At 44.1% G+C, this 115,343-nt stretch carries 104 protein-coding genes, 1 pseudogene and 1 other annotated feature (2 of these 106 running past the window's edge); of the genes and pseudogenes, 16 read left to right on the plus strand and 89 right to left on the minus strand.

What is annotated here, in order from left to right:
- From IEW05_RS14900 to IEW05_RS14910, 3 genes are all read right to left on the minus strand, one after another.
- Positions 1-2,167, minus strand: the 5' portion of a protein-coding gene (locus tag IEW05_RS14900) for a DNA internalization-related competence protein ComEC/Rec2 (protein WP_188540079.1). The gene continues 452 nt to the left of window position 1, outside the view; the window shows 2,167 of its 2,619 coding nt (coding positions 1-2,167); its start codon is at positions 2,165-2,167; its stop codon lies off the left edge, out of view.
- Between the two features lie 114 nt (positions 2,168-2,281).
- Positions 2,282-2,800: a deoxycytidylate deaminase gene (locus IEW05_RS14905; RefSeq protein ID WP_188540081.1), complete on the minus strand. Its 519-nt coding sequence runs from the start codon at positions 2,798-2,800 to the stop codon at positions 2,282-2,284.
- A gap of 19 nt (positions 2,801-2,819) precedes the next feature.
- Positions 2,820-3,338, minus strand: a complete 519-nt coding sequence (locus IEW05_RS14910; RefSeq protein ID WP_229753385.1) for a ComEA family DNA-binding protein — start codon at positions 3,336-3,338, stop codon at positions 2,820-2,822.
- Positions 3,339-3,454: 116 nt separating this feature from the next.
- Here IEW05_RS14910 and comER point away from each other — a divergent pair, with 116 nt between their 5' ends.
- Positions 3,455-4,300 (plus strand): late competence protein ComER, encoded by an 846-nt coding sequence (comER, locus tag IEW05_RS14915; RefSeq protein ID WP_188540085.1) that lies wholly within the window; start codon positions 3,455-3,457, stop codon positions 4,298-4,300.
- A 16-nt stretch (positions 4,301-4,316) separates the two neighbouring features.
- Here comER and leuS read toward each other — a convergent pair whose 3' ends face one another.
- The 17 genes from leuS to spoVAC form a co-directional block, all read right to left on the minus strand.
- Positions 4,317-6,758 (minus strand): leucine--tRNA ligase, encoded by a 2,442-nt coding sequence (leuS, locus tag IEW05_RS14920; RefSeq protein ID WP_188540087.1) that lies wholly within the window; start codon positions 6,756-6,758, stop codon positions 4,317-4,319.
- Between the two features lie 56 nt (positions 6,759-6,814).
- Positions 6,815-7,080 (minus strand) — a binding site (T-box leader).
- Positions 7,081-7,147: 67 nt separating this feature from the next.
- A complete protein-coding gene (gene rnjA, locus IEW05_RS14925) occupies positions 7,148-8,851 on the minus strand; it encodes a ribonuclease J1 (protein WP_188540089.1) in 1,704 nt (567 codons plus the stop codon).
- Between the two features lie 402 nt (positions 8,852-9,253).
- Positions 9,254-10,027, minus strand: coding sequence for a class I SAM-dependent DNA methyltransferase (locus tag IEW05_RS14930; RefSeq protein WP_188540091.1), 774 nt, complete (start codon positions 10,025-10,027; stop codon positions 9,254-9,256).
- Between the two features lie 324 nt (positions 10,028-10,351).
- Positions 10,352-11,257 carry a CvfB family protein gene (locus tag IEW05_RS14935; RefSeq protein WP_188540093.1) on the minus strand — a complete coding sequence of 302 codons (906 nt, stop codon included), beginning with the start codon at positions 11,255-11,257 and terminating at the stop codon, positions 10,352-10,354.
- A complete protein-coding gene (rsfS, locus tag IEW05_RS14940) occupies positions 11,254-11,601 on the minus strand; it encodes a ribosome silencing factor (protein ID WP_188540099.1) in 348 nt (115 codons plus the stop codon). Before rsfS ends, IEW05_RS14935 begins: the two co-directional genes overlap by 4 nt.
- 488 nt (positions 11,602-12,089) lie before the next feature.
- Positions 12,090-12,674, minus strand: coding sequence for a bis(5'-nucleosyl)-tetraphosphatase (symmetrical) YqeK (gene yqeK / locus IEW05_RS14945; protein ID WP_188540108.1), 585 nt, complete (start codon positions 12,672-12,674; stop codon positions 12,090-12,092).
- A complete protein-coding gene (locus tag IEW05_RS14950; protein WP_188540110.1) occupies positions 12,655-13,251 on the minus strand; it encodes a nicotinate-nucleotide adenylyltransferase in 597 nt (198 codons plus the stop codon). Before IEW05_RS14950 ends, yqeK begins: the two co-directional genes overlap by 20 nt.
- A 20-nt stretch (positions 13,252-13,271) precedes the next feature.
- Entirely contained in the window at positions 13,272-13,562 is a 291-nt protein-coding gene (gene yhbY / locus IEW05_RS14955; protein WP_188540112.1) for a ribosome assembly RNA-binding protein YhbY, read from the minus strand.
- Between the two features lie 47 nt (positions 13,563-13,609).
- A complete protein-coding gene (aroE, locus tag IEW05_RS14960) occupies positions 13,610-14,473 on the minus strand; it encodes a shikimate dehydrogenase (RefSeq protein WP_188540114.1) in 864 nt (287 codons plus the stop codon).
- A 50-nt stretch (positions 14,474-14,523) separates the two neighbouring features.
- Positions 14,524-15,651, minus strand: coding sequence for a ribosome biogenesis GTPase YqeH (yqeH, locus tag IEW05_RS14965; RefSeq protein ID WP_188540116.1), 1,128 nt, complete (start codon positions 15,649-15,651; stop codon positions 14,524-14,526).
- Complete coding sequence (locus tag IEW05_RS14970; RefSeq protein WP_188540118.1) at positions 15,648-16,175, minus strand: YqeG family HAD IIIA-type phosphatase; 528 nt, start codon at positions 16,173-16,175, stop codon at positions 15,648-15,650. The genes yqeH and IEW05_RS14970 overlap by 4 nt, the downstream gene beginning before the upstream one ends.
- Positions 16,176-16,310: 135 nt before the next feature.
- On the minus strand, positions 16,311-18,536 hold the full coding sequence (locus tag IEW05_RS14975; protein WP_229753386.1) for a DUF4129 domain-containing transglutaminase family protein: 2,226 nt from the start codon (positions 18,534-18,536) through the stop codon (positions 16,311-16,313).
- A 22-nt stretch (positions 18,537-18,558) separates the two neighbouring features.
- A complete protein-coding gene (locus tag IEW05_RS14980) occupies positions 18,559-19,818 on the minus strand; it encodes a DUF58 domain-containing protein (RefSeq protein WP_188540120.1) in 1,260 nt (419 codons plus the stop codon).
- Position 19,819: 1 nt separating this feature from the next.
- A complete protein-coding gene (locus tag IEW05_RS14985) occupies positions 19,820-20,776 on the minus strand; it encodes an AAA family ATPase (protein ID WP_188540894.1) in 957 nt (318 codons plus the stop codon).
- A 155-nt stretch (positions 20,777-20,931) separates the two neighbouring features.
- The gene (gene spoVAE, locus IEW05_RS14990; RefSeq protein WP_188540122.1) at positions 20,932-21,282 is read right to left on the minus strand and encodes a stage V sporulation protein AE; all 351 of its coding nucleotides are present in this window, start codon (positions 21,280-21,282) and stop codon (positions 20,932-20,934) included.
- Positions 21,279-22,301 (minus strand): stage V sporulation protein AD, encoded by a 1,023-nt coding sequence (gene spoVAD / locus IEW05_RS14995; RefSeq protein ID WP_188540124.1) that lies wholly within the window; start codon positions 22,299-22,301, stop codon positions 21,279-21,281. The genes spoVAE and spoVAD overlap by 4 nt, the downstream gene beginning before the upstream one ends.
- Positions 22,302-22,303: 2 nt before the next feature.
- Entirely contained in the window at positions 22,304-22,804 is a 501-nt protein-coding gene (gene spoVAC / locus IEW05_RS15000; RefSeq protein ID WP_188540125.1) for a stage V sporulation protein AC, read from the minus strand.
- 423 nt (positions 22,805-23,227) lie between these two features.
- Here spoVAC and IEW05_RS15005 point away from each other — a divergent pair, with 423 nt between their 5' ends.
- Positions 23,228-24,301 carry a M42 family metallopeptidase gene (locus IEW05_RS15005; RefSeq protein WP_188540127.1) on the plus strand — a complete coding sequence of 358 codons (1,074 nt, stop codon included), beginning with the start codon at positions 23,228-23,230 and terminating at the stop codon, positions 24,299-24,301.
- A gap of 65 nt (positions 24,302-24,366) precedes the next feature.
- Here IEW05_RS15005 and IEW05_RS15010 read toward each other — a convergent pair whose 3' ends face one another.
- The 8 genes from IEW05_RS15010 to IEW05_RS15045 all read right to left on the minus strand — a co-directional run bounded on the left by IEW05_RS15010 (position 24,367) and on the right by IEW05_RS15045 (position 37,653).
- A complete protein-coding gene (locus IEW05_RS15010; RefSeq protein ID WP_188540129.1) occupies positions 24,367-25,323 on the minus strand; it encodes an acetylxylan esterase in 957 nt (318 codons plus the stop codon).
- A 23-nt stretch (positions 25,324-25,346) separates the two neighbouring features.
- Positions 25,347-28,487: an alpha-mannosidase gene (locus IEW05_RS15015; RefSeq protein WP_188540131.1), complete on the minus strand. Its 3,141-nt coding sequence runs from the start codon at positions 28,485-28,487 to the stop codon at positions 25,347-25,349.
- Between the two features lie 131 nt (positions 28,488-28,618).
- Positions 28,619-29,467 (minus strand): carbohydrate ABC transporter permease, encoded by an 849-nt coding sequence (locus tag IEW05_RS15020; RefSeq protein WP_188540133.1) that lies wholly within the window; start codon positions 29,465-29,467, stop codon positions 28,619-28,621.
- A 19-nt stretch (positions 29,468-29,486) separates the two neighbouring features.
- Complete coding sequence (locus IEW05_RS15025; protein WP_188540895.1) at positions 29,487-30,356, minus strand: carbohydrate ABC transporter permease; 870 nt, start codon at positions 30,354-30,356, stop codon at positions 29,487-29,489.
- Between the two features lie 118 nt (positions 30,357-30,474).
- Positions 30,475-31,812, minus strand: coding sequence for an ABC transporter substrate-binding protein (locus tag IEW05_RS15030; RefSeq protein WP_188540136.1), 1,338 nt, complete (start codon positions 31,810-31,812; stop codon positions 30,475-30,477).
- Positions 31,813-31,916: 104 nt separating this feature from the next.
- Positions 31,917-33,353, minus strand: coding sequence for a response regulator (locus IEW05_RS15035; protein ID WP_188540138.1), 1,437 nt, complete (start codon positions 33,351-33,353; stop codon positions 31,917-31,919).
- Positions 33,325-35,121, minus strand: a complete 1,797-nt coding sequence (locus IEW05_RS15040; RefSeq protein WP_188540140.1) for a cache domain-containing sensor histidine kinase — start codon at positions 35,119-35,121, stop codon at positions 33,325-33,327. Before IEW05_RS15040 ends, IEW05_RS15035 begins: the two co-directional genes overlap by 29 nt.
- Before the next feature lie 282 nt (positions 35,122-35,403).
- Positions 35,404-37,653 (minus strand): FAD-dependent oxidoreductase, encoded by a 2,250-nt coding sequence (locus IEW05_RS15045; protein ID WP_188540142.1) that lies wholly within the window; start codon positions 37,651-37,653, stop codon positions 35,404-35,406.
- Positions 37,654-37,779: 126 nt separating this feature from the next.
- Here IEW05_RS15045 and IEW05_RS15050 point away from each other — a divergent pair, with 126 nt between their 5' ends.
- On the plus strand, positions 37,780-38,571 hold the full coding sequence (locus IEW05_RS15050; protein ID WP_188540144.1) for an AraC family transcriptional regulator: 792 nt from the start codon (positions 37,780-37,782) through the stop codon (positions 38,569-38,571).
- Positions 38,572-38,711: 140 nt separating this feature from the next.
- Here the strand turns inward: IEW05_RS15050 and IEW05_RS15055 are convergent, their stop codons facing one another.
- Together IEW05_RS15055 and IEW05_RS15060 are read right to left on the minus strand one after the other, a co-directional pair.
- Complete coding sequence (locus tag IEW05_RS15055) at positions 38,712-39,683, minus strand: phosphotransferase family protein (protein WP_188540146.1); 972 nt, start codon at positions 39,681-39,683, stop codon at positions 38,712-38,714.
- A 102-nt stretch (positions 39,684-39,785) separates the two neighbouring features.
- The gene (locus tag IEW05_RS15060) at positions 39,786-41,819 is read right to left on the minus strand and encodes a beta-galactosidase (RefSeq protein ID WP_188540148.1); all 2,034 of its coding nucleotides are present in this window, start codon (positions 41,817-41,819) and stop codon (positions 39,786-39,788) included.
- Positions 41,820-41,942: 123 nt separating this feature from the next.
- Here IEW05_RS15060 and IEW05_RS15065 point away from each other — a divergent pair, with 123 nt between their 5' ends.
- Positions 41,943-42,770 carry an AraC family transcriptional regulator gene (locus IEW05_RS15065; protein ID WP_188540150.1) on the plus strand — a complete coding sequence of 276 codons (828 nt, stop codon included), beginning with the start codon at positions 41,943-41,945 and terminating at the stop codon, positions 42,768-42,770.
- Positions 42,771-42,788: 18 nt separating this feature from the next.
- Here the strand turns inward: IEW05_RS15065 and IEW05_RS15070 are convergent, their stop codons facing one another.
- The 6 genes from IEW05_RS15070 to yicI all read right to left on the minus strand — a co-directional run bounded on the left by IEW05_RS15070 (position 42,789) and on the right by yicI (position 53,513).
- Complete coding sequence (locus tag IEW05_RS15070; RefSeq protein ID WP_229753388.1) at positions 42,789-45,164, minus strand: glycoside hydrolase family 95 protein; 2,376 nt, start codon at positions 45,162-45,164, stop codon at positions 42,789-42,791.
- A 107-nt stretch (positions 45,165-45,271) separates the two neighbouring features.
- Positions 45,272-47,032, minus strand: coding sequence for an ABC transporter substrate-binding protein (locus IEW05_RS15075; protein WP_188540153.1), 1,761 nt, complete (start codon positions 47,030-47,032; stop codon positions 45,272-45,274).
- Positions 47,033-47,268: 236 nt separating this feature from the next.
- Positions 47,269-48,168, minus strand: a complete 900-nt coding sequence (locus IEW05_RS15080; protein ID WP_188540155.1) for a carbohydrate ABC transporter permease — start codon at positions 48,166-48,168, stop codon at positions 47,269-47,271.
- A gap of 14 nt (positions 48,169-48,182) precedes the next feature.
- Positions 48,183-49,163: an ABC transporter permease gene (locus tag IEW05_RS15085; protein ID WP_188540157.1), complete on the minus strand. Its 981-nt coding sequence runs from the start codon at positions 49,161-49,163 to the stop codon at positions 48,183-48,185.
- 93 nt (positions 49,164-49,256) lie between these two features.
- Complete coding sequence (locus IEW05_RS15090; RefSeq protein ID WP_188540159.1) at positions 49,257-51,035, minus strand: sensor histidine kinase; 1,779 nt, start codon at positions 51,033-51,035, stop codon at positions 49,257-49,259.
- Positions 51,036-51,194: 159 nt separating this feature from the next.
- Positions 51,195-53,513 (minus strand): alpha-xylosidase, encoded by a 2,319-nt coding sequence (yicI, locus tag IEW05_RS15095; RefSeq protein ID WP_188540161.1) that lies wholly within the window; start codon positions 53,511-53,513, stop codon positions 51,195-51,197.
- Between the two features lie 138 nt (positions 53,514-53,651).
- Between yicI and IEW05_RS15100 the strand changes: the two genes are divergently transcribed.
- On the plus strand, positions 53,652-54,554 hold the full coding sequence (locus IEW05_RS15100) for an AraC family transcriptional regulator (RefSeq protein ID WP_188540173.1): 903 nt from the start codon (positions 53,652-53,654) through the stop codon (positions 54,552-54,554).
- On the opposite strand, the gene IEW05_RS15105 is transcribed toward IEW05_RS15100, so the two are convergent.
- The 12 genes from IEW05_RS15105 to arfA all read right to left on the minus strand — a co-directional run bounded on the left by IEW05_RS15105 (position 54,551) and on the right by arfA (position 72,212).
- A complete protein-coding gene (locus tag IEW05_RS15105; protein ID WP_188540175.1) occupies positions 54,551-57,391 on the minus strand; it encodes a glycoside hydrolase family 3 protein in 2,841 nt (946 codons plus the stop codon). The two genes, IEW05_RS15100 and IEW05_RS15105, sit on opposite strands and share 4 nt — an antisense overlap.
- Positions 57,392-57,922: 531 nt before the next feature.
- The gene (locus IEW05_RS15110; RefSeq protein ID WP_188540177.1) at positions 57,923-59,482 is read right to left on the minus strand and encodes a response regulator transcription factor; all 1,560 of its coding nucleotides are present in this window, start codon (positions 59,480-59,482) and stop codon (positions 57,923-57,925) included.
- Positions 59,483-59,699: 217 nt separating this feature from the next.
- A complete protein-coding gene (locus IEW05_RS15115) occupies positions 59,700-61,493 on the minus strand; it encodes an ABC transporter ATP-binding protein (RefSeq protein ID WP_188540179.1) in 1,794 nt (597 codons plus the stop codon).
- Positions 61,490-63,292, minus strand: a complete 1,803-nt coding sequence (locus tag IEW05_RS15120; protein WP_188540181.1) for an ABC transporter ATP-binding protein — start codon at positions 63,290-63,292, stop codon at positions 61,490-61,492. The genes IEW05_RS15115 and IEW05_RS15120 overlap by 4 nt, the downstream gene beginning before the upstream one ends.
- Position 63,293: 1 nt before the next feature.
- On the minus strand, positions 63,294-64,385 hold the full coding sequence (locus tag IEW05_RS15125; protein WP_194434130.1) for an ArsR/SmtB family transcription factor: 1,092 nt from the start codon (positions 64,383-64,385) through the stop codon (positions 63,294-63,296).
- Between the two features lie 193 nt (positions 64,386-64,578).
- A complete protein-coding gene (locus IEW05_RS15130; protein ID WP_188540185.1) occupies positions 64,579-65,547 on the minus strand; it encodes a glycoside hydrolase family 43 protein in 969 nt (322 codons plus the stop codon).
- 46 nt (positions 65,548-65,593) lie between these two features.
- Positions 65,594-65,854: a DUF6171 family protein gene (locus IEW05_RS15135; protein ID WP_188540187.1), complete on the minus strand. Its 261-nt coding sequence runs from the start codon at positions 65,852-65,854 to the stop codon at positions 65,594-65,596.
- An 18-nt stretch (positions 65,855-65,872) separates the two neighbouring features.
- Positions 65,873-67,354 carry an alpha-N-arabinofuranosidase gene (locus IEW05_RS15140; RefSeq protein ID WP_188540189.1) on the minus strand — a complete coding sequence of 494 codons (1,482 nt, stop codon included), beginning with the start codon at positions 67,352-67,354 and terminating at the stop codon, positions 65,873-65,875.
- Positions 67,355-67,397: 43 nt separating this feature from the next.
- Entirely contained in the window at positions 67,398-68,231 is an 834-nt protein-coding gene (locus IEW05_RS15145) for a carbohydrate ABC transporter permease (protein ID WP_188540191.1), read from the minus strand.
- A 2-nt stretch (positions 68,232-68,233) separates the two neighbouring features.
- Positions 68,234-69,127, minus strand: coding sequence for a carbohydrate ABC transporter permease (locus IEW05_RS15150; protein WP_188540193.1), 894 nt, complete (start codon positions 69,125-69,127; stop codon positions 68,234-68,236).
- A 76-nt stretch (positions 69,128-69,203) separates the two neighbouring features.
- Positions 69,204-70,541: an ABC transporter substrate-binding protein gene (locus tag IEW05_RS15155; RefSeq protein WP_188540195.1), complete on the minus strand. Its 1,338-nt coding sequence runs from the start codon at positions 70,539-70,541 to the stop codon at positions 69,204-69,206.
- 174 nt (positions 70,542-70,715) lie between these two features.
- Entirely contained in the window at positions 70,716-72,212 is a 1,497-nt protein-coding gene (gene arfA, locus IEW05_RS15160; protein WP_188540897.1) for an arabinosylfuranosidase ArfA, read from the minus strand.
- Positions 72,213-72,613: 401 nt separating this feature from the next.
- Between arfA and IEW05_RS15165 the strand changes: the two genes are divergently transcribed.
- Positions 72,614-73,528: an ArsR/SmtB family transcription factor gene (locus IEW05_RS15165; RefSeq protein ID WP_188540197.1), complete on the plus strand. Its 915-nt coding sequence runs from the start codon at positions 72,614-72,616 to the stop codon at positions 73,526-73,528.
- A 359-nt stretch (positions 73,529-73,887) separates the two neighbouring features.
- Here IEW05_RS15165 and rhaD read toward each other — a convergent pair whose 3' ends face one another.
- Positions 73,888-74,736, minus strand: coding sequence for a rhamnulose-1-phosphate aldolase (gene rhaD / locus IEW05_RS15170; RefSeq protein WP_268238738.1), 849 nt, complete (start codon positions 74,734-74,736; stop codon positions 73,888-73,890).
- A 39-nt stretch (positions 74,737-74,775) separates the two neighbouring features.
- Complete coding sequence (locus IEW05_RS15175) at positions 74,776-75,927, minus strand: iron-containing alcohol dehydrogenase (protein WP_188540199.1); 1,152 nt, start codon at positions 75,925-75,927, stop codon at positions 74,776-74,778.
- Between the two features lie 233 nt (positions 75,928-76,160).
- On the opposite strand from IEW05_RS15175, the gene IEW05_RS15180 reads away from it, so the two are divergent.
- Both IEW05_RS15180 and IEW05_RS15185 read left to right on the plus strand, forming a co-directional pair.
- Positions 76,161-76,916 carry a DeoR/GlpR family DNA-binding transcription regulator gene (locus tag IEW05_RS15180; RefSeq protein ID WP_188540201.1) on the plus strand — a complete coding sequence of 252 codons (756 nt, stop codon included), beginning with the start codon at positions 76,161-76,163 and terminating at the stop codon, positions 76,914-76,916.
- 291 nt (positions 76,917-77,207) lie between these two features.
- Complete coding sequence (locus IEW05_RS15185; RefSeq protein WP_188540203.1) at positions 77,208-77,828, plus strand: hypothetical protein; 621 nt, start codon at positions 77,208-77,210, stop codon at positions 77,826-77,828.
- A 66-nt stretch (positions 77,829-77,894) separates the two neighbouring features.
- On the opposite strand, the gene IEW05_RS15190 is transcribed toward IEW05_RS15185, so the two are convergent.
- The 7 genes from IEW05_RS15190 to IEW05_RS15220 all read right to left on the minus strand — a co-directional run bounded on the left by IEW05_RS15190 (position 77,895) and on the right by IEW05_RS15220 (position 85,313).
- A complete protein-coding gene (locus IEW05_RS15190; RefSeq protein ID WP_188540205.1) occupies positions 77,895-78,539 on the minus strand; it encodes a ThuA domain-containing protein in 645 nt (214 codons plus the stop codon).
- 175 nt (positions 78,540-78,714) lie between these two features.
- Positions 78,715-79,332, minus strand: coding sequence for an acetate uptake transporter (locus tag IEW05_RS15195; RefSeq protein ID WP_188540207.1), 618 nt, complete (start codon positions 79,330-79,332; stop codon positions 78,715-78,717).
- Between the two features lie 196 nt (positions 79,333-79,528).
- The gene (locus IEW05_RS15200; protein WP_188540209.1) at positions 79,529-80,257 is read right to left on the minus strand and encodes an SDR family NAD(P)-dependent oxidoreductase; all 729 of its coding nucleotides are present in this window, start codon (positions 80,255-80,257) and stop codon (positions 79,529-79,531) included.
- A 149-nt stretch (positions 80,258-80,406) separates the two neighbouring features.
- Positions 80,407-80,838, minus strand: coding sequence for an L-fucose mutarotase (gene fucU / locus IEW05_RS15205; RefSeq protein ID WP_188540211.1), 432 nt, complete (start codon positions 80,836-80,838; stop codon positions 80,407-80,409).
- Between the two features lie 237 nt (positions 80,839-81,075).
- Positions 81,076-82,608: a rhamnulokinase gene (locus IEW05_RS15210; protein WP_188540213.1), complete on the minus strand. Its 1,533-nt coding sequence runs from the start codon at positions 82,606-82,608 to the stop codon at positions 81,076-81,078.
- Positions 82,609-82,624: 16 nt separating this feature from the next.
- Entirely contained in the window at positions 82,625-83,284 is a 660-nt protein-coding gene (locus tag IEW05_RS15215) for a class II aldolase/adducin family protein (RefSeq protein ID WP_188540215.1), read from the minus strand.
- 238 nt (positions 83,285-83,522) lie between these two features.
- Positions 83,523-85,313 (minus strand): L-fucose isomerase, encoded by a 1,791-nt coding sequence (locus tag IEW05_RS15220; RefSeq protein ID WP_188540217.1) that lies wholly within the window; start codon positions 85,311-85,313, stop codon positions 83,523-83,525.
- Between the two features lie 222 nt (positions 85,314-85,535).
- Between IEW05_RS15220 and IEW05_RS15225 the strand changes: the two genes are divergently transcribed.
- A complete protein-coding gene (locus IEW05_RS15225; RefSeq protein ID WP_188540219.1) occupies positions 85,536-85,988 on the plus strand; it encodes a hypothetical protein in 453 nt (150 codons plus the stop codon).
- 120 nt (positions 85,989-86,108) lie between these two features.
- On the opposite strand, the gene IEW05_RS15230 is transcribed toward IEW05_RS15225, so the two are convergent.
- Positions 86,109-86,696, minus strand: a complete 588-nt coding sequence (locus tag IEW05_RS15230; protein WP_188540221.1) for a YjgB family protein — start codon at positions 86,694-86,696, stop codon at positions 86,109-86,111.
- A gap of 204 nt (positions 86,697-86,900) precedes the next feature.
- Here IEW05_RS15230 and IEW05_RS15235 point away from each other — a divergent pair, with 204 nt between their 5' ends.
- Positions 86,901-87,794 (plus strand): AraC family transcriptional regulator, encoded by an 894-nt coding sequence (locus tag IEW05_RS15235; RefSeq protein ID WP_188540223.1) that lies wholly within the window; start codon positions 86,901-86,903, stop codon positions 87,792-87,794.
- 34 nt (positions 87,795-87,828) lie between these two features.
- Positions 87,829-88,224: an ASCH domain-containing protein gene (locus tag IEW05_RS15240; RefSeq protein WP_373285837.1), complete on the plus strand. Its 396-nt coding sequence runs from the start codon at positions 87,829-87,831 to the stop codon at positions 88,222-88,224.
- Positions 88,225-88,284: 60 nt separating this feature from the next.
- On the opposite strand, the gene IEW05_RS15245 is transcribed toward IEW05_RS15240, so the two are convergent.
- The 21 genes from IEW05_RS15245 to IEW05_RS15345 form a co-directional block, all read right to left on the minus strand.
- A complete protein-coding gene (locus IEW05_RS15245; RefSeq protein WP_188540227.1) occupies positions 88,285-88,527 on the minus strand; it encodes a hypothetical protein in 243 nt (80 codons plus the stop codon).
- Positions 88,517-88,723 (minus strand): hypothetical protein, encoded by a 207-nt coding sequence (locus IEW05_RS15250; RefSeq protein ID WP_188540229.1) that lies wholly within the window; start codon positions 88,721-88,723, stop codon positions 88,517-88,519. The genes IEW05_RS15245 and IEW05_RS15250 overlap by 11 nt, the downstream gene beginning before the upstream one ends.
- Positions 88,724-88,865: 142 nt before the next feature.
- On the minus strand, positions 88,866-89,453 hold the full coding sequence (locus IEW05_RS15255) for a serine O-acetyltransferase (RefSeq protein ID WP_188540231.1): 588 nt from the start codon (positions 89,451-89,453) through the stop codon (positions 88,866-88,868).
- Between the two features lie 152 nt (positions 89,454-89,605).
- A complete protein-coding gene (locus IEW05_RS15260; protein ID WP_188540233.1) occupies positions 89,606-89,827 on the minus strand; it encodes a phage holin in 222 nt (73 codons plus the stop codon).
- On the minus strand, positions 89,827-90,765 hold the full coding sequence (locus IEW05_RS15265; RefSeq protein ID WP_188540235.1) for a glycoside hydrolase family 25 protein: 939 nt from the start codon (positions 90,763-90,765) through the stop codon (positions 89,827-89,829). The genes IEW05_RS15260 and IEW05_RS15265 overlap by 1 nt, the downstream gene beginning before the upstream one ends.
- Before the next feature lies 1 nt (position 90,766).
- On the minus strand, positions 90,767-91,012 hold the full coding sequence (locus IEW05_RS15270; protein ID WP_188540237.1) for a hemolysin XhlA family protein: 246 nt from the start codon (positions 91,010-91,012) through the stop codon (positions 90,767-90,769).
- Positions 91,013-91,119: 107 nt separating this feature from the next.
- Positions 91,120-91,353, minus strand: coding sequence for a hypothetical protein (locus tag IEW05_RS15275; RefSeq protein ID WP_188540239.1), 234 nt, complete (start codon positions 91,351-91,353; stop codon positions 91,120-91,122).
- A 13-nt stretch (positions 91,354-91,366) separates the two neighbouring features.
- Positions 91,367-92,425: a tail fiber protein gene (locus tag IEW05_RS25795; RefSeq protein WP_229753390.1), complete on the minus strand. Its 1,059-nt coding sequence runs from the start codon at positions 92,423-92,425 to the stop codon at positions 91,367-91,369.
- Complete coding sequence (locus IEW05_RS15285) at positions 92,415-92,993, minus strand: YmfQ family protein (protein WP_188540240.1); 579 nt, start codon at positions 92,991-92,993, stop codon at positions 92,415-92,417. Before IEW05_RS15285 ends, IEW05_RS25795 begins: the two co-directional genes overlap by 11 nt.
- A complete protein-coding gene (locus tag IEW05_RS15290; protein ID WP_188540243.1) occupies positions 92,986-94,104 on the minus strand; it encodes a baseplate J/gp47 family protein in 1,119 nt (372 codons plus the stop codon). Before IEW05_RS15290 ends, IEW05_RS15285 begins: the two co-directional genes overlap by 8 nt.
- Positions 94,104-94,556: a DUF2634 domain-containing protein gene (locus tag IEW05_RS15295; RefSeq protein ID WP_188540245.1), complete on the minus strand. Its 453-nt coding sequence runs from the start codon at positions 94,554-94,556 to the stop codon at positions 94,104-94,106. Before IEW05_RS15295 ends, IEW05_RS15290 begins: the two co-directional genes overlap by 1 nt.
- Positions 94,549-94,968 carry a hypothetical protein gene (locus IEW05_RS15300; protein ID WP_188540247.1) on the minus strand — a complete coding sequence of 140 codons (420 nt, stop codon included), beginning with the start codon at positions 94,966-94,968 and terminating at the stop codon, positions 94,549-94,551. Before IEW05_RS15300 ends, IEW05_RS15295 begins: the two co-directional genes overlap by 8 nt.
- Complete coding sequence (locus IEW05_RS15305) at positions 94,961-95,950, minus strand: XkdQ/YqbQ family protein (RefSeq protein ID WP_188540248.1); 990 nt, start codon at positions 95,948-95,950, stop codon at positions 94,961-94,963. The genes IEW05_RS15300 and IEW05_RS15305 overlap by 8 nt, the downstream gene beginning before the upstream one ends.
- Positions 95,947-96,603: a LysM peptidoglycan-binding domain-containing protein gene (locus IEW05_RS15310; RefSeq protein WP_188540257.1), complete on the minus strand. Its 657-nt coding sequence runs from the start codon at positions 96,601-96,603 to the stop codon at positions 95,947-95,949. The genes IEW05_RS15305 and IEW05_RS15310 overlap by 4 nt, the downstream gene beginning before the upstream one ends.
- 10 nt (positions 96,604-96,613) lie before the next feature.
- Positions 96,614-98,218, minus strand: coding sequence for a hypothetical protein (locus tag IEW05_RS15315; RefSeq protein WP_188540260.1), 1,605 nt, complete (start codon positions 98,216-98,218; stop codon positions 96,614-96,616).
- A gap of 194 nt (positions 98,219-98,412) precedes the next feature.
- Positions 98,413-98,874 carry a phage tail assembly chaperone gene (locus IEW05_RS15320; protein WP_188540262.1) on the minus strand — a complete coding sequence of 154 codons (462 nt, stop codon included), beginning with the start codon at positions 98,872-98,874 and terminating at the stop codon, positions 98,413-98,415.
- Between the two features lie 21 nt (positions 98,875-98,895).
- Positions 98,896-99,312: a phage tail tube protein gene (locus tag IEW05_RS15325; RefSeq protein WP_188540264.1), complete on the minus strand. Its 417-nt coding sequence runs from the start codon at positions 99,310-99,312 to the stop codon at positions 98,896-98,898.
- 19 nt (positions 99,313-99,331) lie between these two features.
- On the minus strand, positions 99,332-100,795 hold the full coding sequence (locus IEW05_RS15330) for a phage tail sheath family protein (protein WP_188540266.1): 1,464 nt from the start codon (positions 100,793-100,795) through the stop codon (positions 99,332-99,334).
- 1 nt (position 100,796) lies between these two features.
- Positions 100,797-101,012 (minus strand): YqzN/YkzM domain-containing protein, encoded by a 216-nt coding sequence (locus IEW05_RS15335; RefSeq protein WP_188540914.1) that lies wholly within the window; start codon positions 101,010-101,012, stop codon positions 100,797-100,799.
- A 5-nt stretch (positions 101,013-101,017) separates the two neighbouring features.
- On the minus strand, positions 101,018-101,503 hold the full coding sequence (locus tag IEW05_RS15340; RefSeq protein ID WP_188540268.1) for a hypothetical protein: 486 nt from the start codon (positions 101,501-101,503) through the stop codon (positions 101,018-101,020).
- A 75-nt stretch (positions 101,504-101,578) separates the two neighbouring features.
- The gene (locus IEW05_RS15345; RefSeq protein WP_229753391.1) at positions 101,579-101,764 is read right to left on the minus strand and encodes a hypothetical protein; all 186 of its coding nucleotides are present in this window, start codon (positions 101,762-101,764) and stop codon (positions 101,579-101,581) included.
- Between the two features lie 301 nt (positions 101,765-102,065).
- On the opposite strand from IEW05_RS15345, the gene IEW05_RS15350 reads away from it, so the two are divergent.
- Positions 102,066-102,746, plus strand: a complete 681-nt coding sequence (locus tag IEW05_RS15350; RefSeq protein ID WP_188540273.1) for a stalk domain-containing protein — start codon at positions 102,066-102,068, stop codon at positions 102,744-102,746.
- A 53-nt stretch (positions 102,747-102,799) separates the two neighbouring features.
- Here IEW05_RS15350 and IEW05_RS15355 read toward each other — a convergent pair whose 3' ends face one another.
- A complete protein-coding gene (locus tag IEW05_RS15355; RefSeq protein WP_229753392.1) occupies positions 102,800-103,291 on the minus strand; it encodes an ArpU family phage packaging/lysis transcriptional regulator in 492 nt (163 codons plus the stop codon).
- A gap of 427 nt (positions 103,292-103,718) precedes the next feature.
- Between IEW05_RS15355 and IEW05_RS15360 the strand changes: the two genes are divergently transcribed.
- The 3 genes from IEW05_RS15360 to IEW05_RS15370 all read left to right on the plus strand — a co-directional run bounded on the left by IEW05_RS15360 (position 103,719) and on the right by IEW05_RS15370 (position 105,164).
- Complete coding sequence (locus tag IEW05_RS15360; RefSeq protein WP_188540277.1) at positions 103,719-104,084, plus strand: helix-turn-helix domain-containing protein; 366 nt, start codon at positions 103,719-103,721, stop codon at positions 104,082-104,084.
- A 123-nt stretch (positions 104,085-104,207) separates the two neighbouring features.
- Positions 104,208-104,819 carry an ImmA/IrrE family metallo-endopeptidase gene (locus tag IEW05_RS15365; RefSeq protein WP_188540286.1) on the plus strand — a complete coding sequence of 204 codons (612 nt, stop codon included), beginning with the start codon at positions 104,208-104,210 and terminating at the stop codon, positions 104,817-104,819.
- Between the two features lie 6 nt (positions 104,820-104,825).
- Positions 104,826-105,164, plus strand: coding sequence for a hypothetical protein (locus tag IEW05_RS15370; RefSeq protein ID WP_188540288.1), 339 nt, complete (start codon positions 104,826-104,828; stop codon positions 105,162-105,164).
- A 44-nt stretch (positions 105,165-105,208) separates the two neighbouring features.
- Here IEW05_RS15370 and IEW05_RS15375 read toward each other — a convergent pair whose 3' ends face one another.
- The 9 genes and pseudogenes from IEW05_RS15375 to IEW05_RS15415 all read right to left on the minus strand — a co-directional run bounded on the left by IEW05_RS15375 (position 105,209) and on the right by IEW05_RS15415 (position 114,586).
- A complete protein-coding gene (locus IEW05_RS15375) occupies positions 105,209-107,188 on the minus strand; it encodes an alpha-amylase family protein (protein ID WP_188540296.1) in 1,980 nt (659 codons plus the stop codon).
- 84 nt (positions 107,189-107,272) lie between these two features.
- Entirely contained in the window at positions 107,273-108,157 is an 885-nt protein-coding gene (locus IEW05_RS15380) for a sugar phosphate isomerase/epimerase family protein (RefSeq protein WP_188540298.1), read from the minus strand.
- 48 nt (positions 108,158-108,205) lie between these two features.
- Positions 108,206-109,288, minus strand: a complete 1,083-nt coding sequence (locus IEW05_RS15385) for a Gfo/Idh/MocA family protein (RefSeq protein ID WP_188540300.1) — start codon at positions 109,286-109,288, stop codon at positions 108,206-108,208.
- Positions 109,289-109,306: 18 nt separating this feature from the next.
- A complete protein-coding gene (locus IEW05_RS15390) occupies positions 109,307-110,224 on the minus strand; it encodes a helix-turn-helix domain-containing protein (RefSeq protein ID WP_229753393.1) in 918 nt (305 codons plus the stop codon).
- A 28-nt stretch (positions 110,225-110,252) separates the two neighbouring features.
- On the minus strand, positions 110,253-111,257 hold the full coding sequence (locus tag IEW05_RS15395; protein WP_188540302.1) for a Gfo/Idh/MocA family protein: 1,005 nt from the start codon (positions 111,255-111,257) through the stop codon (positions 110,253-110,255).
- A 214-nt stretch (positions 111,258-111,471) separates the two neighbouring features.
- Positions 111,472-112,152 (minus strand): discoidin domain-containing protein, encoded by a 681-nt coding sequence (locus IEW05_RS25800; RefSeq protein WP_373285838.1) that lies wholly within the window; start codon positions 112,150-112,152, stop codon positions 111,472-111,474.
- Positions 112,129-112,712 (minus strand): annotated as a pseudogene (locus tag IEW05_RS26010) (glycoside hydrolase family 16 protein); the annotation flags it as partial. The pseudogene IEW05_RS26010 and the gene IEW05_RS25800, both read right to left, overlap by 24 nt.
- 142 nt (positions 112,713-112,854) lie before the next feature.
- Positions 112,855-113,736: an AraC family transcriptional regulator gene (locus IEW05_RS15410; RefSeq protein ID WP_188540309.1), complete on the minus strand. Its 882-nt coding sequence runs from the start codon at positions 113,734-113,736 to the stop codon at positions 112,855-112,857.
- A 25-nt stretch (positions 113,737-113,761) separates the two neighbouring features.
- Positions 113,762-114,586, minus strand: coding sequence for a helix-turn-helix transcriptional regulator (locus tag IEW05_RS15415; RefSeq protein ID WP_188540311.1), 825 nt, complete (start codon positions 114,584-114,586; stop codon positions 113,762-113,764).
- Positions 114,587-114,702: 116 nt separating this feature from the next.
- On the opposite strand from IEW05_RS15415, the gene lacZ reads away from it, so the two are divergent.
- Positions 114,703-115,343: the start of a beta-galactosidase, LacZ type gene (gene lacZ, locus IEW05_RS15420; protein WP_188540313.1), read on the plus strand. The gene runs 2,479 nt beyond the window's last position; the window shows 641 of its 3,120 coding nt (coding positions 1-641); it begins with the start codon at positions 114,703-114,705; the stop codon falls past the right edge of the window.

Genomic DNA, 115,343 nt, shown 5'->3' on the forward strand with positions numbered 1-115,343 from the left:
TCCGTTCATCTGGCTTAAGCAACATTCCCCGTGATACGGAATATATGGGAATATCCTTTGCGATCGCCGTAGACATCAGCTTCGTCACCGTCTTCGAATCCGTTAAACTCCCATTCATGATTACAGAATTGACAGGGAAATGCTCTAGAACAGCTTGCAAGCCACCTACATGATCCTGATCCCCATGCGTCATGATTACAACATCAAGAGTATGAATCCCGCGTTTTTTAAGGAGCGGAACGACTGTCTTGGCTCCTACTTCATAGGGATCCTTCCTATCTCTCCAGCTATCTCCTGGTTTTCTAAAAGAGACTGTACCCCCTCCGTCCACCAATATGTTCTTACCATCCGGAGTAGTCATGAGAGTACAATCACCTTGACCGACATCGATAAATTGTACATGTCCCGTACCCTTACTATTAACTGGTTGATAACCAATCAATAACAGCAGTATTGTACAGCCCGCTAGCATCACTTGCAGCCCTACTCTTCCCCATACTAGACGGGAATTTACATCAAGAGTACTACGGCGATTATCGTGGTCTTGCAGGGGTTGAAGCGGAACCGTATCGTCCAAAGCTGAAATAGTGGAAGCCAGGTCCAATTGATTCCTCCGAGACATGGAATACAGCAAAAAGTAGACAACTCCATAAAACGATAGGATCCAGATTAAAGAAGGTGATTTCCAATATGTCATAAATCCAGGCAGACCATTCAACCACTCCGTGACCATAAATGTACCTGAATTAAGAAACCGAACTGGGTAGGTGATCCATTGACCTAACGGGAGCCACACCATTCCCAGTAACAAAGCGGCTGTACCGAGAGGTAACGTAACGACACTGATCACAGGAACTAAGAATAAATTTGCAGCTATTGATAAAAGCGAGAATTGGTTGAAATAATATATGGTCAGAGGAAAAGATACGATCTGTGCAGCAACAGTAATGGCAACAGCACCTCTAATCTTCTGTGGAAGCCATTTGAAGTAAGGAGTCAGTAAAGGAACAAATAAAATCAATCCCGCCGTGACTGCAAAAGAGAGCTGAAAACTGACATTGAGTAAGAAATACGGCTCCCAGAATAACATGACGAGCGCAGCGGCCGATAGAACATTCAGCCCATCCTTCAGTAATCCACGCCTTAGCAAATAAACGCCAAGCATCGACATGATTCCCGAACGAATGACCGATGGAGAGAAGCCCGTAATAAGTACATAAGCAGGTAAAAACCAGAAGACAATCAGCAAGGCCCTCTCTCGAGTCACACGACATAGACGAAGTACAGCAAAAATAAGACTTATGTTAATTGCTACATGACTACCGGAAATCGCTAATATATGTGTCAATCCAAGCCCAGTAAATTGGTCATATTTATCTTGGTCCAAATCATCAGAAAGTCCAATTATGAGCCCCTTCATAAACCCTGCTTGCCAGTCTGGAAATAACCGCCCGATAATCTCACCGATACCATAACGCCTATCGTCAATCCATCCAAAGAAGGTGGCGGTAGTAAAGGTACCTGTTGTTAGCTCTAACGCTGAAGCTCCCTTTGCCTTGAACAACCAGTGAATTCGCTTATTATGTAAGTACTCACGATAATTAAATCCCCCATAATTTGTTGCAGTTGCAGGAGACGCTATACTTCCAGCTAACTTAATATGATCTCCCCTGCCCCATTTTGCAGCAATTCCAAGTTCCTCAGGAGAGGCAAGTCGAAGCTGAACCATCACGCGTTCTCCAGCAACTCCCTTCTCTCTGCCAGTAGCCTTCTGTCCACTTTCCACGGGGATATTAACCCTGATCGTTGTCAAAGCCAGCGTAAAATCGGCTCGATCTCCATCGATGTCCACCGCAGATACAATCGTCCCTTCAGCGAAAACCGCTAGCTCTTCGACTTTAGCAGTTGCACCCCCCGCATACAGCGCCTCTGGAATGTGACTCACATTTCTTCCATCGTTATAAACCCAATATGCAGCGCCCAGAGAGAACGCTAGCCAAAGAAGGAGCATCTGCTTCCATGAACAATGTCCAATAAGCTTCAGGAATGGGCATAACAACGACACTCCAGCACAAAGTAGCCATAACGACGATCCATTATATAGATAAGCCATACCGCTTCCAACAATCCAGCAACAGGCAGTAACAGCTAGTGGTCTTCGGCTCATATTTCATTTCCCTCCTTTTACGCACATAAAAAAGAACCTCCTCTGCCCTAACCGGCAGATGGAGGTTCTTCCTCAATCTTTCCTAATGTGACCACTCTTTGTGATCATGTACGATTAATCCTCAACCTTCCCCGCTGCCTCTTGGGGCGGCTGATAGGCATCCAAACGACGAAAGGTAATCCCTTTCTGAGCCATCATTGCGGACACCTTCCCCGTATCCTTAGGATACGGGCGATGAAATACGATTTCCGTAATTCCACTATTCGCAAGCATGTTCGCACATGTCCAGCAAGGTTCATCCGTGACATAAACACTAGAGCCCTCACGGTCAATTCGATCCGTGAACAGCAGTAGATTCTGCTCAGCATGTATTGTACGTACGCAGCGCTGTTTTTTGATCATCTTTTCCTCGCCGTTCACGTTAGTCAATTCATACTCTTCCGCAATCATACACCCTGCCTCCGAGCAATCGGGAACGCCTGACGGCGCCCCATTATACGCTGTTCCAAGCAACTTCTTACCTTGAACCAACACGGCGCCTACATGCCGACGGTTACACCGTGAACGTGTCGACACCATGTAAGCAATATCCATGAAATACGTATCCCAATCTTTACGTGTGTCATGATCCATCCTTCATGTCTCCTGTTCTTTAAAGCCCAATATGAGGCTTCATTTTTTGCAGCATCTTGTCGCCAATTCCTTTCACCTTAGTAAGGTCATCTACAGAAGTGAAAGCTCCATGCGCATTACGATAATCTACAATGGCTTGTGCTTTCTTTGCTCCGATACCAGGGATATTCTGCAGCTCCATCAGTCCAGCTGTGTTTATGTTAATCAAACCACTTTGACTTTGCTGCTGTTGCGGTTCTGGCGAAGGAGAAGCAACCTTCTCAGGTTCAACTAATCCTATTTCTCCCGATGATGGGCTTGTAGTCCCCGTAACCTCCGGTTTATTGGCATCAGCGACAGACATCGTGGTATTGCTCACTTCAGTACCACTCTGTATCTGTGCGGAATCAACATTTGTTTGCATAGCCGCTACCACTTCTTTATTCACAGGAACCCAACCTTCAATACCAGGATCACTGTTCCCACCAATAGCCGCGAACATGAGGCCAGCCCCTATGATTGCCGAAACTGCCGAAATTAACATATACTCCTTTTTCACTTCATACGCCTCCATCTTAAAAGAATCTGTCTTTCAAGGTCATGAAGATCCAGTCAAGATGCATACATATATAAATGACGAAGAACTGTGCACTCAGCACGGAAAGGGGATTTAGGATGAAGGTAGCTTTCATCGGGACAGGATCTATGGGTAGTTTACTAATTGGAGCCTTCCTGCGTTCCGGTGCTTTACACCCGCACAATATTTATGCCACCAATCGTTCCTCACATAAAGCAGAACTGTTAGCCAAACGACATCCCGGACTTCATATCACCCACAGCAATGTGGAAGCTGCGCGGGGAAGCCATATTATATTTCTCTGTGTGAAACCGCTCGATTTCCCTGATGTAATCTCAGAAATCAAGCATGTTCTGAACGAGGAGCAAATTGTCATTTCCATCACAAGTCCTGTCCTTATCCAAAAGCTTGAGAACCTCATTCCATCCAAAGTAGCCAAGATCATTCCTAGTATTACGAATTCAGTACATAGCGGAGCCTCACTCTGCATTTACGGAGAGAGGATCCAGCCTGAGAATCGAATCCTGCTGGAACAACTCATGTCGTCTGTAGGAACCCCGCTTGTCCTGAAAGAGACGGAGACACGAATCGCCTCCGATATCGCGAGCTGTGGTCCGGCCTTCATCACATACTTCCTACAGCAATGGATAGATTCAGCCACAGAGCTTACGGGTATTTCAAGAAGAGAAGCCACCATTCTGGGGGCAGAGATGCTTGTAGGTACCGGCAAATTGCTGACAGAAGGTGGCTTTACAATGGAAGAGCTACAACGACGAGTCGCAGTCCCAGGCGGCGTTACCGCCCAAGGATTAGCGATTCTAGAATCACGTCTGCAAGGTGTGTTCCCTAGCCTGATTGAAGTCACACATCGTAAATACGATGAGGACCTCAGCAAGCTAGAAACATTGTTTAATAACTCCGCACAGAATACAACTACAGACTAATCATCACAAGGGGCAATTAACCAACGACAATGTTAACAAGTTTGCCTGGTACAGCAATAACTTTACGAACCGTCTTGCCTTCTACAGCTTGCTTCACGTTAGGCAAATTCATGCTATGTTCTTGCATGGCTGCTTGATCAAGATCTTTGGAAATCTTGGTCCGATCAACGATTTTACCATTGACCTGTACGACGATTTCCACTTCGGAGTCAACCGTCCATGCCTCTTCAAAAGTTGGCCATGGTTCATAGGTTACACTCTCTTGGTGACCCAAGCGCTCCCACAGTTCTTCGGCGATATGTGGTGCAAGTGGTGATAACATTTGCACAAAGTTCTCCGCAGCTTCTTGAGGAATGCTGTCAGCTTTGTATGCGTCGTTAACAAAGATCATCAATTGGCTGATCGCTGTATTGAAACGTAGCGCCTCAAGATCTTCGGTTACTTTCTTGATCGTTTTGTGCCAAGTACGTTTAAACTCATCGCTACCTTGGTCGCCGCCAATCTTAGCATTCAAGCTGCCATCTTCCGCGATAAACAGACGCCATACCCGGGATAAGAAACGATGGGCGCCTTCTACACCGTTAGTACTCCACGGTTTAGTAGCTTCCAATGGACCCATGAACATTTCATATATCCGAAGCGTATCGGCACCGTGCTCGTTCACGATCACATCCGGGTTAATCACGTTTCCACGGGATTTACTCATTTTTTCATTGTTCGTCCCGAGAATCATGCCTTGGTTAACAAGCTTATGGAACGGCTCTTTCGTAGAAACAACACCGATATCGTACAGCACCTTGTGCCAGAATCGAGCATATAGCAAGTGAAGCACGGCATGCTCGGCACCGCCAATATAGAGATCTACAGGCAACCATTCCTGTTGCTTCTCTTTAGAGCACAATTCCTTATCATTTCGAGGATCGATATACCGCAGATAATACCAGCAGCTTCCCGCCCATTGCGGCATCGTGTTCGTCTCGCGGCGCGCTGGTAAGCCGGTCTCCGGATCGATTGTGTTCACCCACTCGGTTACGTTAGCAAGCGGAGATTCACCCGTTCCGGATGGTTTAATTTGATCAACATCTGGCAATAACACTGGTAGCTGATCTTCAGAAACTGGCTTCATCGTACCGTCTTCAAGATGTAGAATTGGGATAGGCTCGCCCCAATACCGTTGACGGCTGAACAGCCAGTCGCGAAGACGATAAGTTACTTTACCGCAACCCTTGCCGTTCTCCTCTAACCATGCAATCATCGCTTTAATCGCTTCTTCATTACGAAGCCCATTTAGGAAATCAGAATTAACGTGTGGTCCATCACCAGCATAAGCTTCTTTGGTTAGGTCTCCACCCGATACTACCTCAATGATATCCAACTGGAATTGCTTCGCGAATTCATAATCGCGCTCGTCATGCCCAGGAACCGCCATAATCGCACCTGTACCATAACCAGCCAATACGTAATCCGCAATCCAGATCGGTAATTTGGCACCATTTACTGGATTAATCGCATAGGCACCCGTAAACACACCTGTCTTATCCTTGGCAAGATCTGTACGTTCTAGATCACTCTTACGAGCTGCCTGTTCTTGATAAGCTTTAATGGCATCGCGCTGCGCTTCCGTCATAATCTTGGCAACCAGTTCATGCTCCGGTGCAAGTACCGCATAGCTAGCACCAAACAAGGTGTCAGGACGTGTTGTAAAGACGGTCAAAGTCTCATCATGTCCATCAATCTTGAACACGACTTCAGCACCTTCGGATTTACCAATCCAGTTACGCTGCATATCCTTAATACTTTCTGTCCAATCCAATTCTTCCAGATCTTCCAGTAGTCTTTCCGCATATTCCGTAATCTTTAGTACCCACTGGCGCATCGGCTTACGTACAACCGGATGTCCACCACGTTCACTCTTACCGTCGATAACTTCTTCATTCGCTAGTACCGTACCTAGAGCAGGACACCAGTTCACAGGAACTTCAGCTACATAAGCGAGCCCTCTATTATAGAGCTGGATAAAAATCCATTGAGTCCATTTATAATACTCCGGATCTGTAGTGCTGATCTCCCGATCCCAATCATATGAGAATCCAAGCGATTTGATCTGACGACGGAAATTGTCAATGTTCTTAAACGTGATATGCCTTGGGTGTTCCCCAGTATCCAGAGCATGTTGCTCTGCTGGCAATCCAAAAGCGTCCCAACCCATCGGATGAAGCACATTATAGCCACGCATCCGTTTGTAACGAGATACGATATCCGTAGCCGTGTATCCTTCTGGATGACCTACGTGCAGCCCTGCCCCTGATGGATATGGAAACATATCTAATGCGTAGAACTTTTGTTTTCCCGACTCCTCGCGAGTCTTAAATGTTTCATGTTTGTCCCAGTATGCCTGCCATTTCGGTTCAATGGACTGTGCATCATAAAAATCGTGAGATACTGTCTTATCAGCCATGATATTGAAATCCTCCTTCAAATGTAAAAAAACCTCTCAATCCATAGCGAATCATCGCTAGGGACGAGAGGTATATTCCCGTGGTACCACCCTAGTTAGTGTCGGACATGCTTTGTCCTTCACTCACTTTGCACCCTTAACGCGGGTGAGAACGATGATGTTACTCGCGAATTGGCAATATAAGAAGAGTTTCTCTTATTCCCAAACGCGCCTGCATCATAAGCTCCAAGGTGAGTTCATTTATGCGGTCCAACGGCTTTCACCAAACGCCGTCTCTCTGGATGGACATCAACAAATTACTGCTCCCTGTCATCGCAATCTTTATCCAATTATTCACCCATCATTATATCTAAAATAGTTAAAAAGTCAATACACAGCTCTTACAGGCTCTAGACTTCCAGTATAGAAGGCATAATATGAGGTGTTCTGCCAACTTCTTTCGTGAAATGTCTCCGAAGTACTTTATATGTGGTACGAGTCCAGGCGGCACGATCATACTCTTGCCGTTCCCCTAATTTATTAAGGTTTCTCCGTAATGTCATCTCGGCTCGTCTCAACAATGGCCTAGCATCCTGCATATAAACGAACCCTCTCGTTACAATATCAGGACCGGATAATATTTGTTGTGTAGCTTTATCCACGGTCATGACCACAATAACGATACCCTCTTGGGCCAGCTCTCCCCGTTCCTCTAACAATTCATCTTCAAAAGTACGCATTTCGCCGTTGCTTATAAATACTTCGCCTGATGGTATAGGTCTTCCGCGCTTAGCTCGGTTTCGGTATACCGAAAGCGTGTCGCCAATATCCATAATAAATACGCGATCTTCCGAGATCCCCGTTTGGAGAGCCAAATTTTTGTGACTAAGCAACATACGATACTCCCCGTGAATGGGAATGAAATATTTTGGACGTATAAAACTTAGCATAAGCTTCAAATCTTCACGGCAGCCGTGACCGGATGCATGTATGCCAACACCGGATCCATAAATCACGTTAGCACCAGCCCGCATCAATAAATCGATACTCCGATTGATATTTTGCGTATTACCTGGGATTGGAGATGAAGAGAAAATAACCGAATCACCAGGATATATTTGTACACTTCGATGAGAACCAGATGCAATCCGGCTGAGCGCCGCATTAGGTTCACCTTGACTCCCCGTACACACGATCAGCACATTATGATCTTCGTAACGGTCAATTTGCTTGATATCGATCAACATTCCATCTGGAATACGGATATAACCAAGCTCCTGTGCAATCGTAAAAACTTTTTCCATACTTCGACCAATGATAGCAATTTTTCGGTTGCACAAAATAGCAGCTTCAACAACCTGTTGTAACCGATGAACGTTAGAAGCAAAAGTGGCAAATAAAATTCTGCCCTCACATTGCTGGAACGAGTCCAATATCGCGTCTCCAACCCTACGTTCTGAAGGGGTAAATCCTTCCTTCTCGCTATTCGTACTGTCTGCCAGTAGAGCCAGAACTCCTTCTCCCCCTACACTTGCCATCTTAGGCAAGTCTGCTAGTCGGTCTTCAGGTGTAAAATCAAATTTGAAATCGCCCGTATGAACGATGGGACCGTAAGGAGTATCTACGACAATTCCAAATGCATCTGGAATACTATGGGTTGTCCGGAAAAAGTGCACCGATAAATGTTGAAAAGTATAACGATCATTCTCCTGAAATACATGAAGATCAGATTGTCCACGGAGTCGATATTCTTCTAGTTTGGCCCGCACTAACCCCATGGTGAGCGCACCACCGTAGATCGGAATTTGTAGCTGCTTTAGCAGAAACGGAATCGCCCCAATATGATCCTCATGACCGTGTGTGATGAATAATCCCTTAATTTTATGCTTGTTATTAATCAGGTACGTTAGATCCGGAATAATATAATCAATTCCAGACAGCTTAGAGTCTGGGAATTTCAATCCAGCATCAATAATGACAATCTCATTCTTATATTCAATTCCGTACATATTTTTACCAATTTCGCCAATACCACCCAAAGAAAATATGCGGACTGGTGGGGGAGACGACTTGGAACGTCGTGGTCTTGCAGGTTTAGTAGTTGTCTCATTCATTATGTGATTAATCCTCTCTCGCAAAATATAGACCTCACGGTCACAATTTCTATATGTTCTAGGCATTACTTATACGCTAAACTATACGTCAAATAGATCGATCAGATCATACATCTGAACTCTCCAGTGTCTTCTAATTAAAAAAGATAGAATAATTATTCACTCATTTATCAAATGCTGTTATGCCTTCGGTCAATATGAATCATTAAAATTGCACTATGTGATATCGTTATGATCTCGATTGCGAGATCAATAAAAATCTCCTCCGCAGAACATTCCTTATTTCTAATTATACTGAATTAATTACACAATAACTATTTATTTTTATAAGATGCGCTTCACAAAACAAAAATGGAGAGCAACTGTGGTTGCCCTCCATTGGTTATCATTCTTTTTAATTCATCATTTCACGGCTACAAAAAACAATCTAGTTGCATCTTCAGTTGCGATCTTCCATTCGAAGTCAGCGTAACAGGTCACTTCACGAAAGCCACACTGTAAAAGCTGGCTACTCATCCACTCGGGATCGTAAGCCCGTTGAACATGAGTCTCTTCAAACCTACGATATAGATCTTGCCCTTGTTCTTCTTCCCGCGCAAAAATCGTCAGATGATGCTCAATTTCGTTTCTCGCCGCATCCCGTTCACAGGTCCAGATATACGATACAGAACGCTCATCCCAGATAAAGGGCTGATCCTCCTCGTAACGGATCAACGTATTTGGATGATGCACGTCAAACAAGAAAGTGCCGCCCTGCTTCAAACCATCATAGGTTCGTTGAAATGTACGAATAATGTCCTCTTCTTCAAGCAGATAATTCAAGCAATCGCAGAATGAAATGACCGAATCGACAGGCTCTGCCACTTCCCATTCCGTCATATCCTGCTGAACCCAGCGAACACTGCCCTCACGGTACAAGCGAACGCCTTGAGCTGTCCCATCCATCTTGCGCCGGGCGACCGACAGCATGTCCGCTGACAAATCGATCCCCGTCACTTCAAACCCGGAGTTCACAAGGGGAATCGTAATACTTCCCGTTCCGCAGCCTAGCTCCACAACTGTTCTAGGCATTCCATGCCGTTCCCATGCCATTCTGGCAAACCGGATCCAGTCTGGATAGGGCATATCCTCCATTAGTTCGTCATACACGTAGGCAAACTTACGATATGATGCCATGCAGTCACCGCACTTTCTGTAAGAGGTCGTTCAAAAAATCATCTTTTGATCACGAAGTAAATCATGAGGCAATTTCGACTTCGAATCTTGAATTCAGCCAGGCCTAGCGTATGCTTTCGAAGTATATTTCCTACGGGGAAACATTTAAGATGCTCACGTAGGTTCTGCTAGTGTTTTCTTCCGAAGTCGTTTTCTCCGAAAACGTGCAGCTCGCTCCTCAGTCCTCAGCTTCATTCAACCTTCTGAAGCGTTTTGAAAAAAAGTTGCTGCGCAAGCATAAGCTCTGGTACTGAAAATCTGACTTTTCAAACACTCACCTTTTGCTCAATCTTCCTGTTCGCTCTCCTTGCTCTCTGTAGGCACTAGGTAGGTCCAGCTCTCCTTCTGAGTAACCTTCCCTTCTTTCATTAGCTTACCGATGGCTCGCTTAAACGCCGACTTGCTAATACCGAAGCGCTGCTTGATTACATCAGGAGGTGTAATATCCGAATATGGCATGGCCCCACCAGGACGTTCTTGTAAATATAACAGAATCCGTTCCGAATCCTCGTCCCGTCCGACTTCCTTACGAGGCATCATAGACAGATTAACTCGTCCGTCTTCGCGGATATGAGACACGCGAACTTTGACACGCTCACCTAAACGTAACAAGCGACTACGTTCTGAAGAGTGAATCATACCAATGACGCCAAAACCAAGGACTCCGCCATCGACGATAACGAAAGTGCCCATTTGTAATGGCTTATATACCGTGGCCTCTAACCACTGATTATTCCAAGTTGAAGGAACATGGAACGTGAGAGGAGACAGTTCATGCTCGCCGGCTAATTTAGCCTTGAGACGACCTTGTTTGTCATGCTCCATAATGACGTATACATGATCTCCAACCTGAGGATGAAGCTCCGGAAGCTCTGGAAGTTCGCGAATCGGCAAAAGAAGCTGCCGTCCAAGTCCCATCTCCAAAAAGCACCCCAGTCGAGGATGTATATCTGCAACTTCCAAGAGCGCAAGCTCACCCAGCGTTAAATAAGGCTTCTTCATCGTAGCCCCAAGTCGGCCTTCTGTATCGTGATACAAGAATACCTCAACCTGCTGTCCTGGTTTTACACTTTGCGTTACCTCGGAGTAATGGAGCAGTACGTCTTGCGTTCCTCCGCTGAGAAAATATCCGTAAGGTGAAACTTCCCTGTCTATTGGCAGGGTAATCACAGTACCCGCAACTAGACTCATACGTTATTCACTACTTTGGCATCAGACCACAGCCGTTCAATATTGTAGAACTCACGTTCATCGCGATGGAAGATATGAACGATAACATCTCCTAAATCCATCAATACCCAACGAGCAGAATCCATGCCTTCGATACCACGGATATTCGATCCTGCCTCATGTACTCTCTTCCGAACTTCAGTTGCAATCGCTTGAACTTGTGTATCGGAGTTACCGTGACAAATAACAAAATAATCTGCGATCAATGAAATTCCTTGCAGATCCAGTGACACGATGTTCATCGCTTTCTTATCTTCAGCAGCTTGTACCGCTATATTCAACAATTCTTTAGGTGATACAGTCATTCAATCAACCTCCTAGGGATATCGCTCTAATCAAGTGAAAAGGAGTAAGTCGCTGCGCATGCCGTTTGATCCTTCGATCGCTGTTGCCATTTGATTGTCTTGATTATATTAAACCAACAAAGGTTACAATCAAATGGCAAAGGCGAACGCTTCTCCGGATTCAAACAGCCTGCTCCGCTACTCATACTTCACATGATTAGAGACTGGGTAACTAATAATTATTCTGCCCAAGAGTGCACCTAGGCAGAATATAGTTATTTAAAACAGTGATCGTTTCAGCTAACTGGAAAAGCTCCAGTTAATTATAGTCATAAAGCCTCCTAGACTTCAATTAACAGGAAAAAGTCCTGTTAATCTAACAGGAAACCGTCATCTTGGGGTAATGTATCTAATTTAGCTGGAGAAACTCCTGTTACTGAACTGCTATAACAACTGTCCAGTAATATACAGGGAGGATTTCCCGCTATATTTATGTTTTACGAGTTACTCTATTCCAACGACTTGCGACTTAAGCCTTGAATCAAATCATTCCGGGCTAACATGGTTAGTGGGAAGATTACTTTGCGCTTCTCGATCAAGAAAGAGATCGTTGAATCGAAACCCGCGATCAACGCTTCATCTAGGCTATGCTGGGCCAATTCGCGGATTTTGTCCACGCCTGGGAAATCCCGACCTGGTTCAATATAATCTGCCAAACACACGATTTTGTCCAGCAAGGTCATGCCGACGCGGCCTGATGTATGATAACGAATCGCATCCAACACTTCAGGATCTTCAACTCCATAATCCCGCTGTGATACAAAAGCCGCAACTTCTGCATGCAATAATTGTTTATCGTGTTGGAGTAATTCAAGGTTAAGATTGTTATCTTGGATCACAGCTACCTGCTCTTCAATAGGCCAATACTTAGCCAAATCATGTAACAGAGCTGCCAAATCCCCTTTTTGTGGATCAGCGCCAAACCGTTCACACAAGAGGACCGAGGTCTCCATCACACCTTCTGTATGTCGCCAGCGTTTAGCTGGCATTCCACTAGACACGGATTCGATTAGCTCATCCCGAGTGTATTCCATACAATCCACTCCTCGTCATATAATCATATACTTGTTCTGGCACCATATAACGTACTGACTTTCCAGCAGATAGACGGCTTCTGATTAAACTTGACGATATATCAACTAGCGGCATTTCTGCCAGAGATACAGATTCCTGGATATAAGACGGCAACGCATCAAGTTCTAGAAAACTTCCTGGTCGCTGTAACCCAATAAAATGGAGCATCTCCGTCAGTTCCTCGATTCCCTCCCACTTGGGAAGATAATTCACCATATCCGCTCCAATAATAAAATAGAGCTCTAGGTCAGGATGAAGCTTTTTTATTTCACGTATGGTATCTACAGTATAGGATACTCCACCTCGGCGTAGCTCAATATCGAGAGGTTTAAAGGCTCCATGATTCCGAGTAGCCTCCTTCACCATCTCTAACCTTTGCTCTCCGCTAACGCCTGCTTGATGCTTATGTGGAGGGATATGAGAGGGCATGAACCATACCTCTTCCAACCGGTACTGTTCCCGTGCCGCTTCCGCAGCTAACAGATGACCGAGGTGAATCGGATCGAATGCGCCCCCAAGAATTCCGACTCTCTTCATCTTCGTCCTCCAAATTCAGCTTATGGAAGCTCGATTTCTTTATATTCGCGAGATTCCTTATAAAGGATAATCGTTCTACCGATTAGCTGTACAAGCTCAGCTTCCGCTCCCGCCGCTAATTCTTCGGCAATTTCTTTTGGATCATCCAAATTGTTGTTCAGGATCGAAATCTTGATCAGCTCACGGCGCTCTAACGCTTCTGAAATATGCCGGATGATCTGCTCATTCGTTCCTCCTTTACCTACTTGAAAGATAGGCTGGAGCCCGTGTGCCATACTCCGTAAATATCGTTTTTGTTTTCCACTTAACATGTAGATTCAAAACTCCTTAACTAGCAAAATAGATTTCATCATTACCATTATAAATTCATACTACCTAACACTGCTGTTCGCATAACGTCAATAGGTGCAGAACGTCCGGTCCAATATTCAAACGCATAAGCTCCTTGATACAGGAACATCCCGAGTCCGTTATGAATTTGGCAGCCCTTTAACTCCGCATGGCGTAGTAATTCAGTCTTCAAAGGATTGTAAATAAGATCACTTACGACAATTCCATCAGGAAGTAGGTTAGGGTCTATTGGCATTTCTTCTACATTTGGAAACATACCTACAGATGTCGTATTGATCACAATATCGATATCTTTCGTATACTCCAAGACATTATTCATGGCGCAGCCATAAATGTTGCCAAGATGTGCCCACTCGGCAGCAAGATCAAGAGCCTTTTGCTGCGTTCTGTTGGCAACAATCACCTTGCCGGGGTTCTCCTGAAGCAACGCATAAATAATCCCACGAGCAGCTCCGCCCGAGCCCAAGACCAATACCGATTTTCCAGATAAATGTGGAACTACTTCTTCCTGCAAAGAGCGAATATAACCGATTCCATCCGTATTATAGCCAGTTAGCACGCCATTATCATTCACAATCGTATTAACTGCACCAATATACTTAGCTCCATCATCCAGTAGATCTAAATATTTCATTACTTCTACTTTATGCGGGACCGTCACATTGACACCACGAAACCCAAGTGCTCGGATGCCTTGAACAGCCTCTTTCAGATGACTTGCTTGTACATGTAACGGTACATATTTACCATCCAAGCCACAGGCTGCAAGTGCAGCCCCGTGCATAACGGGGGACTTTGAATGAATGATAGGGTCACCCATTACGCCAAGCAACATCGGCAGTCCACCTTGGTCGTTTACGACTTCACCCATAGTTTCTCCCCCTATTCTCAGGCGCAAACTGCAAAACACACTACAATTCTTTATATCAAAGAAGGACGCACCATCACTTTTAGTCCTTTAGGAACATGTACAGCTACGGTAGCTCCTGTATCTCCATTGATCTTGATCCAACCAAGTCCTGAAATAAAGACATCTGAACGGCTTCCTTTAGCGATGCGGAATTCATGACGTGTCCACTCTGGAAGCTTGCTTAAATTATCTCGGTTTGGAGGAGACAACATTTCACCCGCATGTGTAGCGAATAATTCATCGGCACGCTCAAGTTTCGTCCGGTGGATCGGAATCCGCCCATTAATGAAGCAGGTAAACGATTGGCGATTACCTTGAATAAAATCAAAGCGACCAAATCCTCCGAAGAAGAGAGTTTGTCCTTCATTCAATTGGTAAACCGCTGGTTTTAACGTTTTATCGGGCAAAATGATCCCCAAATCCTCAGGACTAACCAGCTCACTATAACGCGAAGGATACATAATCCCCGGCGTATCAATGATGAAGCGTCCATCATCTAGTGGGATATGAACCATATCGAGTGTAGTACCTGGGTAACGAGAGACCGTTAGCTCCTGTTCCAGATCACTATAATCACGAATCAATCGGTTGATTAACGTTGATTTACCGACATTAGTTGCACCAACAACATACACATCGCCATCACCACGATATTCTGATACAGCCTCTAGAAGTCGATCAAAGCCGCTGCTTTGCTTAGCGCTGCAAAGAATAATATCTTCTACTTTTACGCCGAGATCTTTAACTTCCTTCTGTACCCAATTCCGCACTTTATTCCAATTCGTCACCTTCGGCAATAGGTCGATCTTATTCACCGCAAGTAACACGGGATTGTTGCCAACGAACCGCTGCAGCCCTGAAATCACACTTCCTTGTAGATCAAAAATATCTACAATATGAATCACGAGTGCTTCACGTTCACCGATTTGACTCAGCAGTCGTAAAAATTCATCCTGCTCCACGGTTACTGAAGAGGATTCGTTATAGTTCTTGATACGAAAACACCGCTGACAAATCACCGGTTCCTTCTCTAACGCTTGTACAGGGGTATACCCTGGTTTGTCTTGTTGCTCACTCTGTAACGTAATGCCGCAACCACTACAGCTTAGAGCGCCTTTTGCGCTCTGTGCTTCTGTCATTTGCTCTTTTCCTCCTCTATCCATTGTCCAAGCTTACCGAGTCGACGTTTCACAATCCATTCCAATCGACGGTTAATACGCGTTCCCAATCCTTCTTCGCCGATTGCAATGGGTAATACCAATACAGTAAATAATCCCAGTCGATTACCTCCATATACGTCGGTCATCATTTGATCGCCAACCACAATCGCCTGATCAGGTCTCAAATCTAACAATTCCAACGCTCGACGAAAAGGTGATCTGGATGGTTTTCTCGCTGAATGCACGAATTCGATATTTAAAGGGGTGGAGAAGTTCGACACCCTGTCCAAATTATTGTTTGACACAATGACCAGTTTAAATCCGGATTCTTTCACCTTTTGTAGCCATTCCATAAGTTCTGGGGTGGCCAGCGGCGCTTTGGCACCAACCAGGGTGTTATCCAAATCTGTAATGATTCCACGATAACCCTTAGCATACAATGCGTCCAAGTCGATATCGAACACGCTGTCTACGCGCAATTTTGGCATAAATCTTTCAAACAAATACGTTCACCTCGGTTTCATACGACAAACTATACCATAATCTATCCCCAACTTCCTCATATTTTATAAAAGAAAACGTCCTGAGCGCAAGGGCAGCAGGAACGTTTCCAGTTTAATATTGAATTATTAGGAAATTTATGATCTACGATTAGCTCTGCTGGTAATTCTGAGAATCTGACGCGTCAGTTTCTGAACAGCTCGCCACTCCTCTAATGAGATTGTATCTGGGCTATAGCTCGCCTTCTCAAAACTTAATAGCAGAAGATTTAGAGCCTCATTAATCTGTGGTCGCTCAATCATCCAACGACTAAAAGATTCCCGTATCGTCTCGTGATCCGCCCGCCTTAATCCTTTTCGTCGTAGCCTTGTCACTAGACGCTGTGTTTCAAATATGACTTTATCTCCCCATGTTAACTTGCGCCCCATCCTTAGCCGTAACCACATGAAATACAGCTGCGTGTGGAACCAATATATTGCCCCTAATACCACTACTACCGCAGATACAATTGTAATTACCTTTTTTACTTCAGGACTAACATAGGATAATAAACCTCTGGACTGTCTCTCTTCTTTCTCCACCTCTAAGTCATTTAACTGGGCAAGCGTCTCCATACTATCATTATTCGTAAGAATTGGAGCAGCATAACCTGGAGTAGCTTCAAATGTGATCCAGCCATAATCCCCGAAATAAAGTTCAGCCCAAGAGTGAGCATTTGCATTACTTACCCTGTACTCTCCTCCAATTGCTGATGGAATATGCCGCATCATCTCTTCATCAGGTATGCTACCCGACGAGAATCCTTTGACCCATCTGGCTGGGATGCCTAATGAACGGGACATCATGACCATAGCCGTTGAGAAATAGTCACAATACCCCTGTTGGATTTCAAATAGAAATCCATCCACGAAGTCCTTGCTTTTTTTTCGTGATAAATCAGGTGTGTTTGTGTACTCAAAATTTGTGCGAAGGTACTCTTGGAGTAGCTCCATTTTCTGATAAGGAGTAGTACCCGCAGCCGTAACTTCTTTTGCTAAGTCAACCACTCTCTGCGGAAAATGATCCGGTATCTGCACATACTCTTCATCGGGAGCCACCTTATATAATGACTCAAAGCTTGCATTACGAATCTCATCAAGTGGAATAAGCGGAATTTCAGAAACAACTTTATATTTCCGCGGGAACTCTTTCAGCGATTCATACCGATCATTCGTTACATAAAGTTCTGATTCTCGGCTTGCCCAGAACATATTTATCTTGGGATTAACTGCAAAATTAACATTACTACTACTATCTTCGGAATCATCCAACAACTCAGCACCTGAAATTGCATAACCACCAAATAAGACAGGGTACTTATAGTCAGTTTGCATCGTAAATGTCTGTTCCACCGTCCGTGTTTCTACCTTACTAGAAGAATCACTTGGTAAAGTGCTTCCAGTAATGTACGGTTGTAATTTTCGGGATTCATTGATTATATCTTCCCAACCACTACCGGAATAAATCCGCCGAGTCTCCCCCCGCCAATAAGACCTGACAGGTGAAGAAACCGTCATGACCAGGTCGTTGCTAAATTCGAAGCCGCCACCCAAATTACTATCGTCACGACTATAGCCAGATACTGCATCCTGATTCGTAACGGTGTGGGAGGAGCTTTGGCTACCGCTTGTAGCAGCTACCTTTCCTCCACCAGATCCAGCATCTCGGTTGATCCACGCCGTATAAGGATCGGTTAGCGTAGGAGCTACCTCTGGCATGCTAATGCCTATCAAGAGGATACAAGCAATAATAATGACGACGTTCACAAGCATCCGAAGCGGATAATCGATTAAAAGTTGCCAAGCATGTGGATACTTGAGCTGAAACTGAAAAAAGTGAAGACAGACTAGCCAACATAGACCCGCTAATACGGTCCAAGCTACATTTTCCCATAAGTAATAAGAAGTAAATGAATCCAGCGTAGCAAATGCAACAAGGTTACATCCTAGAAAAATTAAAATTCGTACTCTATCATGGAGCAGTCGTTGTAATACCTCGAATAATGCCCAGGCGAATAAAGAAAACCAAATATAAGGTGTGAATTGGTGTGCCATATCTCGGATCTGATCAGGAAATAACGGTCCACTTGGTACATATACGGCATAATGAGTCAGAACAATACGCCAAACAGCAAGTACTAACACAATTTTAATGGTCCAGCGCCAAGGTGGTTTGAGTGGTAGGAAAATCTCGGTCAAAGCGATCACAATCAGGGTTACAAAAACCAAAGAGGTTGTCTGTTGCAACCAAATGGGCTCGGTGTATTGTATCCACTGATAAGCAATGACCATCAACCAAAGAGTACTTAAAAAGCGGTACCACAAAACATTCCTCGTTACCTCTAACTTATTTATGACGCCCACCTCCCATAACCATGGGAAGATCCTGAAGGTTAGAAACAAAAACCCCTTTGATTCCCCGCTCGGTGAAGAGCTCTGATCCCCCGAATAAAGCCCTATTCCCAATTCCGGTTGAGCTTTTTGGGTCCCCTATTCGGATATGATAAGGTATCATTTGCCGACTCTTCGCCCAATTTAATGTACGTAATGCTTGTTCATCACTCATAGGGCTAATAAAGATGAAGAATGCTCCCGGAGGAAAAAATAGACGTTGCCCATTTATCCCCTTGAATTTCCCAACTCCGTCGGAATGGATATCTACCAAATGGTGAATCATTCGCTGTCGTTCTAAATTGTTCTCGGTTGGTGCAAAGCTTCGGACTTTATTGCCCACCGTACACAATCCCATACTGATGCGCTCTCTCGAGCCATATTCCAGTAAAGAAGCAGCTGTGGAGACTGCTAATTCGAACTGCTCAGAATTTTTATATCCTAGAGCATGAGCATCTAATACCAGTACTGTCTTAGGTAGCGATTCATGTTCGAATTCTTTTGATTTCCATGCACCTGTTTTTGCAGTAGCGTTCCAATGTATCCGAGAAATCCGATCACCGTATACGTAATCTCTCACACCATTAATCTGCGTTGTCTCCCGGCGTGAAAATGAGATGGCTGTTTCGGGTCCCGCCAGTCGTGAATTCTTACTGTATAATCGCCAATATGGAATAAAGACAGTTCGAGGTAGAATATGAAATTGTCCCCCGGTCTGAAAAGCTCCTTTATTCTCCAATAGTCCAAAGATATCCCTAGAACTACACTCCGTTGAAGAAAATACATATCTACCGCGCTCCAAAGGTGGCGTCTGATACTCTAGCTTCGCTCGCCCTCTGATATGAGGAATTACGCTATCTTCGAAGACCCATGATTCCCCATTGTGACGCTGAAGTATCTCTTTAACAATGATATATGGAAGCGGCATCATTTGTGGGAGCTCAAGGACAAGCTTAATCTTGACCTGATCACCTGCCTGAAGCATTCCTCGTTCACTTTCAAGCGATAGTATTCGCTCTCCATGAATTCGCTTAACACCACCGAACCCTCCAATAATCCAATAGACTACCATAAGCGATACCATAGTGAACAACATAAACGATGTTTTTCCACCCTGAAACAATACATAGCATAAGCAAATAAACCACACGGGTGCGACTTTCCAGAATTTCCTGGAGGTCAACCCTAATTTGAGATTACCCAGTACCGCGCGCATATCATCGACCTACAGACACCGGTACGCTCGCCTGCTGTAGAATTCTCTGCAGAACCACGCCCGAGTTCATATTATCTACACGTGTCTCTGGTCGCAAAAGAATGCGGTGTCCCAACACATAAGGGGCTAAAATTTTGATATCATCCGGTAAGACATAGTCACGACCTTGCAAGAACGCATAAGCCTTAACTGCTAAAGTAAATGCTATAGACGCACGAGGGCTGGCACCCAAAAGTACAGCTTCATGCTCCCGTGTACGCCGAACGATAAAGAGCAAATAATCGGTCAGAGCTTCCGTCATATGAACTTCTCTAATTTGCAATTGAATCGCAGCAATTTCCTCCATTGTTGCAACAGGTTGCAGCTGATCCACAGGTTGACCTAAGCTATGTGAATGCAACATGTTCTTTTCAGTTGCTGCATCGGGATATCCGATAGCTATCTTCATCATAAAACGATCTAGCTGTGCTTCGGGTAATATATAAGTTCCTTCAAAATCAATTGGATTCTGTGTAGCACAAAGCATGAATGGATGGGGGAGCTCATGAGTAAATCCATCTGCGGTAACATTTCGTTCCTCCATCACTTCTAGAAGCGCGGATTGAGTTTTTGTAGTAGCTCGATTAATTTCATCTGCAAGCAGGATGTTCGTCATCACCGGTCCGGGCCTGAATACAAAGCGCTCTTCGTGAGGATGAAAGACAGACACTCCCGTAATATCACTGGGTAAAATATCAGGATTACACTGGATACGCCGATATTCCCCACTCATAGATCTCGCCATCGCTTTGATAAGCTGAGTTTTCCCTGTTCCTGGTACATCCTCAATCAGTACATGACCGCCGGCAAGTAATGCGGTTAATAAAAGATTGATCTCAAATGATTTGCCCAAAATGCATGATTCCAAATTGGATTTAACAGCGGACATGGTTCTTAGCGATTGTTCATTAACGGGCACGTCATATTCCCCTCCAGACAATAGAAATGTCACATACAGTATTTGCGCTCCATTCATGCTGTATATTTCTTCCTATTGTCATTGTACATGATCAAAGGGTGGGAAGATACTTTCGTGTCCAACTAAAATTGATAAAAAGTAACGATTTATTATAATTATCCTTTAGGACGAACTACCAAGGCCGCCAAAAAGGAAAAAATGATTGCTGCGGAAATCCCCGCGCTAGTTACATCAAAAATCCCTGTAATTACTCCGATCCAGCCATCTCTTTGTAACTCAGTTAAAGCACCATGTACCAGAGCATTACCAAAACTAGTAATGGGAACGGTAGCTCCTGCTCCTGCAAATTTCACGATTGGATCATACCACCCCAATGCATCCAATACGGCTCCGGCTACAACAAGACTACTCATCGTATGTGCCGGAGTTAATTTCAACACATCGAACATCAGTTGTCCCACTACACAGATCAACCCGCCAATTATAAAGGCCCATACAAATATCATAATTTATTCTCCTCACTTTCTAGAGCCACCGCATGGGCAATACATGGTATGCTCTCCCCTTGCTGACTGGATAATGGGGATAACAGAGCACCCGTCGCCACAATAAGCACTCGGTTTAGCTCTCCACTTTTTATTTTTTTCAAGATATGTCCATACGTAACTACTGCGGAACATCCACAACCACTGCCTCCTGCATGAACAAAAGGCTGTTTGTCTCTGTCGTAAATCATCAGACCGCAATCCTTAAAATCAGTCTCTTCCATAGACACGCCGTCTTTGTCCAAGATCTCCTTCACAATAGCATGTCCAACAGAAGCAAGATCTCCCGTGACTATCAGGTCATAGTCCCTCGGACTTCGACCTGTATCCCGAAAATGGGATACTATCGTATCAGCAGCTGCAGGTGCCATTGCCGCTCCCATATTGAAGGGACTCTTGACGCCTAAATCCTGAATCCTCCCAATCGTTGCATGTGTAACTCTAGGACCAGTACCCTTGGATGATACAACGGCGCAACCGGATCCCGTCACCGTATATTGAGCAGTTGCCGGTTTTTGTGCTCCATACTCTGTTGGATAGCGGAACTGCTTCTCTACCGTACAGTTATGACTTACTGTCCCGGCAAGTACATTCATCGCGTTACCTGAATCAACAATAAGAGCTGCGAGAGCTAGACTCTCCAACGAGGTGGAGCAAGCCCCAAAGACGCCCAAATAAGGAGCAGCTAATCTTCTTGCAGCAAAAGTAGCACTAATGATCTGATTCATTAGATCACCACCTATAAAACATTGCAGTTCTTCCTTTGAAATGCCCCCATGAACAAGCGCTAATGCGGCGGCATGTTCCAATAGCTTAAGTTCGGCTTTTTCCCAGGTTTTCTCATCGATCTCCAGATTATCGTAAGTAAAATCAAAGTCTCCCGATAAGGGTCCCGCACTCTCATCTGGTCCCACAACTGTCGCTGCCCCAATGATGATCGGTTTAGTGGAGAATTCCCAGGTTTGCGCACCCACCAGCATCCTTAATGTGCACCTCCTAGGCCAAAAATGACATGGATTACACCGACTATAAATGCTGCTACGACACCAAACACGATAACAGAACCAGCCAACTTGAACATATTGGCCCCTACACCCAGCACCAACCCTTCAGCTCGTGATTCTATCGCTGATGAGCACATCGAGTTGGCAAATCCCGTGACCGGTACTGCAGTCCCAGCACCCGCCCATTGAGCGATTTTATCGTAAACTCCCAAGGAGGTTAGAATCACGGAAATGATGATGAGGATAGCAACAGTCGGATTACCTGCTTGCTTGGATGTCATTCCTGCAAACGTCATAAATAACTGCATAATACATTGTCCGATCAGGCAAATGGTTCCGCCAACCAGGAATGCTTTTAAGCAATTACCAACTATATTCTTTTTAGGTTCATACTTATCAGCGATTTGTTTGTATTCCTTATCCGTCAGCAACAATGAATTCAGTTTGACCTTTGCTCCTGATCTCGATTTGTTAGGCAAACATCATCCCTCCTTTTCAAGTGATCTCTCTATTTCCTGCACGCTGTCTATTCATTATTTGTCATTTTCAAAATTGTTATGTTTGGTAAATCATCCAATAAAGAAAGGAGCCAAAGAAAGATGCACATAAAAAAACAGTGTTCTTCCTATTAGAAAGGAATCACACTGTTGTTTCTTAGGTTTACGATTAAAGACATTGAAGAAGAATGACCAATAGAATAAATAGAAGCAGGATCACAATCAAGTCCTTGGAGTACCGTTCCATCATAATTAGCCTCCCTGTATTCCCTTCCCTGTAAAACTTTGTTGTAGTATATGTTTCCGGGCTAAGCACGGTGCGTGTCCAGCTTAAGGAGCAAAGCTTCATGGACAATCCAGAAAAGGTGGTACATACTATAATATACTGAAAGGAGAGAACGACATATGAATGAGAAAACTTTAGAACTTTTTAAGCATTTAACAGAATTCCCTTCAGCTCCAGGTTTTGAACGCGAGCTTCGGGCTTCTGTAAAAGAAAAATTGTCTGCATATACACAAGAATTCGTCCAAGATCGGCTTGGGAGTATTTTTGGCGTTCTACGCGGAGATGAACAGGGTCCAAAAGTAATGGTGGCAGGACATATGGATGAGGTAGGGTTTATGACTACTGGCATTAGCGATAATGGGATGGTATCTTTCCAACCACTCGGTGGCTGGTGGAGTCAAACTGTACTTTCACAAAGATTACAAATCATCACCGAAAGTGGACCGATCGTTGGTGTTGTAGGATCTATTCCCACTCATTTGCTTGATGAGTCACAACGTAATAAACCCGTCGACATTAAGACCATGTATCTGGATATCGGAGCGGACAGTAGGGAAGAAGCCGAAAGCTGCGGTGTGAAACCGGGATTACAAATCGTACCGATTTGTGAATTCACCCCTCTAGTCAATCCGAAGAAAATCATGGCCAAAGCCTGGGATAACCGCTACGGTGTCGGACTAGCAATCGAGCTGATGGAGGCACTTCACAAAGAACAATTACCTAACATATTGTATTCCGGTGCAACTGTACAAGAGGAGCTTGGACTTCGTGGTGCACGTACTGCAGCTAATCTGATTCAACCTGACATCTTCTTTGGTCTGGACGCCAGTGCTGCCAACGACATGACAGGAAACAGACAAGTCTTCGGCAAACTGGGTGAGGGAGCACTACTCCGAATTTATGATCCTACGATGCTCACGCACCGAGGATTGGTAGAATACATTCAAGATACGGCAGATACACATAAGATCAAATATCAGTATTTTGTATCTCCAGGTGGGACAGACGCAGGACAAGTTCACTTAAGCGGTATTGGCGTACCATCAACAGTCATTGGTATTTGTTCTCGCTATATTCATACTTCGTCTTCAATCATTCATACGGATGATTATGCTGCGGCTAAAGAGTTGTTGATCAAGCTCGTTCGTGGATTGGATCGCAGTACGTTGAATACGATTTTGGAGCGTAGCTAAAAGAAAGATCATAGAGAATAAAAAGCTTGTAAAGCTGGGAATCCAGCTTTACAAGCTTTTTGGCTTTAATCTAGAAAAAATTGCATTGTCCGATCCGACGACCCAGGCAAATACTCATGTCCGAAGTCAGGATAAATAATAAGTTTCTTTTTCGTATTCATTTTATTGTAGGCTGCAAATTGCGTTGACGGCGCACATATTGTATCCATCAATCCAACGGACATTAAAACTTCACCTTTGATCCGTTCAGCCAGAAACTGTACATCGATATAGCCGAGCTTCTCAAACACTTCATGTTCACGCTCATGCAGCATATCATAATAGCGGAAGTACGTCCTCAGCTCGCCATATGCTTCCTGATCCAAGTCCATGTCCCAGGTGCGCTTATAATCGCTAAGAAAAGGATAGATTGGAGCCAACTTCTTCACCCTTGGTTCCAACGCAGCACAAGCTATCGTAAGTCCGCCTCCCTGAGATCCCCCCGCTGCATACACGCGCTCAGGGTCGACTTCGGACAGTTCCATCGCTATTCCGGCCAATTGTGCCGTATCCAAAAATATGTGACGGAATAGCAGTTCATCCGGATGATTGTCCAAACCACGGATAATATGTCCATGATGGGTATTTCCTTTCACACCGCCAACATCCTCCGAGCTTCCTCCTTGACCACGGCAATCCATGGCAAGCACAGAGAAGCCTAGCGAGGAGTAGGCCAGCTTATCACCCCAATCGCCTGAATGACCGGAATACCCATGAAACATTACCACTGCCGGATGAGGGGCTTCCGTATGTTTGGGACGAACATACTTCGCATGAATTCGCGCACCTTTCACACCGGTAAAATACAAGTCGAAGCATTCCGCGTTCGGCGCTTGAAAGCTACTAGGTACAAGCTCTACCTGTGGGTCAACTGCATGCATCTCCGCAAGAGCTCGCTCCCAATACTCATCAAAATCTCCCGGGCGTGGATTGGTTCCTTGATAGGTTCTCAATTGTTCTAATGGCATATCGATAATTGGCATGTCTCTTCTCCTCTACCCATTCATTACGGTTTCATGTCAATAAGGAATGTCTTGATTTCGTATGGCTTGATATCAAAGGAGATATGTGGGCCTTCTTGAAGCGGGATAATCGGCTGTTCCAACAAATCGGTTTCCTGCCACGAAACGATGCGGAAATCGCTGGAGAGAATAACATTCCCACGCGCACCCGTATATTCATGCAACCTGATTACAACCTGGTCGCTGTCCTCTGCCTTCTTCACCGTATCAACTATGACATGGTCCACATCCAGCTGCAGCATTGATTTGCCTGACATGGCGGCGGAACCTTTAAGCAGTGTCAGCGGTTGATTGAGCGAAGCAGCTTCTCGTACGGTACCGTCGGCCACCCAATCTCCGGAGTGAGGATACAGCGAATACGTAAATTGATGGAGTCCTTGGTCAGCATTTGGATCCGGATACGTAGCGGATTTGATCAAGGTCAGCCGGATGATGTTATCCTTTATGTCGTGACCGTATTTGCAGTCGTTCAACAGGCTAACCCCGAAGCCCCGTTCAGATAGATCAACCCATTGATGCGCGACCGTCTCGAAACGAGCATAATCCCAGCTCGTATTCCAATGTGTCGGACGTTTGACGTTGCCGAACTGAATATCGTACGTCGCTTCCGTAGCTCGTACCTGTACCGGAAAAGCGACTTTTAACAGTTGCTGCTTCTCCCGCCAATCGATCTCCGAAGCAAAATCAATTCGCCGACTGTCCGCGTAAACGGTCAAGTCCTGAACGATATGCGAATCCATATACCGCCACTCGAAACGCAAAACTGCGCTGTACGCATCGTTCTCGATTAAGGCGATTGATTCGAGCTGCCTGATTTCACGTTGCTTCTCTTGGTAGAACAAATCGATATCCCATGCGTCGAACATCTTTGGTTTATCTTCGAATACCTGTAGCACGTTGCCGCACGCTCCCTCGGCGATGACCTCGTGCTTTGCCTTCCTGTCGTATAGACGCGTCAACTGCCCGAACTCATTCCATTCCAGAATGTAGAATGGCGTTGTGAGTATACGGCATTCGTAGGTGAACATCGGCTCTGCTTCCTTCGTATCTAGCGGCGACGACGGCTCGAAACGGATGGTTAGCCCCCCCGCCGAAGGCACGTCAGTAACGCGGACCTTCCAGAAGTCACCCAATTTCACGGCATCGAGTACTTTGCCATTCGCGGCGATCCAATAGCCCGATTCCATACCGAACTCGACTGGTACCCGGACCAACTCGGTACGTGTATAGGAAGCATTGTTCCACACCGTCCATGACATTGACTCACCCGTAGAAAGCGCTTCGGCCGCATCTTTCCTAGCCTCCAGTCCCCACGCTTCCGCTTCATCATACTCACGCCGCGAATCTTCGTAAACCTCCGGAATGGATGAGCCCGGAATAATATCGTGAAACTGATTCCGCATAATCGTCTTCCAGCCCTTATACAGCTTCTGCTGAGGATATTCCTTCCATCCTGCGCCGCTAATCCCATTCAATGATTGCAGCCACTCCGCATCCCGGTACAGGAGTTCCAGCTTCCGGTTCATCCGTTTGTTGTACGCTTGGCTTGTATAGGTTCCCCTGTGGTATTCCAGGTACAGCTCACCGTCCCATGTATGAACGTACTGGTCTGTCTTCTCTACGGTCTCCTGCAGCCTCGCGAAATAGTCTCCCGCCCGACCCGTTTTGACGTGAGGTAGGCCGGGAATTTCATTCAAGCGGCGCCGCATCTCCAGCATGTCACGGTTGACTCCGCCGCCGCCGTCACCGTAGCCATACGACAACAGGAGCTCACGATTCAAGCCTTTGTCACGGTACGTATCCCAAATTCCTTTGACGGAGTAAGGTTCGATCAATCCGTTGTAGGTATACCACCATACCGTCGAACCGGGAACCTCCGGCGTCGTCACGAAATGCGTCAGTACCTCGGAGCCGTCGATACCACGCCAAATGAAGGTGTCGTGCGGCATCCGGTTGTACTGGCTCCAGCTGATCTTTGTCGTCATGAATGTATCGATATTCGCTTTTTTCAAAATTTGCGGTAATGCCCAGCTGTAACCAAATACATCAGGCAACCATAAGTAACTACAGGTCACGCCGAATTCCTGTTGTAGGAAGCGGGTCCCGTACAGGATTTGCCGAACGAGTGATTCTCCGCTGGTTAAATTGCAATCAGCCTCCAACCACATGGCACCTCCCGCCTCCCAGCGCCCCTCCTTGACTCGCTGTTTGATGTCTTCGTAAATGTCCGGATAGTCTTCCTTGATGTATTCGTACAGTTGGGGTTGTGTTTGTAGAAACACGTATTCAGGGTACTTTTCCATCAACCTCAGGACGGTGGAAAAAGAGCGCGCCGCTTTTTCGCGGGTATGCGTCAGTCGCCATAACCACGCGACATCGATATGCGTATGGCCAATGCATTGCACTGCGACCTGACTCGTCTTCTCCCACGACGCCGCCGATTCGCGCAGCGCACCTGCTGCCTGCCGGATCGAATCATAAAACGCCTCCGATCCGGGCTTAGACCAATCGATCAGCTTAAAGGCGTAGTCCAGTGCCTGCAACAGCTCGAATCGTTCCGGCTGATGCTCTTCAAGTACCTTGACCGTATTCAATACACCCTGGCCCGTGAAGTAGAGGTCATCAGCAGCCTCGTCCAACACGGCCAGCTCCGCCTTCCTGATCTGATGCTCCTGCTCCTGCGGTATGCCGCCTCCCTCCAATCCGGACCACAACCGGAAGCAAAGATCAACTTCGCTTCCAGCCCAATCCTGTCGCATGAATACTTCTGTATGATTGGAATCAACGCCTTGATATGGAGAGCCGTTAACATAAAGCAGCGATTCAAAGCCCGAATTATGCCCCGGCCCCGTGCTCCCAAAATCGAATCGCCCGACTATCGTATGTTCCGACCATTCAGACGGGATCGTAACCCGTTGCCTTAGCCAAATGTACAGATCGCGCCCCGTCCAACGGTCACCGATTCTTATCATTGCATCGGAGCTCGAGGTTACCGGCGGCCTAGCGCCGTTCAGCTTGTCTGGATCGGGCGTGAACATCCACTCCTCAATCGGGCGCAAGTCCCGATAACGGTAACCATCTAACTCTTTTAAGCGTTGCTCCAGCTTTTCTTCAGTCCAAAACATGTTTTAAGTCCCCTCTTTATAGCACGTGTAATTATTCGAAAAAGAAAACTTCCAAGGTATGAAAAGCTCACTTCGAGCAATTTCACACCTTAAAAGTCGGAAAGGTCTATCTTAATTTTCAAATTCATCGTTTAACCTTTGACTGCAGAACTTGAGAACCCTTGAATGATATATTTTTGGCCAAGGAAGAAGACGATGAGTAGCGGCACAACTCCCGCCGTAGCGGCAGCCATCATCATGTTATAGTCCACTCCTGCTTCCAGCATGAAATTTTGCATGCCAAGTGGTACCGTAAACAGTTTTTTATCCAACAAGAAAATCAAGGCGTTCTCATAATCATTCCAAGTCCAAGTAAAGTCAATAATCGCGAAGGTCGCCAGCACCGGTTTGGAAAGTGGCAGAAACAATTGAAAGAAAATTCGAAAATGACCGGCTCCATCAATAAAAGCCGCTTCAGATATTTCATGGGGAATACTCATAAAAAATTGCCGAATCATGAAGACGCCGAACACCGTAAACAAACCCGGAAGAATGAGCGCCCAATGGGTATTATAAATTTTCATCCAATCAAACATGATAAATTTCGGTACAAAAAGTACCTGAGGTGGAATCATCATCAGACATAAATATAGTAAAAAGATAGCATCCCTCCCTTTAAACGGAATACGGCTAAAACCATACGCCGCTAAGGCAGCGAGCAATGGAGCTCCAATCATCAAAATTATAGAAATCTTCAAGGAGTTGAAATAGAAAAGTGTAAATCCGTCTCCCGTCATCCATACCTTAAAGTGGTTGGTCCATACTGGATCGTGCGGAATCCATTGAATCGGATAAGTGAAAACATCCTTCGGTTTTTTAAACGAGGTGCTGATCATCCAGATCATTGGCGATAGCAGCAGCAAACTAGCTAGCGCCATGATGATCGTATTAATGCTCTTAATCACCCGTTCTCTGATTATTTTGCTATTTCTCGTATCCATTTGTGCGTCTTCCCCTCTGTTAATAATGGACCCATCTTTTCTGGCCAACCCACTGAATAAGCGTGATGCAAAGGATGATCAGGAACATGGTCCATGAGACAGCCGACGCGTAACCCATTTCATAGAAGCTGAAGGCTTTTTTATATGCGAAAATAGAGAAAACCGTCGTACTATTGCCAGGCCCTCCTTGGGTTATCGCATAAATCATGCCAAACCCCTTGATAGAGCCAATAAAACCAGTGATCATCAAGAAAAAAGTCGTCGGACTAACTAATGGAAATATAATTAGGCGTAGTAACTGCCCAAATGTTGCTCCATCCATCTTGGCAGCTTCTAACTGCTCGGAAGATAACTCTTGCATTGCTGCCAAATAAATGATCATGTTGTAGCCAATCCCGCCAGCGGTCATCATGATCAGCACTGCATACATCGCTGTATCAGGCGAAGCGAACCATAATGGAGGATCAGCTACACCTATGGACCGCAGGAATGCGTTAATTGGTCCTTTACTAGGTTGAAACAGCACCATCCAGACGAAAGCGATGGCGATACCGCTGGTAAAATACGGAGCGAAAAAAAACGCCCGTAATGTTTTCTGCAAATAGGTACGATTATTGAGCATGACTGCAATTAGAAATCCGATCAATATAGAAATTGGTACTGGAATTAGCACCATTAAGGTGTTTTTTACCGATACAACAAATAAATCGTCTCTCACCATCATCCTGAAATTATCCAATCCAACGAAGTGCGGGGATTGCCCACTAGCGAATACCCAATCCGTAAACATTAAATAAAAGGAGAACAGGGCTGGAATGAGCATAAACACTATCATTCCGATTAGATTGGGAGCGATAAACACATAACCAATCAGCCTCTGCCGCTTCATCCAACTCACGATCGGTCACCGCCTTTCTGTCTAATAATGTAGCTTGTAGCATTATGCAACTTGCGGCCACAGATGGGTACGGTCCTAACCATACCCATCTCTCTTTGGCCTGACGGTGCTATTTGGATAACGCTTTCAAATTATCGTTGTGTACCCGTGCTAATTCCGTCGCGCCTTCCTCTGGCGTTAGCTTCTGGGTAAATACTTTGTCATAGACTGCTTGCTGCTCCGTTCCTGTCTTCCGGTCCAGTCGGCTTAAGCCAAGCGGCAAATCGCCGAACATGACCCGCTTGATTGAATCCAGATCATAAGTATCTTCCACGCCTTTGAACATAAGCGCGACAGCCTCATCGACCGGGAAGTCCTTGGAGGAAGGTACTCTTCCGCCTGCCGCCATCGGCAGCATTCCACCATCTGCATACCATTGGATAAACTTCCAGGCAGCTTCCTGATGCTTGGTGCTGGGATTAATGGAAATCACGTCACCTAAGCCGCCGGCGTTAATATAATCGCTCTGATCCTTATTCACCTTGGGCGCTGGAGCAGCCGCCACCTTGAATGTCCGCGGAAACTCCTGCACATTGTTCGTCGTGCGGAAAATCTGGTTTGTAGAGAACAGCATTGCTGTTTCTCCCTTCACAAACATTTGGTCCAAGGCAGGCTTCGAAGTGATCTGCTCTGTATGAGGCATCAAACTCTTATCGGTGAACATCATGTCCGAATATACCTGAAGCGTCTTAACCGTCAGCGGGTTGTCAAAAGCGGAGGTTCCATCGGCCTTTGTCAGCTGTAAGCTTTGCTTCTGCAAGGAACCGTTGATGGGTACATTGAAGTAATAATCGCTTTGCGCTAATCCCCAGATGTTGTCACCCTTCAGCTTGGCGGCATAATCTCTGAACTCATCCAGCCCCCATTCCGTCGGAATTGGTAGTCCCTTGGCATCAAGCATATCCTTGTTCAGCCAAACAAAGGACAAGCCCTTCTGGGTGGGTAGACCGTAATACTTATCGTCTACCTTCCATAACGCAGCTCCTTCCCCCATTTTATCGTCCACGTTGTAGTCGGAGAACTTGCTGAGATCAAGGGCGTTACCCGCTTTGATCCGCTTCTCATAAAGGCTAAAATCATAGTTTACGTACATGTCCACGGGCTGACTAGAGATAAGCGCCGTATCCAGCTTCAGGTTACCCGCATCGTCATTAACGAAACGTACATATTCCACCTGAATGTCCGGATTTTGCTTATTCCAGTTGTCTACAACTTCCTGAGGGCCATTCTCGGATGGTACAGCTCCCCACAGAGTAAGCTTGATCGGGTCACTGCTGGTCGTACTTGCCTCAGAGGAAGTCGTTCCCTCCGCTTGATTGCCGTTCCCTTTTCCACCGCAACCGGCAAGTGCCAGTGGCACTGCTACAAGTAGCGCCAGCCCTACAATCATCCATCTTCTGTTTCTCATCTTTCTTGCAACCTCCCTTATATTGGCTGTTTGATTCACCCCAACTATACCAAGCCGTCCCTTATCTCATAAGAGCTGAAACTTGCAGATTAATAGTACAAAACTTAGATGTTATTCTCCCGCCTAAAAGAGCTAGGCGTTTGCCCAACCATACGCTTGAACACCTTAATGAAGTACGCATCATCGGCAAAACCCGTTTGAAGAGCAATCTGCTCCACATTTAACTTGGAATGAAGCAGCAAACGCTTCGCCTGCTCGATCCGGATATTTTGCAAATAAACGATCGGCGTCTGCCCGGTTTTTTTGCCAAACACGGTGCTTAAATAATCCACGTTAATGGAGACCAACCTGGCTAAATCCGCAACCTTGATATTTTCCTTGAAATGCTCCAGCATATATTGAATCACCCGATTCACCTCGGGATGGTCTGTATAACTAACATTTTCCTCCTTTATTTCCCGGAGCAACTTACGTATGGCTTGCTGTACATAGACAAGCAGTGACTCATGACTGATGGTCGAATTTAGTTCCTGACGTTCCTCCGATTGTCGTCCTGCAAGCATGGCCAGCATATGAAGAAGATGGGCAGCCAGCATTTTCACCTCAATATGAGAGAACGAAGAGGCTTCCATGCTATCCCACATTTGAGCTACCACATCAGCGCATTTGAGTTCGTCACGTTCTTCAAAGTAGCGGATCAACTCGGCTTCCAGCTCCGCGATAGACGACAGCCTGTGTCGCTCTTTCACCGGGCCTTCCTTACAGCCGTACCAATCTATGTTCAACTGATTGAGCGCAGAGCGCCAATCCTGGGACAGCTGGTTCAGATTGCTGCCGGCAGTCAGTCCAATGGAACCGTTCGAATTATTCCTACTCACATGCTCTGCCTTCTTCTGGAAGCTCCAGCAAAAGAATGTTGTCTGTCCCCCCTCATAGAAGGTTTGAACCAACAGATACTTCTCAGTTTGAATACTTGTCTGTTCCAGAGCAGAAGGGGTAGCTCCGCTCAACATTGTAACAATATCAAGGCTCAAACTGCGGAATTTCTCTGCTGCCGCTATCGTTCCGGCCTGATCTATATCAGTCAACGCGACCATTCCCCGAATGCCTGACCAGATACGATGATAATGAGGATAAAGCGCCTCTCCAGCCATGCTGAGTTCCTCAAGCAATGATTCCTTAATCCGCGCCAAGTTCTCGAGTAGAACTTCATCATTTAAGGACAGTTTTAACAGATAGTTAAAAGCTCCGTATTGGAGAGCATCCCGAGCATAATCAAAGTGGCCCATGGCCGTCAGCATAATAAAACGGCTGTGAATTCCTGCCTTACGTGTTTCCTTTAAAAGTTCAATCCCGTCCATTCCCGGCATGACAATGTCAGCAATCACAACGTCGGGCTTATATTCCAGAATAGCCGCAAGAGCTTCCTTGCCGTTTCCTGCCTCACCTACAACACAAAATCCGTGACGTTCCCAATCCACTGTTTCCCGGATGGCTTCTCGAACAAATGCTTCATCTTCCACCAGTAAAATCGTCCACATGCCCACCGTCTCCTTCCTGTGAATAAGGCGTTGCAATCAGCAAAGGTAGCCTGATTCGGACCAAGGTCCCTTCCGCACCGGATATAAATTCCATGGAGCCCTCCTGCTTAAAAAGCAATTGCAGCCTTTCTCTCAGATTGCTCAGTCCGATGCCGTGACCGCTTCGTCTTCCCGGATTGAGAGCGGCCGCTTCCATACCGATACCATTATCCTCCACCTCCAGAATAAGCTCGCTTCCCTCCGCTCTGACCCTCACCCAAATCGTGCCGCACCCGTCAGCTGCATCAAAGGCATGGACGATGGAATTCTCCACCAAAGGTTGAAGACTAAGCTTGGGAACCAAAGCATGTTGAACCGACTCATCCATTTCATAAAGAATGACAAAATGACCCCGGAAGCGAAACGCCTGTATGGATTCATAGGAGCGCAACAGCCTTATTTCTTCTTTGAGGGGAATCAATTCAATTTCCGAATTTAAGCTTGCCTCCAGTATTAGCCCCAAAGAGGCGCAAATGTCTGCAATCTCCTTCTGCTTTTCTTTTTTGGCAATCCATTTGACCGTATTCAAGGTATTCAACAAAAAATGTGGATTCATTTGAGAGAGCAGCATTTGGAACCGAACCGCCTGCTTTTGCCGTTCTTCTAGCTTAAGCTTGTTAATAAGCGCAACTATATCATCAATCATCCGGTTGAAGCTTTCACCAAGTGAACGCACTTCGTCTGTTGCATCCTTGCCAATAGAAATTTTGACATTCAGCTTCTTGTCCAGTGCTTCCTCCATGCTGCGCTCCAGGACATACAACGGCTCCGTCATTCGGGCAGACAGAATGATGGTCACCAGCACGAAGACGATGACGAGAATGGTCAAAAAGAGGAGAACGATAAACCTTAATTGCCGGATTTCCTGCTGCAGATCGCTTAGTGGCATTTGACTGACCACATACCAGTCTAGCTCCTCAAGATAGCTGTAATTGACGAGAGAAGAGGAGTGTTTATCCTCGTAATGTCCTTCCTGTGCCTGTAGAGACATAATTCTCTGCATCATCTCCGTGCTGAAGGCTGTTTTCTTGCTATGTAGAACGGTCTCTCCTTGTCCAGTAAAGATGGTCAAATCCTGGTTGACCGGACTATCCTTTAATGTGCTGCGGAACCATTCTTGGATGTTGATGCTGATCTGCGCCAGTCCGAAATTTCCCCGTAGTTGGTCATCGAGAACGGTGTAAAGGCTTAGAAACTTACTTCCTTTACTACCATTCACATCATTCCAATCATCCGCCACCCAGCGATATGAATGAGCTCCGCTTTGCAGCTTCCTCTGCCAGTCTTGTAAATCTTTCAGCTCATTAGTCAACCGGCCATTAGGAGCATAGGAGGTATATACATTGCCCTTAAGGTCTATGAATCTAAAATACAGGTCAGTCTGGTGGAAGAAAAAGCTGTTGTTAATTCCAAACATTTTACTTTCGATCACTTTCTTTCGGTCAAGGGCATCATACTTGTCCGGATCATGCATAATCTGGATCAAACTCTCGTCCTGGCTCAGCATGATATTTGCCTTATAGGCGAATGCCATCATATCCGTCAAGGACACATGAACCTGCTGCATACGCTCGGACATTCGATCCATCATATCCTTCTGACGAATCGCTTCAAAATGCTGGAACAAATAAAAGATAGCGACACACAAAGGAACCATCAGAAGGGTGATATAAGCTATGATAAGCCTGTGCTTCAGAGTGTTTGGAATAAAATTGCGCCAGTTTGGCATTGAGTAGGATCCACTCCCCAAAAAGTAATAGTATGTTCTCATGTTACGAAGAGTGACGGAGGCATATATTCATGCAATCAAATAATTGCCTGATTACTCGAATAGGCAAAAAAAACCTCTTGTTTAAGAGGTTTTTTTGCCAAAACCAAAGCGAGCTTTGGTTTATTGTTGTTCATCTATTCGATTATATCACGTGTAAAAACGAGGCAAGTAGTTATAAAACTTGTAGATTCATATAACGATTCTTAGGAGTTGAAACTGCTTCCTATACCTATATATCGATTATTCGTATACGCGAATCTCCACAATCTCTGCATACGGGCAACCGTTGGTCGAGTCAACCACTATGCGGAGCCGGTTGGAGATAATAGGCCGATCCAGTGTATGCACCATTTTACGTTTCCGATTGTTTCGACCTTCGGCAACGGTGATCCAGTTGCCGTTCATATAAGCCTGCACACGGTAATCCTTGACCAGCTCGGGAATTGTCACGAACGACGTACGGTGATGATGAAGATTAATCAAATCCTCGTTCACGTCGTCATTAAATGTAAGATGAATCGTGCAGATATTTACTGGTGTCGACCAACTCAGCTCCAGCCACTCCGGTGTGTCTTCCCGTAGCAAGGCTGACGACCACAGATGAGGACCAGCAAACGGCCGATGATATCCGTCGATCGCCTTATCTGGTGCGAATGCTTGTGTCATAGAAAGAAGACGGAAGCAGATCGGTTTGCGGACAAACGGGCGCATATTCCACTCTACCACCGGCTGAGCTGGCTGTTGATCCCCCAGTTCCGGGGATACGACAGGTTGCGGTCCTTTCTCGAACACAAGCACCCCAAATTGCGGCTCATCGGACAGATGTAAGACAATCTCTTCATTCGCTTTGACAATGAGGAAAGCATTTTGTGGAGTATCGGGTTTCCAATGGAGGAGCAGCCTCACCCACTGCCCTACACCTTTCATTACCGGAGTCGAAGTAGTCGTCTGTATCGTATGCGGGATACAATTCTCACCTCGTCCGGTATCCCAAAGCTCCAGTTCCAATGTCGTATTCTCAGCCGCATCAACGAGCAACTCGATCCCATTCAGCTCCGGGTCGACCGGCAAGAGCAAGCCGATATCGGAAGCTAGTCGATAGGATTCAGTCGGCTTCTCCACAGCTAATTGCGTCAACGTGCTTGAAGCCGCTGATTTGGCACTCCGCGCCAAATCGATCGAATCTTCATTACGGAAACCGATGATAGACGCATCCTGACGAAGCAGTGTTTGCTGAAGTTCTCGCAAATGGGTCCGGTAGAACTCGCGTGGAGAAACTCCTTTCTCCGCGCATAATGCAGCACCGGTTCCAGCAGCCTCGCCAATAACGGCGCATGTCGCCATAACACGAGTCGTTCCGAATGCCACATGCGATGCGCTGATATTGCGGCCGGCCATGATCAGATTGTTCACGTTGACGGAATACAAGGACCGGAATGGTATGTGATAGACCCCATCCGCATGTAAATGCTTGGAGCCGCTTTCCGTTGAATACATCCCTTGCGGAGGATGCAAATCGATGGACCATCCGCCGAAGGCCACACTGTCTTCAAACTCGCGCTGCGCCACGATATCATTTTGGTTAAGTACATAATCACCAATAAAGCGGCGGTACTCACGTTTTCCCGGGATGGAGCCCACCCACTCTAACGTCATATTGTCGGCATCGAAGTTGCCGGAGTTTTTAATATAGTCCCATATACCATAGATCACCGCCCATAACTCGTCACGGATCCGCTCATTGTCGTGAACCGTATCCAATTCCCCGCCCCATTCGATCCACCAATAAGCGCATCCATTATCACCGCTGCGGATGACGCGCTTCAGGGGAATGGATGTCTCAGTTATATCCTTCGCAAAACTTGGCGGTATAAACTGAACAGGATGGCCCGCATCCTTCGTATAGAAGAACATCGTACTTCCCAGGGTAATATCATCTGCAACGGACGGTGCCCAATCCTCATTGTACTCGTCCCTTGCCTCGCGGCCGATGCGGTGCTTGGCCCCGGCCAGAAATCCGATCAGTCCATCACCTGTACAGTCTAGGAACATGTTGCTTTCAAAGCGGATACGCCGCTCTGAACCCATCATCCAGCCGGTAACTGAACGGATGACCCTGCTATCCGCGTCTCCTTCGGCTTCCACTTCATGGACATCGGTATTCAAGAACAAGCGGATATTGGGCTCCGCTCGCACAGTCTCGAGCACAATCATATCCCAAATATACGGATTCCCGTCGATATTTCGGTACTGATTTTCTATGAACATTTCGCCCATAATACCAGTCTCTCGCGCATATCGGTTCGTTCCGTGGGCGGTCGCTCCACAAACCCATACGCGAACCTCACTGCTTGAGTTTCCACCTAGCACCGGACGATTCTGAATAAGCGATACAGTCCTGCCCAACCGAGCTGCAGCGACAGCGGCACTCACTCCCGCCAAGCCGCCGCCGACAACCGTAATATCGGAAGTTATAACTTCCTGCCTCATGATTGAACATCTCCTTATAATAACTTTGAATATCCTTGATTTCATGATATACTTACACATTCCCAAATTCCATGCATCATGTTACGATATCCTATATACTTTATTTCATTTGATGGTGGCGATAAGATGAGAAGCGACTTTTCGATCCGGCTCGAGACGCACCTTCATTGGATCAAGAAAGAAACATTTGCTCTCGACCGGGATATTTATTCCTACTGGACAATGTTCGCTGTGGAAGAAGGTAGGTTCGCTTACCGCATAGAAGAACAAGAAGGCGAAGCCGGGGTTGGTAGCTTGGTGGTCTGCCCACCAAATACCTGGTTTCATAGAAGAACACTTGAACCTTTGACGTTTCACTTTATTCATTTCACGTGGGATTCGGAGCCTTCTCTTGAGGAGAGGCGGTCATTGACCGGTAAGCTGATGATCACGGACATTGAACGGCTGTTTTCCGACTACCGTTACTTGCGATTGCTTGCGTTGGAACAGGATGAAGCTGCAATGGAGCGAAAACAACATCTGGTAAGCGATATATGGCGTTTATTCGAACTGGAGAGGAATGTACCGAAGGAATTAGGGTTACATGGGATGCTGGCTGATGTGGAGATGCGGAAGGCTGCCCAATTCATTGCAGCCAATGCGTTCGGTCCAATCGATATGAAGGACTTGGCGTTCTCACTGCAGCTTACCCCGGTGCAGTTGACGAGACGTTTTCGCGCGGCTTACGGAATGACTCCTTCCGATTATACGACTCGACTCCGCTTGGACAAGGCTAGCAAATTACTACTGGAAACAGAGCTTAGTATCGACAAAATCGCGCAACTGTGTGGATACGAGAATGGCTTCTATTTGAGCCGCATATTCCGGAACAAGCGGGGGATGCCCCCTTCACAGTATCGCAACATGCCTCGCGTCTAGCTTCAGATCTAACAACTGGCTATATAACAAAAAAGCTTGTAAAGCTGGGAATCCAGCTTTACAGGCTTTTTGGCTTTACTCTAGAAAAAATTGCATTGTCCGATCTGAATATCTGGGATAATGTTAAGGACAGCCTTCTTTTAAATATCCAATGACTTAAATCGATCCCAACTCTGCTGTAAATTTTGCTCAGCCCACTGAAGATGGTTTGGATCGCTATATTGGCGGTAGGTACATTCTATATGTAAAATGAGGTCAAGATATAAATCATACATCATCAACCGTTTCTTCTGAGCTGTAGTCATCTCTTGTATACCATACCCTTGCATAAATGCAGGGCAGTTAGCCGAAGTTCGGAAGTAATATTCCATTAGCGGATCGCCCCAAAGCGCTCGCTCGCAATCGATTAATCCGGATATGTCCCCATCATCTACGAAGACATTTCCATCCCACAAATCCCAGTGTACCAAACAAGGGATCGTTACTTCTTCTAGGCTGGAAGAATGCCGCTCAATAGCTGCCATTACGTCCTCCGCTGCTGCTGGAAGTGAAACATTAGCATCCTTAGCGTCAGCAAGTAAACCTGCTACCATCGCCATAAATACATGAGTCCAATTCTCTCCATGTTGTTCTTCCAAAGAAAAATATCCAAAACGTTCTCCCTTAATCTCATTGATCAATCGATTCAGTCTACCTAGTTCTAGCTCTATCTTTTCTCTTTGCTCTGGGGAAAGAGCTTCCTTCACTTTGTTGTACGGCTCCCCAGATAGATACTCCATAATAAAGTATTCTCCTTCAATAACAGAACAACTGTCATCGTAAAAGAGTACTTCAGGAACAGGTATTCCTCCCGTCTGCTGGATTAACTTAAGGACATCAACCTCAGCTCTCATCACATTATGCTCATAACGCATAACTCCAGTCGATGAATTCAAGGGTGCCACTTTCAGTACCACTTTCTTCCCAGTATCCAGAACAATCGAATAAGCTGAGTTAAACCAACCATCCTTCAATTCATGAACTGACGATATACCGGCATGCTCACCAAAAGCAGCCTTAATTACAACGCTCAATTCATTCTCATCCAAAACAAGTTTAATCCCACTGTCCATTTGATAATCCCCCTCATCAAAAAAAGTACCCGCAAAGCTACAATAGCCAAAGCGAGTACTTTCTGTCATCGTGTATGCTATACGAATAAGACTGTGTTTACTTTATACTTCGGTGCCCTCAAGAATCATAACTCCTCGACCTGCTAACGAAACGGTTCCCGAAACCACTTCACCGCTGAGCAGATCTTTCTTCTCTTCACGGCCAATTTCCACTATTGCTGTCTCAGCATTATGATTCAACAGGAATAAATAAGCAACCCCATCTTTCACACGCTGTGTCACTTCCACACCTGACGGTGCTTTGACGAGAGGCTTAATCCCTTTCTCCTCACATAGGTTAGCGAGAAATCCTTGCAAGAATGAAGCTTCAGGACTACTAGCTACATAATATGCACGGCCAGCACCAAATTGATTTACCGTAAGAACAGGGCGACCTTGATAGAAGTCGCTACCATATTCCGCCAGCACTTCAGCACCCTCACTATGAATCAGATCACATAAGATACCACATTCATAAGCACCTTGAAGTGCTCCCCATGATTGGTTCAGTACCATAGAATTCTTCTGATCCGGGAATAGAGCATCGATTTCTTCTGCCCAAATACCTAGCAAAGAACGCAGTTCTCCTGGATATCCGCCCAACGTTACCAGATCACTCTCATTAACAATTCCGCTGAAGAAGGTTGTTACAAAGGTTCCGCCCGCTGCGACAAATTTCTCTACCTTCTCTGCAAAACCTGGTTTCACCATATATAGAACAGGTGCAATGACGATCTCATACTTGCTGAGGTCCTCCTCTACGCCGATCATGTCGCTCTCTATATTCAATTCAAATAGAGCATCGTAATACTTATGCACTTCATTCACATAATTCAGCGCAATAGTAGGTCCGCTTGAGAGCTCGGTCGCCCAACGATTCTCCCAGTCAAAAATGATTCCAATCTTGGATTTGATTCGGGCATCAAGGATCGAATCCGACAACTGGGTCAACTCTTGACCTAATTCTGCACATTCACGGAATACGCGAGTATGTTCATGACCAACATGCTCAATTAACGCACCATGGTATTTTTCACACGCCCCAATCGAACGACGCAATTGAAAGAACATGACTGTATCCGCACCCCGAGCCACTGCTTGATAACTCCACAAACGCATAACACCTGGGCGTTTCAAAGAGTTATAGGCTTGCCAGTTTTGCTGGCTTGGTGTTTGCTCCATCAGCATGAATGGTTGCCCATTCTTAATTCCCCGCATGAGATCATGTGTCATTGCCGTAAAGCTAACGGGTGTATCAAGCGATGGGTAATTGTCCCAAGAGACCACATCTAAGTATTTCGCCCATTCAAAATAATCTAGCTCTGGATAGGTTCCCATCAGATTCGTTGTCACAGGAATGTCAGGTGTATGCTTCTTCAACTCATCATATTCCAATTTGTAACAATCCAAGAGGCTCTGTGACATGAAGCGGCGATAATCCAAAGAGATGCCTTGGAAGTTCGTGCGACTGCCACCCCACTCTTCGCTCAGTTCATTAGGAGGCACGATTTCATCCCAACTATAGAACGTATGTCCCCAGAAACGGGTATTCCACGCCTTGTTCAACTTCTCTAAACTACCATACCGCTCTTGCAGCCATACACGGAACTCGGCAGCACATTGCTCACAGTAACAATATCCTCCGTACTCATTGGAGATATGCCAAATTAACAAACCTGGGTGATCCTTATATCTTTCCGCCAGTTTTCCCGCCAATTTCGCTGAATATTTTCTATAGGTAGGACTGTTTGGACAAGAATTATGGCGTCCGCCAAATGCCCGTTTTCTACCTTGTACATCTACCCGAAGCACATCCGGGTGACGATGTGCCATCCATGCTGGGTGTGCACCTGTACCGGTAGCCAAACAAACATAGACCCCATCTTGATATAACCGATCCATCGTTGCATCTAAAAATGAGAAGTCATAAGTTTCTTCATCTGGTTGAACCATAGCCCAGGAGAACACATTGATTGTCGCTACATCAACACCTGCCAGCTTGAACATCCGGCTGTCCTCTTGCCAAACTTCGGCATCCCATTGTTCTGGATTATAGTCGCCACCATACCATATTTTTGGTAATTTATTATTAATCACTGCTAACACTTCCTTTATGGAGTATAATTATATTACCATTTTATAATTAATAAACCCCATATTATATATAATATTATCGACCTTATATATAATAATATGGAACTAAATAGAGGAGACCACAAGATGAAGGCATTACGTAGATTCGTATTTTCTCCTACGGGTAACCCCGGACTTCCACTTATTGTAGAAAGTATCGGCTATAACCCTAATCAAGAGAAGATCTCAAGACCCCAAGGTTACCCATGGTACCACTGGATTCAGGCCGAAGTTGGAGAAGGAGTCCTGACATATGGTGATAAACGAGTGCATCTCTCACCTGGCAGCGGTGTACTGCTATCGCCGGGATTACCTCATGCCTATGAATCTTCCTCAGACAACATATGGGGTACATTTTACTTAACCTTTGGCGGTAACTCGTCCGCTACTATTCTGTCTTCATTCGGAATAAACGATCCCGCCTTCTTTCAATGGGAAGCTAGTTCACCATTTGGCTCACTTCTTAGTCTAATGCTGTCGAGAATAAATGATCGCTCCGACTTGTTTGGACTTGAGATCTCTGTAGATACTTATCGTTTCCTTGGTCAATTGAGTAAGCTAAGTCAAGGAAATAACATATCCATTTCTCGTAATATGGAAAAATTAGCCCCTCTACTGAAGTGGATGGAGGAGCACTACAATAATCCCGATATCGGATTAGACAACCTTGCCGAAGTACTTGGTATTTCAAGCCGTCATTTGAGTAAATTGTTCCAACCGACATTTGGCTTGTCCCCATATGCTTATTTTGTGCAAATGCGCATTCACAAAGCTAAAGAACTGCTTGCAGGTGATCCTTTATCTACAGTTGCTTCTATTGCCGTTGTGACAGGATTCCGCGATACAAGTCATTTTGTCGCTACGTTCCGTAAGCATACAGGGATGACGCCGCAGCAATTCAGGAGACTTCATTAGTTCAATAAAGGAGCCACCCTATGCATGTAGGAGTGTGCTAATATAATAAATTTCATTCGGCTCCGTCCAGAAACGTTTTCCTTCAGAGATAACGGATCCGTCCGGACTTATAATATCTAGTTTCATTTCACCACAACGAACACAGCACCAACCACGATGAGAAGTCGTTAACACCGCTGTGGCTAGTTGTCCTTGTTCCCAGGTTATTTCAACCTCAAACCCTCCCCTTGCTCTCAAACCACTAACCTTACCTTTTGGCCAGGCCTCAGGAAGTGCCGGGAGTAAATCGATACCGTCCAAATGGCTCTGTAATAACATTTCTGCCACACCAGCTGTCCCACCAAAGTTACCATCGATTTGAAAAGGGGGGTGATCGTCAAAAAGATTAGGATACGTCGAACGAGCCAATAGTGTACGCATAAAGTGATGAGCTGACTTCCCATCTCCTAGTCGAGCATACAAGTTGATAAGCCAAGCGCAACTCCATCCCGTATGTCCACCACCTTGGCTAATGCGACTTTGAAGTGTTTTACGAGCTGCTTCCATAAGTTCAGGCGTATTCGTTGGCGTAATTGAATTACCTGGATACAGTCCATACAGATGAGAAACGTGTCTATGACCCGGTTCAACTTCTGCAAAGGGTTTGTTCCATTCCTGAAGACGCCCATCATCTCCAATCTCTGGCCGAGCCAAACAAGCCTCCGCTTGGACAACTTCCTGTATCCAAGATTCATCTATACCTAATATTTCAGCAGCTTGGACGCAATGTCTGAATATCTCAGCGATCAGGGCCATATCCATCGTGGATGCAGCGGATACACTACATGGCTCTCCCTCTGGCGTAAGGAATTTATTCTCCGGTGAAATCGAAGGTGCCGTAACAAGAATACCTTCTGGCGTAGGGACTAGCCAATCCAAGCAAAACTGCGCTGCCCCCTTCATTAATGGATAAGCGGTTTCCCTCAAATACTCCACATCACGTCCAAATTCATAATGTTCCCACACATGGCGACACAGCCAAACTCCACCCATTGGCCAGAATGCCCAGCTTGCCTCACCATCACTTGGAATAGCCGATCTCCATAGATCGATATTATGGTGCGTTACCCAACCCCCACAATCATAATGAATACGAGCAGTTCTTGCACCTGTCACGCTTAGATCCTTAACCAGCTGAATTAATGGCTCATGACACTCACTTAAATTGCATATCTCAGCAGGCCAATAGTTCATTTGGGTATTAATATTCGTCGTATAATTACTATTCCATGGAGGCTGTATATGATAATTCCATATTCCTTGTAAGTTGGCTGGCTGCGTGCCTGGTCTGGAACTAGCCATAAGCAAGTACCGACCATACTGAAAATACAATGACTCAAGCCCAGGATCTACATCACCAGTCCGATATGCTGCTAGTCGCTCGTCTGTCGGGAGCGATTCATTCCTTGAATTACCTAAATCAAGGCTCACCCGCCGAAACAGTTGTTGATGATCTTGGATATGTCTACTACGTAAATTGACATAACCTATTTGTACAGCTGCATCCAACTGTGCGCTACATGTATTTGAAAGTGACTCTCCGCTCTGTTCCGGCATCACATCGTATCCCGCAAAATTCGTTGCCGCTGCGAGCAGAAAGGTTGCCTTTTTTGCTCCATTAACTGTAAGTTTATTTCCTTCCACGACCTTTACTTCCCCTTCATCAATCAACACACGCAAATGAATTTCAAAGATTAGACCCAAACCTTCTTCGTAAAGTATAGATTGTGGATGATTTCCAAGATAATTATCAGCTATGTGGCTCGGGCATTGTCCTCGGAGCACAATGGTATCAGTCAGCTCATTTACGAAGGTCAAGTGTTTCAACGGTGAGTCCAGTGACAAACTTAACTCTAATGGACTCTGTCCTGATGCTGCAATTTGAACAGCTAAGATTTGATCGGGTGCACTAACAAAAACTTCTCTTGTACAATTTGTCCCACCAACATTGTATTGTACGCTTGAGATACCTGTATCAAGATCAAGCTCTCGATAATAAGAATTGTAAGAGTTCTTGCCTTGTTGTTGGATTAACAAATTACCTAGTGGTTGATACGACTCACTCCGGCTACCCAACATGTTCCTCTCGATCAAAGCTTCCGCTTCTCTATATTTCCCGGAAAATATAAGCTCGCGCACCTTCTTTAAGTGCCGAAGGGCCTCATAATTTTGCCCATCACGGGGAAATCCAGACCATAATGTATCTTCATTAAGAGCGATGATCTCACTGTTCACGCCACCGTATACCATCGCACCAATCCGCCCGTTTCCGACTGGCAGAGCCTCTTCCCAGCGGGAAGCGGGCTGATTATACCATAACTTCCACCTTGTGTTTCCATTGTTCATTCCCATCATTTGTTCAACCTCCACTCCATGCAGCTTAGAAAGAAAAGGCCCGAATAAATTCACGGGCCTTTTCCTTGTTCTTGCTATTTAGATTCTTTGTAGAAACTATTATTTAATTATTTAATGTCTTTACCAGTAAACAATGATACTCTCGCTTTAACTAGCTGAGTATATTCAGCTTCCATTTGTTCTGCACCGGCTTTATCTAGATCAGCCAAGAAGCCGTCATAAATTTTGTCGAAGTCAGATGTTTTTGCAAGAACTGCTTCCGGAATTTTCTTGCGGATGATATCTTGCGTTTTCTTAGAGATAACTTGATAATCGCCGTCTGTTGGAACAGGCATGTTGTACAGCGCGCCCCATTCCTTAGCTTCAAAATCGCTTTCTTGCGGGAACAAATCTTTCCAAGTTGTAGCATTGTAAGCTTTCAATGATTCTTTTTCAGCATCTGAATAAAGCTCAACGATTTGTTCTGGGAAGTTGATTGTGTAGAAATTATCTGTGGAATCTTTAACCCCGTCACCATAACGTGCGCTAAATGCTGCATACAAGCCAGCTGGATTACCAAGACCTGTTTCCTTAGTGAAGTTAGCTGTATCGTTCATTCTTCTTTCTGTAATCTCAGCAGGAATTACCCGTTGACCGTTTTCAACATTGTAATGTTTGCCTTCGATCCCCCAGTTTCTGAGAACTTGACCTTCATCGGAAGCTAACCAGTCTAAGAACTTGATAGCACGAACTGGATCTTTACAAGCCGTCGTAATTGCGATACCGTATCCGTCAACCCCTGCAGGTTGGAAGGAATGGTCAACATAATCTTCGCTCAATGTAACAGGGAAATGGGCGTAAGTAGCATCGTTTTTGCCTGCAGATTTCAAGGCGTTTTCCCCGTCTGCATAACCCCATTCTTGGTCAATTAAACCAAGTACGCGGCCGCTGGCGATTTTTGCTTTATATTGGTCTTCCTTCTGTACGAAAGTATCCTTATCGAGCAATCCTTCATTGTACATATGGTTCAACCAGCGGAAATATTCTTTCTCTTCTGCGCGTTTGTAATGAAGCTTAGCTTCATAAGTTTCTGGATCGACATAGTATTCGCCGTCATCCGGAGCACCAGTTGCTATGAACGCCGGGTTGGTAACGGTGATCATGATTCTCCAGTCATCCGCACTTAAGGTGAGCGGAATCGTAGGCTGTCCGTCGATTGTAGGATGCTTAGCATAGTAATCTTTCAATACTTTCTCATAATCCGCTAATGTGCGAACTTGCGGATAACCGAGTTCTTTCAATACGCGATGTTGGATTTCAAAACCACCTGTCGCATCAAAATATTGGTTATCGACACCCATGTTCGTAACGATCGAATAGATGGATTGATCTTCATTACTGTATTTCAAACGATTCATGTTATCGCCAAAAATTTTCTTAATATTTGGAGCATATTTATCAATTAAATCAGTCATATCAACAATGAGTCCAGCATCGATCAGTTTGGACAGCTCGCCTTTAGCGAAGATTAAATCTGGAACATCACCACTTGCTGCCATCAAGGCAACTTTGCTCTCACCGCCACCAGCACCTACATCAAATTCAGCATCAATAGTTACGCCAGTTTTCTCGGTGATTACTTTACCGACATCATCCTGCATTCCGTTCCAGTTCGGGCTGGCATCCCCACCGAAGAAGGTAAAACTGATAGGGCTTGTGTCTTCCGCTGGTTGTTCGGTTTGGCTATTAGTGCCCGTATTTCCTGTGTTGCCTGTATTGCCTGCTGCCGCATTGTTTTTGTCATTGTTACCTGAGCTACCGCAACCGCCTACAAGCAAAGTACTTGCCAATAAAAGAGCAGCAAAAGTTTTAGGACCTTTCCACTTCATTTCTAGTTCCCCCTCATTATAAATAATAAACATATATTGTATAACAGGCTAACCTGTAAATACCTTACTAAAAACACAAAATATTGTTAATAAGAGCGCGTTTATTTTTAACTCTAGTACTTTCCCAGAAAGTAAGGGCTTTCAATGTTTGCTTTTATAAAAGAGTCTTACTGGATACCAGCCCGCCGTATTAATCGTTTAGTACGGCGGAACTGGTTCATTCTAAATCAATAACATTAAGCCTTCACGGCACCCAAAGTCATACCGGATACAAAATATCTTTGTAAGAATGGATATACAACTAGAATCGGGACCGTTACGACAATCGTAATCGCCATCTTGATTGATTCCGGCGATACCTGGGCCATCTGATTGGCCAAGTCGTTCGCGTTAGCCATTGCGGAACCTTGGTTCGTACTGGCCAGTACCTTCATCAATTCATATTGCAGTGTAGTGAGGTGAGGCTTATTTCCATTGTACAAATAAGTATCAAACCAGGAATTCCATTGCCCAACTGCCAGGAACAACGCAATCGTTGCCAATACCGGTTTACAGAGCGGAAGAATGATTTTGTAATAAATCATAAAATCATTGGCACCGTCGAGTTTTCCCGATTCTTGTAGGGCGTAAGGTAATCCATCGATAAACGATCTGATGATAAAGACGTTAAACGCGCTGACTGCACCAGGAAGAATGTAAATCCAGAACGTGCCGATCAGATCCAGATGCCGCATGAGCATGTAAGTAGGAACCAGCCCGCCAGAGAAATACATCGTCAGAGCCAAAAAGGTAGAAACGAATTTCCGCGATCTAAAATCCGGGCGGCTCAAGGTATAAGCAAGCATAGACGAGCTTATCAAGCCGAGTATGGTACCGGCAATCGTCCGAAACATCGTGATCTTAAACCCTTGCAACAAGCCGGTATAGCCGAAAATCGTTTTGTAGTTTTCCCAAGTAAACTCACGCGGCCATATATAAATGCCGCCCCGAACGGTATCCTTCGAATCATTAAACGAGATCGCCAGCACGTTCAAGAAAGGATACAACGTGATGATCAGTATGATTGCCATCAGAATGATGTTGCAGATGTCAAAAATTTTCTCGGATCTTGTTGCATTAAATGCTTTTGCTGCCACGTTTGTCCCCTCCTCTACATAATGCTTTCTTTGGTCGTTTTCTTCATGATGCCGTTCGCCGTAAACAACAGTATGATACTTACGACGGAGGTAAACATACTAATGGCTGTACCGTATGAGAAACGGCTGATATTAATACCGTATTTCAATGCATATAGATCCAACACTTCGGAATAATCCGTCACTAGCGCATTCTGCAACTGGAACTGTTTCTCGAAGCCGATACCGATCAAATGACCGATCGACATGATCAATAGGACAGAAATCGTAGTCCGAATTCCCGGAAGCGTAATATTCCACATTTGTTTGAAGCGACCTGCTCCGTCAACCCGAGCGGCTTCATATAGTTCCTTGTCGATTCCGGTGATCGCAGCCAAATAAATAATCGCGTTCCAGCCGGTTTCTTTCCACACATCGGAAGCGGTTACAATCCCCCAGAACCATTTCCCCTGAGCCATGAACTGAATAGGCTCCTTAATGATATGCAATGACATTAAGATATCGTTTACAATCCCGCCGTCAATCGAGAGTAGCTTCGTAATGATTCCTGCCACAACGACCCAGGATACAAAGTGAGGCAAATAAGATACCGTCTGAACGCTTCGTTTGAAAGCAGTACCTTTCAACTCGTTCAGGAACACCGCGAAAAAGATCGGCACGATAAATCCAAAGATGATGCCCAAGATACTCATGGCCAACGTGTTTCTTAAGACTAGGTAAAATCTTTCATCATGGAACAAGTCCACGAAGTTCTTCATTCCAACCCATTTCTGTTCCGAAAATGATTTGGACGGTTTATAGTTCTGGAATGCCATTGTCCAGCCCCAGACTGGTAAATAGTTAAATACGAACAACCAAATTACAAATGGTAAGGACATCAGGTATAAATATTTCTGCCGTACTATACTCTGCCAAAGTCCTTGTTTCCGCTTTTTCGGCGGTCTAGGGGTTACGCTTACATTTCTAGTATCGGGTTTCGCTGAGAGCGTTTCCATGTGTCCAATCCCCCCTTCTCTGCTATAACTCTATGATATAGCAGAGGGAGAATTCGAAATACCCAATAGATTTTAGAGAAAACCATATAATAATTAGACATTGACTGGAATCGTAAACAGAATTTCCGTCCCCTTACCATATTCACTGCTGATATTCAGGCCATGCTCCTCACCGTAGGATAAGACGAGTCTTTGATGGACATTGCGCAGCCCAATCCGATTGTTCCCTAGTTCATCCGGGCTTGAAACGGAATGCATAACCTCAGCAAGCCGCTCAGGTGACATGCCCAGACCGTTATCCCGAACCCTGACTTCCACGACTTCTCCCTTATGCTGAATATCTATTGTTACTTCCACTCCATCTTCTTTATCCTCCACCCCATGGACTACCGCATTTTCAGCCAAAGGTTGGATAATCAGTGGGGGAATCCGAATTTGATCTGATCCCAGATCGATATTTAGTTCATAATGCAGTCGGTCCTCGTAACGGAACTTCTGAATCTGTAGATAGGATCGCACCATTTCCAGCTCTTCCTTGAGCGATGTCTTCTCCCTGCCTACCTCCAGATTTTTGCGCATTAATTGTCCCAGCAATCGGACGACATTCGCAATCTCCTTCTCCCCTTTTAGGTGGGCATTCATCCGAATAGACTCCAAGGCATTAAATAGAAAATGCGGATTGATCTGACTGGCCATCATCTTCAGTTTAATTTCACGCTGGGCCAACTCCAGAGCTGTATTCTGTTCGGTTTTCTCTACAACTTGATTCATTAACTTACGGATACTTTCGACCATATAGTTGAACTGCCGAGATAATTGTCCGATCTCATCATTGCCATCGATCCTGGATACAACATTCAGATCTCCAAGGGCCAGCCGATTCAAATGTCTGCTCATTCGTAGCAACCGGTTGGTTGTGAGGAAAGAGACTATAGATACAAAAGCCAAAGCGAATAAAAGTACAAGTAAAATAATGATGAGTCCGATCAGGCTGACTCGATTAGCATCTTCAACAATATCATTCGTACTGAAGACCGAAACAATTTTTAATCCGTTAATGCTAGCATCAGGAACAAGCTCATCCACGATCATATAGGAGTTTTCTCCATTAATTTTTACCTTGTGGCTTCCATTCTCCTGTTGGCTTAAATCAATTCCATAGTCAAGTGTTTCGAGCGTCTTGCCAACGAACGCAGGATTTTTTGCGGCCACTACATATCCTTGATCATCGGCAATCAAAGTTTCAAACGGTTCCTGACGCAGCATCCGATTGAGCTCTTCTTGATCTAGCGACACGATTAATATTCCGCTTGTTCGGCGGGCAGGAAATGGCATTTGTCTCACCAGACTGAGCTTTTGTATGGGAATGATTTCATCATCATTGATATAAGCCCAGATCACGTTTTTCGTTTTCATCGCTTGTTGGTACCATGGCGTTTCTTTCGTTTGATCATCTATGGGAATGAGTTCCGTGTTATTAATCAAAGTCGGATTCTCGTAATAGAATCGGACTCCGGCTATTTCTCTATAGGTACGTTTAAAACGTGGAAACTCATCATACTCCAAATAAGCCTTTGTCAGTTCGAGCACACTCTCATAACGTGTGGTAACCATCCTCTCCAGATCCTTATCCAGCATTAAGGTATTCGAGACATCCATCGGGATACGCAGCATATTTCCAAGCTGAGTTTTGATTTTCTCTACGTTATTCTTTGTCTGATCAATGGCACGGTCCATAGCTTGGTCACGAAAATAATTCACAACCCCGCCACCCACAATCATTACCGGGATCATCACGACTAGGATATAACTGATGATCAGCTTATGCTTCAGCTTAAGATTGTTCGTTCTCCTTATCATTCGTTTGAACATTTTGAAGCCTCCCCCTTACCTCTAACCTTACTCTTATACCGCACCATCATTTTCTGAAAAAGCGAAATATCCCCTTACCTAAGCAGAGGGGATATTCGGGCACCGTTTTGCACGGTATAGTAGTATATTAGATTACTTGTCCTGACAGGGCAATCACATTTATTTCAGCGATATTTGAAGCTCGATTGTTCCTGTGAACGGAGCAACTTCGATTAATCCATGTTCAGATAGGTTAGCACCTTGTACAGAAGCGATGGATTCGGTACCATGTAGCGATACCTTAAACGGTTTGCCTGCACCTTCAGCGCGAAGAGTCACATGGGAACCCTCACGAGTAACGCTAACTTCCAGCTCTGTTTCCCCCTTCACATTCCGAACCTTACGGGTTACAGAAGCTCCATCTTGAAGCTGGAACAATTTCAATTCAACTTGATCAGCGAAATCATAATCAGGACGCGAGTCATTCGCTCCTACAGCAAGAATCGAATTCTCACGAACGAACAATGGCAAGCTCAAGAAATCATAATTCTCTTTGCGCCATTTGCCTCCTACTACTGTCTCACCAGTCAGAAGGTGAGTCCATTGTCCTTCTGGCAAGAAGTATGTGACATCTCCTTGTTCACTAAATACAGGGGCAACAAGTATGGAATCACCTAACATATATTGACGATCTAACGATTCCGTTGCCGGATCGTTAGGGAACTCCAGCAACATGGCGCGCATCGTCGGAATCCCTTGCTCAGTCGCTTGCACAGCAGTGTCATATAGATATGGCATTAGGCTACATTTGAGCTTCGTGAACAATCTTGTAACATCAACGGCTTCCTCATCATATGCCCAAGGTACTCGATAGGATGTGCTACCATGCAGACGGCTGTGGCTAGACAATAGTCCAAATGCAAGCCAACGTTTAAATACATGAGCTGGTGCCGTGTTCTCGAAGCCGCCGATATCGTGACTCCAGAATCCAAATCCAGCCAAACCAAGAGACAATCCACCTCTCAGGCTTTCTGCCATCGATTCATAATCTGCGTAACAGTCTCCTCCCCAGTGTACCGGGAATTTCTGTCCGCCTACGGTAGCGGAACGGGCAAACAATGCCGCCTCATGCTTACCGATTTTTTCCTCTAATACCTCAAAGACAACCTTATTGTACAGATACGTATAGTAGTTGTGCATCTTAACTGGATCAGATCCATCATGATAGACAACATCTGTTGGAATTCTTTCACCAAAGTCAGTCTTGAAGCTATCAACGCCCATATCAACTAGTTCACGTAAATATCCACCAAACCATTCACATGCAGCCGGATTAGTGAAATCAACTAGCGCCATGCCTGGTTGCCACATGTTCCATTGCCATACGTCGCCATTTGCTTTTTTCACGAAATATCCATGACGTTTCCCCTCTTCAAACATCCGGGAGCGTTGAGCAATATATGGATTGATCCAGACACAAATCTTAAGACCTTTCGCTTTCAGGCGTGATAGCATTCCAACCGGATCTGGGAACACTTTCTCGTCCCATTTGAAATCTGTCCATTGGAATTCTCGCATCCAGAAGCAGTCGAAATGGAACACATGTAGCGGAAGATTTCTTTCAGCCATCCCATCTACAAATGAGTTTACTGTAGCTTCATCATAATTTGTTGTGAACGAAGTCGATAGCCACAGACCAAATGTCCACGCTGGTGGTAGTGAAGGTTTACCTGTTAGACCTGTATATTTATTTAGTACATCCTTTGGCTCTGGTCCATCGATAATGAAGTACTCTAATGATTCACCTGGCACACTGAATTGTACTTTCTTTACTTTTTCAGAGGCAACTTCAAAGGATACCGCGCCCGGATCATTTACAAAAACACCATAACCTTTGTTTGTTATATAGAAAGGAATATTTTTGTACGATTGCTCGGAGCTTGTACCGCCATCCTTATTCCAAATATCAACGATTTGTCCATTTTTCGTAAAGGAAGTAAAACGTTCTCCTAGGCCATATACCAACTCACCCACGCTAAGATCCAATTCTTCGCGCATGTAAGTGTTACCGCCCGTTTCCGTCACATGTGCCATCGATTTGAAACCACTGCCCGTAATCCGCTCTGTTCCACGGAAGAAATCGACGGACCAATGTGTTCCTTTAGAGATACGCACACTTAGATCACCGGTCTTCATCTCAGCATATTCATCGTTCTCCGTTATTTCGACATGCTCGCCACCTTGTGTCAATTCAAATGCTGGACCGTGATCAATCACGCCGGCAAAATGAATCATCTTAACGCCAATGACGCCTGGCGCCGGAGAATGAAATTGCACTGTAAGCAAAGTTCCATTTATCGTATCTGCTCTTCCATGAAGAGGCGTTCCAGATACATAAGCTGTTAGCGTATGATCCTGAACGGTAACATCATGAGGTTGAACAGCGCTTAGAAGAGTGTACTCGTCGCGAATCATCCAGTTTCCATCAGTAAATTTCATATATAAAATCCACCTTTCAAATTTTCTCATGTTGTGATAATGATCAATTCGTCTTATACTTGCATTATACTGATTACAATAATCTAAAACTAACATAATTACATGTTTTTATAACACAATATTGATGAGGTGAATGAATTGGATCAAGCTACTCGCCGTTCTTTAAAAGAAAGCCGTAATCATGGAGACGAGCGTCTCCCGTTTGGCAACTACTGGCTCAATTTAAGGCCGGAAGAACAGGTGTTTGACTGTCATTGGCACGATGAAGCTGAGTTCTTCTACTGCATTGAAGGCGAGACGCTATTTCAAGTCGATACAGACTACTTCCCCGTTCACGCCGGAGAAGCCGTGTTTATTGATGGCGGTGACATCCATGCGGCTCATCCCCTCGGAAATGAAGGTTGCTCTTTCTTTTCTTTTGTATTCGACAGTAACTTCTTATCAAGTGCACATTATGATGCTGTTCAGGAAAATTTGGTACTTCCTCTTCAGGAGCGTAAGTCAACCTTTCCTAGACACATCAAGCGTGAACATGATTATGAGCTTTCGCTTCTCGATCACATTGCAACGATCATGACCAATTGCCAAGAGGAGTTTCCTGGATTTGAAGGTGCAGTCAAAGGACACCTCTATTTGATGCTATCCGAGATTACCCGTCAGCAAATTTCCTGTAATCGTATTTCCAACAATCGAATTCAGTCCTCGAAGATTGAACGACTCAAGACGGTTATCCTCTATATCCAGCAAAATTATGAACATCCAATCCGACTTTCAGAGCTTGCAGACCTTATTCCGATGAGCGAAGGCCAGTTCTGCCGATTCTTCAAATCGATGACACGGCAAACGCCGATCGATTATATCAATGCCTATCGGATCCGTCAGGCTGTCGAACTATTAAGACAACCTGACAAGAAAATCTCCGATATTGCATTAGAAGTAGGCTACGACAACATCAGTTATTTCATTCGTGTATTCCGAAAAACGATGAATTCATCGCCTTCCGAATTCCGCAAAAATTTATTAGAACAAGTGCACATCTAGACCAAACGGAACCAACTTATTTGAACTTCACCATTTAGCGTCAAAAAGACATTGTGCCGACCGGACAATCCCTCCACAGGGAGGGATACCGTCGTCCAGGCCTGACGTCCACCTGTAGGTGGAACGATGCACTTTCCAACCGTTTGACCTTTGTGGTCATTTACATCCAAAGTGATGATTATTTCTCCACCAGGGATATGCCCTGATACTCTTGCCTCAAACTTAGATGCCCCGTTTCCAAAATCAACATCATGGAATGAAATCCAGCCTTCACCGTTCACCGTACGTACACTTTCTCCACCCTCACGGCATTCATCGATATAGACCTGATGATAATCGTCGTAATTAACAGCTCTAACTTCATCGCCCAAATAACGTGGTGGAATGACTTCCCCCTCAACACTCAATGTAGTCTTCGCAGTAATATCCTTAGAAGAACTGCCTAGCATCAAAGTATAGTTTCCACTCTCAACACAATATCTACCCCTAGTTACATCCCAAAATTCCAGATCTGAAGCTTTTAACTCGAATACTACGGTTTCTTCTTCTCCAGCTTGGAGATGCAAACGTCTAAACCCTCTCAGTGTCTTTCGCGGCCGTTCTACTCGTGAAGCATCCGCACTAACATACAACTGAACTACTTCATCTCCAGCTAACTTACTTGCATTCCTTACGTTTACAGACACCTCTACACTCTCATCAGAGTTAATCAAAGTTCGATCCAGCGACACTCCACTATATTGAAAACTGCTATAACTTAAGCCGTGACCAAATGGATATAGTACTTCTCCGTCAAAATATTGATAGGTTCTCTTGCCCTTGATAATATCGTAATCCATCAGATCTGGGAGCTGCGACACCGACTTATACCAAGTCATGTTCAATCTTCCGGCCGGGTTGTAATCTCCAAATAACACATCAGCCACCGCGTGACCCAGCTCTTGGCCTGCATGTGACGTATATATAATAGAAGGAATATGCTCATTCTCCCAATTCACTGCAAATGGGTAGCTGCCAACAATCACAACCACTGTATTCGGATTAGCTTCATATACGGCCCGAATCAGTTTCTGTTGGTAACTAGGAAGCGTAATGTCAGGGCGGTCCGTCGTCTCCTTACCATTAATGAAGGGATTATTCCCGACGATCACGATAGCATGCTCCGAAGATTTTGCCGCTTGAACCGCTTCCCTTATTCCGTCTTGGACCACTTCTATAATGAACTCATTTTCAGTAGCCACTGAGGTTACACTTTCTCCGCCCCTAATCAATTGTTGCTCCTCATTCAGAACAATAGGCTTGCCTTCCCAAGATTTCATAGAGAAGGAACCGTTATTAGACTCATCAAACCCAAAGACTTCTTTAACAAACCAACCTTTGGCATACTCAGCGGTTGCAGTCAAATCACCTTCATCAGTCTCCGTAACGAACTTTCCTAGACTTAATGACCGTAATGTTACACTTCCCCAACCCCAATCAGTTCGTTCAAAAACCTCTGCGTCTTGAATATCCAGTCGATCAGCTATAAGTGCCGCTTTTTCGCCAGAACCTGATATGCCTACATACTTACCGGTTGCCTTGGACCGAATAATAATGCAATCCAGCCCACTGTTGAAATGAACTGACTTCTCATCTACTTTCTGCTTAATTCCCTGAAGCGGAGTCACTCGGTATGCTGGCGTACCGCTATACCAATCTGTGAGCGCTTCATCTGCCAACGGACCAATTACAGCTACAGGTGAAGCCTCATGTCGTAACGGCAATAAGCCGTCATTTTTTAATAACACGATCGATTCGCGTGCTGCTGTTAATGACATTGCTGCATGTTCAGGAGCACAAAGTTTGGATTCAGGCACATGACTATAAGGATTAACCTCAGCAGGATCAAATTCACCAAGCCGGAAACGCACACGAAATGTATTGCGTAACGCGTGATCCAAATCTCCTTCTTCTAGTAAACCCTGCTCTAGTGCATCACGAATGGCCCGCAAAGAAATATCCTGATCATCCGTAATACTGTCTATCCCTGCTTTGATCGAGCCCGCAACCGCTTCTGCATAAGACTGTAAATAGCCGTGATCCATAACGGTTCCAAGTACGTCCCCTGCATCACCAACCACAAATCCATCCATGCCCCATCTGCCCTTAACGATCTCGTTCACTTCATGGTTCAGGTTACAAGGTGTTCCGTTGATTCCGTTATAAGCCGTCATCATCGATCCGGCTCCGCCCTCGCGAAATGCTGGCTCGAATGCCTTCAAGTAATACTCCCACTTATTCCGTGGATCGATACTTACTGAAGCGCTTCCCCGGTCGATTTCATTGTTGTTCCCGTAGAAATGCTTCAAAGTAGCAACCGTTTTGTAGTAAAACGGATGATCTCCTTGCATGCCTTTCACAAGCTCAGTTGACAATCTCCCTGTTAAATGAGGGTCCTCGCCATAAGCTTCTTCTGTCCGCCCCCAACGTGGATCACGCTCCATATCTACGGTTGGTGCCCAAACAGTGAGTCCATTGATAGCCGGATCACGCTGGAAGTATATCCGCGCTTCATCACCGATCACCGAACCGATGTTGTGCATAAGCTCAGGATTCCAAGTACACGCGAGTCCTGTATTCTGTGGGAAGACAGTAGCTTCACCAAGCCAGGCAATGCCATGAGCGCCCTCTGTACCGTGTTTGTATTTCTTCACACCTAGCCTAGGAATTTCGGCCTGATATTGACACATTAACTCTATTTTTTCTTCCAGTGTAAAACGAGAGATCAAATCATTCACTCGATCTTCTAGCGGTAAGTTGTGATTCTGATAAGGATAATTGTTATTCGCATCCGTCATATAAATACCTCATCTCATTATAGTTATAATTTTGTAAGCGCTATTAAAATTCACCCAAGATTATCATAGCGTGCCAACAGCAGCCTTCCTACACCGATAATTAGTCCTATTTTCATATAAAAATATAGAAAAAACAGAACAAGAACTTAAATGAGTGCTAGCTGTGGACGCTACGTGTACGAAATGCTGTTTCAATCGCTGTTGTCTCCAAATTTATTATTATTCCATTTAGGCTCAAAACCAAAATCGGTGCCTGACAAAATAAAACGGGAAGTAACGTTACGTTTTGGAGGATGTTACCATCGCTGTTAAATGAGAATTTCCTAGATTATATGGTTGTAGTGGTTGAAATTCTCATTTAAAGGCGAACGATCCGCTTGTCCACATTCCTCCAAAACTCCACTGATACGCGGTTTTTTTGTCAAACACCGATTCAAGGATGAGCCTCCTTTTACAGCAGACAAATAAATAAAGGGCATCCCCAGCCATCTTATGACTTTTTGGGATACCCTATTAAAATCCTCAACAACTTTAAACGTGCCCTACAACTTCTTTTCGATATGCTGAAGGTGACGTTCCTACATATTTCCTGAATTTGCTGTGGAAATAATCCACATTCGTATAGCCTACTTTCTCAGCTACTTGATATACTTTGTAGCCCTCTTCCAAGAAGCCTTTGGCTTTCTCAATCCGCACTTTATCGAGGTAAGTATTGAAGTATTCCCCTGTCTCATTCTTGAACAATTTCCCTAAATAAGCACTGTTATAATTAAAGACACCTGACAACGTCTCCAGCTTAAGGTTATCACCGAAGTTTCGATGAATGAGATCGAGCATGATTTTCACTTCGCGGTGCGAGCCACCGTCACTCAAATGACTCATCATTTGCATCAGGAAGAAATCTATCTTTTCAAACAATCCTTGAATGGTCCGCACTTGATAAATTTCAGCCAGATAATCACCATACTCTATGCTACGATCCTGGAGTTCAGGATACTGTTTCGACGCTTTATTAAGAATAGAGGTCAATATCTCTGAGAAACGACGTTTAATCTCCAATTCACTATAGCCCTCTGAAACAAAGAACTTCCCCGTTCGGCGCACTAGCGATTTCATCGTCTCCAGATTTCCGATGTCAATCGCGTAATAGATTTGATCACTCAGTGAATGAGTATGTAACTCGCCAGAATCCTCGCTATTGCATTCTATATTGGATGAATCCAAGCACAATACGTTCCCATTATCTAAAAAAAAATGATGTTTAATCAGCTCTCGTGCGTCCACGTAGGACTGACCAATCTCATGTAAAGTACTCACTTTGCGTCCCAATGCAACGCTGAAATAAACCCCAAAATCAATCAATTGGGAATCAATCCATTTGTAGAGTTGATCCAATTCCACACTAAGAAGGGGTTCCTTCAATAATATACCGATCTGTGCATGGATATAGAACACCCAACCGCGTCCTGTATCCTCGAACTTATCCATGAGCTTTCTCTTGAGCAACGCTGAAAGCTTCGTATCACTTTCATCTTGAGGGTGCACGGAAATCAACAACACCTGATAGTTTCTCCATACTAACCCTAGTTCCTCCGCTTTCTTATTAAGAATAGTGGAGTCCTCTCCCTCATTGGAGGTTTCTGTTAATACCGATTGAATTAGTGCTTCGCGTGTCCATACTTTAGTGACATGTTTCCATTGCTCAGATATTTTTTCGCTATCAATTTGTTGTTTTATATCTTTTAAATAAGTGATTAGCTCATCTTCATCCACCGGTTTTAGTAGATAACCATCAACCTGGTGAGCAATGGCTTGTTTGGCATAGTCAAAATCAGCGTAACCACTTAAGATCAATATGTGTAAATGTTCATCGATCTCCCGTAGTTTTTGAATCAGCTTCAGACCGTCCATTCCGGGCATACGGATATCAGCTAACACCAAATCAGGGACATGCAAATCATATTTAATTAAGGCTTCGTTTCCGTTCGCCGCCGTATCCACAACGGTATAGCCAAGAGAATCCCAATCGATAAAAGCCTTTAATCCTTCTCTTAGTTTTGGCTCATCATCAACTATCAGCACTTTTATCATTTGATATTCCTCCTGCCGGAAAAATTTTGATCCTACCTACATTCCAGCGACACATTGTGCAAATAAAGTTCATAATAAAGCGTTTTCACATTAATTATACCGCACCACCATTTTCTAACAAACATTATCTTGTTCATTTGTTGCACTATTTTGATGTATTAAGTACGAACACAGCTCTCCTTGGTTAATGTTTCATTACCAGGAGAGCTGTAACTATCTACGCAGTTTCCTGCACCTTATCCTTTTCTTGAAACTGTATCCGATATAGCCCCGCGTACATACCTTCTTGTTCCATTAGGTCATCATGGGTACCTTCTTCAACGATTTCTCCTCGATCTAACACGATAATTCTAGAGGCATTCCGTACCGTAGACAATCGATGTGCAATGACTACAGTCGTCCGTTCGCGCATGAGCAGGTCTAACGAATGTTGCACAAGCTCTTCCGATTCGTTGTCTAATGCTGATGTTGCTTCATCTAATAATAGCAGCGGGGCCTTACGTAGGAAAGCGCGCGCAATAGCCAATCGTTGACGTTGTCCTCCTGATAGAGTAGACCCATGTTCCCCGAGTACCGTGTCGTATCCATCAGGTAACTTAGCAATAAATTCTTCGGCCCCTGCAAGCCTTGCCGCTTCTATTATTTCTTCATCAGTCGCTCCGTCAGCGCCAAAGATAAGATTATCACGTATTGTACCCGAGAAGAGGTAAGGGATTTGTGGGACATAAGTCGTAAATTCACGAGTACTCTCCAGGTGTTCATGAAGAGGAGAACCAAACAGGGATACACTTCCTTGATCCGGTTCATATAATCCACAGCATAACCTGATTAATGTTGACTTACCTGAACCACTTGGCCCTACTACCGCAACTGTCTCCCCAGGAACAACGCGTAAGTTAAGCCCTTTAAATAATGGGGTATCTACTCCGTCACTTGAACGATGATTGAAGTAAACATGATTCATACTTAAAGCCTCTTTGTCAGAAAGTAGGTGGGATTCAGCCGCCTCAGGAGACTTCTCCTCACGCTCGCTTGGCATATCTAGGACAGCGAATACACGATCCGATGCTCCAAGTGACTCTTGTACTCCCCCCCATGTTTGCGACATATGGACAAAAGGCCACTGTACCCGACCCATAAGTATAATGAATGCCAGCACCCCACCTGCCGTCGTGCCCCCATGTAGGGAAGAATAAGCAATCAACCCTGCACAAGCAACCATTACGGTATTATTAACAAAGGCAGACGTTTGCCATAGAAGACCAGAAAGTATCGTTCTTTTACGTTGAAGTACATTTAGTTGTTCACGTTTCTCTACATATCGATTCAGTAGAGGACCTTCCAAACCAAACGCCCGAACGACCTTCATACCTTGCAGTACTTCCTGCAATAACGCTCGAAGTTCTGCTTCCTTCATCAGGATATCACCTGATAAAACTCTTAATCTTCGATCGAAGAAACGTCCTGAAAGAAACACGACTGGGCCTGAGCCTAGCGCGAGCAGCGAGATCCATATGTCCATACGGGCCAAATATAGAAAGGAGACAAAACATAGTAGAATGTTATATGCCAGATCGTATACAACACTACCTACCATATCCATAGCCTTATCTGCATCTTTATTGTTTCGAGAGGATAGGTCCCCCGAATGCATGGATTGAAGTACACGAAAAGGAAGTCGATTACTTTTATCAAACAGGCTGGCCCTAAGATCCCAAACCATGCGGAACTGGACAACGAACCGAAGGTAATGTTGCAGCATAAGGCAAACCAAGACGAGTAAGCATACGATCCCGCAAATCATCGTTAGTCGTAGTAGGGCGCTCATATCTGCACTCGTAATCGTATCTATAAATAACTGCTGAACGGTAGCGAACCCTACATCCATGACTAACTTCGCAATCAGAAGCATCATGGCGACAATGAAACCCATGCGGTATGGGCGTACAAATTGTAATAGTCTCCCTAACACATTTCGAAATGACTGGCGATTTGGAGTACTCGTATTCATGCTCCTACCTCTTCTCTCTGAGACTGGAGAGTGCCCTTATCTAAACTTTTAGAGACCATATCCATATAATTTCCTTCTAGTATCATCAGTTCATTATGAGTACCAGACTCAACAACTTCTCCATTTTCTAGATAATAAATAAGGTCAGCATCCCGAATCGTCGACAAACGATGTGCTACAACAACCGTTGTCCTGTCATGCATTAGCTCTTTCAAAGCTTGCTGGACGAGTTCCTCATTATGACTATCGAGCGCAGCCGTTGGTTCATCTAATAGCAATAATCTGGGTTCACGTACGAATGCTCTAGCGATAGACATCCTTTGTCGTTCACCACCAGACAAGGTCAGTCCTCGCTCGCCAATAATCGTCTCATACTGCTGTAGTGTCGACATAATGAAATCATGAATTCCCGCAGCTCGTGCAGCATTCATAACATCCTCCCGGGTTGCGCCAAGTCTACCCCAAGCAATATTTTCAAACAACGTACCCGTGAATAGATAAGGATCTTGTGATACATAAGCAATTTCGTTACGCCAATCCTTGGGACGAATGTCTCGAAGCGAAATATCACCGCAATATATACTTCCTTCATTTGGTTCATAAGCAGCCATTAATAGGTTCAGAATGGTGCTTTTACCGCTACCACTAGGACCCGCAATTGCCGTGACTTTTCCAGACTTAATCTCTAATGAGAGCCCTTTCAAGACATCCGCTCCTTCCCCATAACGGAAGCCTACTTGCTCAAATTTAATAGAAGGAAATTTGTCTTGATTCACATGGGTGTAATTCTGATCTTGCGATGGTATACTGCTCCCTTCCTCTTCCAGATCCAGAATGCTAAACAAACGATTTCCTTGTGCCATAGAGGATTGTAATTCAGTCCAAAGATTGGAGAGACGAGCGACAGGCTGAGAAATTTGCTCAAAGCTAATGAGAAAGGCCGCTACTGCTCCTACATCAAGGGTACCTTTGATCACAAGATAACCACCAAATGATAGGACATATAACAAACCACCAAGAATCACCGCAAAGGGTAAATTATATCCCACCGCTTCAACACGGGTAACCCGGAAATGAATTCGAAGATGCTCCTGAGCACGCTTCATAAATTGTTCCTTCAGTTTGCCTGCCAATGAAAAAGAGCGTACTACTTCTGCTCCCTGAATGGCGTCTTGAATAAATGTCTGCTGCTCCGTTGCAACTTTCTGTCTCTCCTCATGCATAGCTCGAAGCTTACGCGTGAAGGGAACCATAATTAGAGGAATCGTAGCACAAATGAGGATCGTTCCTAAAGTCAACATGTACTGAAGCGATACTAAATACGTAAGCATAAAAACGATTTTCAGGATATTTTCGATCATATCAATCGTCTTCTCGTTTATCCCCATTTGTGCCGCTGGTGCTGAATCATTGATCCGGCTAATCAAATCCGCCGAGTGGTGCTGCTCTAAGTTCTCCATTCGGACCTTCATAAGCTTAGATAATACGGAGGCTTGTAGTTTAGCTACCGATTTGTATTCCAGGACACCGGATACATAGGTTTTGGCGAAATTACCAGCTCCATCAACAACAACGACTCCGATCGCAAAAATTCCCCCTGAGATGAGTCCCGCCATATTTCCATCGACCGTCGCATTCACAATCCGTCGTAAAGATTCTGCTAAGGCAACACTAGTCAGAGACAGAACAGCAACGATGATACAAAGAATGAAATAACGGCCCCAGTAGGGCTTGCCTAAGCTAATTAAACGCTTTAAAGTTTCAAATGCAGTAGGTTTATTCCCTTCGTGGCTCTTCATACTATTCATCCAGCAGGACTTTGGACGTTAACGCCAGAAGCTCCCGCAGTCTTTCTGTCTTCAAGTGGTAATACATCCGATGATCCGATCGCTTCATTTCTAAAAGGTCCAGAAAGAACAAGAAGTTGGCATGATAATTCACCGCGGCCGGTGTAATGCCTAGTTCAGCTGCAAGCTCTGCTCCATACCGAGGTTGTACCCGCAATAATGAGACAAAATCCATTCGTCTCTTATCCGAGAGAGCTTTAAAGAATAACTCTACCTTCTCACGATCGGCGTCAGGTCCAAATACACGATCGTTATGGATCCCAAAAATAACCCAGGCATGTTGACCGTTATTGGAATAAATCAAATGATTCGACACTTGTGATAAAAAACTAATATGAAAAATGGTCGGTAAATCATAGAGTGCCGGCTCACTCTTGTTCGTTTCTCGGATAAAAGTCTCTGGTTCTTCTTTGAAAGAGTCACCATAGTGAAGGGCCGATGCCTCCGACAGATCCTTAATCCGTTTCGCCCAAGGTTTATATGCATCTTGGTAAAACTGCCGGATCACCTGCATATAGCGATGTTTGGCTTCAAGTGGATGGGTAAGGCATTCCAGAAGTGGTTCGAAGGCTCCGGCAACTTCCGGATGTGGTTCTGTTGCTTTTACCAACTCAATAAGTGCTGGTAGGTCTCGCTGAACTTCCTTCCAATACTCCCAATCTCGTCCTTGTAGCAGCTCATCCATCTTATCGTGATACACACCATAGACCATTCCTGCCATAATTTTGTCTGCCGGAATCTGATCCAGCTCTGCAATCCATTCTTCAGCAGATTGGATCTTTGGACAATCACAGATGGATAAGTAGAAACCAAAATCAAGTGCTTTATGTAGAAAGTTATATTTGAAGAAAAACTCTAGCTCTCGGAGTGCATGTGGCGATAGCTGCTCCCTAGCCTCTTGATGGAAGTCAGTTGCGAGTGGGTCCAATTCAAACTTATATTCTTTGGCCACCTCTTCCATTTGTTCTTCACAAGCAACCATACCCATAGCTATAATCAGTTCCAGCGCCTCGTTGTAGGCAAATGATATATTTTTCGTAAGCATGTCTTTCATTTCTATTTCACCATCTTCCGTTAAGTTTTCACTATATATTAGTGTAATATCACAACATTTAATTTTTACTTAATGTTAAAATAACCCTTTTATTTCGAGTTGTCAATCGGTCATATCAAAAAGAGCCGACTCTTGTTAAGAATCGGCTCCTTATATGATTAATCCAAACTATAAAATTATAGAACTATAATGCTCGTACCCCATCTTTCACAGGGATGCCGAAGTTAGGTGTGCCATCTTCATTCCACTCTATAACCTGCGCTCTAGTATGACGATTAGGGTCGTACAGTGGATCGCCAGTAATTTCTTTATAATTACGTGCATGATAGATCATCACATCAAGGCCATCCTCGGATACCGTAAAGCTATTATGACCCGGTCCATATTGCCCTGTCTCCTCATTCGTTTGGAATACAGGTTGCGGAGATTTCACCCATGAACGTGAATCTAGTAAATCAGCGTCTTCATTAGCTGTTAGGAGCCCCATGCAATAGTTATGATCGGTAGCACTAGCGGAAAAACTCATAAAGATACGGCCATTCCGCTTCAATATCGCCGCGCCTTCATTGACTTTGAAACCGATGATCTCCCAATCGTACTCAGGTGTAGAGATCATGACTTGTTTCCCAATCAACGTCCACGGGTTGCTCATCTCTGATATATATAGATTGGAGTTACCCTCAATATTGGGGTCCTTCTGCGCCCAAACATAATATAATACTCCCCGGTGCTCAAACGTGGTAGCATCCAGTGCAAAGGATTCCCACTGCGTAAGTATTTGGCCCTTCTCCTCCCAAACACCTTCAAGTGGATTAGGTGAAGCATTCTCCAGCACAAACATCCGGTGATCAAAAAGTCCTTCCTTGGTCTCCGTGGTTCTAGCCGCAGCGAAATAAATGTACCATTTTCCATCAATATAATGGATTTCTGGAGCCCAGATGTTGGCGCTTAGCGGCCCGGATTCGTATTTCCGCCATGCGACAACAGTCTCTGCCTCTTTCAAACCTTCAAGCGTAACGGCCCTGCGAACCTCAATCCGATCATATTCTGGTACAGAAGCCGTAAAGTAATAATAACCATCACTATGTTTGTAGACCCACGGGTCTGCTCGCTGCTCCACCAGCGGATTAATATATTCTCTATTTATGTTCATATTGGTTTCTCCTTTGATATCATCAAAAATGACTATTTCTAAGTTGCTAGCTCCATCTCGAGGCTAGAGGAAAGGGGCAGCCGGAATCTTGAAGTCGAGCTCTGACTGCAACTAGACAGCCACAATAGCGGCAAGTCGTACCGTATTGTAGAGCAGGACAACTTAAACAGGTATCCATTCTGTCATTGTACTCCTGATCAGACACTGCCTCTCTGCCCTTCATTGCGATGGCAATTAGCCGTTCAAGCTTTTCCGGTGATACCTTGACGCTATCCGTACAGCCTTTGCAACCCTCGAGTCGTTCCATATCCCTTCACCCCAATCCTTATTCCAATGTCAACACGACAACGGAAGCTGGAGGCATTTCAAATTGAAGATGTCCATTCTGCAGTGTTACTCCTTCAAAATTAACCGGTGCAACCCGTTCAGGCTGTTCAAATGTGTTGTGCTCATTTAAGGAAGTATGGGTTAGGATTCTACCTGAAACCTTCTTGCCTTCAGCTCCATCGATATGACAGCTAACGGTTGTGTTCTCCGCATGGTGCAAATTACATGCAGATAAATGAATGGCTCCGTCTGTATTAATGGATGCTGACACACTTAATTGCGGAATCGACTGTGCACCATACGTGTATAACGGACTCTCAAAAGCTACATCCAGCAATTCAGCATCCTGATGAACCTTATACATCTCGAACACGTGATAGGTTGGTGTTAGAAGCATGTTGTCTCCTTCGGTCAGGACCATTGCCTGCAAGACATTCACAACCTGAGCGATGTTCGCCATCTTCACGCGCTTGCTATATTTTTGGAAAATATTAAGGTTAATCCCTGCAATAAGAGCATCTCGAAGGGTATTCTGCTGATATAGAAACCCAGGGTTCGTTCCCGGCTCTACATCAAACCAAGTTCCCCATTCGTCGACAATGAGTCCTACTCTACCCTCTGGATCATACTTATCCATAATTTTCGAATGTTTGACGATCAATTCTTCCATATAGAGTGTATTTTTCATGGTTGAAAACCACTCGTTTGTTTCGAAATCCGTTGAGGAACCTTTTGAGCCCAACCAATTCCCCGTTGGTAAAGTGTAATAATGCAAGCTGAGGCCATCCATCAGCCCTCCTGCTTCACGCATCATCACTTCTGTCCAGTGATAATCATCGGTATTCGCACCACAGGCGATCTTATACACTTTGTTGTCGCCATAATTTCGAACATAAGTTGAGTAATGTCGGTAAAGATCAGCATAATACTCAGGGCGCATATTCCCGCCGCAACCCCAGTTTTCATTGCCTACCCCAAAGAATTGTAAACTCCACGGTTTATCCTGGCCATTCTCTTTGCGTAGATTAGCCATCGGAGATTCTCCGTCGAAGGTCATATATTCGACCCACTGCTGCATTTCTCGTACCGTGCCGCTACCGACATTACCGCTAATATAGGGTTCCGTCTCAAGCAATTCACATAGCCGCAAAAATTCATGTGTGCCGAAATGATTGTTTTCCTCCACTCCGCCCCAATTATTATTGATCATCCGCGCCCGCTCCGAGGCAGGGCCTATGCCATCCATCCAGTGATATTCATCCGCAAAACAGCCACCCGGCCAGCGAAGTACTGGTATATGTAATTTCTTGAGTGCCTCCAGTACATCGATGCGGATTCCTTCTATATTCGGAATGGGTGAATCTTTGCCAACCCATATCCCTTCGTATATGCATCTGCCTAGATGCTCGGCAAATTGACCGTACAAGTAACGGCTAATCGTACCTTTTTTCTCATGAGCATTCAATTTCATTTCTACCATTTCAGTTGACCTCGCTCTCCACTCATATATTTATATAATTCGCTTAACCTTTCACCGCACCAGCCGTCATCCCATCAATAAAGTACTTCTGAAAAGCGATGAATAAAATAAAGATAGGGACGATGGAGAAAAATGAACCTACGATCAATAGATCGTAATTATTTCCGTAAGGAGTGAGTAATGTTTTGAGTCCAATAGGGAGCGTAAACTTACTGCCACTACTTAGCACCATAAACGGCCAAAGGAAGTTATTCCAACTGTTCATCCCGTTTAGAATGGCCATAGCAGCAAATGACGGCTTCATGACGGGCAAAATTAATTTTAAGTAAATGCCATATTCTGAAGCTCCATCTACTCTGCCTGCAGAAATAATTTCCTTCGGAATTCCTCTTAAATACTGTCTAAAGAAGAAGATCGTTGCGGCACTAGCAATCCCAGGTAGAACTATTGCAGAATATGAATTCATCAGACCGATATTATTAGTTAATGTATATAGTGGTAACAGCAAAATTTCAAACGGTACCATCATAATTAGCAATACACAGATGAACAAGAGATTTTTACCTTTGAATTCATAGGCCGAAAATCCATATGCCACCGTGGCACTAACGAATAGCGTTAAGGTTACTTGAACTATTGTTAATAGAACTGAATTAAAAAACCATGTGAAATAGGCATGATCTCCAGTAAACAAAAAAACGAAATTATTAAAACTCATAGCTGAAAGATCAAAATTCAAATTTAATCCATTTCGAATCAAATCGGCCCCAGGTTTAAATGATGCTATCGTAATCGCGTAAAAAGGAACCAGTATAAGGAAACCCACTATAGCAAAGAAGATGAAGAGGACTATTTTAAGCGCAATATTCTTATTCATATTTAATCCTCCTTCTTAAACATGCCCGAGAATGCTAATTGTGTTAAATTGATTACCATCGTAATGGCTAGTAACACAATGCCAACAGCCGCGGCATATCCAAGATTATTCTTCTCAATCCCCTGCCGATACAAGTAACCGACAATAGTGAGACCGATATTTTTAGGCGAATTGTTACCATTCCACAACATCATACTCTCGATAAACATGGCTAAACCTGCGTAAATACTAATCGTTAATACATAGATCGTTGTAGGTTTTAATAAAGGCATTGTGATTCTTGTGAATTTTTGAAAAGGGGATGCCCCATCAATCGAAGCAGCTTCGTAGTAATCTTCTGGGATGTTTTGTAATCCGGATAAGAAATACAACATATTAACTCCGGTCCATCTCCATGTCGCCAATGCAATCAGAGCAATATACCCAGTAAACTGCCCCTTTAAAAATTTCATCGGTTCCATTCCAAACAGTCCTAAAAAGCTGTTGATCAGAGACCCTTCCATTTCGCCGAACATCAGTCTAAAAATCGTACCCGCTACGACAACAGAAGTCAGTGCTGGAAAGAAGAACGTAGATTTGAAGAATTCTCTCCCCCACATAAACTTGTTATTAATCAAAACAGCAAACAACATAGGAAACGGTATTAGAATGGCCAATGTCATGACCATGTAGATCACGCTGTTCGTGACAGCTTTCAAAAAGACACCATCGCCCATTAATTTTGTGTAGTTATCCGTACCAATCCACTGCGCTCCTTGACCTAGCGTGGTTTTTTGAAAGCTCATTGAAAATGAATTGCCTAGTGGATAGAGCCAAAATATGATGAAAACCAAGATGAACGGCAGCACGAATACATAAGGAGCGACCTTTTGTGAGTATAAGAATTTTTTTAGCATCACTCTACTCCTTTTTTTTAAAATAGAGAGCTACCCAATTCAGAGTAGCTCATCATTTTATCATCTTAATTCTAAATTATTTAAGATCTTGTACGATCTGCTCCTGAGCTGCATTTAATGCTTCCGTAACGTCCTTACCATCTTCAAAGATTTCATTCAATGTAACTGTGCAAAGAACATTGTTAATTGTAGGGGAAGCGGAAGTAGACTTAATCAACATGATTTCATCTTTCACTTCATTCAAGACATCAAATGGATTGTTGACAAAATACTTCACGAATTGATTTTCTGGATTATGTGTTACATCTTTCATGTCCCAAACAGACATATTGATCGGGTCAAATCCAAGTGTGTTCCAAATTTCAATGTTTGCATCCAATGATAATTTGGCATAAGCGATAAATTCTTTCGCCAATTGAATATCTTTGGCCGTTTTAGTTACAACAGTCGCAGTTCCGCCACCACCATATGATCTTGGCATTCCTTTTTCAAAGACGGGTAGGGGAGCGATCGCGATCTTTCCTGACAAATCAGCCATATAGTTTGTGTATCTGGACATCTGCCACAAAGGCATAAATGCAGTTACATAATTTCCAGCGTTATATTCACCATAAGCTTCCTCCGTATCTGGCTGTCCTCCTGCAATGGTAGAAATAACATTGTTGTCTTTCAAATCTTTTAACATCGTCAAAGCTTTGATCATTTCTGGGGAGTTAACTTTCGGATTTCCGGCATCATCAGTAAGATCTGCTCCTTGTTGTGCTAGAAGTAATGATTCTTGCCATACTGCACTTGTATCCGCTGTTCCCATATATTTTCCGGTTTTTTCATATACTTGAATTCCGGCTTTTTTGAAATCATCCCATGTTACGATATCTTTATAATTGACTCCTGCTTCGTCTAAAATCTCAGTGTTATAGAATGCAACAGTTGCTCCTACATGAGTGGACAACCCGTATACAGTTCCTTCTTTGCTATAAAGATCCAACTGAGATTGAACGATCGAGTCTTTGTATTGCTCTACTACATCATTTAACGGTTCTAATTGTGGCGTCCCAGCTAAAAAGTCTGGATATTTTCCAAGTTCAATATCTGAAATATCAGGAGCACCTACACCCGTTTGAAGGGCAATCGACAATTTATTGTGCATATCATCATATGGCATAACGGTAACATTCAACTTAATTTGGCGATCAGGATTTGCCGCATTCCATTTTCCAAGCATCTTCTCAAAATGCTGTCCATGCAATTCCACGAATGTCCAATAGGACAATTCCGTTGCATTCTCTCCAGCTCCAGCATCAAGGACCGATTTTTCTCCACCTGCTGATGAGTTTGATGCTTTCCCACATCCAGATAACACTAATATCATGGACATGATAATTAATAAAATAAATGCTTTATTCTTCTTCATACTTAAACCCTCCCTGGAATTTCATTAGTTTTATCTACACACTTCGCATACAGTCAAATTCACACATCTATCCACTTATTTGTTCAACATTCTGTAAGCGTGATCTTGTTGTGTATAGCTTATGAAGCCTCTTATTTCGGGAGATCGAACAACTATCATCAGCTGTTCTATTCATTAATTTGAATGTTCTTTCTTCAAACGGATCACATTCCATGAAGCCTTTGACAATCTCGCATTAACGTATCCATCTTTACAAATGGCAGTTCCTTTAGAATGAGGTTTAACTTTCTCTTCGGCGGCTGTATTAACCGCTTTCAAATCCTCGTGTTCAAGTACAATATGTTCAACCAGACGATACCCCTCAAAACCACGAACATCACACTCTAGATCAAGCGATTCTTGCAGATTACGATTAACAGCGAAGATAGTAACTTCTTCATCCGCCTCGTTATAGACGACTGCACTATCAAGGTATGGCACATCCGTATAATCCTGAGCATCGTATACCGGCGAATCTACGATCGGCTGTAGCGAGACACCGCGACCATAAATCGAAGTATGTAGATATGGATAAAATATCGTCTGCTTCCAGGCCCGTCCGCCATTCTCCGTCATAATTGGAGCGATGACATTGACCAATTGAGCCATACATGCCATCTTCACTCGATCAGCATGACGTAGGAACGTAATGAGCATACTTCCCACGAGCAGTGCATCCTCGAAATTATACACATCTTCCAATTGCGGTGGTCCTACGCTCCAAGGTTCGATTTGAGTATCGGCATCGTTAGAATGATACCAGACATTCCATTCGTCGAAGCTGAGGTACATCGTTTTTTTACTGCGTTTCTTCGCCTTGATGTAATCACAAGTAGCTGTGACCGTACGGATAAAATGCTCCATATCCATCGTCCGGGCCAAATAGTTAGCCGAATCATTGTCCCTGTTTCCGTAATATTGATGAAGGGAAACATAATCAGCAACTTCATAAGTATGATCGAGCGTAATCGCTTCCCACTCTGGAAACGTTGGCATTCCCGTACTTGAACTTCCGCAGGAAACGAGTTCAACACTTGGATCTACAAGACGCATTGCTTTACCTGTCTCATAGGCTAACCTACCATACTCCTGAGGAGTCTTCTGCCCGATTTGCCATGGGCCATCCATCTCATTACCGAGACACCAAGTTTTGATACCATGCGGTTGTTCGTATCCATGACTTCGACGTAAATCACTCCAATAACTTCCACCCTTATGATTGCAATATTCCAGAAGATTTCTTGCCGCATCAACCCCACGAGTTCCGAGATTAACAGCCATCATGACTTCAGAACCAACTTCTTTAGCCCAGTTCATAAATTCATTGGTTCCGACAAAGTTTGGTTCTACCGTTCTCCAAGCTAGATCCAACCGTTTGGGCCGCTGGTCTACCGGTCCTACACCATCCTCCCAATTGTACCCAGATACGAAATTACCACCTGGATAACGTATGATTGGTACATTCAATTCTCTAACTAGTTGTTTGACATCGTTGCGGAAACCGAAGTTATCCGCAGTGGAATGCGTAGGCTCATAAATGCCCCCATAAACTGCCCGTCCCAGATGTTCAATAAACGAACCATAAATCCGTTGATCCACTTCGGCGATCTTAAAAGCTTTGTCTACGATCATCCTTGCTCTAGGTGCTGCTGCCGACAAATCCATCACCTTCCATTTCAGAGAATTATGAATTGATTTAAAAACTATTGAATGAATCCGCTTACAGGTATAAAATAACATATAAGAACCCGACTTGTAAACATAAATATAAACCATTTCACATTTTTATAAACATAAGTCGAATTCAACATGAAAAAGCTCGTTTTTTCATCTTTTATAGGGAAAACTTAGGTAATAACAGTAATTAAGTTTAGGTTTATATGAATACAATGCTTGAGATTGCACAATTTTTAACTATTATTTGAAAAATTTTTACATTTTTAGATCTGATACTTCCTTTAGTGACTCGATTGGTTTATAATGATCTAAAATAAACAAAATACATATTTCCTATTGGAAGAAGGTTATCTTACATGATTTATATTAAGGATTTGATGAGCGGTATTGATATTTTCAAAGCATTAAGTTCAGAAGTAAGAATTCAAATCCTCGAATTACTAGCCAAGAATCAAGCGCTTAACTTAAATGATCTCGCCACGAAATTGAATATTAGTAACGGGGCGATCACCATGCACATCAAGAAGCTCGAAGAGAGCGGATTAATTGAGATAAATACTTCCGTTGGCAAACATGGCATTCAGAAAATTTGTTATTTGAACAAAGATAAACTCATGGTCGATCTCCGCAGCAAAGCAGTTGAGAACTTATATGAGGTAGAAATTCAAGTTGGACATTTCAGCAACTATCAAGCGATTCCCACCTGTGGGTTGGCTACCAAAGACAGTATTATCGGTGATTTCGATGATCCTAGGTATTTTGCTGATCCACAACGAATTGATTCGGAGATTATTTGGTTGGCTGATGGATTTCTAGAGTATCGCATCCCTAATTATCTTAAGCCTAACCAAACTTTCCGCGAGATTCAGTTCTCGATGGAGCTTGGCTCAGAGGCCCCTGGTTTCGCTGACAACTATCCATCAGACATATATTTCTATGTGAACGGAATTGAGATCGGTTTCTGGACGAGCCCAGGAGACTTTGGAGATACGAGAGGTACCTTCAATCCAGACTGGTGGCCACCTCACCTGAATCAATATGGGATGCTGAAGCTGATCCGTATCAACAATGAGGGTAGTTTCATTGACGGGTGTCGAATCTCGGATGTCACTTTAGATCAAATCCAATTAGATTATAAGAGTGAGTTGACCTTCCGGATCGCAGTCACAGACAACCCTATTAATAAACGTGGTCTAACTATTTACGGTAGAAATTTCGGTAACTACAGCCAAGATCTGTTAGCTCGTATACTATATAATGTGAATGAGTAATAAGATTATAAAGAAACAGGGTCCTCCACTAAATCAATGGAGGACCCTGTTTTTATATATGAACCTTTTACTCCTACTCCTGCATTGCAATAGCAATACTTCTTGTCGTTCATAACGATGTTTACTGGACCCTACTCGCTACAGCCGCACACGGTCCTCCTAAACTAACAGGAAAACCTCCAGCTAATGTGAATTGCTTACCTTCAAATAATACCTTAAATGGAATTCCTCCATGTATTATAAAGTTTTGTACAATAACGAGGACAACTTGATTAAAACAACTGGATTATTTCCAGTTAATTATTGAAATGATAGATATTCTAACAAAATAACGGGAGGTTTTCCGGGTAAAAGAACAATTATCCTTTTAAAATCCCAGGTACTGGAGTTACCCCAAATGCCTTCGCCAAATCAATCAGCTCTTGATCTGTTATTCTTTGCTTGATCTCATGATGAGCTACCAGCATGTAGATTTGTGCTGCCTTTTCTACCGTTTCAATCAGACCGAATGTCTCATCCATATTCGAGCCCGTGCCAAAAATACCATGTTGAGGCCAAATGACTACGCGGCGCTCTTTCATTTTCGCAGCGGTTGCTCGGCCGATTTCATTACTACCTGGCACCATCCAAGGAATCACGCTGACGCCGTCCGGGAACACAACGAGACATTCCGTACACATTTCCCATAATGTCTTCGTTAATTTATTCTCATCCAGATCATGAATGAAAGTCATAGCCAGCGCATTCGTTGCATGACAATGCATTACGATACGGTGGGAAGGGTCTACTTTTAATCGTTCAATATGACTCATAAAGTGTGAAGCTAGCTCACTCGTAGGTACCGCTCCGTCACGAAGCCCCCACAGTACTTCTACACTATCACCAGCAGCGGATACTCGAATTACCCCCAAGTTGGCCTCTGGATCAGAGATTACGTTTCTGAAATACTTGCCTGAACCCGTAACAATAAAGTATTTACCTGCTAATTCTTGAACCGGAAAAGAAAGCTTGATACTCCGGTCAGCGTGCTCGATTGAAATATACTTCGCAACCTCAGCCTCATCTAACAGGTAACTAATGTTTCCGCCATTACGTTCGTCCCAACCAAGATTCCACATGTGGTAAGTGATCTCTGCCATTTCTTTAATAAAAGGCGCTTCTATCTGTACATGATTAACTGCTGGTTTTTCAATCGTTAGTTTGCTCACAATAGGTTCTCTCCTCTAAATGTATTTTCTCTGTTGCTTCTACAGTATTTTTTTGAATAAGGTAATGACTTCTTCTTTCGTTGGTATAAACGGATTACCTGGTGCACAAGCATCTTTCATTGCATTTTCAGCTAACAAATCCAAATCTACTTCATTGACACCAAGCTCCGATAGTTTGGATGGAATACCAACCTCTTTCGAGAGATTCTTGATTGCTTCGACAACGAAGTCAGCGCACTCTTTATCTGTCTTTCCCACAACCTGATAGCCAATCGCTTTGGCGATATTGCGGAATTTCTCTGGTACATATTTAGCGTTCTCTTCTTCCACATAGGGAAGTAGCATGGCATTACACACTCCATGGGGTAAATCGTACACGCCGCCAAGCTGATGCGCCATCGCATGAACATATCCCAGACCCGCATTATTGAAAGCAAGCCCGCCTAGGAAAATGGCATATACCATTTGCTCCCGAGCTTCGATGTCATGTCCATTTTTCACCGTGCGTGGTAAGTAGTTAAAAATAAGTTCAACAGCAGCAAGTGCTGTTGCATCTGTTACCGGATATGCTCCTGGTGTAACGAGTGCCTCAATGGCATGGGTCAATGCATCCATTCCTGTTGCAGCGGTTAAGTCGGCTGGCTTGTCGACCATTAGCTCAGGGTCATTAACGGAAATGGTAGCTAAGCTGTTCTTATCGACCATTACCATCTTGACCTTACGATCTTCATCCGTGATGACATAGTTAACGGTTACTTCACTTGAAGTGCCTGCGGTTGTATTAATAGCAACGATTGGTAAGGACTTATTGGCTGACTTATGAGCTCCTTCATACTGTGCAATGTGACCACCATTTGTCGCAATAATTCCGATTGCTTTGGCTGTATCCTGCGGCGAACCCCCACCTACAGATACGAGAAAATCACAATCGTTTGCTGTCAGGAAATCAACACCGTCATGAACATTTTTGCAGGTAGGGTTTGGTTTAACATCATCATAGATAGCGTACGGAATGTTCGCGTTGTCCAATATGGCCAACACTTTGCCTGCGATCCCACATTTCATCAAGAACTTATCGGTAACGACAAGCGCTTTCCGTAATTTCAGTTCTTGAATGAAAGGTCCAACATCACCCAGACAACCTTTGCCCATAATGTTAATTGACGGAACATAGTATGCACGTGTACTCATCCTCAATAAGCCTCCCATGTCATCTTGTTTTATCTCATACTTTGATAACTGTTGTTTACAATTTCATCCTACCCCCGTAAATCTTTGTTGTCAACAAATTAAAGATATATAATGTTGTTTTCATTTGTTTTATGTTATATTTGTGACAGTTGCCAACAAATCTGTTTTATCGTTATGATAGAGAAAATGTTCTTGCACTTTACAAGACATGAGACAAATATGAGGTGATAAGTATGTTGGCTCCAGAAAGAAGACAGAGAATCATCGACTTGATTCATCAGGACAAGCGTGTGCTTGTAGCTGACTTAAGTAAGATGTTCGATGTTACGGAAGAGACAATCCGTCGGGATCTCGAAAAGTTGGAGAAAGAAGGCATTTTAAGCCGGACCTATGGCGGAGCCATGCTTAACAGACATACAAACGAAGACCTTCCCTATACAACGCGCAATACAATTAACATGGATATGAAACGTGAGATTGCCCTGAAGGCCATGGATCTGATCAATGATGGTGACACGCTTATGGTTGATCCCAGTTCTACTTCATTCGAATTTATGAAGACACTAAATAACAAAAACAACCTAACAATCATCACCAATTCGGTCAATATCCTACACGAATTCGCTAGTTCGAATTTGAACATCATTTCCACAGGCGGTACACTTCGTTCCCGCTCTTTGTCACTCGTTGGACCGACTGCACATGATACCGTACAAAAATATAATGTGGATACCGCTGTCATTGGCTGCAAGGGAGTATCGCTTGATAAAGGAATCTCCGATTCCAACGAACCCGAATGTGAATTAAAAAAATACATGCTGAGCCATGCCAACCGGGTCATTCTGCTTGCAGATCACACCAAATTCGATAAAACCGCCTTCGTTAAGTTAGCTGATTTGGATCAGATCGATTATCTAATCACGGATCGTAAACCGTCTGTAGAATGGCTGGAGATGCTGGGGAGCAAAAATATAGAAGTGGTGTATTAGAATTGCGGGTCGGTGAAAAGGTGGGCGCTTCGTTGGTCGTTTGATCTTTCGATCGTTGTTACCGTGTGATTGTTTCTATTGAATAACACCCAATGGGGTTACAATCACACGGCAAAGACGAACTCAGCTTATACTTTCGTATCAGCTTTCTTGCAGAAAGCTTGTAGCTTCTCCAGATTCAAACGCCCACTACGCTTTGCTTTTCACCGCAATTCTACCTGTTGAGGGAAAGAGAAACATTCGTGGGCTATTCTTGAAAGATCGTGATAAGACAGGAACGGGGGCTCGAATATGTTATCCAAATTAGCTAATAGCCTGGGGCGAAATGATGAGGAGCCCAATATTGAGTTAGCGATTGAGCTATGTGAGACTAACAATATAAAAGGCATAGAGGAAATCGTTCTGGGCTTAAAGAGTAAAGAAAAAGCCGTAGCAAACGATTGTATTAAGGTACTGTATGAAATCGGGAGTAGAAAGCCGGAATTGATTGCCGCGTATACCGACAATTTCAGCTCACTTCTACTATCCAAGAATAATCGTTTAGCTTGGGGAAGCATGACCGCATTGGCAACCATAGCTGATATAAGCGCAGATGAATTATACAATCATCTGGATATTGTTAAACAAGCTTATAAGACGGGCAGCGTCATTACAGTAGATAACAGCATTACTGTATTTGCGAAGCTCTGTAAAGCGAATGAACAATATCGAAAAGAAGTATTTCCAATTTTAATCCATCACCTAGCCACTTGTAGATCGAAAGAGGTTCCACAACATGCGGAAAGAATGATGATATGTATTCATGCTGACAATGCAAAAGAGTTCTTAGATGTTTTAGAGAAACGAAGCGCCGATCTGACGGATTCGCAGAACAAAAGAATAAATAAATTGATCAAATCCTTATCAAAGTGAAGAGATCCCTCTCCATACAATAAACGTCCGATAGATGCAAGATACTGGCATCCATCGGACGTTTTATTATTTTTTCACCATAAGCAGCCAACGGGCCGCATTAACCAACAGCTTGCTATACTCGGGATGCTGAAAAGAGGTCAGCTCATGCCCAGGCATGAGGTATACGACATTTCCCAATCCGACACGTTGTGTCCAAGCTGCCGCCCATCGTTTGCCCTCATGTATGTAAGACATCAATAATTCTCTCTCACTGAGCACACCAAACTCAAACCGATAAGGCTCTTCTATCATTTCAAAAGGTATACAGTTCTGTAAGATAGGATGATCGACGGCCTCAAACTCAAACTTGAGGTTATCACTAGCAGGATGCCCCGTAAATCGCGCCCCAACCAATTGGGCTCCTTCATGTCTGGCCTGCAACGATATTCCGTTGTGTAATACCAGCAATCCGCCACCATTAGCGACATAACTTAACAATCCCGCCATTTGTGCATCCGAAGTTGGACTGGACCAGCGATCAGCATAAGAAATACACAATTCATAATGTTTAAGGTTTGTTGCTAGAAGTTGATCATAATCGTCACTAGGTACGACATCTATTTCTCCAGAAAATATCGTTTGCAATTGGTTCTGAACCGCAAATAACGGATGATAGAGAGCATCTCCATTATTGCCGATCAGAAGTGCTTTCCCTTGGTTTTCTTCCATAATCTTTTCTCCTCCATCTATGATTCATATTTAATAAATATCCATATATAAAGAGAATACACTATTCTATCGTCATTCTGTCTCATGCTACTAAATTCAATAAGCTAGAATTAAAAAGCGGCTTCCTCTATAAAAAGAAGAAACCGCCTTAAGCACTTGAATGATGTAGCGCTAATTATTTCTTAAAAATTTTAAAAGGAGCACCTACAGGCAAGAAGACACGACCGAAATGTGCATTTAATACTGCTGCGCCACAACCATATAGTGACACAATTGCTATTCCCATCTCAGCAATAGCTGCTACCGTATGGAACACTCCTCCACCTACTCCGAAAGAGTCTAGGGTCAGCCCAAGGAACAAGAAATCGATGAGCACAAAGATGGTAAACAACACTTTATGCGTCTCCATAGCTCCCAGCGTCATGAACAAGGTGAATACTAAGTACCCAAGAAACGCAAACCCCATTTGTTTCACATCGATAGTAGACGCCAGTTCAGGACCAAATACACCGAGTTTAATCAACCAGCTGGATCCCATGGCAAACCAGAAAAAGGCGTATGCACCAAATGCGGTCATCCCGAAGGTGTTATTGTGCTTAGCATCTTGAATGCAAGCGAACAATTGTGCAAAAGCTCCGAGAAATATAGCCCAAGGAACGACATAGCTGAGTCCTGAAGTAATTTCCAGCTTTTGCGAGGATGCCACAAGCGTGACGATGGCCAGTCCAAACAGGCCGATAGCGCTAGGATCTGCACTAACAATTTTTACGTTTTGATAAGACTGCGATGACATGAAGAAAGGAGCCCCCGATACAATAATTTTCAACTGACATATCATATCATACCCAGTACAAATTGCGTAAAGGAAATAGCAACCTTTTTTGAACATTTAAATAACGTCATACTATTTTTCCAATTAACAAGAAATGGTCCTATTAGTGGAAAAAAAACTGGCCAATGCTCCCCTTTTTAAAAGAGTACAACGTGCTTTACCAAGGGATTACTTGATCTTCAACATCTACGTATTCAAGACCTTGACGATCCTCTTGTTTTCGGTTCAGCCTATCTAGAATGATATCTACAATACGAGTCGCTGACTGCATTGGTGTGTACACTGCTTCCGCATCTAGCACTCCCTGCATATACGTCTGCACCCAGCCTGGATGGATGACAAGCACCTGTCCTCCTGCATCTTTTAAGCCGTTATATACTAGACTTGACTGCATGTTCAGCGCAGCCTTGGACATACAATAAGCATACCAACTTTGCCGATAATTGTTCGTAATACTCCCGGCCTCCGAGGATATGTTGACGATCATTTTGTCACTGCTGTTTAGAAGAAGTCCTGACAACGCTCCTGTTACACGAAGAGTCCCTAGCGTATTAACATTGAACACCTGTAGCATTTCCTCGGTATCTAGTTCATCGGTAATCGTAGCTTCCTTATCCCCTAGAATAGCGGCGTTATTAATCAACAGATCTAGACTACGAACCTGTTGTTTGATCCAATTTGCAGCGGCTTTTACACTAGCATCATTCCCTATATCCAGCTCGATAGTTTGTAATGCATCTTTGTGCTGCTCCTGTAGCTTAGATAACATGCTCTCTGCTGGATTATACCTTCCTGCAATAACCTGATAGCCTTTCCCTAACAGTACTTCCACCAGTGCAAGACCCAACCCGTGATCCGCTCCGGTCACAAAAGCTGTCTTCCTCATACGTCATCATCCTCCATCCTCTGAGTCTACACCTGATATTACCTACTATTGTAAGCTCTTTCAATAGAGATTCGCACACAAAAAAACACAGTAGCAGTTCTCCTAGAGCTGCCGCTGTGTTTGGTTAGTTTCAAAGATTCAGTTCTATTTTACTGAGAGATAACGCCTTTTTTCAGAATCATATTTGCATAAAGCGCCTTCTCACCTGTCGATACAATCGCGTATGCTTTCTTAGCCCGCTCATAAAAAGCGAACCGTTCTACTTCCTCAAACACATCATCTACCAAATGAAAATGACTCACAATTTGCTTATACTCCTGCCAAATCGGTGTCTCTACCTTATCGCCTGGCGTAACGGCCATTAACGACACAGGATGATCCACATAGGTATCCAAAGGAAGAAGCGGTAGAACTGCATTCAGTAGCTCTGGTATTCCGTGCCCGTCACAGCGTACAAGGCGCTGAGCGTGACTGGCTGCAGGAAAGTTGCCATCGGCAAATACGATCTCATCCGAGTGGCCCATTTCCATCAATATTTTGATCAACTCTGGTGATATCAAGCTAGAAATTCCTTTTAGCATATTAAAATCCTCCTATCCTAATAAACATGAGCCGGGTTGAGTTCATGCCCTGTTTCTTCGACCTCTAACTGGAATAACTCCAGTTAAATTCAGCCATATGATCCATAGGCATCAAATAACCGGAAAAACTCCCTGTAATAATGCGATAAACCACCATTTCAGGGCAATCTATCGAAATTACATGGAGAAATTCCTTTTACTCAAACTCATATACAGTTCCACTATAAAATAGATGGATCATTTCCCGTTATTTGCATTGACCTTCGACTGTACTGGTGTCTTCACAATCTGCATATAACGCGCATACGCTTCGGACCACTCTTGCTGACTTTCTGGTGCGTACGTATTTATCGGGAAAGATGATTTCACCAATTCAATACCGTCCTGTAGATCCCCGATATGACCACATGTCTCTAACTGTACAAGCATATTACCGATAGCACTCGCCTCAACAGGTCCCGTCCAAACTGGACGTCCAAGCGCATTTGCTGTGAAGCGACATAACAGCTCATTCTGTATGCCCCCACCAACCATATGCAATCCTTCAAAAAGAGAGCCCGTCAACTCTTCCGCTTGCTCTAGCACCTGCCGATAACGTAACGCGAGGCTTTCTAGTATGCAACGAATGATTTCACCTACCGTGAGGGGAACGTGTTGCCCTGTTTCTCGGCAATAGCTACGGATGGCCTCTGGCATATCATCTGGATTCATAAACCCTAGATTATCAGGATCAATCAAACAGTGGAATGGTGCCGCTGCTTCGGCTAGATCAACGAGATCACCGAATGAGTGGCGAGTCCCTTGTTGTTCCCATTTCCGTTTACATTCCTGTACAATCCACAGCCCCATGATGTTCTTAAGTAGATGATATGTGCCATCTGCTCCGCCTTCATTGGAAAATTGATACTCCATTGCAGCGGGATCAAGTATCGGCGATGTCATCGCCGTCCCGAGTAACGACCATGTGCCACTAACAAGGTAAGCATACGAAGAAGTGGAAGCTGGCACAGCTGCAGCAGCCGATTCCGTATCATGTGAAGCTACAGCAATAACCTTCATCTTGGCAACTCCCAGTTCACTGCATAACGCATCTGTAAGTTCCCCAATCACTGTACCTGGCTGAACAGGCTCTAGAAACATCGAAGTAGGTAATCCTAACTCCTCCATCAAGGATGTATTCCACTCCCCGACGCCGGGATCATACAACTGTGTTGTGGTCGCCATCGAAAATTCACATGCTTTACGTCCGGTTAGAAAATAATTGAACAAATCCGGCGTCAGTAAAAGTGTTTCCGCCAGATCTAACTTGGGAGAGCCCGCTTTTTTCATCGCATATAATTGATAAAGCGTGTTAAACGGCATAAATTGCAGACCACTTTCTCTAAATAATCGCTCTGCTCCAATGAATGCCGACACTTCTTCAACAAGGCCTTCCGTCTGATGATCTCTATAATGATACGGGATGCCTAACAGTTCGCCATTGCGATCTAATAGCCCGAAATCAACCCCCCAAGTGTCTATAGCACAACTTTCTGGCTCGAATCCTGCTTGGAATGCTTTAAGGATTCCGTTCTTTATCTCCTGCAACAACAAGGGGGTGTCCCAATGCAGATGGTTACCTATTTGGATGGCGTTATTGGGAAATCGATGGACTTCCGTAATCCTCAATTGACTTGGACCACCAGATTCGTCCATAACTATCTCACCAATAAGTGCCCGGCCACTGCTGGCCCCCAGGTCAAAAGCCAACACACATGGCGTTTGCTTCATAGATTACACCACCCGCTCATTTCATTTTTTGTAGCAGCTTGATCCGGTAATCTTCGCTTTCAAGTGCTGCAATGTCAGCAACCTCTTGATCCGTCAGTGGAACGGGGGTTCCTGCTGCCTTTGCGCTCAAATAGATCTTCGCGCTCTCCTCTACAACCTGTGTGCGATAATAAGCTTCGCGCAGATTGCGACCTGTCGTCACAAGACCATGATTTCCAAGTAGGATCGAACTGGCTTCATTTACTTTTGCAGCAACTGCATCGGCTAACAGATCCGTTGTCGGGATCAAATAAGGGATAAAGGCTGTTCTACCCACAAGTGCAGCTTGGTCCGGGAACATCATGGGCAAATTCTCTTCAATTAATGTGAACGCAATGCAATGTGAAGGATGGGTATGCACCATCGCTCCCATATCTGGCTTCTGCCGGTATCCATATAAGTGCATCAGTACTTCCGAAGACGGGCGGAACCCATTATCGGTAATTTCGCCACTCGGGATATCTACTTCAACCCATTGTTCTGGCTCGATATCTTCCAGTGCAAAACCACTTGGTGATAGGTACATTTTGTCCCCTGCCCGGGCACTGATGTTTCCACCTGGGCCAACGACTAGACCGTTATCCACGATTTTGCGGGCGTATTTACAGAGTTCTTGGCGCGTATCCATATTTTGCATGATGTTGTCTCCCCTTTTTAAAATTGAACTGTCGAATGGAACTAACTAGTCGTCGATTGTGAAATGTTCTTACGATCGCTGTTGTTCCCAGATTTCTTTGTTTATACAAATTCAATAATTGTAGAAATCCGGGAACAAAGGCGAACGCTACGCTTCTTCAGAATCATTTCACACTCTAGACTATCTACCCTTCGATTCGTTCTTGCGAAAAAGTGCATCCCCCACATGCTGGGGGTATTTATTTGTAAAGAGGTCCGAAGTTCTGGCAGGCACGGAAGTCGGCGTTCTCCGCTTGCTCGGTTCCAAACAGTCCCCAAGCACGTGGACGGAATACTTTTTCTTTAGGTACGTTGTGCATGCTTACTGGAATACGTAGGATGGAAGCTAGAGTAATTAGGTCGGCCCCAATGTGACCGTAGCTGATTACACCGTGATTTGCGCCCCAGTTGTCCATCACGTCATACACGCTTGTGAAAGCACCATTGTCCGTTAGATTCGGCACAAACCAAGTGGTTGGCCAAGTTGGGTCCGTACGGTTATCCAATGTTTCGTGTACGTGCTCCGGTAGTTCCACGGAGTAGCCTTCTGCGATTTGTAGTACTGGGCCAAGTCCCTTCACTAAGTTGAGCCGTGCCATTGTCATCGGCATTTCGCCACGTGTGAGGTAATCAGTTGAGAATCCACCGCCGCGGAAATACTCTACAGATGCTGGACGCCACTGAGTAGCCTTCAACATGTTATCTACTTCTTCGTCACTAATTTCCCAGAATGGCTTCATAGCTGGTTTGCCATCCTTCATTTGCTCTCCGGTGCCATCAAGCGTAGCTGACCCTGAATTGATCAAGTGCAAAAGTCCATTAGCCGCACGGCCTTCCAGCTTATGCCCTGTTACCCGTTCTACTGAATCAGGACTCCAGTAAGTTCTCACATCCGCGAAAATTTGCGCTGTGTTCGTTAGCAAATATCCAAACAGCATGCCAATTCCGTTCAGGCTATCGTTCTCAGTTGCAACCATATAAGGAGAGCGTTTGCCGTTCCAATCGAATGAAGAATTAAGGATCGTTTCCAAGAAATCTCCATTTGGAGAGTGATCCGTCCATTGCCTTTGACCTTGGAATCCGGATGCAATAGCATGGTGACCTTGTGCCTCTTCACCAAAACCAAGCTCAGCCAAACGTGGGTTGCCGATCATCAGGTCCCGTGCAATCAACGTCATTTTAACAACCGTCTCCCATTCCCAGTCCTTACGTTCACGGGAAGTTTGCAGATGTTCTGGATTGTTATCTGGACCTTCTTTGCAGTTTTCTTTCACCCAGGCAAATGCCTTTTCGTACTCTTCTGGATCATAAATGCCTTCTTCCAGACGGCGTGTAAACTCACTCATATCGATATATTCATTGCGCATGCCCAAATATTCTTGGAAGAATGTATCGTTCACGATAGAACCTGCAATACCCATCGATACCGAACCCATAGACAAGTAAGCTTGATCTTTCATACAAGCAACCGCTAATCCGCTACGAGCAAATCGTAACAGCTTCTCTTGCACATCAGCCGGAATACGGTCATCCCCTTCGTCCTGAACATCCTCGCCATAAATACCAAAGGCAGGCAATCCCTTTTGAGCATGAGCAGACAATACCGCTGCCAAATATACAGCTCCCGGTCTACCTGTACCGTTGAATCCCCATACTGCTTTTGGCAGGCTTGGGTCCGTGTCCATCGTTTCCGTACCATAACACCAGCAAGGTGTCACGGTAATTGTCAGGCCTACTTCTGCGGTTTTGAATTTTTTAGCGGCCGCAGCTGCTTCAGCAATCCCACCGATACATGTATCTGCAATAACGCACTGGGCCGGCTCTCCATTCGGGTAACGAAGCTGCTCCGATAGCAATTTTGCTACAGCTTTAGCTAGGTTCATGGTTTGTACTTCAAGCGACTCGCGTACACCTCTTCTTCTGCCATCTATTGTTGGTCGAATCCCAATCTTAGGAAATCCGTCTCTCCATCTGTAAGTGTTTTCAATCATAACTATTAATTCCTCCTTAGAGTTCGTTGGTTATACACTTATATTAAATTTGGTAGCGCTATCCGATAACCCACTATGTTGTTGTTTGCCGCCCTACAAACCGTCCATAAAGTGAACCTTTTTTAAGTACACATACATAATCCTGTAATAAATTAGGAACAAAATATGCTTTAGCCTCGTCTAAATCATACAAACAACATCTAGGAAGGGAGGTTTTGTAGCATGAGAATTTTTTTGCATCTATGTTATATTTCTATCTCCTTATTGGTACTGGTAGGGTTAAGTGCCTGTAATAGTGGTAATAGCAGCGTTACCGCCAAGGATGTTCAAAAAGCTCTTGAAAAACAAGGTTTGGAAGTCACTCAAATAAACGTAGGAACGGCGGAACAGGGCGAAAACTCTTCTTTGCAGCTTGAAGGAGTTTTTCCCGAAGCTTTCGATGTCACTCTTCCTACGGCTGACCTGGCGAATCCAGAGTATGTTTTTGTTTATCAATTTTCTGCAGAGAAAGAAGCCAAGTCCGCTAAAGAATCGGTTGGAATCTCATCGTTGAGAATGGTTGATTTACACCCCAACGTTGCCCAAAAGAAAAATATCGTAGTTATTTACTGGTCGCAAACCATGGAAAAACCACTCATGATAAACCAGTTCACGAAAGCGATGGACAAACTTTAAATAGGGCAATTCATGAGCAGCCTATTTTCGAAATGATCCTAAAATAAAACAAGGACCTGGATATCTCCAAAGTCCTTGTTTATAAGATAATGAGTTTTTAATTTTCCTGTGGACCTGACATTAAGCATGTAACAAATTGATATGATCCAAATCTGTACTGCTGTTGAAAATAAACTCCAATTTATAATCGCCGCGAAGATAGGTTATTTTTGTTTGTTTGACCTTGCCATTTTTAATGGTAGTTCTGGAGTCGGGAGCATACCAGTTCTTAAACAACATTTTCTTGGTGATGCCACCGATATTGGTTCCTCGCTCGACATTCGTACCAAAATAGCGCATTTCGCGAATCTTATCCAGCTTAAACAAGAATGCATAACCTGGATGGCCCATTTCAGCATGATAGATAATAAAAGACTCCGCATCGTCACCCTGTTCATACGGTTCTCCCATAAGCTCGAACACGTCTTCACGGGTGCTTTCCCCTATGGTAAGATCGCTAACGGAACCGGGAAACTGTCCTTTCAATGCAGGCTTATAGAAGCTATTCAAGGTTTTCAAAGCTTGCTCCGAAGCTGTGTCGGTTACACTTTCAGTTGCGGCGAAACTTGTAGGGAGATGATTGGTACTAGAAACAATGCCGCCCATAGCAACAACACCGACCAATACAGTAGCCATAGTGATTTTTAAAACGGGTTGTTTAAATCTCATATTGAATTTCCTCCTCGTGTATAACACCTAGGATGATCTAATCCATTTAGCTGACTGCTCACTTATCAATACCCTTTTACGCTCATCACCAAACAATAGAACATACCGGCTTCACTCTTGATACCTCCTCTTGACGACCTACATTCTGTTGTCTCCCTTCGCTATGATATATAATATAAGTATTATTGTACGGGAGGAACTATTGTGCCTAAGATCGAAATTCCCCACAGCAAGAGTGATCGATTCCGTTTCAAAAAGACTCCTGAACTACTTTTTGCCGGACAAGTTGTTGATGAGTACTCCTTCTATGCTGCTCCCCAGATCCACGATTTCTGCGAAATGATCTACATTGTTGAAGGTAGTGGAGAATTTAATATTAGCGGTAAAAATTATGTATTAAATCAAGGCGATATGGCTATTTATAATCCCGGAGTCCAGCACGAGGAGCGCTCCTCAAGCGAGGGTCCATTCAAGGTATTCTACTGTGGCGTTGCCAATTTACATATCGAAGGCGTTCCAATCGGCATGTTATTGCCACCCTCTGTCGATCCGGTTATATCGTGTGAGAAGTACGCTTTTAAAGTAGAAAGCTATTTGTCTGAAATATTGCAAGAATGCGACTCCCAGGTGCTTGGTTACGAGACGCTCAGCAACAATTTACTGATGTCCCTCATTACGCTGATCTACCGGATTGTAGACGTGAAACACCAGTTCCAGAGCCTGCAAGGCAAGAATGAAATTACGATTCGGACCAAAGAGTTTATCGATAAAAATTACACGCAGAACATCACGCTCAAGGATATCGCCGACACGCTGTATGTCAGCCAGCATTACCTATCCCATCTTTTCAAAAGAGACCTAGGCGACTCGCCCTTCAACTATCTCATTCGCCGCAGAATTGAAGAGTCAAAGCGACTACTAGCGGAGAGTAATTCTCCGGTACATGAAGTCGCCGCCCGTGTAGGATATAGCAATGATAAATACTTCTCCATGTTGTTCAAAAAAGTAACTGGCCAAACTCCGAGTGGGTTCCGGGATGGGGAGAAAAGAAAGGGAAAATCCGATGATGTGGCGCCGGATGACCATAAGTTAAACTGATCTATATAGATTGTGAGGGTTTTAAATGTCAGAAGTGAAAGCAACTCCATATAAAATGATTTTTGGTTGGGAAGATGATAATGGAATAGGCGAGATGTTAATCAGGCAAATCCTTAATGGGGACAAGACGGCTACTTGCGCACCTAAAGAGGAATATTCCGAACAAGAATTACGAGAAACCTATGAACCCGTTGGTGAAATTTTAACCGTCTATGATAAACAAGGTACACCCCGATGTCATGTTAGACTGACAGAAGTATTTGAAACTACGTTTGGTAATCCTGATCTAAGACTTGTGCGAGGAGAGGGAAACGGGGATAACGTACATCAATTCCAAGAAGACCACCGGTTAGCTTGGAAAGATATTAATATTGAATTGAAGGATGAGACGATTTTAATCGTTGAATTATTTGAACTGATACCATATTAAAAAAAGAGGGTACCTAAAAACCAAGGAAATAGTTCTAGGTATCCTCTTTCTCTTTTATACTCAGTACCACAATCTAACTGGTTTCCCACGATCCCACCCTTCCACAACGACGATACTATGAAGGTCGGGTTTATCCGGCCAACTAATATACGTCTCTTGTTCCAAAACACTTAAGCCACTCAAGACGTCACCTTTTGTTCGCCCTGTCATCCGTTCTAACTCGCCTATTTCCGGCATCCGGCGTCGCTTACTGGAGAAGTTGTACAGGATACGCAATAGCTTGCGTTCCAGATCAGGAAGCACTTCGGCCACCACCTTTTACGGGGATACAAGCCAGAATTTGATCAACTCGGAACGCACGTGGTGACTTCGTTTTCAGACAGGTAGCACGAACCAATCCTCCACGTACCGCATGTACCTCGATCCGGCGCTGAGTGATCTTCCCGCTCCGATCCATATAAATAATCTCAACCCTTTGCCCAATGTATTTTTCCACCAATATCATCTCCATACAGGAACTTATGTTCTTATTATATGCGAACTTATGTTCTTTATTCAATGGTTGATATTTGAAATACAAATTGCCTTGGGGAAAAATAAAAACGCCCCATTGGGCGCTGTCAAGGTTACGTATGGTCATCCTACTGCTCTATAATATCAACAAGCAAACCTTTTGATCCTTTATCCGAAATAATCTGTGCGGGTATGCCACCCACTGTAACATTATCCGGAACATCTTTCAGAACAACTGCATTTGCTCCAATTGCAACATTATCCCCTATAGTTATCCCGCCAATAATTTTGGCTCCTGGGGCAATATAAACATTATTTCCAATCGAAGGGGATAGGCCTTTGGCCTCTCCGATGTTCGTAGCTGAATGAATACGACAATTCTCGCCGATATTACAGTTTCCATTAACTACAATACTTCCATAATGGGCTATGCTAAGACCCTTACCAAAAACATTGGGAGGTATGCTAAAACCTAAGTTAACAGACATCTTAACAAATCGAACCATCAAAAATTTAAAATATATTTTACCTAAGAGATCCGTGCGACAATTTTTATAGTATTCTACTTTTCTTAACAATAATTGAAAACGAATGATAGGCCGAGAAAATCGATGAGTCCACTTCCATTCCAAAATATTGTTCGCTAACATATCCGTTTTAACATATTCTTTATATTGCCCTTTTGAAGTTATCAAAACTCTATCTCCTTTACTCATCTTTCTCACCATTAATTTATCATATAAATTAAGGATTGCAAGGAAATTTTATGAAATAATAAGTTGCAGCATACTCTTTCATTTCGATCCTAGCTAAAAGGAGATAGATTAAAAAATGTAAAGTCAACGACCGCTTCGTGGACGGATTATCCTTACAAATTATATCCGCTACTATTTGGCTTCGTTGGATTCGAGATGATCCCCATAGTTGCTAATAGTCCAAGGACAACATCCACTATAGTTAATAGATCCTGTTTCATTGCCTCCGTCAAATCAAAAACGCCTGTCAGATGCCCAACAAGCTGAATTAGTAGTACTGCCTGAGATACAACACTGATCCATAGAGCGTAGTTACGCCACCTTTTCTTGTTCATTATCGTTGATCTCCTTTCTCGATTTGAAGTAGTCTTTGATGCAGTTGATCAATTTGTGCTGAATTCCCCGCGATCAACTTAAGGAAATTCCTTCGCAGCTTGTTGACGACGATGGCCGTCTCTTCGCGAGTGATCGGTGCTCCCGGACGTTTACCGTCAAAGTAACCGTTAGCCTTTGCTTCAGCCCAGTCATCAGCCGCCCATGTGCTGACGATGTTAATATCCCGCTCTTGGTTGTCCGCCACTTTATCATCATCCTTCCCTGCTGCATGGCTCGAATAGCGCTTTTTGAGCTCATCGATTGTGCCATCAAATTCATTCAGGTCAACGTTACCGTTGATCCCGTTAATCTTCCTTGTACCGTTCGGAAGTGAGCCACCCGCCGATCCATCGCTATATTGCCAGAACGTCCAACGAGCCCAGCCCGCAGCATCTGCTGGCACCTGAGTTGCACTGTAACGAGCGATCCACAGAGGATAATGATTCAGACCACTAAAATTACTTATAAACGACGGATAAGTGTACACCATGGGTTTACTACTTGTCAGTCGGTAAATTTCATCGAGGAAGCTCTTAGCGACCATCGTAATCGTCGCTTTGTTTAAGTTATTTTTATTGGACTCATAGTCCATGACAGGTGGAAGATCAAATAGTTTAACTCCACCAGCCGCTTGTATGGCTGAGTAAAACACTCGCGCCGCAGCCTTTGCCTGATCCACCGTAGTGACCGAGTCGTCCATGTAGTGATATGCACCAACCAACAACCCAGCAGCTTTTGCTCCTAGGACGTTGTCGAGAAACCGCTTGTCCATACTGTTCTGTGTAGCTTTTATAAAAACAAAGGAGATCCCGCTAGCCGCAACCTGATGCCAATCAATAGCTCCTTGCCAGTGAGATACATCAATTCCCTGCGCATTTCCTTGTTTACGTAACTGCATACTACCCTCTTCCTTCCATAACAACTTTAATTATTGCCAGAATGACAGCACCAATTACAGTTGTGACCAACCAAAAAATCGTCTTATCGATTTTGTCTATCCGCTCATGCGCCGACTTCGCCAAAGATATCGCTTCTACAGCCAATTCGCGCGCGTTAATCGCGGAGTCTAGCTTCTCCTCGATATTATCTACCTTCGTCTCGACTCGCGTTACTCGTTGTAATGTTTCCAGTTGCGGGTCTGGCATTAGGTATTCCTCCTGTCTGATAGAAATAACCCCCGGATGAGGTCCGGGGGTAAAATAAAAACGCCTAAGGGGGCGTTGGTGGTGTGGAGTAGTTTTTTCATTAAGCGCTATAGGATATCGTTAAATCCTTTTGTGTTGTCTGCATCACTGTCTCTGATAGCCTGCTTAACATCCGAACCGGTATCAAGTGCGTTCTGGATTACAGCACCAAACATCTTTTCAAATTTATCTATTGGTGTGTAAATACCATAATACATATCACTACTCCCCCAGACTATGCATTCTCCGACTACATCCAACATTCCAGTTAAGTAATTTTTTTTAATCCAAGATTCAACCATTAGTAACAACTCCTTATACAGCGTATGCAACGCCTTCTATAATTTTCATTAATTCAGATTCATTGTTTTTAATTATTAGTGAATTAGATGAATGGAATATATCAATTTTAGCGGAACCAGAAGACTGATCAATACTAAAATATGACTCACTTGAAAAAATTTTTGTATAAATTGGAGCAACAAAAGCAAAATGTCTTACAGTTATAAAATAAGTAATAGGTGTGAAGGGTAATGGTACGTTTAATACTGAATTTGGTGGAATTTCTATTTCAGAAGAGGGGAACCGATATCTGTTAGAGGCCTTTCCAGTAACACCAAATATAGTTTTACCCTGCACAATATTTGCAGGTAATAGATTAGAATCGCCTTTTATAGTAATATCACTGCTATAATATCCAGCTTCTTTAATCTGGTCTGTTGTTACTGGTGTAACGGTGCGACCAGCACCACGGTTTGGCATTGTACCAGTAAATTCCCCATCATCACTGCTGAATGTCTTCCCAGCTAAAACATCACCAGCAGCAGCGTTACCAGATGCTTTAGCTAATATAAAAAAACGCCCACCACTTGCTTCATCGTAATAAAAATCGTAAACCTTACCTGACTTAATACCGCCAGATGCAATTTGGTTTCCGTCCAATTTCAAAAATGGTATATTATTGATGGTTACGTTAGCGGTATTATTTACAGTAGCCTTAAATGAGCCCTTTTTATTTTGTGCCGCTGTAAAGTTTAGAAATATAGCATTTTCCGTGCTGCCTGTTATCGGGTTCAATATCGCTATATCCGCCAAATGCACATTAACCGAATCATTTACCATCTTTACCGCTTTCTCCGTCGCCGCCACATTCTCTCTCGTACCATTAGTAGCATTTGAGAGCTGCACAATCCCAGCTTGAGCCAAAGTAGCATTCGGCACATGAATATCCTGCACCGCTTCCTGCAAATCACCGACAGCGACATCAATTTTATCCCAGTTGTCATTCAGCATTGTTTTAATATTAAATGTCTCGTTACCGTCAGTTGCCGGATTTTTTTTCAATAAATTAAGTTTAGGTGTGTTACTGGCCAACTGGATCACCTCCTGCAAATTTTAATAAGGGAACTTGCTCCATCTGGTTGAGTGTCAGGACACCGTGAATATCTCGAATGAGCAAATAATTGAACTCATATTCCACCTTCATATGGGCTGGCTTAATCTCGTCAATTATGGCCTTCAAATCATCCAAGTTAGGTGGGATTCCTACCGTATCGATGAACTCTACCGTAAAACTCCACTCCTGCGGTTGGAATGTTACGTTTACTTTGCCTCCGTCGTAGGCTTCGGCTACATTTTTGACTAGGCGTCCGGAGAATTTCCCACTGCCGCGTAGTTTAGATTCAACCAATGCTCTACGTTGTTCTATCGGCTTGCGTTGATCAGTCTGAATTCCTAACTCATACTCCCAACGGTCCAAACCCCAAGTAGCTGTCTGAACAAAAAATTGCTGCAATATTTCATCTAGTGTTCCAAACAGCGAATCCAGCTCTGTTCCCTTAGTGTTCATGTCCGCTTGCATAATACGAGAACTCTCATAGTAAGTCGGAAGATACGAGAACAGTTCACGCCCGCGTTCGCTTGCTATTAGAGTCTCATTCATGGACATCCACCGTCCCCAATACGGCAACTTGCCCTGGATGGATCTCCATAACAGAATCCGTACTACCGTTCATCGTCAAATCGGAATAATCTATAATTGATGTAATATCGAGCAGAACTGCCGCAATACGTGTATACCTAACATAAGAATCAGTAAATGCTAGCTGCTTCAAATATCCCTTTACCCCACTTAAAATATGGGCCTTCGCGTCCGCAAATGAAGCACCACTCGCAAGTGTAAGCTTCACACTAATGTTAATAGATACTTCTTGTGCTGGTTGCACAGTAACAATTGGGCCTGCGGGTGCCGTCCCTTCCCCCTGCCCGTCCTGCGTGGGATCAATATACTGTTGAACTGCAGCTACTATCTCCGCATTAGCCGCACGTTTTTCGGTGTCGAGCAAATAAATTCCTACTGTCCCTGGTCCATTCCAGAGTGGAGTCACCTGCATTCCGCCTACACCCGCAACTTCTCCGGCCCATTTTAAATACTGAGCTTTGTTGCCGCTTGTCCCTTGATTGCGAACTTGAGAATAGAATCGTTCAAGCAAAGATTCATCCGATTCGATATCTGCTCCGCCTCGCGTTTCTTCCAGATTCGTCACCGCAGTCACACCATTGATCGGAGTGGACAATACCGTAATGACCCCGGCGGGCACCGTTCCTGATTTTCCTGGTACGATTGCGCGAACAGGCACTATACCCTCACCGTTCTCTAGTAAAATAACAGCAGCAACTGTCTCATATTCAATCGATGCTTCAGCTGTTACTTCATCCGCTGGAGTTGCGACAATAGAACCTGCTGGGATTACTTTCCCCGGTGTCCCTTTAAACCTAACAGATCCAGTCGCTGCAACAGCTGTCCGCCGCACCACTCCATGCTCAGCCGTTCTTAGGTCCAAATACTCTCCGAACGAAGAACTGGCAAAACCCCGCTGCAACACCTGCTGCGCCCAAATCGCCGCTTCCGACAACATAAATGCAACCGGTGCCTCAGCGTCCCAAATAAAAGAACCCTCGGATTTATCAATATCCGCGGGCACTCGTTCCAGCATTCTTTGCATGATTGTCTCTTCACTCTGATCTTGCAAAAAACTCGGCAAGTCCGCCATTATACCTTCACACTCCCTTCTATAGTTTTCGTCTCATCCCGTATATTTCTCAACTTACATGTAAACGAGCAGCTATCCATAGACCATTCGAAAGTAAAATTATCAACGGAAGCCGTCCTTGAATCCTCCATTAACGTCTCCCTCGTCATACGTTCGATCTCCGACTCCAGTATGGCTCGGCTGAATCTTGTGCCAATTAAATCTTCATACTCTTGTCCGTAGTCACGAGAGTAAATCAGATGCCTATACCGAGGGGTACGTACCGCTTTTTGACACCACATTAACCAAGCTGCTGTATCTGCAGCAAATGATATTTTCCGGGTCGGGGTCATAACAAATTCTCCTGCTTCAAAATCAAAAAGCCAGCTACGACCAAACTCTATCTCCGAACTTTCCGTTTCGCCGCTTTCTTCTACAGTCCATTCCGTATCCACTGGAAATAAACTAGCCATCTTTACTCACCACCTTGCACATCACAATGACATCATGACCACCATTTAAATTGAGAACAACCACCCTGTCTCCAGGTATTAAACCAGCAGCCAGATCAGCTCGTACTCCTTCAACCTCAGCTGCCTCAAAATCAAATCTCATACGTGATGAAGTAGAAGATGCCCCTACCGGATTGCCCTCTGCATCAATCGGAGAAGCTGTTGTTCCAAGAAGATGAAACTCGGGCAAGTGTAAGGTAACTGGAAATTCAGCAACGAAGTAGTCTTGAATTTCATGTTTGAAATGGTCCAATTTTAACCCTGTGGTCGTCAACGTCCCAAGTTCTGTCGCAAGTCCAGACAAAGCCGTCTGGGCATACCCTGCAATCTGGTCCCGAAGAGAAACAGCTAGCACCTTATATGGATCAGCCATTCAAAAAATACCTCCTTTTCACATACTCCGAAGTGCCCAGCTCCAGCGACATATGACCAGGATCGCCTAGCTCATGAGTCACAGACATCACAATCAACCCCATACCACTTAACTCAACTTTATCCCCTGCACGAAGTGTGTTAATGTCTAGCCCGCTCACGGAGAATGTCTCCTGAATGCCTGTAAGCATAGAATTAGCAAGTTTTTTGGCTGCTGTCGTTGTTGTGATATCCTCATCTTGAATGATTCGTTGTAGTGTACCTAGCTTGGGAATAAGCTCTGAGGATGCAACAGCTAGAAACTTAGAAGGTAAATCCTCGCTGGGCTTTTTTGTTTCATCCCTTCTGCCGATAACTTTCACCTTAGTAATAGCCCCTTCTAACGTTCGAAGCTGGCTAACCTCCTCGGTAGCTTCCAATTTCCACACTAAACTGTTACTACCGATTTTGAATAATTCCAACCCGGCCGGGGTCATCCGAGGAATGTACATATCTCCTCCACCTTTAACCGTTTCCCGCAAATCGGCCATGATCATGTTGTATATCGCCTGCGCGCGGTAGGTCGCCTTGTTCAGCTGCTTTTTGGTATCAGGAACATTTCCAAGTTGGATGTCCCACTCTTTTGCATATTTTTTCAAACGTTGGCTAGCAGTTCCATTAGCTGGAAAGAGAAATTCATCCTCAGACTTCACTAGATAGATCGTTCGGTCGTACACCATGAGATTGATATGCTTCGTACTTTTGTTACTGCTATTGCATTCCCAAATGACACCAGGGTTGAGCAAGTGAACCTTGGACTGACCAGAATAAGGAACGCCGCTAATCCGGATTTCCTGTCCTGGGGCAATGGAAAGTCCTTCGCTTGGAACTTTCAACTGAATACTAGCTTCATATGAAATTTGATCCAGAGAATCTTTCAACGAAATGCTCTCAATGAGCTCCCGCAAATAATACTTATCCTCAAGCACAACTTCATAACTCATGATGGCAGCACCAACTTTTGCCCCGGCTTGATCAGATTGGAATTAGGTCCGATGATTGCTTTGTTCAGGCTATAAATCGCCTGCCACTTGGAACTATCCCCCAGCTCAAGCTTCGCAATTTTGGAGAGGCTATCACCTGATTTGACGGTGTAGGTCTTGGGAGTGTTTTTTGTATCAGGGCGACTAGTCGTTGTTCCACCCTTTTCCTTACTGGAATCAGCTCCAGCTTTAGCGTGGATCTTCGGCTTCCGCCAAGTTCGAGCAGTCAGATCAAAATAAATATCCCCCGGCTCACCACCACGAAAGGTGCTATCATGGGTTGCGATCATAACGAGCGCATTGATCACATTTCCAGTAGGGCCCACGATAATCAATCGGACTGGTGTCTTGCTATTCATAATTTGCGTTAATTGGTTCATTGCATCTTTCGGATTAGGGATCTGCTTGTACTTACAATATCCTTCGTCATGCACCAATGGAAAAAAAGAAGAGAAGGTGATCTCCTTCACCTTCTCCCCATTTATAAAATCAAACTCTCCAAGAGACAATATGTTAACTGTCTCATATCCTTTTCCCCGAGATATCTTAACTTCTTCAGGATTGACGGGGAAATAGAAGTCCTTACCCTCAGAATCAATTAAGTGGATTTCCATTGTTATTCCCTCACTCCTTTAAGTTCTGCATTGAATACTTTACAGCGTCTGCGATTTGCCAGCCTGCTAAGTTGGCGAGTTGTTCGTAGTCGATTTCGTCTTTTTGAACTGTCAGGTTAACAGTCCCTGGAGTTGTACTAACACTAACCATTGGTTGTTTATTAGAATCATTAAGCGTTTCCCCAAAACTGGAAAGCTGATCCTCCGTAAAAAATTGTTGAGAATTATTATCCTCTGAACTATTATATATTTTCTCTCCATTGCGCATTTTGTCCCACGAAGATTTTATCAAATCCCAATACTTCCCCCAAGTATCTTTACTAGTAACGCTATTATATCCTTCCTTCCCTATCTCTGCCCAATGTTCAAAATATCCCATTCCCTCTACTGGTTTACCATTTATTTCAGTAATGGGGGTATTCATTCCTTCCCAAATCCTCTCAGGAGTATCTCTTACCATATCAGACATTCCTGTTCTATCCATAAACTTCTGAGTTTCATATATCGAAAATACTAATCCAGCCAAATTTGTGGGACCTTTAAGAAAAGAGAGTGCCTTCGAGCCGTAAGGAAGTGCCTTAGTAAGTGCATTTGATCCGTAATTGAGTGCCTTTGAACCGTAAGGGATAACCTTCGCAAATGTCTTCGAGCCGTAATTAAGTGCCTTCGAACCATAGCTAAATACCTTTGTAAGTGCCTTTGAAAATATATTTCCCCTCGTCCCTAATGTTGCTGTTCTGGATAATGTTCCCGTAGTTGTTTCTACTCCGGTTGCAACTTCAGTGGCTACTCCTGCTTTCTTACCAATCCCCACCAACTTTAATAACTTCTTGCCCATGTTCATAAGTGGAGCACTTAAGCTTTTAGAAAGAATAGTTACTGGAAGGCTTACCGCTAACTTACTTCCAATTTCTTTGAGATAACCTCCCAACCCGGATTTTTTGTCCTGATCACCATTATTTAACGGAATATTACCAAGCTTACTAGCAACCTGCTCAGAATCTAGCACACCAAGAAAAGACTGAAAAAAGGTTTCACCTGCCCGACGACCCGCTTCTGCATATGGTGATTCCTCTTCCAACGGATTTGAACCCTTCTCGAGATAATCAAACTCTCTTGTTGCTTTCGGTACTTCCGCCAAACCCAGCGCCTGCATGATAAAACCTCGTAGTCCATTCCCCAAAGCAGTTCCAATAGCTGATGAGATTTTCGCTAGTGTGCTTTGTCCATCGGAACCGATCCAATCGTCAAAAGATTTGCCGATCACTATGTCCCATGCTACTCCGTCGACAGCAACGCTCCGGCGAGTTTGGGTTAATGAGGCCAAAGAAGCACGTATGCCACCAATATTGCTTGAGACATGATCGATAAGAGTTGCGACTGGTGTAACTTTCATTCGATCTAGTTTCATCAAATTGTATCTAATCCTAGTGACCTTCGATGTTACTCGATCATCCAAGTTAACCTTAGGAGCTATCTTCGTCTTACCAAGAACCGATGCGCGTCGCTGTGTTTGTTGTAGCAACTTGTCCAAGCCCTTCAGCTTCTTCTCTGTTTTGTCAATGTCGCGATTATCAATCACAACATCTAATTCGTAAATTTCTTTATCAGACATATCCTACCTCCTTTCTCCGCGCGGTGACCTATTAGAGCCAGAAGGAGAAGGAGAGGATACCATCTCCAACTCCTTTATCGAAAAGGCTCTTAACAGCAGGCGCTCGCCTTTGGAAAGTGACCAATATACCCCGGGGCGTAGACTATGTTTACTCCACATATGGAATAACAAAGTCGTCATACCACCGGAGTTTATTAGTTTTTTACGTCTTCGATGTCCACCCCGAAGCCGGAAATCTCCAGCACTTTATCTCCGACAGCATCAAGTTCACCCGCTAGCAAAAGTCGACGTATAGCCTCTTCGCCACCGGAGAGCTTCAAGCGACTCGTAAGGCGATCATCGCCCCACCCACTCAGCTTCACACTTTGCTCCGTACCTTCGCTCGTTTTTTTGATGACTTCAAGGGAAGCGGTAGCTTCTTTGATCAAAGCAGCATTGAACAACTCACTGTCGATCTTCTCCGTGACTTGACCTTTGGTCGTCTTCCGCACGGTGCAGCGTTCACGAATCCCATCTACCTTACTTGATGTTAGACCACGTAGAGTTACACGTAGGTTAAGCCGACCAATAAGAACGGTCTCTTCCGGCAGATTGGCTGCCGTCTCGAAGAGACCGTCCAGAATGTCCTGTTCATTAAATTGTTCATGTTGACTCATGATTTATTATCCCCCCTCAAATTATGATGCAACAATCGGATCAAGTAGTTCATAGGATTCAAAGGTAAACGCCGTCTCTTCGACGACCTCTTCGCCCGCTGTCCAATTCGCTAATTGAATCTTATCTACCATGCAACCATTCAACTGAATCCGTTCGAAGCCGTAAGCCTCCGGGTCCTCAAGTTTATGGATAATGTTAAACTTCTGAAATCCTCTGCTAATCATCTCCGAAGTCACTTTGTAGCCGCTCATTGTGCCGGTTCCCTTTTTCCGCCCCAGCTTGAATACGGTATAATCTGTGCCGACGAGATTAAGCTCTCGTTTATCGGCCTCTACATTTGCTTCCAGATGATTTAAATTTGATTGCCAGATTCCCTCAATAAAAATCTGACCGAACGTCCCCATAATTACGCGACCAGGATCAAGATATTGTGCCATTGACTATTCCTCCTCTTATTTATTGCACGTTGAACGTGCCGAAAATTTGTTCCATAACATCACTAGCATCTGCCGTCCATGCCAGGAATACCTGATCATCTGCGGGTTGAAATTGTGCAGCACTCCCATAAAACCGCGAATCTAGTGTTACGTCGAAGCCTGTAGATTCAATTACATTTTCTGAAGCTAACGTCTGCAAATATTGCTTTCCAGCAGCAATCAATGCAATTCTACCTTCTTCTGTGTTATTGACTTTACCGATATAATTGTCCTCTGCCTGACGCTGCAAATCAGAATTAATCTGATCGATAACCCGAATCTTTCGGATTTTCTTCCAGCCATTGTTCTGACCCTGACGAGGTGTAATCAAACTGTTCACTCCGCGCAGTACCTTAACTCTACGTCCATCGTGCACCAGCAGAAACACACCATTCTGAATTCCATGTTCCTGTTCTGAACGGGTCCAACGACGTGTAACATCTTCAAATGGTGTCACAGCATACGTCGTCGACTCCTTCAATGCCTGTCCAGCAATTAATCCTGCTACCCATGCCGCTACTTGAGCAGAAGTGTATTCCTTCCCGTTCATTTTTCCGCCGGTACCTACATTTACAACACCCTCGAAATCAGTAGCGATACTGCGAGCAATACTTTTACTCACCGCATCTACAGCGATATCTTCTGCTTTGGACCCGCCGAACGTTGCGATAATCCCTTTGCCCTCACCACGCACTCGTTTCACCCAGGCAACCAAGCTGGTACGAAGTGCCGCATCACTGACTCCATCGAGTGTTAGAACATGGAAGTCTTGGGTCTCAAAAGCTTCTGTAGCCGCGATATAATCAGTATTCGTGATCCCAGAGATTCCACTGTTTCCGCCAGTAAGAACTACACCTGATACATCTGCAACAATACCGTCGCCGACTTTCTCAGCAACGATCCACTTATTCCCGGAATCTTCATTGATTGATGCAATAGCTACATCAACAGTGCCATCTCCAAGAGATATCGTTCGCAATAACACGTTACCTTCGTATAACTTCAATTCCTTCTGACTGGCTACAACAAGATTTGGTTGAATCGTCACCTTGAAGTCATTACCACGTGTCCCTGTGTATTTTGCTTTCAAGGCTAGTACATCTACTGGTGTTTGAGCTGTATTTTTCAAGGTAACCACAGCTTCTGCAGCAGAATGATCTGCTAATCTGTAAGCTAGCAACTTCTTAGGTCCACCCAATAAAGAAAGGTACAGCGTTGTATAAGCTGTCGCCCCATTAGATTCATTGTTAGAGAACATTTCCTTAATTGTCGTTTCATTTGAGACTTCAACAAATTGCCCGATGGGTCCCCAATGTGATTTTACTGGTGCGACTACTACACCGCGTGCTCCCGATTGAATTGCTGTTTCGGCCGCGCCCACAAAGTTCATGTACAGACCTGGTAATACCGGTTGATTAGTCAAACTCCAATTGCCTCCTGCCATGTTACTCCACCTTCTTTTCTAGAAATTGTTGTACCAAATCTTTTGCTTCATTAACGGTAAGCATCTCTTTATCGATGCCATGAAAAGCACCGATCATCACTTCAGGTTTCACTCCCGCAAGAGCTTCAGCGTTCGCTATAATTTCCGCTACCGAGTAGGTCGGGGACGGATTAGCAGGGACTGCTAATCCTTTGAAAAATCCTTTTCGTTCTGCCAAGTTTCTCACCTCATATTTGATTTGTAATTTACGAATTGCATCAATGAAATTTCCTCCACCGGACGACGTCCCGTTCGCCGAGTACAAGTGACCGTAATCTGTCCCTCTGTCGTGCCAGTCGTGTTAACGTTAGCGTTCAAATTCCCCTTCGGTTCGCTGATGGTCAGAAAGCGCCTTTCTGCGGCTTGAAGTGGTATTTTGACTGCTGCTCCAAGTTCCACTAGCAGTTGAAGAACTGCCGCATTCTGCTCAATTGGATCATCTGCAAGGACTGTTGCTGTCAATCGCTGTTCAATCTCATAGGACGATAAACCTAGTACACGTACATCTATTCCAGTTACCCGCCACATAATCGCAGGTTTGGTATAATCAGTCGGCCAAACGCCGCTATACAGTGACCACTTACTCCCCACAACGTCTTGCGTCCAAGCACAAATTGCTGTAATCCAAGAATGAACCGTACTCTGTGCAGATTCAGTCATGCTACTCATGGCAAGTTCCACATCTGAGATAGGGGGACAGGTTCCTTCCTCTTTGAAGTCGAATATTGCTCCTGTGCTAATTTTTCATGCGGACGACTTTCTCTTTTCGACAATGGTATTCACCTCCTTTCCAGCTCTTTCATCCAGTACACATTGCGGACGACTGCAAAATTGCTTTGTTCCCTCCCAGCGTCCCCAAATGCAGCCCTTACATAATTCTGGCTGTATCGATTCGGGGGTTGATGAACGAAGCTTATTCTTTTTCCTCAAATGAATTCCCCCAACAAAAAAAGTCGCCGAGAGAATCAGCGACTTTTGCATTTTAAATTTGTGAGTTCTGACTTTAATGCTATATGATCCACCTGATCCGCTTCACCCGATTCCCACAATACAAATTTAACATGGGTAAAGTCTAATGAACGGACAAGCAACGGACATGTACCGGACATCAAACGGACACCGTTTATTTTTCAAAATAAACTCCAAACTCTGTTTTGTGTGGTAAATACTAGAATTTCTATTTATAATAAAATATAAATAGGAACACTCTCCCAAAGAAAGAAGTGAATCTATGAAAAAGATAGGCTATTTAATCACAGGGCTAGCTTTAGGATTAACCATATCTATAGCAAGTCCGGTATTTGCACAGGGTGTAAAAACCATTACCGCTAAACTCAACAACACTGTCAATGTGCTTGTGAACGGGGAGAAAGTATACTTAAATGCCAAGCCCCTAATATACAACAATCTTAATTATCTTCCTGTAGCGGAAATAAGTCAGGCGTTGGGTCTGGATGTTAGTTATGATAAAAAGACTGATGAAATTAGGATTGTTAATCCAAATGCAAATAATTTTCCAATAGCTGCAGAACCCGTTACTTATAATAAAGAATTAAAGCTTGGTGAATCTGTTGAATTTGGTAATATAAAATTTACTATTAATAGATTAATTAGCGAACCAAGAGAGTATATCAACGATTTAAATTATGGACTGGATTATGAAATTGAATCTTTAAACGGTAGTTCTGATGGGGTTGTTATTGAAGCCCAGTTAAATCTTCAAAGTGGAAGAAGCTATTACTTAAACTTTGAAAATATTGATAAGATCATTCAAGGTTCAACGATCAGGAGTACTACATTATATAAAGGAATTTCAGTTGATGAGAACGAAATACCCATTAGTATCAAAGTTAAATTAACTTCGTACACGAAAACAATGGATATACTCGGATACGCAACGTGGACTCTTTGAGCCCACGTTTTTTTATACCACAGGATACTCCACCCCAACAAAAAAGCCGGCTATCAGCCGACTTCATACTTCTCTCTCGTTATTTCCTCATCACCTTCAACAACTTCAAGTTTCATGAACGCCGCCAATACCTGAATCGCGCTCGCCTTAATCCGGCGATATGTGCGGTCGCTGATGCCCATTTCTCCGCAGCTGATGAAGTCGTATTCGCCTTCATTGTCTAAGTAGCTTCTTTCGATGACTTCCCTTTGAGGGCTTGATAGATTTCCCATGGCCTTGTCCAACAATGCTGACTTTTCGCGTAATTCCGCTTCCTTGTCTACGTTCCTAATGGCGATAGTCTCGGTTGGTTTACTAATAGCATTCGTAGGTCCGTGAAACTTCGGTTCGTAGCTTGCGGTGATTACTGCCTCCTGACGGATAAATCCAATTTGTCTGTACTGCCGAACTTCTTCTAGGCGTTCCTCAACGGCAGCTCGTGTAGCCGCAGTGTCTATTGGTACTGTATTAAAAACGATGTGTATAGGATGTTTACATTTTCTCATCATAATCCCTCCGCTCGATATCATGCTTAACATCAATGTTACCAATTTGGTAACTTCTAGCGTAAATTTTTTTCTGATTTCAGCAACTTCCTTTATACTCTTAAATTACATTCTCTACAGTGACTCATTCTCAAAATTAGCGTTAGATCAACATTTTTTAGTGTGGCATCAAATAATCACAATCTTACGAAAGTAGCTTGTTCTACAGTTTCATCTGAGATATCCCTTCGATAATCACCAATTTCCGCTCTGATATTCTTCCTCTCGACGATCTATCGTCATATAGCGAAATGGTAACTTATCCCGATTATATTTTACCAATTTGGTAATGTCAACCTATTTAATTACCATTTCGGTAATACAAATATATTTACCAATATGGTAATACTATGATATATTGATATAAATGATGAATGAGGGAGCGGCTATGGAAACTTTGGGCGATCGTATCAAATATGTTAGGGAAAAAAAGAATATGACCCAAAAGGATCTAGCTACCAAAGCGGATTTAACCATCGTACAGTTGTCCAGGTACGAAACGAATGATAGAAAACCAGATCCGGAATCGTTAAGACGAATTGTCGATGCGCTAGATACCAACGGGGATTATCTGCTTGGCCGCACGCAAGACACCTCACCTTCAGATGAGAAAGGGACAAGCATGTCTTTTTATGGTGGTCCAGAATCTTATACAGCCGATGAGATTGCGATGATGGAAGCAGCGCTGAAGGCTTATCGGGAGCAGAAGAAGAAGTTATTGGAACAAGATACCACAAAGAAATTCAAATCATAAGAAGGACATCCCCTTACGGATGTCGAAATACTTATAGTCTAAATGAACAATTCGGCCCTTTTTTCGAGGGTCATTATTTTCCAACAAAAAACGAACATACATTCTCATAAGAAGGTGATTGTTATGTTATTCTCTTACTATAAAGAAAGCCATTTGGAACAATGGATCAATACCAAGTTTTTAAGCCACGGAATTATGAATACTACCGATCATGACATTGAACGGATCGCAGAAGCTTTTAATGTGGAGCTCGTTTACGATATATGCCCTTCTTTTTCCGACAATGAAGACGGGGTAATATTCCTTAATAAGCATGCCGATGATGTGACTGCACGGGTTATTTTTTTTCATGAGTTATGCCATGTGCTTAGACACGCGGGAGATCAGCGAAATATGTCCTCTCTCTTCAAGGAAGCTCAGGAGCTTGAGGCGGATCAGTTTGTTCTATATGCTGCGATGCCTTTTTATTTGGTTGCAAAATTGCATGTTCCTGATCAACGTAATGAAGCTATTCCTTACCTCGCCGATCAATTTCATGTCCCGCTTCATCTCGCGGAGCAAAGACTGGATCAAATACAACGCCGCGTACTTCATGGCACGCTGATCGCGGCAGCACATGAGGCTAATAAGACCCAACAACGACAACAGCAACAACAAGAAACGAAATGGTCTAATGAAACGGAGCGTATTTTGACGCAATTATCGCATCAGTTGTCAGGAAAGGAGGCGCTCTAACTAATTATGCGAATCGCAGCATATTCTGACTTCTATGGCGAAGCGAAGCGACCGCTTCAGTTAATCATTCAAGTTCGCCCAGGTGAATTGGATTGGACCCGTACACTATACCTTCCATTATCCAGCCCATTTGAGCCCTTTGAAGTGGAGGAGTTTGGTGATGTCGTTGGAGTCTCGGTACTTATGGAGGACCTGATTAGGCAACCGGGATCTGAACCCGTTATCGGCATTCACCTTCCTAGTATTGCGCAGCGTCACGGTACCGAGATCTATCATTTCGTAGTCCAGATGGACGATATCGAAGAGGTATTGAAATTTGAGCGGGGATATTTTCATCAAAAATAAATACAAGCACCCATTCTCATAATAGGTGCTTGCAAAAAACTCTATCATTTCGTTTGAATGACGACCATCTGATGACCATGAATCTCAGGAACCTTATAAGTAACCACACCATCTATTTGCGTATATGGCAGCTGTTCAAGCTGAGGAGCCAGATAGACTTGGCTAACTTCCTCCTCCAATTGAAGCTGAACATCTACTCCGAATAGAGGAATGATATCTTCAATAATTTCAACAGCATCACCACGTCTAACAGGAGCAGCATACAGAAGATGGTTCACATAACGATCTTTCGCAGTTTGGTGTTGCAAAGTCACGATCCCTTGAGCTGGTAGATTCGTAGTCATGGTAGAGCGATTGCCAAGAAGTCTACCCATAGCGTATAGAACCATTTCCTTTAAGATTAAGCTGCCTTTTACAGCGTAATCATGAAATACTTGCCAAGCGATATAGATGCCCGCGCTGCCTTCGGTCATACCCGGACCGCCATACTCTTTGGCGCTCGGCGCATGCTGATGGGAGCAGAAGGTGAAAAGGTCACGGTTAAAATATGGATTTTCTCGTCTTCCAAGCTCGGTCCCACCTGGTAACAGCTTTACCTTTTGTCCGTCCGAATACATCACGAACGCCGCTTCTAGAAGGCTTTTAAGCTTAAACCCTGGTCTGAAGTAGTCTGGCTTATATTCGTTCGCTCCTACCCACTCTGCCCCGCAATCAAATAAGAAAGCGTCCCCGGTAGTGTTTAGCCCCGCTTTACCTGTACATAACAACTTACCGCCATGAGTCACGAAGTCCTGAAGCTTCAACTGCAGCTCATCACCAATAACCGTATAGTCGGGTAATATTATGACTTTGTATGCATTGAAGTCAGCTTCTGCGTCGATCACATCAAATAACACATGACCTTCAAGAAGTATGCGAGCTGCACCTACATCTGATTGTAGCGTGACATCTTTCTGCTCATTCGGCAATTTGGCCATCATAGCTTCCAAAGACAACAGAGCAACATCCGCTACATTCGTAACATCCGAACACCATTCTTCCTTTGCTTCTACCTCACGGTATGCTGCGCCAATGAGCTCATAGGTTGCTTCATCCATCAAACCGTCGGGATGCAGTTGATCCCCTATCGAGCAACTTGCTCCATTCGCAATACTAAGCGCTGCCTCGTATCGAAGAGCATTCGGATGCTTATAGCCTCCAAATTCACCCCAAGTGGTATGGAACTTCCCTGTCATCCCCAAGAACTCCATTCCTAGTGTCTGGGCATAACGTGCTGACAACGGAAAGTGATCATAACCCCAACCGCCAGTCGGTAAAGACTCCAGCTCCAGATGTGTATTCATCTGAGCCAAATCCCGCCGACCCTGAGGGATATGCCCACCATTATGGAATATCGGCAATCCCGGGCGAATGCCATGAATGAGCTCTTTCACCTTCAGGCAATAATTCATATAGACCTGCTCGCCAAGATCAATAATATGCTGCTCATCACGCGGGTCCTTACCATTAAGGCGAAGCTCAGCTAAGCAAGTATGGCAATAACATTTGCGTGCACCGACAATATCGAGGAATATGCCGTCTACATCATAACCTCTGACGACTTCTTCAATCTGCTGAAGTAAGATATCAAGGTAGGGTGTATTCATGCAAAATACGTGATAACCAGGCTGCAGAAAGCCTTTTACCCAATTGGTCTGATCATCCTTGTCTCGAACAAGCCATTCTGGATGTTTAATTGCCAGCTTCTCATCAAGTCCGGCGGATAGATAGACGGGGGTCTTTACGTTAATCTCATGTGCAGCCTCAATCATGGCACCTAACAGGTCGAACGTTAAACCGGGATGCTGCTCATTAGCAACGGAAGGATGATATGCCCATCCATGGTGGCACTTAGAGAATACGGTGATCGAGTCCACCGCACCCAGCTTGAGCATGCGCTGAAAATTTTCCTTAGAGAACTGCTTACCGATGTTCGGAATGGCTTCTGATGTATGAAAATCGAGATGTACTTGTCTGAATCGCATGTTATTCGCTCCTCTTTGACTTCTTCTCTTCTATCAGCGAGCTTCAAGCATTTTAATGCAATCCCATTGTAGTCGTAGTCTTCGTTAAACAGGATTAGGAATAAAATGACCACCACGACAGTGTTTTAAATAATTCAGTGCATGTACTTGGCCTGTCATTTCCAACTCATCCCTATACACGGGGTCATGCCAGCCCTCAATATCAATGGTGCCTTTATAATCCGCCTGTCGCAAAATAGTAATAATATCGCTCCAGTTACTGTCCCCAAATCCAGGTGTGCGGTGCCATACATACGGTTTAGGTCCATGGATACCTTGCTCTTTGATGACATCCCAGGCAATCGTCGCATCCTTGCCATGTACATGAAAGACTTTATCTACCCATTTACGAAGCTGCGGAATCGGATCAATCAAGCTTACCATCTGGTGGCATGGTTCCCATTCCAGTCCGATATTGTCGCTTGGAAGAGCGTCAAACATCATCTCCCAAGCGGACGGATTGTGAGCGATATTCCAATCGCCAGTCTGCCAGTTACCACCCATACTACAATTTTCAAAAGCAATTCGAACACCGCGATCTTCTGCTCGTCTCGCCAGCTCTCCGAATACTTCTTTGTACCTTTGAATCGACTCGTCAATTGGACGGTCCGTCAAGCGTCCGGTAAAACCAGTGACCAGGTCTGTTCCAAACAGATGCGCATGATCAATAAGTCGTTCCCAGCTTGCCAAAGTATCCGCGCTATCTCCAGCTCCAGTAAGGGTATTACCGTATACACCGATGGACGAAATAACGGCATCATGCTTTGCGGCGAGTTCTGTTATCGCTTTGCTCGCCTCTTTGAGATCCATACCTTCCGTTGATCTACCAAAGGTTAAGCTAAATGATTCAAACCCATAGGGTGCAATTTGGGGAATGACTCTTACAGCGTCTTTACCACCTACAAGGGTACCAATTCTTAACTGTTCCATCTGCTCATCACTCCATATCTGCTCATCATAAACCCTGAATAATATCTATTAATCCAAATACACAGCCTTACCTGTTTGAGCAGATTCATAAATAGCCTCTAGGATTTGAGATACCACATATGCTTGCTCAGGAGTTACAACCGGGTCCTTATCCTGTTCGATCGCATCAATCCACAATCTTAACTCGATATCAGGGCCACTTTCTGCTTTACCTTCATAGAAGGCTACGCCGCCTGCACCGAGATCAATTTTATTCTCATAAAGACGACTAAATTTCTCGCCATTTATTCGAAGACCGTCTTTCATATCGGCGCCTGCTTCCGTTCCGCTCAAACTGCACTTAGCTTCGTGCACATCAAGCGTGTTGAGGGCCCAGCTCGATTCCAACATGATCGTAGCACCATTTTCCATAACAATCATCCCAAAAGCTGAATCCTCAACAGTAAATTTCTGCGGATCCCATGGTCCCCAAGCGTTCGCAGCATCTTCTTTCTGCGAGAGCTCATGATATTTGGTGCCCAAAACAACCTTTGGTTTGTAGTTATCCATCATCCAAAGGGTTAGATCCAGCGCATGAGTACCGATATCGATGAGTGGTCCTCCACCTTGTTTCTCTTCGTCAAGGAATACGCCCCAGGTTGGTACAGCTCTTCTTCTGATGGCATGAGCTTTTGCAAAATAAATATGACCCAATTCTCCAGCTTCGCAAACCTTCTTCATAAATAAGCTGTCTTGTCTGAACCGATTGTCATACCCAATCGTTAATTTCTTACCTGTACGTTTGGCTGCTTCGACCATTCTCTTAGCCTCTGCTGCTGTCTTTGCCATCGGCTTCTCGCACATGACATGCTTGCCTGATTCGAGTGCGGCGATGGAAATCTCAGCATGTGCATCATTGGGGGTAAGAACATGAATAATATCAAGCGAGCTATCTTTCAATAGTTCTTTATAATCCGTATAGACAGTAGCCTCATCATTTCCGAACTTCGCTGCAGCTGCTTCAGCCCGTTCTTGAACAATGTCACAAAAAGCCACGACCTCTACTCTCTCTTGCTTACTCAAACTAGGCAGATGTTTCCCATTCGCAATTCCACCACAGCCAATAACTCCTACACGATACACTTTACTCATTTATTCTCACCCTCATTTCTAATTTGTTTGATTCAAATTACGATAAGTAGCAGGGGTCATCCCCAGACGCTTACGAAACACAGTGTGCAGGTATGTCGCATTCGTAAACCCTTCAGATTGAGCGATTTGCTCAATTGGGACGGGACTTTCTTCAAGTTGACGACAGACGGCTTGTAACCGGATATCCTCAAGGACCCGACTAAATGAACGATCCGGATCCATATGCTTAAATATTCGTTGTAACTGCCTAGAACTGATATTCAGCTTTTCAGCAACATTCTCCAGGGTCACGGTTGCCGAATGATTCGCTTGCATATACTGAATCGCATACTGATAGCGGTAAGTTAACATATTTCGAACCGGCGCTGCTGCTCCAACTCCGCCTGAATCATAGGCCCTAGTTACTTTTAATAAAATACTAATTACAAGATGTTTAATAGAAGTATAGTAACCCGTTAACTTACCCTCACAAGCTTCATAAGCTTCCAGAAAACACTTCATCGCCTTGTGATAATCCTGGGCAGGAACAAGTGGAAGCTCCTTCAGCTTCTGGACACATTCTTCAGCCTCAGCAGCCTCCCAAGGATCCACACCATCTCTAGGTTTTTCTACAATAGTTACATGCAGACAAAGCTCATCCATCGCCTCTTCAGCATCAGCTTCCTGATAATGCATGACGCCAGGGCCTGTTAAATACAACATTCCCTCTGATAATGGATACATGTGATCACCAAGAATGACCATCCCTTTTCCCCTTGGAATAAGATGAAATTCGAATTCGGCATGATTATGAAAATCAATGACTCTGCCTGGCGGGAAAGAGGTCAAATGAAACCGAAGAACTGAAATCTCATAATGTCCCCACTGGATAGAAATATCCAACCTTTCCAGCATATCCTGTCTTTCAAACATGATCTCGAAGGGAAATTTACTCAAGGTGATTCCTCCTAACAGCTGTTAGCTTTTAAGCGTTTAATTGTGATAACGAAATGACACGGCCCTCTTTAGCGGAACGATTCGCTGCATCCATTAAACCGGTAAGCTCAACAGCAATTTGAACATTTTCTACGGCCAACGTATCATTTTGAATATGACCCACCCATTGATGGAACGCACTTTCCCGCTTGTTATAGAGCGGCATCTCGGTCCAAGCATTTGCTTTGTCTGCTGCTTTATTCGTTCTTAGAAGAAGCTTCTCTTCAGGTGTTCCGTATAATAAAGTCCCCTCGGTTCCATGGACCTCAATGGTAAACGGTGAATGACTATTCACAAATCCCGCTTCCACCACACCGATAGCTCCTGATTCTGTATACAAAGTTACTACGGCATTATCTTCAACTTCCTTGCCCGTTACATATCCAAAGTTAGCGCTTACAGCAGTGACTTCTTGACCTAAGAACAGCTTCGTTAAATACATCGGGTGACATCCAAGATCAATCAACGCCCCACCTCCGCATTGTTCCAAACTGTAGAAATGCTCTGGCAACCAGCTAGCAATCGCTCCATTATGGGATAAGCGAACTCTGACATAAGTAATGTCTCCAAGCAATCCTTGGCTTAAAATATCTTGAATTGATAACGTATACCCATCATTTAAGCGAGGCAAAGAAACAGTTAATTTCACCCCATGATCAGCAACCTCAGAAATAATCTCATTAACCTCGGTCAACGTTGGGGCAATGACCTTTTCTGTGAAAATATGCTTACCCGCTTTAGCAGCGGCAACTATAACCTCTTTATGAATGTTCGTTGGAGCATCTACAATGACAGCATCTATGTCCTTTTGGGCAAGCATGTCATCCAGTGACTCATAAAAAGGAACATTTAAACTGTCTGCCGCCTTTTTTCCACGCTCCGGATTTTCGTCCCAGACCGCAGCTATTACCGTATCTTCATGCTCCTGAGCTTGCTCTGTATATTCCCATGCATGCACATGCCAAAAGCTGATTTTACCAATCCTTATGCTCATTTGCCTGTACCTCCATTATATATTATTCTGACATCTAAGTATAAATTAACACATAATAAAGGCGTTTATTAGTAGGTAATTACGACAATTAATATATAATATTACGACATCGATTTTCATTCATACATGTATCCAAAAAAAGCCCCGTCGTCCCTCCCTATGAACACCAGAAAAGAGCGTCAGTTCTTCTTATCTCTTACTTTTCAATGAATTTTTACGATTTAGAATTGAGGAAGACAGCTAAATCTTGAATTTGATAGGTTCCCTCTTCCTTATTCCCGTTAAACTCACGAATCACCAGTCGGAGGGCCCTCACTTGTTCAACTTGGTCAAAAGTAACTTCACACATTTCTAAATCTTCTTTGTCATTTCTCCAATCAACATGGCCGGATGCTGCAACTTTATGCCAATCGGCAAGACCATCTTCAGATACATCAATATCCCACGCCGTTGGCCCTTGCTTTAAACCTGCCCGCGTCGTTAAAACGACGGAATCAAAGACTTGTGGTTCCATCCAATCCAAGTATATATAGTGAGGCAATGATTCTCCTGGTTTACTAATTAAAGCCGTGTTAGGATCACCATCATTAATATAACAAATGTGCGACTCTGCGTTATATAAGTCACCCCATGTAATATCGTTACCTACACCGCTTATTGCATATTGAGCGAGGTTGCCCTCTTTTCCTGCGATAGGTGTTAGTTCCTGCGGCATTCCTTCACGTTTATACACCCGGAAATAATCAACTAGATACTCCTTCGGATAAGGGATCGAGCGATCCAGATCGCCAATCCATCCTCCATCGCCATCATTAATTTGCAGCAAAGTGACCATCGGATAGTCTGGTGACTGATCAATTTCCCAGTATAGCTCATGGTCCAAGTAAAACCTCATGCCCGATTCATCCCACTCTAACCCGTATACGTGAAAGTCCTCGGACAAATCCTCCGCGGTAGCATATGGAATATGCGCGTATTTCAATTTCGTATCACGTAAAGAGTGGAGTGTCGTATTCAACAATTTCGTATCTTTACCATTTCGAAAATATCAATTTCAGCGTTTTGCTCTTTCTGATTTTCGAATCCGATCATCCACCAAGCAGAGTTCAACCCGCTTCCCTTGGCTACCTTCGCCCGCACCTCGAAATAGCCGTATTTCGTCACGAGGTTCATGAACGCCCGGTCATGATGGTCGATACCTAAATCATCTCCATAACGATGCAATCCATCTCGCATTCCAGTTACGATAGCAGACACACGTTGTTTGTCATTAGGTAGCTGCAACACGATACAACTATCGCGTATTTCATAGACGGCCTTGACCTCTTCTTTGTTCTTCCAATGAGATAAGCCATAAGGTGAAAACTTAGCTGGATCAAGCGTAGGCTCATCGAACTCATCTTGGAACACCAGTATCCAGCCTTCTTTATGCAATGGATCTCCCACGTCCGTCATTTTCACTCACTCCTGAATTTAATAAGGATATATTGCGTTACTACAAGCGCTTACACAACTAGCTTTAGTTCATAGTTTACTGCGCTAGTTCATGGAAGTATTTAGCCCAAAGTAACACTTATGCGGCCAAAATAACCCCTATTTATTCTTCTAAAGGAGAGACGATGTCTAGTGAAGATATGAGCGTTGCGTTAAACTGGCTCAAACTAATTCCCATTCGTTTTTTAAACATGCGACTAAATGAATGCAGGTCGGTATACCCAACTCGGCTCGCAATTTCGCTAATCGTAAGATCGGTATGAATGGCTAGTTGCTTTGCTTTTTCTATGCGAATAGTGACAAGATAATCGGAAGGTGTAGCACCATAACTTCGGCGAAATTGGCGGATGATATAATTTCTACTTAATCCCGTCATTTTGCTTAATGTATCCAATCGAATCATCGAACTATAATTTTCCTTAATATAATTACAGATTTGCACCATCTTCGCATTATTTTTCGTGTTTAACTTTGGCGGTTCTTCTGTAGGACGGATAGTAGCAGATTCATATATGATTTGTAGCAATAGTCCCTGTGCTAACATACTGCTTGCAATCGTTTGCTGTTGTATGGCCTGAATTAATTGGATTAGTTTGCCTAACAAACTTCCTTCAGCATCATTTCCAAGATAAAGGTCTTCTCCAATGATGGATTCCAGCGGAGACTGTGAAAGTCCAAAATGAAATGAAATGGTTACACCGACATAAGGGGCACTTTTGGAGGGCTGTAATGAACGAATGGCATTCGGCGGGATCAAATAGATATCCCCTTTTTTTATCTCATATTTGACGCCATCAACGATATTTTCGGCCATTCCATCCACACCATATAACAACTGATATTGCATGATCTCCTGCTCCGTCATAAACCAACCCGCTGGAGGCTTGTACATATGTGCAAGTGTAATGTACGGCGGATGATAGAATTGATCCTGTAATAAGGGAAGAGTCTCTTCAGGACTAAGGACAGGGAGTTTATCGAGCATCTCGAACCACCTTTTCCGCAAAATATTATTTCAATCCATGTAATTGTTTGAATTGTTCCGGTGACATTCCGGTGTATCGCTTGAATTGCGCACTGAAATAACTAGGATGGTCAAAACCTACCATTTGTCCAATCTCTTGTATCCTTTTTCCTGACTCTCTAAACAGGAGCGCTTTGCTCAGATTGATTCGTTCTTGATTTACATACATCATAGGCCGCATGTTTAAGGTCTTTTTGAATAGCAGACATAAATACTGTGGTGTTATCATCGCGGTGTCCGCAAGCTCTTGCAATGTAAGAGGTTCATGAAGGTGTTCTTCAATATACCTAAGAACAGGTGCAAGCCGATCCAGTTGGCGATCCATTGTACCTGCACCAACTAATTGCTGACTTAGATCAAGCAAGAAGGAATACAGCAATTTAGAGAACTCCAGCTCTAGCGATTCCTGTCTAGATTCAGCAATGACCAACATCGCCCACAGCTTGGAGAGTAGAGTTTCTCCATTCACTTGCCTTACACCTGAATCGTGGATACCACCGTAAGTAAGCATACGCTCTGCTTCACGCCCATTAAAAGACACCCACACCAATTCCCAAGGAGCCTTGAGTGGTCTATAGGAATGGGGTACACCAGGGAATAGAACAAAAGCATATCCAGGACCAACCCTCATATGTCTGCCATCAACGAATAACTCCCCTTCGCCACTGATCACTTGATGATATTGAAAATCAGGGAATCCTTCACTTCGCTCCATTTCATCTTGATGATCCCAATACCCTGCAGTTGTTACATACACAGGTAACTGCGTCGTCCGCTCGTCAACCTTGCCAAAAATAATTTTACTATCCATGGGAACTCCGTTTCATATTGTGATAGTGAGTTGAAAATCATTGCATTTATTTAATAAATTTAGGCATCTATAATGTGAATATAATATAAATACATTATAGAGCAGGAGTGCATTCAATGCGACAAAAGCTTGTCTATACCCCACCAGTTAATGGATACCCTGAATGGAATAACAATCCGGAACTATTCCAAATCAACCGATTGGACGCACATGCTCCATCGATCCCATTCAATACAATGGAAGAAGCATTACAAGGAGATACCAAGGCTTCCTCCAACTATATGTCTTTGAATGGCTTATGGAAATTTGCTTATGCAGAAACTCCAGATCAACGTATCTCTACGTTCTTTGAACTGGATTACGACTGCAGCACGTGGGCGGAACTTCCCGTTCCTGCACATTGGCAATTAAACGGCTACGATTACCCTCATTATACGAATGTTCGATATCCTTGGAGCGAAAGAGAACCCGAGCTGAAACCACCATTTGCTCCAACTCAATTTAACCCGGTGGGCTCGTATGTACGTACTTTTTCAATCCCGGAGGATTGGGTGGAACAACCTGTCTTCATCAGCTTTCAAGGTGTGGAATCCGCCTTCTATGTCTGGCTTAATGGCGAACTAGTTGGTTATAGTGAGGACACATTCACTCCGGCGGAGTTCGATCTAACTCCTTATCTTGCCCAGGGGGAGAATAAGCTAGCGGTTGAAGTATACAAATGGTGCGATGCAAGTTGGTTGGAAGATCAGGATTTCTG

It is taken from the genome of Paenibacillus segetis, from assembly GCF_014639155.1.
GTDB lineage: Bacteria > Bacillota > Bacilli > Paenibacillales > Paenibacillaceae > Fontibacillus > Fontibacillus segetis.

Bases quoted from the DNA above. Each gene is read 5' to 3' on its own strand.
- IEW05_RS15385 (WP_188540300.1), bottom strand. From the start codon at position 109,288: ATGAGTAAAGTGTATCGTGTAGGAGTTATTGGCTGTGGTGGAATTGCG.
- IEW05_RS25800 (WP_373285838.1), bottom strand. From the start codon at position 112,152: ATGAGGTTTTACTTGGACCATGAGCTATACTGGGAAATTGATCAGTCA.
- IEW05_RS15125 (WP_194434130.1), bottom strand. From the start codon at position 64,385: ATGCTTACGAAAAATATATCATTTGCCTACAACGAGGCGCTGGAACTG.
- IEW05_RS15190 (WP_188540205.1), bottom strand. From the start codon at position 78,539: ATGGAAGAAAACCAAGGGAAAGCACTTCTGATCGGCAATAATGGAGAT.
- IEW05_RS15360 (WP_188540277.1), top strand. From the start codon at position 103,719: ATGGAAACTTTGGGCGATCGTATCAAATATGTTAGGGAAAAAAAGAAT.
- IEW05_RS15415 (WP_188540311.1), bottom strand. From the start codon at position 114,586: ATGGATAGTAAAATTATTTTTGGCAAGGTTGACGAGCGGACGACGCAG.
- IEW05_RS15325 (WP_188540264.1), bottom strand. From the start codon at position 99,312: ATGGCACAATATCTTGATCCTGGTCGCGTAATTATGGGGACGTTCGGT.
- IEW05_RS15130 (WP_188540185.1), bottom strand. From the start codon at position 65,547: ATGAACATAAATAGAGAATATATTAATCCGCTGGTGGAGCAGCGAGCA.
- IEW05_RS15295 (WP_188540245.1), bottom strand. From the start codon at position 94,556: ATGGCTAGTTTATTTCCAGTGGATACGGAATGGACTGTAGAAGAAAGC.
- fucU (WP_188540211.1), bottom strand. From the start codon at position 80,838: ATGCTAAAAGGAATTTCTAGCTTGATATCACCAGAGTTGATCAAAATA.
- IEW05_RS15140 (WP_188540189.1), bottom strand. From the start codon at position 67,354: ATGGTAGAAATGAAATTGAATGCTCATGAGAAAAAAGGTACGATTAGC.
- IEW05_RS15200 (WP_188540209.1), bottom strand. From the start codon at position 80,257: ATGAGGAAGACAGCTTTTGTGACCGGAGCGGATCACGGGTTGGGTCTT.
- comER (WP_188540085.1), top strand. From the start codon at position 3,455: ATGAAGGTAGCTTTCATCGGGACAGGATCTATGGGTAGTTTACTAATT.
- IEW05_RS15340 (WP_188540268.1), bottom strand. From the start codon at position 101,503: ATGAGTAGCATGACTGAATCTGCACAGAGTACGGTTCATTCTTGGATT.
- IEW05_RS15270 (WP_188540237.1), bottom strand. From the start codon at position 91,012: ATGCCAGACCCGCAACTGGAAACATTACAACGAGTAACGCGAGTCGAG.
- IEW05_RS15320 (WP_188540262.1), bottom strand. From the start codon at position 98,874: ATGAGTCAACATGAACAATTTAATGAACAGGACATTCTGGACGGTCTC.
- IEW05_RS14980 (WP_188540120.1), bottom strand. From the start codon at position 19,818: ATGCGCGCGGTACTGGGTAATCTCAAATTAGGGTTGACCTCCAGGAAA.
- IEW05_RS15050 (WP_188540144.1), top strand. From the start codon at position 37,780: ATGAGAAGCGACTTTTCGATCCGGCTCGAGACGCACCTTCATTGGATC.
- IEW05_RS15260 (WP_188540233.1), bottom strand. From the start codon at position 89,827: ATGAACAAGAAAAGGTGGCGTAACTACGCTCTATGGATCAGTGTTGTA.
- rsfS (WP_188540099.1), bottom strand. From the start codon at position 11,601: ATGACTGTATCACCTAAAGAATTGTTGAATATAGCGGTACAAGCTGCT.
- IEW05_RS15055 (WP_188540146.1), bottom strand. From the start codon at position 39,683: ATGGACAGTGGGATTAAACTTGTTTTGGATGAGAATGAATTGAGCGTT.
- IEW05_RS14935 (WP_188540093.1), bottom strand. From the start codon at position 11,257: ATGAGTCTAGTTGCGGGTACTGTGATTACCCTGCCAATAGACAGGGAA.
- IEW05_RS15210 (WP_188540213.1), bottom strand. From the start codon at position 82,608: ATGAAGCAAACGCCATGTGTGTTGGCTTTTGACCTGGGGGCCAGCAGT.
- IEW05_RS15255 (WP_188540231.1), bottom strand. From the start codon at position 89,453: ATGAGTAAAGGAGATAGAGTTTTGATAACTTCAAAAGGGCAATATAAA.
- IEW05_RS15135 (WP_188540187.1), bottom strand. From the start codon at position 65,854: ATGGAACGACTCGAGGGTTGCAAAGGCTGTACGGATAGCGTCAAGGTA.
- IEW05_RS15090 (WP_188540159.1), bottom strand. From the start codon at position 51,035: ATGTTCAAACGAATGATAAGGAGAACGAACAATCTTAAGCTGAAGCAT.
- IEW05_RS15380 (WP_188540298.1), bottom strand. From the start codon at position 108,157: ATGGAACAGTTAAGAATTGGTACCCTTGTAGGTGGTAAAGACGCTGTA.
- IEW05_RS15310 (WP_188540257.1), bottom strand. From the start codon at position 96,603: ATGGAAATCCACTTAATTGATTCTGAGGGTAAGGACTTCTATTTCCCC.
- rnjA (WP_188540089.1), bottom strand. From the start codon at position 8,851: ATGAATGAGACAACTACTAAACCTGCAAGACCACGACGTTCCAAGTCG.
- IEW05_RS15365 (WP_188540286.1), top strand. From the start codon at position 104,208: ATGTTATTCTCTTACTATAAAGAAAGCCATTTGGAACAATGGATCAAT.
- IEW05_RS15305 (WP_188540248.1), bottom strand. From the start codon at position 95,950: ATGAGTTATGAAGTTGTGCTTGAGGATAAGTATTATTTGCGGGAGCTC.
- IEW05_RS15005 (WP_188540127.1), top strand. From the start codon at position 23,228: ATGAATGAGAAAACTTTAGAACTTTTTAAGCATTTAACAGAATTCCCT.
- IEW05_RS15220 (WP_188540217.1), bottom strand. From the start codon at position 85,313: ATGATTGAAAACACTTACAGATGGAGAGACGGATTTCCTAAGATTGGG.
- IEW05_RS15180 (WP_188540201.1), top strand. From the start codon at position 76,161: ATGTTGGCTCCAGAAAGAAGACAGAGAATCATCGACTTGATTCATCAG.
- IEW05_RS14930 (WP_188540091.1), bottom strand. From the start codon at position 10,027: ATGGCATCATATCGTAAGTTTGCCTACGTGTATGACGAACTAATGGAG.
- IEW05_RS15150 (WP_188540193.1), bottom strand. From the start codon at position 69,127: ATGCTAAAAAAATTCTTATACTCACAAAAGGTCGCTCCTTATGTATTC.
- IEW05_RS15410 (WP_188540309.1), bottom strand. From the start codon at position 113,736: ATGCTCGATAAACTCCCTGTCCTTAGTCCTGAAGAGACTCTTCCCTTA.
- IEW05_RS15020 (WP_188540133.1), bottom strand. From the start codon at position 29,467: ATGGATACGAGAAATAGCAAAATAATCAGAGAACGGGTGATTAAGAGC.
- yicI (WP_188540161.1), bottom strand. From the start codon at position 53,513: ATGAAATTTACTGATGGAAACTGGATGATTCGCGACGAGTACACTCTT.
- IEW05_RS15105 (WP_188540175.1), bottom strand. From the start codon at position 57,391: ATGACGGATGCGAATAACAATTATCCTTATCAGAATCACAACTTACCG.
- IEW05_RS15370 (WP_188540288.1), top strand. From the start codon at position 104,826: ATGCGAATCGCAGCATATTCTGACTTCTATGGCGAAGCGAAGCGACCG.
- IEW05_RS15195 (WP_188540207.1), bottom strand. From the start codon at position 79,332: ATGTCATCGCAGTCTTATCAAAACGTAAAAATTGTTAGTGCAGATCCT.
- IEW05_RS15300 (WP_188540247.1), bottom strand. From the start codon at position 94,968: ATGGCTGATCCATATAAGGTGCTAGCTGTTTCTCTTCGGGACCAGATT.
- IEW05_RS15225 (WP_188540219.1), top strand. From the start codon at position 85,536: ATGAGAATTTTTTTGCATCTATGTTATATTTCTATCTCCTTATTGGTA.
- IEW05_RS15045 (WP_188540142.1), bottom strand. From the start codon at position 37,653: ATGAGGCAGGAAGTTATAACTTCCGATATTACGGTTGTCGGCGGCGGC.
- IEW05_RS15315 (WP_188540260.1), bottom strand. From the start codon at position 98,218: ATGTCTGATAAAGAAATTTACGAATTAGATGTTGTGATTGATAATCGC.
- IEW05_RS15025 (WP_188540895.1), bottom strand. From the start codon at position 30,356: ATGAAGCGGCAGAGGCTGATTGGTTATGTGTTTATCGCTCCCAATCTA.
- IEW05_RS15120 (WP_188540181.1), bottom strand. From the start codon at position 63,292: ATGAAGAGCCACGAAGGGAATAAACCTACTGCATTTGAAACTTTAAAG.
- IEW05_RS15355 (WP_229753392.1), bottom strand. From the start codon at position 103,291: ATGAGAAAATGTAAACATCCTATACACATCGTTTTTAATACAGTACCA.
- spoVAD (WP_188540124.1), bottom strand. From the start codon at position 22,301: ATGCTGGTGGGTGCGCAAACCTGGGAATTCTCCACTAAACCGATCATC.
- yhbY (WP_188540112.1), bottom strand. From the start codon at position 13,562: ATGTTAAGTGGAAAACAAAAACGATATTTACGGAGTATGGCACACGGG.
- IEW05_RS15035 (WP_188540138.1), bottom strand. From the start codon at position 33,353: ATGTGGACGATTTTACTGGTGGAAGATGAAGCATTTGTTCGAGAAGCC.
- IEW05_RS15065 (WP_188540150.1), top strand. From the start codon at position 41,943: ATGAAGGCATTACGTAGATTCGTATTTTCTCCTACGGGTAACCCCGGA.
- IEW05_RS15185 (WP_188540203.1), top strand. From the start codon at position 77,208: ATGTTATCCAAATTAGCTAATAGCCTGGGGCGAAATGATGAGGAGCCC.
- IEW05_RS15085 (WP_188540157.1), bottom strand. From the start codon at position 49,163: ATGGAAACGCTCTCAGCGAAACCCGATACTAGAAATGTAAGCGTAACC.
- IEW05_RS15070 (WP_229753388.1), bottom strand. From the start codon at position 45,164: ATGATGGGAATGAACAATGGAAACACAAGGTGGAAGTTATGGTATAAT.
- leuS (WP_188540087.1), bottom strand. From the start codon at position 6,758: ATGGCTGATAAGACAGTATCTCACGATTTTTATGATGCACAGTCCATT.
- IEW05_RS14905 (WP_188540081.1), bottom strand. From the start codon at position 2,800: ATGGATCATGACACACGTAAAGATTGGGATACGTATTTCATGGATATT.
- IEW05_RS15395 (WP_188540302.1), bottom strand. From the start codon at position 111,257: ATGAGCATAAGGATTGGTAAAATCAGCTTTTGGCATGTGCATGCATGG.
- IEW05_RS15375 (WP_188540296.1), bottom strand. From the start codon at position 107,188: ATGCGATTCAGACAAGTACATCTCGATTTTCATACATCAGAAGCCATT.
- IEW05_RS15165 (WP_188540197.1), top strand. From the start codon at position 72,614: ATGATTTATATTAAGGATTTGATGAGCGGTATTGATATTTTCAAAGCA.
- arfA (WP_188540897.1), bottom strand. From the start codon at position 72,212: ATGATCGTAGACAAAGCTTTTAAGATCGCCGAAGTGGATCAACGGATT.
- IEW05_RS15350 (WP_188540273.1), top strand. From the start codon at position 102,066: ATGAAAAAGATAGGCTATTTAATCACAGGGCTAGCTTTAGGATTAACC.
- IEW05_RS15330 (WP_188540266.1), bottom strand. From the start codon at position 100,795: ATGGCAGGAGGCAATTGGAGTTTGACTAATCAACCGGTATTACCAGGT.
- IEW05_RS15290 (WP_188540243.1), bottom strand. From the start codon at position 94,104: ATGGCGGACTTGCCGAGTTTTTTGCAAGATCAGAGTGAAGAGACAATC.
- IEW05_RS15115 (WP_188540179.1), bottom strand. From the start codon at position 61,493: ATGAATACGAGTACTCCAAATCGCCAGTCATTTCGAAATGTGTTAGGG.
- IEW05_RS14950 (WP_188540110.1), bottom strand. From the start codon at position 13,251: ATGAAGAGAGTCGGAATTCTTGGGGGCGCATTCGATCCGATTCACCTC.
- IEW05_RS15145 (WP_188540191.1), bottom strand. From the start codon at position 68,231: ATGAATAAGAATATTGCGCTTAAAATAGTCCTCTTCATCTTCTTTGCT.
- IEW05_RS15030 (WP_188540136.1), bottom strand. From the start codon at position 31,812: ATGAGAAACAGAAGATGGATGATTGTAGGGCTGGCGCTACTTGTAGCA.
- IEW05_RS15155 (WP_188540195.1), bottom strand. From the start codon at position 70,541: ATGAAGAAGAATAAAGCATTTATTTTATTAATTATCATGTCCATGATA.
- aroE (WP_188540114.1), bottom strand. From the start codon at position 14,473: ATGGGTGAAGTCGTAAACGACCAAGGTGGACTGCCGATGTTGCTTGGC.
- IEW05_RS15265 (WP_188540235.1), bottom strand. From the start codon at position 90,765: ATGCAGTTACGTAAACAAGGAAATGCGCAGGGAATTGATGTATCTCAC.
- yqeH (WP_188540116.1), bottom strand. From the start codon at position 15,651: ATGACAGAAGCACAGAGCGCAAAAGGCGCTCTAAGCTGTAGTGGTTGC.
- yqeK (WP_188540108.1), bottom strand. From the start codon at position 12,674: ATGGAATACACTCGGGATGAGCTAATCGAATCCGTGTCTAGTGGAATG.
- IEW05_RS15075 (WP_188540153.1), bottom strand. From the start codon at position 47,032: ATGAAGTGGAAAGGTCCTAAAACTTTTGCTGCTCTTTTATTGGCAAGT.
- spoVAE (WP_188540122.1), bottom strand. From the start codon at position 21,282: ATGATATTTGTATGGGCCTTTATAATTGGCGGGTTGATCTGTGTAGTG.
- IEW05_RS15015 (WP_188540131.1), bottom strand. From the start codon at position 28,487: ATGTTTTGGACTGAAGAAAAGCTGGAGCAACGCTTAAAAGAGTTAGAT.
- IEW05_RS15110 (WP_188540177.1), bottom strand. From the start codon at position 59,482: ATGATAAAAGTGCTGATAGTTGATGATGAGCCAAAACTAAGAGAAGGA.
- IEW05_RS15230 (WP_188540221.1), bottom strand. From the start codon at position 86,696: ATGAGATTTAAACAACCCGTTTTAAAAATCACTATGGCTACTGTATTG.
- IEW05_RS15285 (WP_188540240.1), bottom strand. From the start codon at position 92,993: ATGAATGAGACTCTAATAGCAAGCGAACGCGGGCGTGAACTGTTCTCG.
- IEW05_RS15175 (WP_188540199.1), bottom strand. From the start codon at position 75,927: ATGAGTACACGTGCATACTATGTTCCGTCAATTAACATTATGGGCAAA.
- IEW05_RS15010 (WP_188540129.1), bottom strand. From the start codon at position 25,323: ATGCCAATTATCGATATGCCATTAGAACAATTGAGAACCTATCAAGGA.
- IEW05_RS15215 (WP_188540215.1), bottom strand. From the start codon at position 83,284: ATGCAAAATATGGATACGCGCCAAGAACTCTGTAAATACGCCCGCAAA.
- IEW05_RS15275 (WP_188540239.1), bottom strand. From the start codon at position 91,353: ATGGTTGAATCTTGGATTAAAAAAAATTACTTAACTGGAATGTTGGAT.
- IEW05_RS15040 (WP_188540140.1), bottom strand. From the start codon at position 35,121: ATGCCAAACTGGCGCAATTTTATTCCAAACACTCTGAAGCACAGGCTT.